At 58.2% G+C, this 114,872-nt stretch carries 107 protein-coding genes and 2 tRNA genes (1 of these 109 only partly in view); 28 read left to right on the forward strand and 81 right to left on the reverse strand.

The features are described from left to right. Positions 1-69: 69 nt before the first annotated feature. The 5 genes from ACKXF9_RS10880 to hprK are packed head-to-tail and all read right to left on the reverse strand — an operon-like array spanning position 70 to position 7,279. Positions 70-3,588, reverse strand: a complete 3,519-nt coding sequence (locus ACKXF9_RS10880) for a DNA polymerase III subunit alpha (RefSeq protein ID WP_418266187.1) — start codon at positions 3,586-3,588, stop codon at positions 70-72. Then, a complete protein-coding gene (gene whiA / locus ACKXF9_RS10885) occupies positions 3,572-4,513 on the reverse strand; it encodes a DNA-binding protein WhiA (protein WP_249236583.1) in 942 nt (313 codons plus the stop codon). The genes ACKXF9_RS10880 and whiA overlap by 17 nt, the downstream gene beginning before the upstream one ends. A gap of 15 nt (positions 4,514-4,528) precedes the next feature. Next, on the reverse strand, positions 4,529-5,392 hold the full coding sequence (gene rapZ / locus ACKXF9_RS10890; protein WP_418266188.1) for an RNase adapter RapZ: 864 nt from the start codon (positions 5,390-5,392) through the stop codon (positions 4,529-4,531). A 37-nt stretch (positions 5,393-5,429) separates the two neighbouring features. Then, positions 5,430-6,326, reverse strand: a complete 897-nt coding sequence (murB, locus tag ACKXF9_RS10895; protein ID WP_418266189.1) for a UDP-N-acetylmuramate dehydrogenase — start codon at positions 6,324-6,326, stop codon at positions 5,430-5,432. 17 nt (positions 6,327-6,343) lie between these two features. Continuing rightward, positions 6,344-7,279 carry an HPr(Ser) kinase/phosphatase gene (gene hprK, locus ACKXF9_RS10900; protein WP_249236580.1) on the reverse strand — a complete coding sequence of 312 codons (936 nt, stop codon included), beginning with the start codon at positions 7,277-7,279 and terminating at the stop codon, positions 6,344-6,346. Positions 7,280-7,646: 367 nt separating this feature from the next. On the opposite strand from hprK, the gene ACKXF9_RS10905 reads away from it, so the two are divergent. Genes ACKXF9_RS10905 through ACKXF9_RS10915 form a run of 3 tightly spaced genes read left to right on the forward strand, consistent with a single transcriptional unit; the run spans position 7,647 to position 11,466 of the window. Next, positions 7,647-9,434, forward strand: a complete 1,788-nt coding sequence (locus ACKXF9_RS10905; protein ID WP_418266190.1) for a Na/Pi cotransporter family protein — start codon at positions 7,647-7,649, stop codon at positions 9,432-9,434. Next, on the forward strand, positions 9,431-10,120 hold the full coding sequence (locus tag ACKXF9_RS10910; RefSeq protein ID WP_249238690.1) for a response regulator transcription factor: 690 nt from the start codon (positions 9,431-9,433) through the stop codon (positions 10,118-10,120). The genes ACKXF9_RS10905 and ACKXF9_RS10910 overlap by 4 nt, the downstream gene beginning before the upstream one ends. Next, a complete protein-coding gene (locus tag ACKXF9_RS10915) occupies positions 10,117-11,466 on the forward strand; it encodes a sensor histidine kinase (protein ID WP_418266191.1) in 1,350 nt (449 codons plus the stop codon). Before ACKXF9_RS10910 ends, ACKXF9_RS10915 begins: the two co-directional genes overlap by 4 nt. Before the next feature lie 18 nt (positions 11,467-11,484). Here ACKXF9_RS10915 and ACKXF9_RS10920 read toward each other — a convergent pair whose 3' ends face one another. From ACKXF9_RS10920 to ACKXF9_RS10930, 3 genes are all read right to left on the reverse strand, one after another. Then, the gene (locus ACKXF9_RS10920) at positions 11,485-12,366 is read right to left on the reverse strand and encodes a hypothetical protein (protein ID WP_418266192.1); all 882 of its coding nucleotides are present in this window, start codon (positions 12,364-12,366) and stop codon (positions 11,485-11,487) included. Positions 12,367-12,452: 86 nt separating this feature from the next. Continuing rightward, complete coding sequence (locus ACKXF9_RS10925) at positions 12,453-13,250, reverse strand: hypothetical protein (RefSeq protein WP_418266193.1); 798 nt, start codon at positions 13,248-13,250, stop codon at positions 12,453-12,455. After that, positions 13,208-14,710, reverse strand: coding sequence for a spore germination protein (locus tag ACKXF9_RS10930; RefSeq protein WP_418266194.1), 1,503 nt, complete (start codon positions 14,708-14,710; stop codon positions 13,208-13,210). Before ACKXF9_RS10930 ends, ACKXF9_RS10925 begins: the two co-directional genes overlap by 43 nt. Before the next feature lie 81 nt (positions 14,711-14,791). Here ACKXF9_RS10930 and ACKXF9_RS10935 point away from each other — a divergent pair, with 81 nt between their 5' ends. Both ACKXF9_RS10935 and ACKXF9_RS10940 read left to right on the forward strand, forming a co-directional pair. Beyond that, positions 14,792-15,484: a DUF421 domain-containing protein gene (locus tag ACKXF9_RS10935; RefSeq protein ID WP_418266195.1), complete on the forward strand. Its 693-nt coding sequence runs from the start codon at positions 14,792-14,794 to the stop codon at positions 15,482-15,484. A gap of 9 nt (positions 15,485-15,493) precedes the next feature. Further along, positions 15,494-15,862 carry a DUF4363 family protein gene (locus tag ACKXF9_RS10940; protein ID WP_418266196.1) on the forward strand — a complete coding sequence of 123 codons (369 nt, stop codon included), beginning with the start codon at positions 15,494-15,496 and terminating at the stop codon, positions 15,860-15,862. Between the two features lie 60 nt (positions 15,863-15,922). On the opposite strand, the gene nrdR is transcribed toward ACKXF9_RS10940, so the two are convergent. The 34 genes from nrdR to ACKXF9_RS11110 all read right to left on the reverse strand — a co-directional run bounded on the left by nrdR (position 15,923) and on the right by ACKXF9_RS11110 (position 54,525). Continuing rightward, the gene (gene nrdR / locus ACKXF9_RS10945; RefSeq protein ID WP_249238683.1) at positions 15,923-16,393 is read right to left on the reverse strand and encodes a transcriptional regulator NrdR; all 471 of its coding nucleotides are present in this window, start codon (positions 16,391-16,393) and stop codon (positions 15,923-15,925) included. A 38-nt stretch (positions 16,394-16,431) separates the two neighbouring features. Next, complete coding sequence (secF, locus tag ACKXF9_RS10950) at positions 16,432-18,768, reverse strand: protein translocase subunit SecF (RefSeq protein WP_418266197.1); 2,337 nt, start codon at positions 18,766-18,768, stop codon at positions 16,432-16,434. Positions 18,769-18,953: 185 nt separating this feature from the next. Next, complete coding sequence (locus ACKXF9_RS10955) at positions 18,954-20,237, reverse strand: aminotransferase (protein ID WP_418266198.1); 1,284 nt, start codon at positions 20,235-20,237, stop codon at positions 18,954-18,956. A 218-nt stretch (positions 20,238-20,455) separates the two neighbouring features. Continuing rightward, positions 20,456-21,781, reverse strand: coding sequence for an ATP-dependent Clp protease ATP-binding subunit ClpX (clpX, locus tag ACKXF9_RS10960; RefSeq protein WP_418266199.1), 1,326 nt, complete (start codon positions 21,779-21,781; stop codon positions 20,456-20,458). A gap of 41 nt (positions 21,782-21,822) precedes the next feature. Further along, positions 21,823-22,422 carry an ATP-dependent Clp endopeptidase proteolytic subunit ClpP gene (gene clpP / locus ACKXF9_RS10965; RefSeq protein ID WP_249238679.1) on the reverse strand — a complete coding sequence of 200 codons (600 nt, stop codon included), beginning with the start codon at positions 22,420-22,422 and terminating at the stop codon, positions 21,823-21,825. A 147-nt stretch (positions 22,423-22,569) separates the two neighbouring features. Further along, positions 22,570-23,886 (reverse strand): trigger factor, encoded by a 1,317-nt coding sequence (tig, locus tag ACKXF9_RS10970; RefSeq protein WP_418266200.1) that lies wholly within the window; start codon positions 23,884-23,886, stop codon positions 22,570-22,572. A gap of 251 nt (positions 23,887-24,137) precedes the next feature. Continuing rightward, a complete protein-coding gene (locus ACKXF9_RS10975) occupies positions 24,138-24,821 on the reverse strand; it encodes a metallophosphoesterase (protein ID WP_418266201.1) in 684 nt (227 codons plus the stop codon). A 35-nt stretch (positions 24,822-24,856) separates the two neighbouring features. Continuing rightward, the gene (gene thrC, locus ACKXF9_RS10980) at positions 24,857-26,317 is read right to left on the reverse strand and encodes a threonine synthase (RefSeq protein WP_339394825.1); all 1,461 of its coding nucleotides are present in this window, start codon (positions 26,315-26,317) and stop codon (positions 24,857-24,859) included. 99 nt (positions 26,318-26,416) lie between these two features. Next, positions 26,417-26,779 (reverse strand): YraN family protein, encoded by a 363-nt coding sequence (locus ACKXF9_RS10985; protein ID WP_249238675.1) that lies wholly within the window; start codon positions 26,777-26,779, stop codon positions 26,417-26,419. Then, a complete protein-coding gene (locus ACKXF9_RS10990) occupies positions 26,776-27,423 on the reverse strand; it encodes a ribonuclease HII (protein WP_418266202.1) in 648 nt (215 codons plus the stop codon). Before ACKXF9_RS10990 ends, ACKXF9_RS10985 begins: the two co-directional genes overlap by 4 nt. After that, positions 27,420-28,343 (reverse strand): ribosome biogenesis GTPase YlqF, encoded by a 924-nt coding sequence (gene ylqF, locus ACKXF9_RS10995; RefSeq protein ID WP_418266203.1) that lies wholly within the window; start codon positions 28,341-28,343, stop codon positions 27,420-27,422. Before ylqF ends, ACKXF9_RS10990 begins: the two co-directional genes overlap by 4 nt. After that, positions 28,340-28,888, reverse strand: coding sequence for a signal peptidase I (lepB, locus tag ACKXF9_RS11000; protein ID WP_249238672.1), 549 nt, complete (start codon positions 28,886-28,888; stop codon positions 28,340-28,342). The genes ylqF and lepB overlap by 4 nt, the downstream gene beginning before the upstream one ends. A gap of 170 nt (positions 28,889-29,058) precedes the next feature. Beyond that, complete coding sequence (gene rplS / locus ACKXF9_RS11005) at positions 29,059-29,400, reverse strand: 50S ribosomal protein L19 (RefSeq protein WP_022257134.1); 342 nt, start codon at positions 29,398-29,400, stop codon at positions 29,059-29,061. Between the two features lie 215 nt (positions 29,401-29,615). Then, the gene (locus ACKXF9_RS11010) at positions 29,616-30,260 is read right to left on the reverse strand and encodes a TIGR03936 family radical SAM-associated protein (protein WP_348583551.1); all 645 of its coding nucleotides are present in this window, start codon (positions 30,258-30,260) and stop codon (positions 29,616-29,618) included. Beyond that, on the reverse strand, positions 30,235-32,097 hold the full coding sequence (locus ACKXF9_RS11015) for a TIGR03960 family B12-binding radical SAM protein (protein WP_418266204.1): 1,863 nt from the start codon (positions 32,095-32,097) through the stop codon (positions 30,235-30,237). The genes ACKXF9_RS11010 and ACKXF9_RS11015 overlap by 26 nt, the downstream gene beginning before the upstream one ends. Before the next feature lie 65 nt (positions 32,098-32,162). Beyond that, positions 32,163-32,648: a peptidase gene (locus ACKXF9_RS11020; protein ID WP_418266205.1), complete on the reverse strand. Its 486-nt coding sequence runs from the start codon at positions 32,646-32,648 to the stop codon at positions 32,163-32,165. Beyond that, complete coding sequence (locus ACKXF9_RS11025; protein WP_418266206.1) at positions 32,635-33,099, reverse strand: M23 family metallopeptidase; 465 nt, start codon at positions 33,097-33,099, stop codon at positions 32,635-32,637. The genes ACKXF9_RS11020 and ACKXF9_RS11025 overlap by 14 nt, the downstream gene beginning before the upstream one ends. A gap of 188 nt (positions 33,100-33,287) precedes the next feature. Continuing rightward, complete coding sequence (gene ppk1, locus ACKXF9_RS11030; protein ID WP_418266207.1) at positions 33,288-35,723, reverse strand: polyphosphate kinase 1; 2,436 nt, start codon at positions 35,721-35,723, stop codon at positions 33,288-33,290. A 30-nt stretch (positions 35,724-35,753) separates the two neighbouring features. Beyond that, positions 35,754-36,113, reverse strand: coding sequence for a ComEA family DNA-binding protein (locus ACKXF9_RS11035; protein WP_418266208.1), 360 nt, complete (start codon positions 36,111-36,113; stop codon positions 35,754-35,756). A gap of 66 nt (positions 36,114-36,179) precedes the next feature. Beyond that, positions 36,180-37,010: an HAD hydrolase family protein gene (locus ACKXF9_RS11040; RefSeq protein WP_418266209.1), complete on the reverse strand. Its 831-nt coding sequence runs from the start codon at positions 37,008-37,010 to the stop codon at positions 36,180-36,182. Then, positions 37,007-37,939, reverse strand: coding sequence for an RluA family pseudouridine synthase (locus ACKXF9_RS11045; protein WP_418266210.1), 933 nt, complete (start codon positions 37,937-37,939; stop codon positions 37,007-37,009). The genes ACKXF9_RS11040 and ACKXF9_RS11045 overlap by 4 nt, the downstream gene beginning before the upstream one ends. 3 nt (positions 37,940-37,942) lie before the next feature. Continuing rightward, positions 37,943-38,416, reverse strand: a complete 474-nt coding sequence (gene lspA / locus ACKXF9_RS11050; protein WP_249238663.1) for a signal peptidase II — start codon at positions 38,414-38,416, stop codon at positions 37,943-37,945. Between the two features lie 90 nt (positions 38,417-38,506). After that, positions 38,507-41,302: an isoleucine--tRNA ligase gene (gene ileS, locus ACKXF9_RS11055; RefSeq protein ID WP_097775650.1), complete on the reverse strand. Its 2,796-nt coding sequence runs from the start codon at positions 41,300-41,302 to the stop codon at positions 38,507-38,509. A 39-nt stretch (positions 41,303-41,341) separates the two neighbouring features. Continuing rightward, complete coding sequence (locus ACKXF9_RS11060) at positions 41,342-42,175, reverse strand: DivIVA domain-containing protein (protein WP_418266211.1); 834 nt, start codon at positions 42,173-42,175, stop codon at positions 41,342-41,344. 15 nt (positions 42,176-42,190) lie between these two features. Next, positions 42,191-43,009 carry an RNA-binding protein gene (locus ACKXF9_RS11065; RefSeq protein ID WP_418266212.1) on the reverse strand — a complete coding sequence of 273 codons (819 nt, stop codon included), beginning with the start codon at positions 43,007-43,009 and terminating at the stop codon, positions 42,191-42,193. Further along, a complete protein-coding gene (locus tag ACKXF9_RS11070; RefSeq protein WP_418266213.1) occupies positions 42,993-43,457 on the reverse strand; it encodes a cell division protein SepF in 465 nt (154 codons plus the stop codon). The genes ACKXF9_RS11065 and ACKXF9_RS11070 overlap by 17 nt, the downstream gene beginning before the upstream one ends. Before the next feature lie 110 nt (positions 43,458-43,567). Next, complete coding sequence (locus ACKXF9_RS11075) at positions 43,568-44,881, reverse strand: HlyD family efflux transporter periplasmic adaptor subunit (RefSeq protein WP_418266214.1); 1,314 nt, start codon at positions 44,879-44,881, stop codon at positions 43,568-43,570. Between the two features lie 5 nt (positions 44,882-44,886). Continuing rightward, positions 44,887-45,831 (reverse strand): tRNA (adenosine(37)-N6)-dimethylallyltransferase MiaA, encoded by a 945-nt coding sequence (gene miaA, locus ACKXF9_RS11080; protein WP_418266215.1) that lies wholly within the window; start codon positions 45,829-45,831, stop codon positions 44,887-44,889. Continuing rightward, positions 45,815-47,974: a DNA mismatch repair endonuclease MutL gene (gene mutL / locus ACKXF9_RS11085; protein WP_418266216.1), complete on the reverse strand. Its 2,160-nt coding sequence runs from the start codon at positions 47,972-47,974 to the stop codon at positions 45,815-45,817. The genes miaA and mutL overlap by 17 nt, the downstream gene beginning before the upstream one ends. Before the next feature lie 35 nt (positions 47,975-48,009). Beyond that, entirely contained in the window at positions 48,010-50,625 is a 2,616-nt protein-coding gene (mutS, locus tag ACKXF9_RS11090; RefSeq protein WP_418266217.1) for a DNA mismatch repair protein MutS, read from the reverse strand. 219 nt (positions 50,626-50,844) lie between these two features. After that, positions 50,845-51,252, reverse strand: a complete 408-nt coding sequence (locus tag ACKXF9_RS11095) for a YlbF family regulator (RefSeq protein ID WP_348583565.1) — start codon at positions 51,250-51,252, stop codon at positions 50,845-50,847. A 52-nt stretch (positions 51,253-51,304) separates the two neighbouring features. Further along, positions 51,305-52,684 carry a tRNA (N6-isopentenyl adenosine(37)-C2)-methylthiotransferase MiaB gene (miaB, locus tag ACKXF9_RS11100; RefSeq protein ID WP_339394807.1) on the reverse strand — a complete coding sequence of 460 codons (1,380 nt, stop codon included), beginning with the start codon at positions 52,682-52,684 and terminating at the stop codon, positions 51,305-51,307. A gap of 134 nt (positions 52,685-52,818) precedes the next feature. Then, positions 52,819-53,211 carry a Fur family transcriptional regulator gene (locus ACKXF9_RS11105; RefSeq protein WP_249238654.1) on the reverse strand — a complete coding sequence of 131 codons (393 nt, stop codon included), beginning with the start codon at positions 53,209-53,211 and terminating at the stop codon, positions 52,819-52,821. A gap of 39 nt (positions 53,212-53,250) precedes the next feature. Then, positions 53,251-54,525 (reverse strand): replication-associated recombination protein A, encoded by a 1,275-nt coding sequence (locus tag ACKXF9_RS11110; protein WP_418266218.1) that lies wholly within the window; start codon positions 54,523-54,525, stop codon positions 53,251-53,253. Between the two features lie 179 nt (positions 54,526-54,704). Here ACKXF9_RS11110 and ACKXF9_RS11115 point away from each other — a divergent pair, with 179 nt between their 5' ends. From ACKXF9_RS11115 to ACKXF9_RS11125, 3 genes are all read left to right on the forward strand, one after another. After that, positions 54,705-55,397 (forward strand): endonuclease III domain-containing protein, encoded by a 693-nt coding sequence (locus ACKXF9_RS11115; RefSeq protein WP_418266219.1) that lies wholly within the window; start codon positions 54,705-54,707, stop codon positions 55,395-55,397. 18 nt (positions 55,398-55,415) lie between these two features. Further along, a complete protein-coding gene (locus ACKXF9_RS11120; protein ID WP_418266220.1) occupies positions 55,416-55,655 on the forward strand; it encodes a GlsB/YeaQ/YmgE family stress response membrane protein in 240 nt (79 codons plus the stop codon). Between the two features lie 154 nt (positions 55,656-55,809). Beyond that, positions 55,810-55,885, forward strand: a tRNA-Thr gene (locus tag ACKXF9_RS11125). Positions 55,886-56,046: 161 nt separating this feature from the next. Here the strand turns inward: ACKXF9_RS11125 and ACKXF9_RS11130 are convergent. Further along, positions 56,047-56,128: transfer RNA gene (locus ACKXF9_RS11130), tRNA-Leu, on the reverse strand. Positions 56,129-56,280: 152 nt separating this feature from the next. Between ACKXF9_RS11130 and spoIVB the strand changes: the two genes are divergently transcribed. From spoIVB to ACKXF9_RS11150, 4 genes are all read left to right on the forward strand, one after another. After that, positions 56,281-57,510, forward strand: a complete 1,230-nt coding sequence (gene spoIVB, locus ACKXF9_RS11135) for a SpoIVB peptidase (RefSeq protein ID WP_418266221.1) — start codon at positions 56,281-56,283, stop codon at positions 57,508-57,510. After that, positions 57,479-57,706: a hypothetical protein gene (locus tag ACKXF9_RS11140; protein ID WP_418266381.1), complete on the forward strand. Its 228-nt coding sequence runs from the start codon at positions 57,479-57,481 to the stop codon at positions 57,704-57,706. Before spoIVB ends, ACKXF9_RS11140 begins: the two co-directional genes overlap by 32 nt. Continuing rightward, a complete protein-coding gene (gene spo0A, locus ACKXF9_RS11145) occupies positions 57,645-58,403 on the forward strand; it encodes a sporulation transcription factor Spo0A (RefSeq protein ID WP_418266222.1) in 759 nt (252 codons plus the stop codon). The genes ACKXF9_RS11140 and spo0A overlap by 62 nt, the downstream gene beginning before the upstream one ends. Before the next feature lie 183 nt (positions 58,404-58,586). Next, entirely contained in the window at positions 58,587-59,423 is an 837-nt protein-coding gene (locus tag ACKXF9_RS11150; protein WP_418266223.1) for a polysaccharide deacetylase family protein, read from the forward strand. 250 nt (positions 59,424-59,673) lie between these two features. On the opposite strand, the gene ACKXF9_RS11155 is transcribed toward ACKXF9_RS11150, so the two are convergent. The 6 genes from ACKXF9_RS11155 to ACKXF9_RS11180 form a co-directional block, all read right to left on the reverse strand. Then, positions 59,674-61,080: an aminopeptidase gene (locus ACKXF9_RS11155; RefSeq protein ID WP_418266224.1), complete on the reverse strand. Its 1,407-nt coding sequence runs from the start codon at positions 61,078-61,080 to the stop codon at positions 59,674-59,676. A 15-nt stretch (positions 61,081-61,095) separates the two neighbouring features. After that, entirely contained in the window at positions 61,096-61,764 is a 669-nt protein-coding gene (locus ACKXF9_RS11160; protein WP_339394800.1) for a lytic transglycosylase domain-containing protein, read from the reverse strand. Next, entirely contained in the window at positions 61,761-62,378 is a 618-nt protein-coding gene (coaE, locus tag ACKXF9_RS11165) for a dephospho-CoA kinase (protein ID WP_418266225.1), read from the reverse strand. Before coaE ends, ACKXF9_RS11160 begins: the two co-directional genes overlap by 4 nt. Then, positions 62,375-63,403, reverse strand: a complete 1,029-nt coding sequence (locus ACKXF9_RS11170) for an L-threonylcarbamoyladenylate synthase (protein ID WP_348583575.1) — start codon at positions 63,401-63,403, stop codon at positions 62,375-62,377. Before ACKXF9_RS11170 ends, coaE begins: the two co-directional genes overlap by 4 nt. Before the next feature lie 85 nt (positions 63,404-63,488). Beyond that, complete coding sequence (gene prfA, locus ACKXF9_RS11175; RefSeq protein ID WP_418266226.1) at positions 63,489-64,580, reverse strand: peptide chain release factor 1; 1,092 nt, start codon at positions 64,578-64,580, stop codon at positions 63,489-63,491. Positions 64,581-64,703: 123 nt separating this feature from the next. Further along, positions 64,704-64,892 carry a DUF951 domain-containing protein gene (locus ACKXF9_RS11180; RefSeq protein ID WP_339394797.1) on the reverse strand — a complete coding sequence of 63 codons (189 nt, stop codon included), beginning with the start codon at positions 64,890-64,892 and terminating at the stop codon, positions 64,704-64,706. A 228-nt stretch (positions 64,893-65,120) separates the two neighbouring features. Between ACKXF9_RS11180 and ACKXF9_RS11185 the strand changes: the two genes are divergently transcribed. Then, positions 65,121-66,056 (forward strand): S1 RNA-binding domain-containing protein, encoded by a 936-nt coding sequence (locus tag ACKXF9_RS11185; protein ID WP_418266227.1) that lies wholly within the window; start codon positions 65,121-65,123, stop codon positions 66,054-66,056. A gap of 50 nt (positions 66,057-66,106) precedes the next feature. Then, entirely contained in the window at positions 66,107-66,658 is a 552-nt protein-coding gene (locus tag ACKXF9_RS11190; protein ID WP_316543760.1) for a DUF4364 family protein, read from the forward strand. Between the two features lie 263 nt (positions 66,659-66,921). On the opposite strand, the gene spoIVA is transcribed toward ACKXF9_RS11190, so the two are convergent. The 3 genes from spoIVA to ACKXF9_RS11205 form a co-directional block, all read right to left on the reverse strand. Beyond that, positions 66,922-68,412, reverse strand: coding sequence for a stage IV sporulation protein A (gene spoIVA / locus ACKXF9_RS11195; RefSeq protein WP_418266228.1), 1,491 nt, complete (start codon positions 68,410-68,412; stop codon positions 66,922-66,924). A gap of 737 nt (positions 68,413-69,149) precedes the next feature. After that, the gene (aspS, locus tag ACKXF9_RS11200; protein ID WP_348583579.1) at positions 69,150-70,484 is read right to left on the reverse strand and encodes an aspartate--tRNA(Asn) ligase; all 1,335 of its coding nucleotides are present in this window, start codon (positions 70,482-70,484) and stop codon (positions 69,150-69,152) included. Between the two features lie 228 nt (positions 70,485-70,712). After that, the gene (locus ACKXF9_RS11205) at positions 70,713-71,336 is read right to left on the reverse strand and encodes a sugar transferase (protein ID WP_249238628.1); all 624 of its coding nucleotides are present in this window, start codon (positions 71,334-71,336) and stop codon (positions 70,713-70,715) included. Positions 71,337-71,758: 422 nt separating this feature from the next. Here ACKXF9_RS11205 and ACKXF9_RS11210 point away from each other — a divergent pair, with 422 nt between their 5' ends. Together ACKXF9_RS11210 and ACKXF9_RS11215 are read left to right on the forward strand one after the other, a co-directional pair. Next, the gene (locus ACKXF9_RS11210) at positions 71,759-73,774 is read left to right on the forward strand and encodes a TIM-barrel domain-containing protein (protein WP_418266229.1); all 2,016 of its coding nucleotides are present in this window, start codon (positions 71,759-71,761) and stop codon (positions 73,772-73,774) included. A 206-nt stretch (positions 73,775-73,980) separates the two neighbouring features. Further along, positions 73,981-75,345 (forward strand): MATE family efflux transporter, encoded by a 1,365-nt coding sequence (locus ACKXF9_RS11215; RefSeq protein ID WP_418266230.1) that lies wholly within the window; start codon positions 73,981-73,983, stop codon positions 75,343-75,345. Between the two features lie 40 nt (positions 75,346-75,385). On the opposite strand, the gene ACKXF9_RS11220 is transcribed toward ACKXF9_RS11215, so the two are convergent. Next, positions 75,386-75,934 carry a GNAT family N-acetyltransferase gene (locus ACKXF9_RS11220; protein ID WP_418266231.1) on the reverse strand — a complete coding sequence of 183 codons (549 nt, stop codon included), beginning with the start codon at positions 75,932-75,934 and terminating at the stop codon, positions 75,386-75,388. 201 nt (positions 75,935-76,135) lie between these two features. Between ACKXF9_RS11220 and ACKXF9_RS11225 the strand changes: the two genes are divergently transcribed. The 3 genes from ACKXF9_RS11225 to ACKXF9_RS11235 are packed head-to-tail and all read left to right on the forward strand — an operon-like array spanning position 76,136 to position 78,288. Continuing rightward, on the forward strand, positions 76,136-76,891 hold the full coding sequence (locus ACKXF9_RS11225; protein ID WP_418266232.1) for a GntR family transcriptional regulator: 756 nt from the start codon (positions 76,136-76,138) through the stop codon (positions 76,889-76,891). A 16-nt stretch (positions 76,892-76,907) separates the two neighbouring features. Continuing rightward, a complete protein-coding gene (gene pyrB, locus ACKXF9_RS11230; RefSeq protein WP_418266233.1) occupies positions 76,908-77,849 on the forward strand; it encodes an aspartate carbamoyltransferase in 942 nt (313 codons plus the stop codon). Between the two features lies 1 nt (position 77,850). Next, positions 77,851-78,288 carry an aspartate carbamoyltransferase regulatory subunit gene (locus ACKXF9_RS11235; RefSeq protein ID WP_418266234.1) on the forward strand — a complete coding sequence of 146 codons (438 nt, stop codon included), beginning with the start codon at positions 77,851-77,853 and terminating at the stop codon, positions 78,286-78,288. Positions 78,289-78,742: 454 nt separating this feature from the next. Here ACKXF9_RS11235 and ACKXF9_RS11240 read toward each other — a convergent pair whose 3' ends face one another. The 10 genes from ACKXF9_RS11240 to ACKXF9_RS11285 all read right to left on the reverse strand — a co-directional run bounded on the left by ACKXF9_RS11240 (position 78,743) and on the right by ACKXF9_RS11285 (position 86,851). Continuing rightward, a complete protein-coding gene (locus tag ACKXF9_RS11240; protein WP_418266235.1) occupies positions 78,743-80,029 on the reverse strand; it encodes a sensor histidine kinase in 1,287 nt (428 codons plus the stop codon). After that, positions 80,022-80,744, reverse strand: coding sequence for a LytR/AlgR family response regulator transcription factor (locus tag ACKXF9_RS11245; RefSeq protein ID WP_418266236.1), 723 nt, complete (start codon positions 80,742-80,744; stop codon positions 80,022-80,024). The genes ACKXF9_RS11240 and ACKXF9_RS11245 overlap by 8 nt, the downstream gene beginning before the upstream one ends. Before the next feature lie 219 nt (positions 80,745-80,963). Beyond that, positions 80,964-82,334 (reverse strand): sodium-dependent transporter, encoded by a 1,371-nt coding sequence (locus ACKXF9_RS11250; protein WP_418266237.1) that lies wholly within the window; start codon positions 82,332-82,334, stop codon positions 80,964-80,966. Next, positions 82,316-82,648: a hypothetical protein gene (locus tag ACKXF9_RS11255; protein WP_418266238.1), complete on the reverse strand. Its 333-nt coding sequence runs from the start codon at positions 82,646-82,648 to the stop codon at positions 82,316-82,318. The genes ACKXF9_RS11250 and ACKXF9_RS11255 overlap by 19 nt, the downstream gene beginning before the upstream one ends. Positions 82,649-82,679: 31 nt before the next feature. Next, entirely contained in the window at positions 82,680-83,510 is an 831-nt protein-coding gene (locus ACKXF9_RS11260) for a pseudouridine synthase (protein WP_249238616.1), read from the reverse strand. A 132-nt stretch (positions 83,511-83,642) separates the two neighbouring features. Beyond that, entirely contained in the window at positions 83,643-84,047 is a 405-nt protein-coding gene (gene ytfJ, locus ACKXF9_RS11265; protein ID WP_249238615.1) for a GerW family sporulation protein, read from the reverse strand. Between the two features lie 118 nt (positions 84,048-84,165). Beyond that, entirely contained in the window at positions 84,166-84,900 is a 735-nt protein-coding gene (locus ACKXF9_RS11270; RefSeq protein ID WP_418266239.1) for a DUF2953 domain-containing protein, read from the reverse strand. 3 nt (positions 84,901-84,903) lie between these two features. After that, entirely contained in the window at positions 84,904-85,455 is a 552-nt protein-coding gene (gene scpB / locus ACKXF9_RS11275; protein WP_418266240.1) for an SMC-Scp complex subunit ScpB, read from the reverse strand. Further along, the gene (locus ACKXF9_RS11280; protein WP_418266241.1) at positions 85,452-86,174 is read right to left on the reverse strand and encodes a segregation and condensation protein A; all 723 of its coding nucleotides are present in this window, start codon (positions 86,172-86,174) and stop codon (positions 85,452-85,454) included. The genes scpB and ACKXF9_RS11280 overlap by 4 nt, the downstream gene beginning before the upstream one ends. A 2-nt stretch (positions 86,175-86,176) precedes the next feature. Further along, on the reverse strand, positions 86,177-86,851 hold the full coding sequence (locus ACKXF9_RS11285) for a site-2 protease family protein (protein ID WP_249238611.1): 675 nt from the start codon (positions 86,849-86,851) through the stop codon (positions 86,177-86,179). Positions 86,852-87,033: 182 nt separating this feature from the next. Between ACKXF9_RS11285 and rpmB the strand changes: the two genes are divergently transcribed. The 5 genes from rpmB to ACKXF9_RS11310 all read left to right on the forward strand — a co-directional run bounded on the left by rpmB (position 87,034) and on the right by ACKXF9_RS11310 (position 91,516). Then, positions 87,034-87,222, forward strand: a complete 189-nt coding sequence (rpmB, locus tag ACKXF9_RS11290) for a 50S ribosomal protein L28 (RefSeq protein WP_082210844.1) — start codon at positions 87,034-87,036, stop codon at positions 87,220-87,222. Positions 87,223-87,291: 69 nt separating this feature from the next. After that, positions 87,292-87,468: a DUF4250 domain-containing protein gene (locus ACKXF9_RS11295; protein WP_097777911.1), complete on the forward strand. Its 177-nt coding sequence runs from the start codon at positions 87,292-87,294 to the stop codon at positions 87,466-87,468. 98 nt (positions 87,469-87,566) lie between these two features. Then, complete coding sequence (locus ACKXF9_RS11300) at positions 87,567-88,322, forward strand: esterase family protein (protein WP_348583592.1); 756 nt, start codon at positions 87,567-87,569, stop codon at positions 88,320-88,322. Positions 88,323-88,509: 187 nt separating this feature from the next. Further along, positions 88,510-88,902 carry a metal-sensing transcriptional repressor gene (locus tag ACKXF9_RS11305; protein ID WP_418266242.1) on the forward strand — a complete coding sequence of 131 codons (393 nt, stop codon included), beginning with the start codon at positions 88,510-88,512 and terminating at the stop codon, positions 88,900-88,902. A 43-nt stretch (positions 88,903-88,945) separates the two neighbouring features. Beyond that, positions 88,946-91,516 carry a heavy metal translocating P-type ATPase gene (locus ACKXF9_RS11310; RefSeq protein ID WP_418266243.1) on the forward strand — a complete coding sequence of 857 codons (2,571 nt, stop codon included), beginning with the start codon at positions 88,946-88,948 and terminating at the stop codon, positions 91,514-91,516. A gap of 43 nt (positions 91,517-91,559) precedes the next feature. Here the strand turns inward: ACKXF9_RS11310 and ACKXF9_RS11315 are convergent, their stop codons facing one another. After that, entirely contained in the window at positions 91,560-92,654 is a 1,095-nt protein-coding gene (locus ACKXF9_RS11315; protein ID WP_418266244.1) for a hypothetical protein, read from the reverse strand. A 72-nt stretch (positions 92,655-92,726) separates the two neighbouring features. Between ACKXF9_RS11315 and ACKXF9_RS11320 the strand changes: the two genes are divergently transcribed. Both ACKXF9_RS11320 and ACKXF9_RS11325 read left to right on the forward strand, forming a co-directional pair. After that, entirely contained in the window at positions 92,727-93,011 is a 285-nt protein-coding gene (locus ACKXF9_RS11320) for a YabP/YqfC family sporulation protein (protein WP_418266245.1), read from the forward strand. An 11-nt stretch (positions 93,012-93,022) separates the two neighbouring features. Continuing rightward, a complete protein-coding gene (locus ACKXF9_RS11325) occupies positions 93,023-94,165 on the forward strand; it encodes a sporulation protein YqfD (RefSeq protein WP_418266246.1) in 1,143 nt (380 codons plus the stop codon). A 52-nt stretch (positions 94,166-94,217) separates the two neighbouring features. Here the strand turns inward: ACKXF9_RS11325 and hslO are convergent, their stop codons facing one another. The 12 genes from hslO to ACKXF9_RS11385 form a co-directional block, all read right to left on the reverse strand. Then, positions 94,218-95,111, reverse strand: coding sequence for an Hsp33 family molecular chaperone HslO (gene hslO / locus ACKXF9_RS11330; RefSeq protein ID WP_418266247.1), 894 nt, complete (start codon positions 95,109-95,111; stop codon positions 94,218-94,220). A 3-nt stretch (positions 95,112-95,114) separates the two neighbouring features. Further along, positions 95,115-95,864 carry a class I SAM-dependent methyltransferase gene (locus tag ACKXF9_RS11335; protein WP_339394769.1) on the reverse strand — a complete coding sequence of 250 codons (750 nt, stop codon included), beginning with the start codon at positions 95,862-95,864 and terminating at the stop codon, positions 95,115-95,117. Between the two features lie 3 nt (positions 95,865-95,867). Further along, positions 95,868-96,470, reverse strand: a complete 603-nt coding sequence (gene yihA, locus ACKXF9_RS11340) for a ribosome biogenesis GTP-binding protein YihA/YsxC (protein WP_348583599.1) — start codon at positions 96,468-96,470, stop codon at positions 95,868-95,870. A 194-nt stretch (positions 96,471-96,664) separates the two neighbouring features. Beyond that, entirely contained in the window at positions 96,665-99,124 is a 2,460-nt protein-coding gene (gene lon / locus ACKXF9_RS11345) for an endopeptidase La (RefSeq protein WP_418266248.1), read from the reverse strand. Positions 99,125-99,262: 138 nt separating this feature from the next. Further along, a complete protein-coding gene (locus ACKXF9_RS11350) occupies positions 99,263-99,808 on the reverse strand; it encodes a Gx transporter family protein (RefSeq protein ID WP_418266249.1) in 546 nt (181 codons plus the stop codon). A 13-nt stretch (positions 99,809-99,821) separates the two neighbouring features. Next, positions 99,822-101,714, reverse strand: a complete 1,893-nt coding sequence (locus ACKXF9_RS11355; protein WP_418266250.1) for an ABC-F family ATP-binding cassette domain-containing protein — start codon at positions 101,712-101,714, stop codon at positions 99,822-99,824. A gap of 34 nt (positions 101,715-101,748) precedes the next feature. After that, positions 101,749-102,489 (reverse strand): YjjG family noncanonical pyrimidine nucleotidase, encoded by a 741-nt coding sequence (locus ACKXF9_RS11360; protein ID WP_418266251.1) that lies wholly within the window; start codon positions 102,487-102,489, stop codon positions 101,749-101,751. A 146-nt stretch (positions 102,490-102,635) separates the two neighbouring features. Then, a complete protein-coding gene (locus ACKXF9_RS11365) occupies positions 102,636-102,857 on the reverse strand; it encodes a hypothetical protein (RefSeq protein WP_249238597.1) in 222 nt (73 codons plus the stop codon). A 55-nt stretch (positions 102,858-102,912) separates the two neighbouring features. Continuing rightward, entirely contained in the window at positions 102,913-104,769 is a 1,857-nt protein-coding gene (locus tag ACKXF9_RS11370) for an SGNH/GDSL hydrolase family protein (protein ID WP_418266252.1), read from the reverse strand. Between the two features lie 121 nt (positions 104,770-104,890). Beyond that, positions 104,891-105,535 (reverse strand): HAD-IA family hydrolase, encoded by a 645-nt coding sequence (locus ACKXF9_RS11375; protein WP_418266253.1) that lies wholly within the window; start codon positions 105,533-105,535, stop codon positions 104,891-104,893. 152 nt (positions 105,536-105,687) lie between these two features. After that, positions 105,688-106,011 (reverse strand): hypothetical protein, encoded by a 324-nt coding sequence (locus tag ACKXF9_RS11380; protein ID WP_005940334.1) that lies wholly within the window; start codon positions 106,009-106,011, stop codon positions 105,688-105,690. Between the two features lie 74 nt (positions 106,012-106,085). After that, entirely contained in the window at positions 106,086-106,403 is a 318-nt protein-coding gene (locus tag ACKXF9_RS11385; protein ID WP_249238594.1) for a YerC/YecD family TrpR-related protein, read from the reverse strand. A 701-nt stretch (positions 106,404-107,104) separates the two neighbouring features. Here ACKXF9_RS11385 and ACKXF9_RS11390 point away from each other — a divergent pair. Next, positions 107,105-108,832, forward strand: a complete 1,728-nt coding sequence (locus ACKXF9_RS11390; RefSeq protein ID WP_249238593.1) for a carbon starvation protein A — start codon at positions 107,105-107,107, stop codon at positions 108,830-108,832. Positions 108,833-109,119: 287 nt separating this feature from the next. On the opposite strand, the gene ACKXF9_RS11395 is transcribed toward ACKXF9_RS11390, so the two are convergent. The 5 genes from ACKXF9_RS11395 to ACKXF9_RS11415 form a co-directional block, all read right to left on the reverse strand. After that, positions 109,120-109,812: an alpha/beta hydrolase gene (locus ACKXF9_RS11395; RefSeq protein ID WP_418266254.1), complete on the reverse strand. Its 693-nt coding sequence runs from the start codon at positions 109,810-109,812 to the stop codon at positions 109,120-109,122. A gap of 191 nt (positions 109,813-110,003) precedes the next feature. Further along, positions 110,004-110,927: a translation elongation factor Ts gene (gene tsf, locus ACKXF9_RS11400; protein ID WP_418266255.1), complete on the reverse strand. Its 924-nt coding sequence runs from the start codon at positions 110,925-110,927 to the stop codon at positions 110,004-110,006. 48 nt (positions 110,928-110,975) lie between these two features. Beyond that, positions 110,976-111,698: a 30S ribosomal protein S2 gene (gene rpsB / locus ACKXF9_RS11405; RefSeq protein ID WP_022257112.1), complete on the reverse strand. Its 723-nt coding sequence runs from the start codon at positions 111,696-111,698 to the stop codon at positions 110,976-110,978. A gap of 202 nt (positions 111,699-111,900) precedes the next feature. Next, positions 111,901-113,838, reverse strand: a complete 1,938-nt coding sequence (locus tag ACKXF9_RS11410; RefSeq protein ID WP_418266256.1) for an LTA synthase family protein — start codon at positions 113,836-113,838, stop codon at positions 111,901-111,903. A gap of 136 nt (positions 113,839-113,974) precedes the next feature. Next, positions 113,975-114,274 (reverse strand): PRC-barrel domain-containing protein, encoded by a 300-nt coding sequence (locus ACKXF9_RS11415; protein WP_418266257.1) that lies wholly within the window; start codon positions 114,272-114,274, stop codon positions 113,975-113,977. Between the two features lie 130 nt (positions 114,275-114,404). Between ACKXF9_RS11415 and ACKXF9_RS11420 the strand changes: the two genes are divergently transcribed. Continuing rightward, positions 114,405-114,872 carry the 5' portion of an HAD family hydrolase gene (locus tag ACKXF9_RS11420; protein ID WP_418266258.1) on the forward strand. Its footprint extends 147 nt past the window's final position, so 468 of the gene's 615 nt are visible here — the first part of the coding sequence; its start codon is at positions 114,405-114,407; its stop codon lies beyond the right edge, outside the window.

Here is a 114,872-nt window from a genome sequence, read left to right on the forward strand (position 1 = left end):
TTGAATCATTATAACACAAACGCTCCGTTTTGAAAACATTCTGCCTGTTAAGATTCGTGCACAGAAATGTCATTTTGTTGCAATATTGTCTGCGCCGACCAGTCTTTCCAGTTCTTCAAACAGCAGCGGATGGCCGGAAGTGTAAAGATGACGCGGCACCTGCAGATACTGCTTGGTGTCCATCAGGTACAGAAGCACCGGCATATCTCCATCGAAAATATGCAGAAGATTTACCACCTTTGCATATTCCCTGCTGCTGCGGGACGGCACACGGATATAGAGTTTTTTTGCAGCCTTCCGCATCGGGTCCGGGCGGCCCTTGTCCGGCCGGGAGGGATCATAGCTTTCAATGGGGACAACACTCTCTGCCAGCAGCTTGGAGGCTTCGTCCTCTCGCACAGAAAGTTTGCCGTCGATCACAACGACCGCGTTTTCGTGCAGCGAATCGCGGAAGGTGTCCAGCACTCTGGGGAACACGATCACCTCCATCGTACCGGTCAGGTCTTCCACACTGGTAAAGGCCATCATGCTGTTGGACTTGGTGGTCATCATGCGGCTTTTTACCACTGCACACACGATGCGCACCCTTTCGCCGTCCTTCACATGGGCATCCTCGCCGGTCAGATCCTTGATGGAGTGGGACGCGATCCGCGCCGACTGCTCACGGTAGGCGTCCAGCGGATGGCCGGACAGGTACAGGCCGCTGACATCCTTTTCCTGCTGCAGCAGCTCCTTGTGACTGTATTCCGACAGCTGTTTGATCTCATAGCTGTCCGCAGATGCTTCGTCCTGCGCTTCCCCGCTCATGACCGAGAACAGATCCAGCTGGCCGTCCAGATTGCGCCGGGAGTCTGTTTCGATGCTTTTCAGAATGCCTTCCACCGCCTCCACCTGACTGTGGCGGTTGCTGCCCATATGGTCAAAGGCGCCGGCCTTGATCAGGCTTTCGACCGCCCGGCGGTTCAATTCTGTACCATGCATCCGCTTGCAGAAATCGTACAAGCTGGTGTAGGGCTTATTCTGCCGCTCTCTGACCACATTCTCAATAAGGTTGCGGCCCACGTTCTTGACCGCGTTCAGTCCAAAACGGATCTGACCGTTGTCATCTGCCGTAAATCCGCCGTTTGAAACATTCACGTCCGGCGGCAGCACCTTAATTCCAAGCCGTGCGCACTCGCCGGAGTACTCGATGACTTTATCGGTGTTGTCCAGCACGCTGGTCAGCAATGCAGCCATGAATTCACTGGGGTAATGGCACTTGAGATAGGCTGTCTGAAATGCCACATAGGCATAGCAGGCAGCGTGGCTTTTGTTGAATGCATAGGAGGCGAAGCTGGACATTTCGTCGTAGATCTCGTTTGCCACTTTTTCCGAAATGCCGTTTGCCACACAGCCCGGGCATTCGTTGCCGGGGTCGGTGCAGCCGTGCACAAAGTGCTCACGCTCTGCCTCCATAACAGCATGCTTCTTTTTGCTCATGGCACGGCGGACATTGTCTGCCTGCCCGAACGAGAAGCCTGCCAGCTCACGGAAGATCTGCATCACCTGTTCCTGATACACGATGCATCCGTTGGTCACGTCCAGAATGTGCGCCAGCTGCGGGGTCTTGTAGCTGATCTTATCCGGCTCGTGGCGGTTGCGCAGATAGGTCGGGATGGAGTCCATGGGACCGGGACGGTACAGGCTGATGAGAGCGATGACATCTTCAAGGTTCTGCGGCTGCAGGCCCACCAGGACCTGCTTCATGCCGGAAGATTCCAGCTGGAACACGCCTTCGGTATCGCCCTGCCCCAGCATCCTGTAGGTGTCCGGGTCGTCATAGTCCAGCTTCTGGACGGAAAATTCCGGGTGGTGCTTCTGCACGGCAATTTCCGCATCGCGGATGACCGTCAGGGTGCGCAGACCAAGGAAGTCCATCTTCAGAAGTCCAAGCTCCTCGATCTCGGTCATGTTGAACTGGGTCACGGGCAGACCATCATTGGTGGCCAGTGGCAGATAGTAGTCCGTAGGCTCCGGGGTAATGACGACGCCCGCCGCATGCGTGGATGCATGGCGGGGCATTCCCTCCACCTTCAGGGCCGTGTCGATCAGCTCCGTGACCTGCGGATCGGTGTCGTACATCCGCTTCAGCTCTGTCGAGACCTCCAGCGCACGCTTCAGGGTCATTTTCAGTTCCATGGGGACCTGCTTTGCCACCGCATCCACCTGCTGATACGGGATCCCCATTACACGGCCGACATCGCGGATGGCGTTGCGGGCTGCCATGGTGCCGAAGGTGACGATCTGCGCCACATGGTCAGCACCGTATTTGCGGTTGACGTAATCAATGACTTCCTGTCGGCGTTCGTAGCAGAAATCCACATCGAAGTCCGGCATACTGACACGCTCCGGGTTCAAAAAGCGTTCAAAGATCAGATTATAGCGGATGGGGTCGATATCCGTGATGCCCACACTGTAAGCCGCAATGCTGCCTGCGCCGGAGCCGCGGCCCGGGCCCACCGGGATGCCCTGACTCTTGGCGTAGTTGACGTAGTCCCACACGATGAGGTAGTAGTTTGTGTAGCCCATCTTTTTGACCACGCCGATCTCGTAGCTCAGACGGTCTTTGTTGGCCTGCGGTACATCAGGCCCATAGCGGCGTTCCAGACCCTCCCAGCAGAGCTTTTCAAAAAACGCCTGATTATCCATCCCGTTCGGCGCTTTATAATAAGGGATCTTGGTGTGCCCGAAATCAAAATCAAAGCTGCACCGCTCTGCAATTTTGGCCGTATTTTCGCAGGCTTCCGGCACCATGGAGAACAGATCATACATTTCGTCTGTCGTTTTGACATAGAACTCGTCGGTCTGGAACTCCATTTTATCCGCATCCTGAATGGTCTTGCCGGTCTGGATGCACAGCAGGATGCCCTGCATCTTGGCATCCTCCCTGCGCAGATAGTGGGAGTCGTTGGTGGCTGCCATGGGGATGCCTGTTTCCCGCGCAAGCTTGATGAGCTGCGGCAGAACGATGTTGTCCTCTTTCAGGCCATGATCCTGCAGCTCAATGTAATAGTTGCCCTCGCCGAACAGGTCGCGGTACCACAACGCGCTGGTTTTGGCACGCTCATAGTCGCCTGCCAGAATGGCCTGCGGGATCTCACCGGCCAGACAGGCAGACAGGCAGATCAGTCCCTCGTGATACTGCTCCAGCAGCTGCTTATCGATGCGGGGCTTGGAGTAAAATCCCTCCACAAAAGAGGCCGATACCATTTTGATAAGGTTTTTGTAACCGGTCTCATTTTTGCACAGCAGGATCAGATGGTTATTGCCATCGATCTTGTTCACCTTATCAAAGCGGGTGCGGGTGGCAACATAGACTTCGCAGCCGATAATAGGCTTGATGCCCGCCTTTTTAGCCGCCTTGTAAAACTGCACGCAGCCGTACATAACGCCATGGTCTGTGCAGGCAATGGCGGTCTGCCCGCACTCTTTTACACGCTCCATCAGCTGGTCGATGCGGCAGGCACCGTCCAGAAGGCTGTATTCCGTATGGATGTGCAGATGAACGAAGTCCCTTCCAAGACGGTTATTCTCACTGATCTCGCTCACGCTGTGCCTCCTGTTCCAGATTCTTCCGCAGATTTTCGGCCAACGCCTCCAGTTTCTTCATCCGGTGCGACAGGCCGGATTTGCTCACCGCGGGCTCAAAGCAGCCGCACAGTGCCGTGAGCGAAAGGTCCGGGTACTGCATCCGTTTGGCGGCAGCTTGCTGCAGCACCTCCGGCAAGGTGGAAAGGGCATCCTGCTCTTCCAGAAATCGGATTGCCTTCAGCGTCTGCGCATTGGCACGGGCCGTTTTGCCGAGGTTTGCGGTGTCGCAGTTGGTCTGACGATTCGTCTGGTTGCGCACCTGCTTGAACGCCTTCTGTGCGTGCATCTCCTCAGCGGCATTCACTGCCCCCATAAAGCTGAGCAGCCGTTCTACATTGGCTCCCGTTTTAACGTAGATCAGGTTCACACCGTTGCGCCGGGTGCGGTGCGGTGCAAACTCATGCTCTGCCAGCAATGCTTCAAAGTCCCGTGCAAGGTTGGTGCGGGAGGTAAGGAACTCCAGATTATATTCCTTCTGCGGGTCAATGACCGTTCCACTGCACAAAAAAGCTGCGCCAATGTACGCACTGACGCAGGTCTGGCAGCGGATAAGGCGGGGATCGATCTGCAGGCTGGTCTCACTGCCGGTGGTGCCGAACAGCTCATGCATCCGGGCCACCTGCTCCGGCGCACGGATGTTGAACTCGTACAAAACACCGCTGGGCCGCTGCTTTTGCAAAATTTCGCCCTGCACGCCGCAGCGGGCAAACAGCTGCTGTGCAGCCTGCACCGTCTCCTGCTGTTCGGTCTGCACCACAAGGCCCCTAGCATCAAAATATTTGGCAAAGCACGCAATGCCATAGGCCGCCGCACGCACACAGCAATCCTTCTGGATGCTGCGCGCAGCGATCTCCTCCCGCGCACGGGACGCAAAACTACTCATATTTCCTCAATTCTGTCAACGCATGGCATCACGATGCTGCACGCCCGGCTCGTAGCCGAGTGCCGCGCAATACTCCGCGATCTTACGCGCAAATGTAATGGAGCGGTGCTTGCCGCCGGTACATCCCACCGCAATGGTCAGCTGGCTTTTGCCCTCCTTGACGTAAAGCGGCAGTGCATACTGCAAAAAGCTTTCGTAGCGCTTGAGCAGCTCCTGCGCTTCCGGGTGCGACATGACAAAGTCCACCACTTCCTGATCCAGTCCCGTCTTGTGCTTGAGCTCCGGGACATAGAAAGGATTGGGCAGGCAGCGCACGTCCAACACGAGGTCTGCTTCCGGCGGGATGCCAAACTTGAAACCAAAGGACATCACGGTCAGGCGCATTGCACTTTTTGCTCCGCCATTTTTCACAAACAGGTCGCAGATGCGCTCCTTGTTCTGTGCAGTAGAGAGCAGTGCCGTATTGATGGTATAGTCTGCACGCTCCTGCAGCGGCTTCAAAATCTTGCGTTCCTTTGCAAAGGCCTCCCGCGTGGAAATGCCCTCCGAAATGCTGATGGGATGACGGCGGCGGGTCTCGCTGTAGCGGCGCATGAGCACATCATCCGGGGCATCCAGAAACAGGATCTTATACAGGATCCCCTGCTCGTCCAGTTTATGAAGCGCCTGCTCGATCTCTTCGCTGGTGCGGCAGCCGCGCACATCCATAGAAAGTGCCACCCGCTCCAGCTGGCTGTCGCCTGCTTCCGAGAACGCAGTGATGCTGGGCAGCAGTCCGGCCGGAACATTATCGATGCAGAAAAAGCCGATATCCTCCAGCGCGTTCATGGCGACCGATTTGCCTGCACCGGAAAGTCCGCTGACGATCAACAGCTCCATAATTGATATCCCGCTCCTTTTATCTTGGCCAATATTTTTATTTCACAACACGGATCTCTTTTTCCAGTTCATAGCCGGTCTTTTCCTTCACGATGGCACGCACTTCATCGCAGAGAGCCAGCACATCGGCACAAGTGGCACCGCCGAGGTTGACCACAAAGCCGCAGTGCTTGTCGCTGACGGCGGCACCGCCGTGACGAAAACCGCGCAGGCCGCACTGGTCGATGAGTGCAGCTGCAAAAGCACCTGCCGGGCGCTTGAAGGTGCTGCCGGCGCTGGGCTTATCCAGCGGCTGCTTGTCCACACGCTTTGCCATCAGTTCATCCATTTTTGCACGGATGTCCGCTGCGTTCCCGGGCTGCAGCACAAACTGCGCCGAAAGGATGCAGCCGCCATTTTCTTCAAAAATGCTGTGGCGGTAGCTCAGGTCCAGCTCTGCTGCCGATGCCTGCACGACCTCTCCCTCTGCGGTCAGATACCGCACCACGGTGAGGACATCCTTCATTTCGCCGCCATAGGCACCCGCATTCATATACACTGCACCGCCCACCGTGCCGGGGATGCCATAGGCAAATTCCAGACCAGACAGGCCGTGTTCCAGCGCAGCCCTGCACAGGGCTGCGAGCCGGACGCCCGCACCAGCTGTCAGCAAATTGCCTTCAACGGCAATATCGCTGCCCAGTGCAGAAATGTCGATCACCACACCAGCAAAACCCTCGTCCGCAAACAGGATATTGCTGCCGTTGCCCAGCAGATAATAGCGGACAGCCTGTTCTTTGCACAGCGCAACCGCACTGCAAAGCTGCTGTTCTGTCTGCGGCTGCACGAACAGCTGTGCAGGACCGCCGATTTTAAAGGTACAGTGTGCCGCAAGCGGCTCATTCTCCCGGAACGGGATGCCTGCCTGCAGCAGCTTCTGTTTGAATCGTTCCATAGTGGGTAGCTCCTAAATCAGTCCATTTTGTCATCCAGACCCAGACGGATCAGCAGCTCACGCGCTGCATTGTAGCCCATCTTTTTCTGGCGGTTGTTGATGGCGGCAGTTTCCAGCACGACAGCCAGATTGCGGCCCGGCGAGACCGGAATGCTGGTGCTGGGGATGCTGACGCCCAGAATATCGTAGTACTCGTTTTCCAGTCCGGTGCGCTGGTAGTTTTTGGTGGGGTCCCATGTCTCCAGCTGAACAACAAGGTCCAGACTTTCGCTCAGTTTGACCGCACCAACGCCGTACACACGGGCCACATTGACGATGCCAATGCCTCGCAGCTCAATAAAGTGGCGGATGTTTTCCGGTGCGGTGCCCATGATCTGGCGGTTGGATACCTTGCGCAGCTCCACAGCATCGTCTGCTACCAGACGGTGGCCGCGCTTGACCAGCTCGATGGCAAGCTCACTTTTGCCGATGCCGCTGTCGCCCAGGATCAGGATGCCCTCGCCATACACCTCCACCAGCACGCCGTGCCGGGTGATGCGGGGAGCCAGTTCCAGATTGAGTACACTGATCAGACTGCCCATCAGCGTACAGGTCGTCTCGTTGGAGCGCAGCAGCGCTACGCCATGCTTCTGGGCCAGTTCCTGCATTTCCGGGAAGGGAGTCAACTCCTCGCTGCGGCAGACGATAACAGCCGGCGGCTGCTGACGAAACAGCTGATCCAGTGCTTCGTAGCGTTTTTCTGCCGAAAGGCCGGACAGAAAGTTCATCTCTGCCAGACCCATGATCTGCAGGCGCAGCTTATCAAAATAATCGTAATAACCCGCAAGAAATAGACCGGGACGGTTGACCTCGGCGATCTCCACACAGATCTGATCCAGTTCCTTTGGCGTATAGACAACTTCCATACTGACACGGTCGGTCAGCGTTTTGAGCGAGACATTGAATGTGCCCATCCTTGTTTCCTCCTGTGCTCCCTTTTGCCGTGCAGCACCGCCATTCCGCCGGGCGGGCACAGCATTCTTTCCTTTTATTATAATAGAATGATTCCTAAAAAACAATACAGCCGCTCTTTCTTTTTCCTTTGCCGGAAAGAAACCTGCGCAGCAGCGTGTCCATGCACTTTATTTTTACATTTTTCTTACTTTTACACGGATTTTACATTCCGCGGATTTTGGATTTTACATTGCAACAGTATACTCTCAGACAGGAGAGAACCATCAAAACACGCAGGATGCTCTTTCTGTAAGCAGAGCGCCGCTGTTCAAGCGGTGTGCGCTGCGGGTGAAAGCAGCTTCTGAAATCAAAAGTGAGGAAATCTTTATGACCATTTTCAATGTCTTTTCCCTGCTTGGCGGCCTTGCCCTGTTTTTGTTCGGCATGGACATCATGGGCAAGGCCCTGGAAAAGCAGGCCGGCGGCCAGCTGCAGAAGATTCTGAGCAAGCTGACCGATAACCCTCTCAAGGGGTTTTTCCTTGGCCTGTGCGTCACCGCTGTGATCCAGAGTTCCAGCGCTACCACCGTGATGGTGGTCGGCTTTGTCAACAGCGGCATCATGGAACTGCATCAGGCCATTGGCGTCATCATGGGCAGCAATGTGGGCACCACCGTCACCAGCTGGATTCTGAGCCTTTCCGGCCTGCAGGGTGACAGTCTCCTCATCAATCTGCTCAAACCCACTTCTTTCAGTCCTTTGCTTGCATTTATCGGCATTTTGCTGTATATGTGTAAGAGTGAGAAGAAAAAGGGCATCGGCACCATTCTCATCGGCTTTGCTGTGCTGATGACCGGCATGACTGCCATGTCCAACGCCGTCCTGCCCCTGCAGAACGAGGCATGGTTCACCAGCCTGTTCACCCGCTTCTCCAACCCCCTTCTGGGCGTTCTGGTCGGTGCCCTTGTCACCGGCATCATCCAGAGCTCCAGCGCCAGCGTCGGCATCCTGCAGGCATTGAGCGCCACCGGCGTCATTACCTACGGCAGTGCCATTCCCATCATCATGGGCCAGAACATCGGAACCTGTGTCACCGCATTGATCTCCTCTGTGGGCGCCAACAAGAATGCACGCCGTGCTGCCATGGTCCATCTGTACTTCAACATCATCGGTGTAAGCATCTTCCTTGTCGGTTTTTACGGCCTGAATACGGTCTGCCACTTTGCTTTTGTGAACACCACCATCGAGGCATGGGGCATCGCTGTGGTGCACTCGGTGTTCAATATCGTGGCAACGCTGGTGCTGCTGCCCTTCGCAAGCCTGCTGGAAAAGCTGGCCATCCTCACCATTCCGGATTCGCCGGAAAAGGAAAGCTTTGCGCTGCTGGATGACCGCCTGCTGAACACCCCTGCCGTGGCTGTGGAGCGCGCCCGCTCTGCTACGGCTGAAATGGCAGAGCTTGCCCGTGTGGGCGTGATGCAGGCCATGAGCCTGACCCATGAGTGGAACGACACACTTGCGCAGAAGGTCCGCGAGGAAGAGACACAGGTAGACCGTTACGAGGACGCCCTCGGCACCTACCTTGTCAAGCTTTCCAGCCGTGAGCTGAACCACACCGACAGCCAGAGCGTGAACACCCTGCTGCACACCATCAGCGATTTTGAGCGCATCAGCGACCATTCCGTAAACCTGCTGGAATCCGCCGAGGAGATGCACACCAAAGACATCCAGTTCTCGCAGGATGCCCGGGACGAGCTGCAGGTGCTGGAGGATGCCGTGCAGGATATCCTGAACCGCACCACCGATGCCTTCCATAAAGGCGACCTGCACCTTGCCAGCAAGGTGGAACCGCTGGAAGCCGTGGTCAATGAGCTGGTGCGCGCCATCAAAGCCCATCATATCGCCCGCCTGCAGGCCGGCAACTGCTCCATCGAGTACGGCTTTGTTCTGGATGACCTGCTGACCAACTATGAGCGCGTGTGCGACCACTGCAGCAATGTTGCCGTTGCACAGATCGAGGTCGCACAGGACAGTTTTGATACCCACGCTTACCTCAACGAGCTGCGTCACGGCAGTGACACCAAGGAAAGCGAGGAATTCCATCGTCGTTTGGACCGTTACCGTGAGCGCTATCTTTTCCCTGAAAATCAGTCTGCGGAGGATTTTGACAAATGATCTATATTGTGGAAGACGATGCCGCCATCCGGGAGCTGGAGCAGTATGCCCTGCAGTCCAGCGGATACGAGGTGGCCAGCTTTGAGAGCTCGGAGCCCTTCTGGCAGGCCATGCACGCTGCAGAGCCGGAGCTGGTGATCCTGGACGTGATGCTGCCCGGTGAGGACGGCTTCTCTATCCTGAAAAAGCTGCGCAACACCCCTTCCCTGCGGCGGCTGCCCATCATCATGGTCACGGCCAAGTCCAGCGAGCTGGACACGGTGCGCGGGCTGGACTGCGGCGCAGATGATTACATCACAAAGCCCTTTGGCATCATGGAGTTTCTGAGCCGGGTGCGTGCTGCTCTGCGCCGCTCGGCTCCGGAAGCACGTCCCAATGTGCTCAGCTTTCACGAGATCCTGCTGGACAATGCCCGTCACAACGTGACTGTGAGCGGAACGCCGGTAGAGCTGACCTACAAGGAGTACAGTCTGCTGCGTTTGCTGCTGGAGAACACCAATCTGGTGGTGACACGCGAGACCATTCTGCAGGTGGTGTGGGGCACCGACATTTCGGTGGAGAGCCGCACCGTGGATATGCATATCCGCACCCTGCGCAAAAAGCTGGGGGATGCCGGCAAATACATCTGCACTGTGCGCAAGGTGGGTTACAAGCTGACCGATGAAGAGGAGGCCGGTGAAGAATGAAGCTGCGCAGCATGGAAGAAAAGATCAGCTACCGACTGTTTCTGATGGGCTTCTTTGGTCTGTTGTTTACAGCGGCACTGTGTATCTTTGTGTTTCATAAAGCCTTTACTGCACAGGCATGGACCGGCCTTGAGCGGGAAGCGGAACTGGTCAGTGCCGGATACGATCTGGTGCAGGATCCGCAGCAGCTTACTTCTTTTGTTTCCAATGATCTGCGCATCACTCTGATCTCGCAGGATGGCAGCGTGCTGTTTGAATCCGCCACGGATCAGCCCATGGAAAACCATCTTTCCCGGCCGGAGATCCGGCAGGCCATGGCCAGCGGCATCGGCCGGGATATCCGGGACTCGCAAACCATGGGATATGAGACCTACTATTATGCAGTGCTGCTGCCGAACGGCGAGATCCTGCGCACTGCACAGGACGCCGAAACGGTGTGGTCTATCTACGATTCCTCCATTCCCGCCATCGTGCTGAGCTGTGTTGCGCTGATGCTGGCTGCCGCTGTGCTGGCTACCCTGCTGACGCGTGCGCTGGTGCAGCCGGTGCTGAGCATGACCGAAGACCTTGACCATATTCAGGACAATGTGCCCTACAAAGAGCTGATCCCCTTTGCAGAGAGCATCCATTCCGACCGCATCCTGCGCGAAAACAATGAGAAGATGCGGCAGGAATTCACCGCCAATGTCAGCCATGAACTCAAGACCCCTCTGACCAGCATTTCCGGCTACGCCGAGCTCATTGAGACCGGCATTGCAAAGCCGGAGGATGTGCCGGGCTTTGCGCAGAAGATCCATGTGGAAGCCAGCCGCATGATCCAGCTGGTCAATGATATCCTGCAGCTCTCCAGTCTGGACAACGCAAGCGAGACCGGCTCGGAGCCTGAAATGGAAACGGTCGATCTGCTGAGCGTTGCAAAGGAGTGCGTGGAGCGTCAGAAGCTGAATGCCCGCCGGGCTTATATCTCGCTGACCTGTCTGGGGGAAAGTGCTCTTGTACACGGAAACCGGCCCCTGCTGGATGAGCTGTGCCAGAACCTGTGTGATAACGCCATCCGCTACAACCGGCCCGGCGGAAAAGTGCAGATCACCACTGCCTGCAATCGGGACGGCCATTGCACCCTGACCGTGACGGACAATGGCATCGGCATTCCGAAAGAAGCACAGACCAGCGTGTTTGAGCGCTTCTACCGTGTGGATAAGAGCCGCAGCAAAGCGACCGGCGGCACCGGTCTGGGACTGGCGATCGTCAAGCATATTGCGCTGATCCATAGTGCCCGCATCAAGCTGGAAAGTCAGGTGGATGTGGGTACCACCATTACCGTTACTTTCCCCACTGCAAACTGAGGAGCGGAAGCTTCTGTGCTATTCCGGTAAAAATCTCACGACTGTCTGTAATTGCGGACAGTCGTTTTTTATTGTGATCTTCTCCCTGCCCACACCATACTGCAACGCACTGCGCTGCTGCAGATGCACAAGGTCTATTCCCTGCTGCCAGAAGCTTTGCACAGTCTGTGTGCACAACCGGGCCAGCTGAGCGCACTGTGCGGCACTGGGCTGCGGGGTCTCATCTCCACGCTGGCAGTCCAGACGCAGGCGCACCGATTCGCCTTTTAACGTGAACGAAATGCTGCACCGGCGGATCGTCACCGGTTCCTCCGCAAGCCAAAGCGTATGCGTCCCGCGCATCCCGGACAGAAGCTGAACCACTGCCGTCTGCTGGGCGTCCAGCTTGATGCGCTGCTCCCCTTTCCGGAAAACACTTGTCCCGGCAGCGGAAAGCTCCTCATCTTGCAAGGTAAGCTGCGGCCAGAACATTCCATCCCGATGCTGGTACAGTCGCGGCATCCGGCCCGATTCCTGTTTCAATTCATTCAGGAGTCTGTCCGGAAGCCCTTCTGCAGCTTCAAGCTGTTTTTCCAGTTCTTCCGTGGAAACTGCAAGGATGGAAGCTTTTGCCGCCGCACGCCCCCGCCCGCTTTCCAGAACGATGGACTCATAGGCAGAAAGCAGTTCTTCTGAGGTGTTCTCACTTATTATGAGAAAGTCGCACAGGCGATAGTCTGCTTTCTGCGGAAGCTTTTTTTGCACGGACGAAAGCGCCTTTTCCAGTGTACTTTCTTCGGCTAGCCGCATCTGCATTGCAGCCGACGCTTCGGATGCATCCGCAGATGCTTCCGGTGCCTGATACAAAAGCCCGACTGTCACTGTTGCCTCGTTTTGTGCAAGATAGAGTGCTCTTACCATGCTTTTCTCCGTGGTCTCACTGCGGAGAAACAGCAGGCACCAGCCTACCAGCAAAAGCGTGCCGATTGAATGCCGGAGCCGCCGCCTCATCCTGCTGCTCCTTTCCTGCGGTTTGTGGCTTTTTTCCACAGCTCATCTGCCGCTGCGCAGAGGAAGCCGATACGGAAAATAGCGCAGGTAAGCCAGATCAGAAGCAGGAGCGCATCCATACGTGAGAAGATGCCCACGCTCCATGCACGCAGTAGTTCCTGCTCCGGATAGTCCGTTCCGCCAAACACAAGGCAGATGCCGCCGGCAAGACACACCTGTGCAAAAAAGGTCAGCCACGGCAGAAAAAGAACGCGGCGCGGCGCAGTTTCTTCCATCAGAAGGGGCCAGAGCAGATACTCCGCGTACAGCGGCACACGCGGCAGCCTGGCCAGCTGCACCGCATCCGGTTCCAGCAGATGGGACCACTCCATCTGGCCTGCAATGCCTGCCAGACAGAGTCCCTCCCCCAGCAGCACGAACCACCACAGCACCCTTGCCGGGGCATCCCAGCCGGAAAGCGGAATGCGGCATCCCGCCCAGAGCAGCAGCGGGAGCAAGCCGAGCATTGCCATGGAATGAAACTCCTGCCGACAGACGCTCTGCGCCTGCATTGCCGTCCAGAATGCCTCTGCCAGAAGCCCGAGGACTGCCGCAAAAAGCCAGACCTGCCGCACCGCCGTCTGCTGCCAGCAGACATACAGCACCGCGCTGATCCCGGTCAGCAACAGTGCCCCGAGCACTCCATAAAGAAGCATCCCGCGCAGGGAAACGCCCGGTTCAAGGCTCTCTGCCAGAGCTGCCGTCCATACACTCAGCGCCAGTGCGGAAAAAGAGAGTTTCTTCTGCCCTTGCATTCCTTTTCCTCCCGTCTTTGCCAGATGTTAAAGCCCTTCTGCGAAAGGCGGCGGTAGTTGCGGCGGATCACGCCATCCTCTGCCATGGGTCGCTGCGGAAACGGGTGCGCCGCCAGATACGGCACCTGCAGACAGGCCGTGCCGGATAGGCTGAGCAGAAACGCAAAAAAAGCCCCCGCAAGACCCACCGGCCCGGCAAGACCTGCAGCCAGCACCACACCCAGACGCAGCAGCGTCGCAGGCTCGTACAAAGAGGGCGTGACGAACACCGCAATGGCCGTGATGCTTGCCACAAAGATCACCGGCGTGCTCATAAGCCCGGTGGCAATGGCGGCATCCCCAATGATGAGGGCCGACACCAGACTGACCGAGTGCCCCAGCGACTGAGGCATCCGCAGACCCGCTTCCCGGATGACTTCCAGAATAAGCATGACCAGCAGCATTTCTGCAAACAGCGGCAGCGGCGTTGCCTTTTCTGCCGCTTCGATCCTGTACAGCAGCTGCGGCGGGATCAGCTCCGGCAGATAGACCGCCAGACACACGAACACCCCCGGCAGAAATACGGTCAGATAAAACGAAATATATTTCAGGACGCGCAGAAAAGAGGAAAACACTGCAGTAGATGCATAATCATCCAGACATTCAAAGTTTTCGCAGAAGAGGGCCGGAAGCACCATGGCGGAAGGGCTGCCATTGACCAGAACCACGATTTTTCCCTCACAGAGCTTTGCTGCCGCCACGGCGGGCCGCTCGGTATAGCTCACCGGCGTGAACAGCCGTGCCCTGCCCGGCAGCAGCCACGGTACAAAATAGCTGGAGTCCAGCAGAAGCTCCGGCTTTGCCGCCGCAAGCGTTTTGCGCACACGCTGCACCATGGCAGGGTCTGCTTTGTTTTTACAGTAGCAGATGGCATATTCCGTCCGCATTCCGGTGTCTGCCTGTGCCGCTTCCTGTACCAGCTGTTCGCTGCGGATAAGCCGCCGCAGCAGGCTCAGGTTGACCCGCAGCAGATCGGCAAAGCCCTCGCGGGAACCGCGTAGATTTCCTTCGCCCGAGGGTTCGCCCACCGAGCGGAACTTGAGCCCCTGCACCGAGAATGCAATGCCCTTTGCGCAGCCGTCCAGAAGCAGCACCGCCATGCCTGCTGTCAGCCGTTTGGTCAGCTCGTCCATATCCTCTACCGGCGCATTCTCTGCCGGAAAAGCCGAGTCGTGCAGGATCAGCTCGTAGGCCTGCATCCCGGTGCAGCACTGTCCGGGCTGCACCGGCGGGGCCTGGCGGCTGGCCGCATCCAGCAAAAGCGTCCAGAGCGAATCCAGACTGGCCATGCCGTCAAACAAAAGAATGACGGCTTTGCAATGATAAATCGTGATCTCTTTGGCATAATAATCCGCAGAAGAACCAAACATCCGGTCCAGTGCCGCCAGATTTGCCGAGAGGCTCTGTGATAACTGCTGCATCCATGTCCACTCCTTTGCACAGCAGTATGCCCGTCTGATGCACATTCCATTCCCTTTGCAACCGACAGGAGGTCTTGTTTTTTGAAGCTTCTGATCTGCCGAACCATCATCATTTATCTATGTGTTCTGTTTGCCATGCGGCTGATGGGCAAACGCCAGCTGGGTGAATTGCAGCCGGAAGAGCTGGTGTCCACCATCCTCATTTCCAATCTGGCGTCCATCTCCATCGAATCGGAAGAGGTGCCCATCACATCCAGTCTCATTCCCCTGTTCCTCATTGCGGCGCTGGAACTGCTGGGTTCTGTGCTGAGCTTCCGCAGCCAGAAATTCTTCAATTTTCTATCCGGCAGGCCCAAAACGGTCATACTGGATGGAAAGATCGACCAGAATGCTCTGCGGATGCTGCGCCTGACCACCGCCGATCTGATGGAGGCGCTGCGCGGCAAAAACATCTTTGACCCGCGTGAGGTCTCCTACGCCGTGATCGAAACAAACGGGACCCTCTCGGCGGCCCTGCGGCCGGAGAAAGAGCCTGTCCGACTTTCCGACCTGCAGATCAAGGTAAACCATACCAACGCCATCATTCCCTTTGTGCTGGACGGTCAGGTGCTGGAGGACAATCTGCGCTGGTGCGGCAAAGACCGCGAATGGCTGGAGCGGACTGCACAGGCCAACACCCTGCTGCCCGAGGAGATCCTGCTGTTGATCGGCAGCGAGACCGAAGACTATTTTCTGTTAAAAAAAGAGGACCGCCATGGAAGCGGTCCCCGGTGAGGTGAGCGGATGAAGCGGATCTATGCCTGTATCGCCATTGTGGCCGTGCTGCTGGGTGTGGCTTTTTACAGCAGCTGGAAGGTGCAAAGCTTTGCCGAAGTGATCTCGGCAGACCTTGACGCAGCTGCCGAGGCCATCCGCAATGCGGATCATCCTGCTGCGCGGCAGGCCCTTTCCGACGGTGCCGCCCGGTGTGACCAGATGCGGACAAGCATGAATCACCTGCTGCGCACTGCAGATTTTACCGAACTGGAAGCTGCCCTGCGCGCTGCGGACGGCCATCTGGAAATGAACGCTCCCGAGGAAGCCTTTGGTGAGCTGCGGCGCGCACAGGTACAGGTGGAAACGCTGGAATGGCTCTCCCACCGGCTGGTATGACAAAAGCACCGGAACTGTGCCTGTTCGGACACAGTTTCGGTGCTCATAGGGTCTATTCTGTTATTTCTGTGGTTCCCTGCGGTCGCCCATCAGCTTCTGCAGCTCATTGAAAAAGCTCTCCACATCCGCGAACTGGCGGTAGACGGAGGCAAAACGGACATACGCCACCTCGTCGATCTTTTTCAGCTCCTGCATGGTCAGCTCACCAATGCGCACACTGGGGATCTCACGGTCGTAGGAGCTGAGCAGGGTCTGCTCAATGCTGCTGACCGCCCGCTCCAATGACTCATAGCTGACCGGGCGCTTGGCACAGGCACGCACCATGGCATTGAGCAGCTTCTGCCGGTCAAAGGGTTCCCGGGAGCTGTCCTTTTTGATGACCACAAGCGGAACAGTCTCCACGACCTCATAGGTCGTAAAGCGCATGTGGCAGCTGAGACATTCGCGGCGGCGGCGGATGCGTTCGCTGTCTTCAGTGGGGCGGGAGTCGATCACTTTGGATTCCTCAGCTCCGCAATAGGGACATTTCATGTTCTGTTCCTCCTGTCCGGTCTGACCGGGCCGTGTTTTTATGCTTTGGTCTTGGGCTTGCGCTCGCTCCACAGCACCCACGCAGAGGTGGAAACGCACAGCGAAGTATACACACCGCTGATCATGCCCATCATCAGCGGGAACGCAAAGGTAAAGATGCTGTCCAGACCGTACAGCTTTGCCACGACACACATAACACCCAGTGCCATTACCGTGGTAATGGTGGTGATGAGGGTGCGGCGTGCAGACTGATTGACCGAGCGGTTGACCAGTTCTTCAAACGAGGCTTTCTTGCCCATCAGGGTGCGGTTTTCACGGATACGGTCGTAGACCACAACGGTGTCATTGATGGAGTAGCCCAGAATGGTCAGCATGGCTGCAATGAAATTGCCGTCCAGCGGAGTGCGCAGCAGCACGAAGGTGCCAAACACCACCATCAGGTCGTTCACCAATGCCAGCACTGCCATCATGCCGCCGGTCAGGCCGCCGATGTTCTTGAAGCGCAGGGCAATGTACAGCAGGATCAGCACCAGTGCGAACACCACAGCCACCAGACTCTTCTGCAGGAACTTGATGCCCATGGCAGCGCTGACATTGCTCAGGGACAGCTGCTCAAAGCGGTTTTCCGGATAGCTCTCGTTCAGGCTGTCCAGCAGGTCGGCCACCTGTTCCGTGGTCACCGTCTCGGTGCCGGGCATGGAAATTTTCAAGGTCTGGTCGCCGGTGGCAACATTCTCGCCGGTCTGCAGGGTCAGGCCGGTGCTGTCCAGTGCAGCGGAAGCCGTTTTCTGCACATCCGCCGTGGTAAAGCTGCCCTCGTAGCTCAGGGTGATCATGGCTCCGCCGGTGAACTCGGTATCCAGATGGACGCCGAACACCACAGCGCACAGCACGATGGCTGCCATCAGGCAGGTGGAAATGGTCAGGAAGCGCTTGCGCAGGCCCACAAAATCGATGGGCTTCTTTTCTGCCGTTTCCTTGCCGGGCTTTTCAGCGCCGTAAAGCCAGGGGTTGCGCAGTGCCTTAATGGAAGCTGCGCCGCGGATCATCACACGGGTAGCAAACACGCCAAACACAAAGTTCAGCAGCACGCCGGTGAGCAACGTATAGCCGAAAGCATAGATCGTACCGGCAGTGGACGGACCAAAGGCAAAGAATACAAAGTGCAGTGCCTTGGCAAACAGGCCGTCCGAGGGGCCGAAGGCACCCATCAGCACAATCGCCACGATAACGATGGTCACATTGCCGTCAATGATCGGCGTCAGGCCGCGGGCAAAGCCGCTCTTGAGTGCACCGTCCAGCGACTTGCCGTTCTTCAGCTCTTCCTTGATGCGCTCTGCGGTGATGACGTTGGCATCCACACCCATGCCGATGGCCAGAATAATGCCGGCGATACCGGGCAGAGTCATGGTGAAGCTTTCAAACACCGGGAAATAGCCGGACACAAACGCCAGCGTTGCCGCCACCTGACCGGCCAGTGCCATGCAGGCCAAAAAGCCCGGCAGGCGGTACAGGATGGTCATAAATACCACGATCAGCGCAAATGCGATCAGACCGGCCAGCACCATGGCGCTCAGGCTGTTTTCGCCCAAGCTGGGGCTGACGGTAGAGTAGCTGTCCACAGTCAGCGCAAAGGGCAGTGCGCCGGAGTTGATCTGGCGGGCCATTTTGACGACCTGCTCCTGCGTGAAGGGATTGGACGCCGAACTGGTGATGATGGCAGAGCCATCGGTGATCGCAGTGTTCACGGTTGCGGTGCTCACGTTCTCGTCATCCAGCCAGATGCTGATGGTGCCCTTGGACGCGGCCAGCCGGGTGGTCGCATCGCCGAATGCCTTGGCACCGTCGTCCGTAAATTTCAGAGAGACGAAATACTCCGATGCACCCCCGCTGGTCACAGGGCCATACTGGGCTGCAGCGCTCTCGATCATGGAGCCGTCCAAAATCAGCTCACCGTCGGCACTGCTGCCCTCCCGGAAGGTGAGGTACGCGGTGGTGCCGATCTCGTCGATCGCCGCTTCCGGGTCAAAATCCGTCTCACCGGACTGCCACGGAAACTCGAGGATCAGGCTGTCGGAGGTGTTGTCCACATACAGCTCATAGTCGGTCACGTTCAAAGCGACCAGACGGTTCTCAATTACAAGCTGCGCGGCCTCCAGCTGTTCTTCGGTGGCATCGTAGCCATCCGACGGCACAAAGGTGACGTTTACGCCGCCCTTGATATCCACACCAAAGCGGATATCCTTTGCGCCCTTGATGTAGGTCGTGGTCGTATCGCCGTACTTGGCATATACGCCGAAGAAGGCAGTGTAGACGAACACTGCGATCAGCAGCACTGCGGCGACAAGATGCCATGCTTTGCCTTTTGTTTTCATAAAATTCAGGGAACCTCCAAAAGCAGCGGCACAGACAGCCGCTGCCCGTATTCTGGTACAGACCCGCCTGCTGCGGGCCGTCTTTCTTCCGCAGGGCAGCCGTCATGCCGGCTTTCCTGCGACAAAACTCCCCTGACGGCTCAAGCGAGCCGCACAGAGGAGATAAAATCAGGAATCGTTAGATCTTAGTCCGCCTTATCAGCCAGCAGCTTTTCCACGACCGCCAGACGCACGCAGACGCACAGCAGTTCGGACGCCATTTCTACCTCGTCCAGACTGGGATAGGTAGGTGCAATGCGCAGGTGAGAATCCTGAGGGTCCTTGTGGTAGGGATAGGCAGAACCGGCACCGGTCAGGGTCAGGCCCGCATCCTTGCACAGACTTGCCACGCGCTTTGCACAGCCGGGCATCACATACAGGCTGATGAAGTAGCCGCCCTTGGGGTCCGTCCAGTGGGCGATGTCGCCGCAGGGAATGAGGTTGTTCTTGAATGCCGTCTTGACGGCATCGAAGCAGGGCACCAGACGACGGCGATGCTTTGCCATATGGGCCAGAACGCCTTCCTTGTTCTTCAGGAAGCGGACATGGCGCAGCTGGTTCATCTTGTCGTAGCTGATGATCATGACCGAGAAGCGCTTGCAGATATACTTCATGCTGCTCTCGCTGCAGGCAATGGCAGAGACGCCTGCGCCCGGGAAGGTGATCTTGCTGGTGGAGGTGAACATGAACACACGGTCTTCGTTGCCGTACTTCTTGCTCTCATTCAGCAGCACCGGAGTCTCGATGATCTCATCGGTGAGATGATGGACGATATAGGCCTCATCCCAGAAGATCTTGAAATCAGGCGCAGCGGTCTTCATCTTCGCAAAACGCTCGATGGTCTCATCGCTGTAGGTGTAGCCATCAGGGTTAGAATACTGCGGCACGCACCAGATGCCCTTGATATCGGCATCCTCGGCCACCAGCTTTTCCACAATATCCATGTCCGGACCGTTGGGGGTCATCGGCACACTGATGAGCTCAAAGCCAAACTCCTCGGTGATGGCAAAGTGACGGTCATAGCCGGGCACCGGGCAGAGGAACTTGCGCTTCTCCACCTGAGACCAGGGGCACGGAGACTCCGGGAAACCAAACACATAGCCGATGTTGATGAGGTTGTACATCAGCTGCAGGCTGGAGTTGCCGCCCACGAACACCTCGCCGGGCTGCACGCCGAATACATCCGCGAACAGCACACGGGCTTCCTGCAGACCTTCCAGCTCACCATAGTTGCGGGCATCCGTGCCGGCATCGGTGGTGTAATCGTTCATCTTCAGCAGGTCCATGGCCAGATCCATCTGGTGAGGGCCGGGCTTGCCGCGGGCCATATTCAGCTTGAGGCCCTTGGCCTGAAATTCTTTGTACTTTGCTTCAAGCGCTGCCTTCTCAGCAGTGAGTTCATCGCGGTTCATTGCAAGATAATTTGCCATTGGAAACACACTCCTTTATCGTACTTCCTGTTACCCATTGCGCTGGTACTGCATCCGAGGGAGCCTTCCTGCCAGGGAACCGGCTCCGTACTGCAATCCAGACCTTAATATTATAGTACATTTTCGGCCCGGAAACAAGAATATTAAAGCAAAAAGCCCTGCTAAAAGCAAAAAGCTTTTAAAACAGGGCTTTCACTCCCCTGCTGTGCGCCGAAGCGTCAGCTCAGAGAGGCTTGGTTTTTGTAGCGTTTGCGCACCGCACCGTATTCCAGATGGGCTTCTCCGCCCTCCACGGTGTCTTCATCCACCGTCACGCGGATGATGGTAGCATCTGTGGGCACATCATACATGATGGGCAGCAGGATGCCTTCCATCACGCTGCGCAGGCCGCGGGCACCGGTCTTGCGCTCAATGGTCTTGCGGGCAATGGCATGCAGTGCTTCATCGGTGAATTCCAGCTCCACATTATCCATGCCCAGAAGTTCTTTGTACTGCTTGACCAGACTGTTGCGCGGCTCCTTGAGCACACGCACCAGAGCATCCTCGTCCAGATCATCCAGCACGGTAATGACCGGCAGACGGCCGATCAGCTCCGGGATCAGGCCGAACTTGACCAGATCGTGGGGTTCCACCTTGCGCAGCAAAGCGCGCTCGGCTTCGCTGGAGTTATCCTTCAGGCTGCTGCCAAAGCCCAGCGCGGACTTATCCGTGCGGCGCAGGATATACTTGTCCAGACCGTCAAATGCACCGCCGCAGATGAACAGGATATTGGTGGTGTCGATCTGGATGAACTCCTGCTGCGGGTGCTTGCGGCCGCCCTGCGGAGGAACATTGCTCACAGTTCCCTCAAGGATCTTCAGCAGGGCCTGCTGCACGCCTTCACCGCCCACATCGCGGGTGATGGAGGGGTTCTCGCTCTTGCGGGTGATCTTGTCGATCTCATCGATATAGATGATGCCGATCTGTGCCTTCTGCACATCGAAGTCCGCTGCCTGAATGAGCTTGAGCAGGATGTTCTCCACATCCTCGCCCACGTAGCCGGCCTCGGTCAGGGTCGTGGCGTCGGCAATGGCGAACGGAACGCCCAGCATCTTGGCCAGAGTCTGCGCCAGCAGGGTCTTGCCTACGCCGGAGGGGCCCAGCAGCAGCACATTGGACTTCTGCAGCTCCACGTCGCCGCCCTTGCCGCTGAGGATGCGCTTGTAATGGTTGTAGACCGAGACAGCCAGCACACGCTTTGCCTCGTCCTGACCGATCACATACTGGTCCAGACCTTCCTTGATCTCGGCCGGGGTCAGGATGTTGATATCCAGACCGTCTGCGGGCTGGATGTGTGCGCGGTTTGCACCGTCCCGTGCCGGACGTGCGCTTTTGGGCTGATCCGGCTTATCGGAAAGCAGATCGTGGCACAGGCCGATGCATTCGCTGCAGATGTTGACGCCGGGGCCGATGATCATGCGCTCCACTTCGTCCTGATGCTTTCCGCAGAAGCTGCAGACCAGATCCTTTTCATTTTTGTCTCTGCCGGAATTGTTATTTGCCATAGCTGTTTTTCCTTATCCTGGGTAAATTAAATGTCAGCGGCTCAGCGATGGGCAATGACCTCATCGATCAGGCCGTATTCTTTTGCCTGCTGTGCGGACATATAGTTATCGCGCTCGGTATCCAGCTGGATCTTTTCCAGCGGCTGACCCGTGTACTCGCTGAGCATCCGGTTCATCTTGTCGCGGATATACACCATGTGTTCAGCATGGATCTTGATATCAGTGGTCTGGCCGGACAGGCCGCCGCCCTGACCGCCTGCGATCAGCGGCTGATGGATCATGATCTCCGCATTGGGCAGTGCAAAGCGCTTGCCCTTGGTACCGCTTGCCAGCAGGAAAGCGCCCATGGAAGCAGCCATGCCCATGCAGATGGTGGAAACATCGCACTTGATATACTGCATGGTATCGTGGATGGCCATACCGGCGCTGATGGAACCGCCGGGGCTGTTGATATACAGGCTGATATCCTTATCCGGGTCCTGCCCTTCCAGATACAGCAGCTGTGCCACAACAAGGCTGGCCGTGGTATCGTTGACATCCTCACTCAGAACGATGATACGATCGTTCAGCAGACGGGAGAAAATATCGTAGGAGCGCTCGCCGTGGGACGACTGCTCTACAACGTAAGGAACAAAACTCATAAAGTTCGCCTCCTGAAATGGAATATAGTATTTGCAAAATTGACCGATACGGTTTCCCTGCCGGTTCTGCCGTATCGGTCAATTTTTACAACCTTTGATTGAAACCGTGCAGCACGCCGCCAGCTTCAAAGGAGTGCAGCCGACTGATTACTCAGCGTCTGCTGCCTTCTCTTCCTCAGCAGCCTTCTCCACGATGTTTGCATGGCTCTTGATGAAGTCGATGGCCTTGTTGATGGCCAGATCCTTCTTCAGGTCGTTAACATTGACCAGCTCACGGACCTTGTCCTCTTCCATCTTGTACTGGTCAGCGATGCGCTTGATCTCAGCGGAAATTTCCTCCTCGGAAGCCTCGATGTTCTCAGCAGCGGCAACAGCCTCCAGAGCCAGACGGATCTTGACCTGCTTCTCAGCCTGCGGCATGAAGGAAGCGCGGAACTGCTCCATAGTCTGGCCCATATACTTCAGGTAGTCCTCGAGACGCAGACCCTGCTGCTCCACGCGGAATGCAAAGTCGTTGACCATCTCGTCCATGCGCTCATCGTACATTGCCTGAGGAATCTCGCCCTCCATGCTGTCGATGACCTGATCGACCAGAGCATTCTCAACAGCCAGGTCGTCCTGCTTGTCCAGCTGCTCCTGATTGTTCTTGCGGATGGAAGCCTTGAACTCGTCCAGAGTGTCGTACTCGGAGCAGTCCTTTGCCAGCTCGTCATCCAGAGCAGGCAGCTCCTTGTACTTGACCTCGTGCAGCTTGATCTTGAACACAGCAGCCTTGCCAGCCAGCTCAGCAGCCTGATACTCGGTGGGGAAGGTGACGTTCACGTCGAACTCTTCGCCAGCGGAGTGGCCCACGATCTGATCCTCAAAGCCGGGGATGAAGCTGCCGCTGCCCAGAGTCAGGCTGTAGTGCTCAGCCTTGCCGCCCTCGAATGCGACGCCGTCCACAAAGCCCTCGAAGTCGATATCAGCGATATCGCCATTCTCAGCAGCACCCTCACGGGTCAGCTCACGGGCGTTGCGCTCCTGCACACGCTTCAGCTCTGCCTCAACAGCCTCGTCAGAGACAGTATGGACAGTCTTTTCCACCGTCAGACCGTTGTAGCTGCCGATCTTGACTTCGGGCTTGACAGCGACCTTGACGGTCAGGGTGACACCGTTGGTCTCGTCAGCAGAGTCAACAGTGACCTCCGGACGGCCGACCGGCTCCACGTTTGCTTCCTTGACAGCAGCCTCGAAAGCCTCGGGGAACAGCTCGTTGATGGCGTCGTAGGTAAAGACGTCGGCACCGTACATCTGCTCGATCAGCTTGCGGGGAGCCTTGCCCTTGCGGAAGCCGGGAACAGCGTACTTCTTGCCTTCCTTCTTGAAAACATCGGCAGTGGCCTTCTTAAAAGCCTCTGCATCGATGGAGAACTGCAGTTCTGCCATGCTCTTCTCGAGCTTTTCACACTTGATGAGATTCATTTGTTTTTCCTCCACTCAAAAAATCTATTGCTCGGGGCAGGAAATTTTTGCCCTTTGCAACCGCGCACTGCGTCCTGAATGAACTTGCTTTTGCAACATGCGGGGACGCGCGCGCTCAATTGGGTGCAACAATCGCGTCAAAACTTATTATAGCACGCTTTGGACACAATTGCCAGTCCAAATTGTGAATTTTTATCATTTCTGCCCTTGCTGCAGCTTCTGCCCGGTCAGAACGTCTCTGTCCCGGACGATCAGTTGATGCGGTATGGACAGAAACGCAGCCCATCCGCACTTACCAGCTTGTAGTGGATGCCGTCCACATCGCCCTGCACCGCATATCGGATCGCGTTGCCGTGCAGATGGCCATAAAAGCAGGTCCTGATGCCATATTCTTTTAAGGTGGCTACGATCTCCGGGGCACTGGTGCCGGTGTATACCGGCGGATAGTGCAGGAACACCAGCTTTTCCAGTCCCGGTTCGGCGGCATCCAGACTCATGCGCAGCCGTCCGATCTCGCGGTTCATCACCTTTTCATCATGGGCCTCGCCTACATCAAACAGCCAGCCCCGGGTGCCGCAGATGGCATAGCCCTCTACGCTGTAGGAATTGTTGTGCAGGATGTGCAGGGTGTCGAACCCCTCTGCTTTGAGGTAGGCGTTCATCTTATTGGCAGTGGACCACCAGTAATCGTGGTTGCCCTTCATGATGATCTTCTGTCCGGGCAGGCTCTGCAACAATTCAAAGTCCCTGCGGGTATCGGTCAGGCGCATGGCCCAGCTGATATCTCCTGCCAGCACGATGGTGTCTTCCGGTTTGATGAGCTTCCGCCAGTTTTTTTCCAGACGCTCCACATAATCGTTCCAGCCGGGAAAAATATCCATCGGCTTGGAAGCGCCCAGAGAAAGATGGGGATCGCCAAGCACAAAAAGTGCCATGTTTTTACTCCTGTTCTAAAATGCAGCAGGATGTATTATTCCTGATAGCCCAGCGCAACTTCGGCGATCTGCGCAGGCTCGATCACAGTGCTGAAGCGCTCCGGCTTCTGGCGCAGCGCAGCAAGACTTGCCGGTGCGGTATGCGCGGTAGCTGCTTCCAGCTGCTGCATTGCTTCAAAATCATTTTCCGGCGCGGACTGTCCCAGAGCCGTCAGCACGCTGCGCGGGAACTTGAAGGGAGACGCAGTGGACAGCACCACCATTGGCACCCCTTCGCGCTTTTTCTGTGCAGCCACATGGAAGGCCACTGCGGTGTGCGTATCGCACAGGTAGTTGTCCTTCTCATAGCGGGCACGGATCTCCCCTGCCACTTCTTCCTCGCTGCTCCAGCCGCAGGAGAAGCTCTCCTGAATGGCGGCCAGCGTCTCCGGACGCACCGTGTAGCTGCCGGTCTCAGCCAGACTCTTCATCAGGCCCGCCACCTCGGTATCGCTGCCGGTGACATGGTACAGCAAGCGCTCCAGATTGGAGGACACCAGAATGTCCATGCTGGGCGAAGTGGTCTTGAAGAACTCCCGCTTTGCGGTGTAGGTGCCGGTGGTGAGGAAATCGGTGAGGACGTTGTTCTCATTGGAGGCGCAGACCAGCTTGCCCACGGGCAGGCCCATGCGCTTTGCATAGTAGCCTGCCAGAATGTCGCCGAAGTTGCCGGTGGGCACGCAGAAATCCACTTCATCGCCGAAGGCGATGCTGCCCGCCTTGAGCAGCTGGGCATAGGCGGCAAAGTAGTAGACGATCTGCGGGACCAGACGGCCCCAGTTGATGGAGTTGGCGCTGGACAGGCGGATATCCCGCTTTGCCAGCTCGGCCGCGATGGCCTTATCGCCAAAGACCTTCTTCACACCGGTCTGGGCATCATCGAAGTTGCCGCGCACCGCGTAGACTGCCACGTTGGCACCCTCCTGCGTTGCCATCTGCAGACGCTGGATCTCGCTGGTGCCGCCCGTGGGATAGAACACCGCGATCTCCACACCCGGGATATCATGGTAGCCGTCCAGAGCTGCCTTGCCGGTATCGCCGCTGGTCGCCACAAGGATCAGGGTCTTTTCCGTGCGGCCCAGATTCTTTTTGGCTTCCACCAGAAGCTTCGGCATCAGCTGCAGAGCGTAATCCTTGAATGCACAGGTAGGGCCATGCCACAGCTCCAGCGCATAGGTGTCCCCTTCCACCGGAGCAAGGTATCCGGCCTTGCCTCCGAAAGCATCGCCGTAGGTCTTGCGGGCCGCTTCCGTCAGAAAGTCCTGCGAATAGTCGGTCAGATATTCCTTGATGACAGCAGCTGCCATAGCCGGGTAATCCAGCTCACACAGCGCCTTCACATCCACCTGCGGAAAGCTTTCAGGGACAAACAGGCCGCCCTCGTTGGACAGGCCCTGTGCGATCGCTTCCGAGGAAGTCACTTTGCGGTTTTGGTCTCTGGTACTGAAAAACTGCATTGTTGTCGCTCCTTTTTCGCCGTGGAACGCTGAAAACACGTTCCTGCTGCTACGGCAGAGAAGATCCCTGCCCGTACATTTCCCACCAGGGCGCTTGCTTTACGCAAGAAAAGCGCCCCTTATAATATGTACCATCCAGCGCCCGCTGTCAAGAGGGAACACTTCCGCCACATCAAATCGCACCGGCGCATCGCTCTGTCCGGTACACTGCAGATAGTGCTGTGCTGCAAGGATCAGCCGCTTCTGTTTGGCGGCATTGACCGCAGCAGCCGGGCGCGAAACGGCGTCCGAGCTGCGGGTCTTTACCTCGCAGATGACAATAGTCCCGTCCGGTTCCTGTACCACCACGTCCAGCTCCCCCATCCGGGTGTGGAAGTTGTGTGCCAGCAGCCTGCAGCCCTGCTTCTGATACCAGCGGGCCGCAGCGGCTTCTCCCCTGTGCCCCGTCTCAGCGCGGTTCACTTTCCGTTCTCCGGCCAGTAGCCCTGTTTTTTCAGGAAGCTGCGGCGGTAGAATGGCTGGATGCCGTACTGCGCAATGAGCTCATAGTGGAGCCTGGTCGGGTAGCCCTTGTGCTTTGCCAGCTGATACTGCGGGTACTGTCTGTCCAGTTCCAGCATATAGCGGTCACGGCTGACCTTGGCAAGGACAGATGCCGCGCCGATGCTGGCACTGGTAGCGTCACCCTTGACCACCGGCTGTGCCGGGATCTGCAAACCCGCCGGAGTGCGGTTGCCGTCCACCAGCACGAGGTTCGGCACGATGTCCAGCTCTTCCACGGCCTGCTTCATGCCGCCCATGGTGGCGTTGAGGATGTTTTCCCGGTCGATGACTTCCGGCCCCACAAAAATAATTTTGTAGGCCAGCGCCTTTGCAACGATCTCGTCAAACAGGGCTTCCCGTTTTTTCTCGGTGAGCTTTTTGGAGTCGTTGATGCCAAAGACCGGATTCTCCGGGTCCAGAATACAGGCCGCTACGCACACCGGGCCGCACAGAGGGCCGCGCCCGGCTTCGTCCACGCCCGCAAAGCAGCCATACTGACTGCGTACAGCGGCATCGTACTCATACAGCGGAGCCGAGATCTCCTCGTCGGAACGGCGCTTCATTCGTCATCCTCCTCGGCAAAATCCGTCAGGTCATCCCGCTGCGGCGGGCGCTCCAGCGAGATGCGGCCCCACTTGCAGGCGCGGAATTCATCCACCAGCATAATGGCACAGCGCTCGGTGTTCACCTCGCCGCCGCGCACCAGCAGGCCGCGCTTGCGGCCAATGGCTTCCATCAGCTCGTAGGGCGGCAGTGCCAGCGTTTCGGCGTCCAGCTTGTAGCGCTGGGCCACAAGGTCGGGGTAGTTGCGGCGCACCTCATCCAGCAGGTTCATGGCCAGCTCTTCCACGTCCAGAATATCGTCCTTGATGGAGCCGATGAAGGCCAGATTGGACGCAATGGTCTTGGAGTCAAACTTCTTCCACAGCACGCCGGGCATATCCAGCAGATCAAATTTGTCGGTGCTGACCCACTGCTTGCCCTTGGTCACGCCCGGGCGGTCTGCCGCCTTGGCGCGGGCAGAACCTGCAAAGGTGTTGATAAAGGTGGACTTGCCCACATTGGGGATGCCGCACAGCATCACCTGCGTCTTGGCACCGCCCATGCCACGGTTCTGGCGGCGTTCCAGCAGGCCGGCCAGTTCTTTTTCAATGGCAGTCTTAACGGCATTGGCACCGCCCTTCTGCTTGGCGCTGATCGCCACACAGCCGGCGTCTGCTGCACGGAAGTATCGGATCCATTCTTCCGTTACAGCCGGGTCGGCCAGATCTGCCTTGTTCAGTGCATAGAGCTTCGGCTTGCGGGCCGTGATGCGCTCGATCTCCGGGTTCAGGCTGGAGAGCGGGATGCGGGCATCCAGCAGCACAAGACTTGCATCCACATGCTGGATCTCCTGCTCCATCATGCGCAGGGTCTTGGTCATGTGGCCCGGGAACCACTGAATATTGTACTGGTTTGCAAAGCGGGTATCCATTTCGTTCATTTTACCACCCCAAAATCTGTAAAGGGCATAAAGCACACAAGCACCTTGCCCAGAATATCCCGTTCGTCGATGCAGCCGACATAGGTGGAGCGGCTGTCCAGCGACTGGTTGCGGTTGTCGCCCATCACGAACACCGTGCCCTCCGGCACTGTGTACGGGAACTGCACATCGTAGCCAAGATAGGTTGGCTCTGCAATGTAGTCCTCCTGCAAGACCTCACCGTTCACCGCCACGGTGCCGGTTGCATAATCGATGGAGACCGTATCGCCGCCTTTGGCGATGACACGCTTGACCAGCGGCTTGCCGTAGGAGGTATAGCTGTCCACAATGACCACATCACCGCGCTGAGGCTCGTAGCCTGCCCCCCACACGATGAGCTTGTCGCCGTTGACCAGCGTAGGTACCATGGAGCTGCCGTCCACCTGAATGATGCGGAAGAAAAACGAAAAGATCAGCACCAGCACCAGCGCTGCCGAGATCAGGGCCTCGTACCATTCCAGCAGATTCTGCCCGCGCACGGGCTTTGTCTGTTCCTGTTTTTCCATATCCGGTACACCTCACCTTCTGGTTTTACACTGCTGACCCGATTATACCGCAGCCGACAGGCTTTCTGCAAGCCAGATCACCTGTCGGCCGCACAGTTTTTTCAAATTTTTGATAAAGAAAAAAGGGACAACGAGGTTGTCCCTTTTCTCCCGTTTCAAATCGGGGATGATCAAATATCGCTCTTGACCTTGGCAGCCTTGCCGGTACGGCCACGCAGGTAGAACAGCTTTGCGCGGCGAACCTTGCCCTTGCGGACAACGGTGACCTTCTCAACGAAGGGGCTGTTGATGGGGAAGACACGCTCGATGCCGACACCGTAAGCAACGCGGCGAACGGTAAAGGTCTCAGCAACGCCGCCGTGCTTCTTTGCGATCACAGTGCCCTCAAAGGCCTGGATACGCTCACGGTCGCCTTCCTTGATACGAACATCAACGCGGACGGTGTCGCCAACGTTGAACTGGGGCTTTTCAGCCTTGATGCTGCCTTCAGAAATAATCTTCAGTGCGTCCATTTTTGAATCCTCCATTTGTTTTTAGACGTTCATGCACGGCACCTTGCCGTCAGAGGACCGCCCGTTTAATGATATTGTCATTAACCCCGCTGTGGTCTCAGCGGACACTAACGCCTAAATAGGATATCACAAAACCTGCGTGAATGCAAGCGTTCTGACTAAAATAAATGCAAAAATTTTCTGTTTTGCCCAACAGACGGTCTTTCACGCTCCAATCAGACAAACAGCTGCTTGTCTGCCGTCAAAAACTTTTTGCGCAGGATGTTGGCGCTGACGGCAGGCAGACCGAATTTTTCCTCCAGAAAACCGGTGAGCAGCGAAGGGTTCAGGTTCAGTTCCTGTGCGGCCGGCATGCACAGATCAATGTGCAGGCTGTCCCCCTCCGTGGTGTACTCCACCTGCGGGATGTGATCCTTCAGCTCAATGATCTTGTTGCCTTTTTTGCCGTGCTTTTCCACCGGAGCGCTTTCCAGCGCATTGTACTGATCCAGCGCCGCAGCCGCTGCCGCCGGGTAGGTGATGCGATAGCATGCGTAGGCAATGAGGTCCGCCTTCATCTGCACCGGGCCAACGTGCGTGATCACGATGCCTGCGGGCATGATGGCATTGAGGGCCGCTTTCCACTGCTCAAAATCCGGGGCTTCCGCTTCGGTCTTGACGTCCACGCACTCGCACTCGCTCTCCTGCCCCAGCGAAAGCGGGCAGGCAAAGGTCATATAGATGTGGGGGTTGAAGCCCAGCGTATGCCACACCGGCAGGCCGCTGCGCTTGAGCACCCGCTGCATCACCCGCTGCAGGTCCAGCAGGGAGATGTAGGAGGCCTCATTCTTTTTCTCAAACGAGATTCTGACTGTAATCAAAGCAGGGACCTCCTAACAGATGATTTGCGCCGCAGCCGTGGCAGGCACGGTTGCAGGGCTGGGTGGTCTGGGCGGCAAGCGCCTTTTGGTACTCCCGCACCAGATATTCGTGGGTGACGCCGTAATCCATGTGGGACCAGGGCGTTACCTCGTCCAGACCGATGGGCCGCTGGCAATAGAACGCCGGGTCGATGCCCAGATCGGCAAAGGTCTGCAGCCATGTGTCGTACTTGAAGCACTCTTCCCAGCCGTCAAAGTAGCAGCCGCGCTTGTAGGCTTCCACAATGACCGGGGCAAGGCGGCGGTCGCCCTTGGCAAACACGCCCTCCAGAAAGCTGGTGGTGCTGTCGTGATAGTTCACCTTGATCTTGCGGCTGCGCACGCTTTCCAGCAGATGCTTCTGCTTGGCCTGCAGGGTCTCGGCCGTATCCATGGGCACAAACTCAAAGGGAGTATGGGGCTTGGGCACAAAGCAGGCACAGCTGATCGTCACCTGAACGCCCTTTCCCTTGCCGCGCTTGGGCAAAGAGTAGTAAAGATCGACCACCTTCTGCGCCGTCTCTGCGATGCCCTCAATGTCCTCCATGGTCTCGGTGGGCAGGCCCATCATGAAGTAGAGCTTGACCGAGGTGTAGCCCGCATTGAATGCAATGGTGCAGGTCTTTTCGATCTCATCCCATGTGACATTCTTGTTGATGACATTGCGCAGACGCTGGGTGCCGGCTTCGGCGGCGAAGGTCAGGCCGCTCTTGCGCACCTTGGTGGTTTTTTCAATGAGGCTCTGGGAGAAGTTGTCCACACGCAGGCTCGGCAGCGACAGGCTGACATGCTCCCTAGGTGCCCACTCGTTCAGATCATCCAGCAGCTCTTCCAGCTGTCCGTGGTCAGAGGTGGACAGGCTGGAAAGGCTCAGCTCCTCATAGCCGGTGTTGGCGCACAGCTCCTGCGCCGCCCTGTTCAGAAGGCCCGCGTCACGCTGGCGCATGGGGCGGTACAGAAAACCCGCCTGACAGAAGCGGCAGCCGCGCACACAGCCGCGCAGCACCTCGATGCTGGCGCGATCCTGAATGGCACCCACCATGGGCACCACGAAATTCGTGGGCGGGGCAAACTCGTTCAGGTCCTTGATGATGGCCTTGGTAATGCGCGCCGGGATGCCCGGCTCGTTGGGGATGATGGCCTTGACCCGGCCATCCTCGTAATACTCCACATCGTAGAATGCCGGGATATAGACGCCGGGGATCTTTGCGATGCGCAGCAGCAGCTCCTTTTTGGAGACGCCGCCCTCTTTTTTGGCCTTTTCGATCTCGGCACAGATGCCGGGCAGCTGGTTTTCGCCCTCGCCCAGCTGGATCACATCAAAAAAGTCCGCGATCGGCTCCGCATTGCAGGCACAGGGGCCGCCCGCCACGATCAGCGGCCAGCGTTCGTCACGGTCTTTGGAATAGAACGGGATGCCTGCCAGATCCAGCATGGCCAGAATGTTGGTATAGGACAGCTCGTACTGCAGGGTGAAGCCCACTGCGTCAAAGGCGGTGAGCGGGTCCTTGCTCTCCATGGTGTAGAGCGGCAGGCCAAGACGTTCCATTTCGGCCTTCATGTCCAGCCATGGCATGAAAGCGCGCTCACACCACCAGTTTTCGCGGCGGTTGAGCAGCTCATAGAGAATCTTTTCGCCGAGGAAGGACATGCCTACCTCATAGGTGTCCGGAAAGCAGAACGCAAAGCGGACATCCACTTTTTCTTTGTCCTTATATACACTGCCGGGTTCTCCGCCGGTATAACGGCCGGGCTTCTGTACCCGTCCCAGTGCTTCTTTCAGTTTGGGATCAAACATCGAGTCCTCCAATAAACAGTCCATTTTTACACGTCATTTTATTGTACCCGAAATGAGCTGTTTTTTCAATCATTTCCCTTAAACTTTTTGCCTGCACGCCGCATTTCGCACAGGCAGGACGCCAGCTGCGCCCCATCCAGCGGAGGAACGGGCAGCAGATTGAATCCCCCGGTCAGCAGATTTGCCGCCCAGAAGGCACTGCCGCGGATGGTCAGTTCCTGTTCCAGCCGCAGCGCCCAGATGCCTGCCAGCATGAAATTGACTGCCGGGCCTGCAGCAGCCAGCCAGAAGAGCCGCCCCGGTGAAAGGCCCCGGGCCGGAGCGTCCATCCGCATACAAAAGCCGGTCATGGTCACCTCAATGACCGGAAAGCGGCGCAGCAGCGCACAATACGCCAGAATGTGCCCGCACTCGTGCAGGAACGCCGCCAGCAGGCCCAGCCGCAGAAAGCCGCTGGCATCGAAGTACAGCAGAAAATACAGGGAACCGCACAGCAGCACCGGGTCCCGGAACACCAGAGGCCCCAGCCGCAGGGCATCAGGATGCTTCATGCGAAAGGCCCAGTGCATCTGCCGGGTCACAGGCTTCGCCCTGACGATACAACTCAAAATGCAGGTGTGCCCCGGTGGCCCGGCCGCTCTGCCCTGCCGTGCCGAGGAGCCGCCCGGCCTCTACGGCTTCGCCCGGACGGACATAGATATACTGCAGATGGGCATACACCGCCGCCGTTCCATCCGCAAGCAGAAGCTCCATGCAGCTGCCATAGCTGTCACTTCGCTTTGTGCGGAGCACGGTGCCGCCCTGCACCGCAAGGATGCCGGTGCCCTCGGCGCAGGCAAGGTCGATGCCCTTGTGGAATGCCCGTTTGCCCGTAAAGGGGTCCTCCCGCCAGCCGTATCCGTCCGAAATGCGCCACTGTGTGGTCTCCAGCGGAAAGCAAAAGGCATCCTCCGTTTTCGACTGTGCCCGTGCCGGGAGCACCAGTCTAACGCAAAGCAGCACTCCCAGCAGGGCCGCCGCCCGGAAAAGGGCCGATTTCTTCCCATATTTTGCGTGTTTTATGCGCCATCCTGCTCGTCCGCTCCGCTTTGTCTGCATACCGTTTCCCCTTTCCGCTGTAGTCCACTGTATGCAGGCGGCGGTTCAAAAAGACCCGGCGGGGCTTTTCCCTGCCGGGTCTTGCAGTGCTGTTATCTGCGGAACTTGAAAAGGTTCAGGAACTGCTTCAGGCGGCTCTTCTGCGCAGGCGCTTCAGCGATGGCCGGTTTTGCCGGCTTTGGCACAGAAGCAGGCCGGGGTGCCGGTTTTTTGCGGTTCACCATCTGTTCCAATTCGTCAAAGTGATCGCGTTCCTCCGGTTTCGGGGCCGCATCCAGATGGATGGGTGCCGGCGATTCGGGAGCCTTTTGCGGTTCCTGCTTCTGTACAGGGAACTCCACCGCCTTTGCCTCCGGTTCCGCTGCAGACGGTTCTGCAGCGGGAGCTTCTGCAGTCAACGGTGCCGTCGGAGCCTCCACAGCCGCCGGTGCCGTTTTTTCACAGGCAGGAACTTTTCCAGTCCAGTCATCCCGAAGCAGCTCATACATATCCATCTGGCCGTTGACCGGTGCTTCGCCCTCGGCAGGCTTCACCTTCTGGTAGCTGCCATCCGGGCGCATCTCCCGGGCATTGACGTTATCCCTCAGCTGCAGCTGCAGAATATCGGTGAGCTTCTGCACCAGCACCGGGTCATCCACCCGGACGCCCACCTCCACGCGGCACTCCGTGTTGCGGGTGAGGAAGTCGCCGGAAGCAATATAAACGCGGGTGTGCACTCCATCAAAGAAACTGTAAATGCGGCCATGCTCCAGATAACGGCCCACAAGGCTGCGGATGTGCAGGTTTTCGGTCTTGCCGGGCACCTCTGCACGCACACAACAGATGCCGCGCACGATCATGTCGATGCGCACACCGGCACAGCTGGCTTCCTGCAGCTTCAGGATGATGTCGCGGTCGCTGATGGAGTTGTTCTTCAGGATCATGGACGCCGGACGGCCCATGCGGGCGGCGGCAATCAGGTGATCCATTTCTTCCAGAAGCACGCTCTTGAACCGCAGCGGTGCCACCAGCATCTTGCTGCTGTCCTCGGTCAGGCGCTGTACGGCAAGGTTCTGGAATACGTTGGATGCTTCCTCGCCAATGACGGGATCGGCCGTGATAAAGGAATAATCGGTGTACAGCTCACTGGTTTTTTCGTTGTAGTTGCCGGTGCCGATCTGGGTGATGTAGGAGTAGCCCTGTGCGCCCTTGCGGGTGATGAGGGTCAGCTTGGAGTGCACCTTGTAATCATCAAAGCCATAGATAACGGTGCAGCCTGCTCCTTCCAGCTGCTTGGACCAGTCAATGTTGTTCTGTTCATCAAAGCGGGCGCGCAGCTCCACCAGAGCCACCACTTCCTTGCCGTTTTCAGCCGCTTCCATCAACGCCTGCACGATCTGGGATTCCCGCGCCATACGGTAGAGGGTCATCTTGATGGAAATGACCTCCGGGTCATGTGCCGCCTTTTTGAGCATGGCAATGAAGGGCCGGATAGACTGGTACGGGTAGCTGAGCAGCACATCATGCTTCTGCACCTCGGCGGCAAGATCGTACTGCGGCGGCGGCAGCATGGGCCGTGCCGCCGGGTAGAACAGCTCCGGATGTCCGTCTGCCTCGATCCTGCCGGTGAGCTTATAGAAGAAGCTCAGATCCAGCGGGCTTTTCTGCACGAACACCCGCTTATGGGTCAGCACAAGGCGGTTGCACAGCAGGCGTTCCACCTCCGGGGCAGATGCCGTTGTGATCTGCAAACGCACAGCCGCCAGCTTGCGGCGGCGCTTGAGCAGATCGGACATGATCTCACGGTAATCGATATCGTGATCCATCATGCCCTCTTTCACGTCGATGTCCGCATTGCGGGTCACGCGGAACAGGCACTTTTCCTGAATGGCATCCTTGCCAAAAATGCTGGCCGCAAAATGCAGCACCAGCTCCTCGGTGAGGGCAAACAGCGTCTCGTCATCTTTTTTTACAATGTGCATCCGTTCCATCTGGCTGGAAATGGGGATGATGCCCAGACTCTGCCCTGCAGGGTGCTTTTCCCTGAGCAGTACGCCCAGATAGATCTCCTGGTTGCGCAGGAACGGGAACGGATGGCGGTTATCCACGATCTGCGGGCTGAGGATGGGGAACAGCTCGGTCTGGAAATATTTTTTCCAGAAATGCTCCTCTTCCTTGGTCAGATGGTTAAAGTCCACCTTGCGATAACCGCATTCCGCCAGCGCTTCCAGCGCCTTTGCGTAGTATTTGTCGCATTCTTCCTGCAGCTGTGCCGTTTTGGGCATGATGGCAGTCAGCTGTTCCGCCGCGGACATGTTGGTCTTGTTTTCCCTCTTGACCTTTTTGCCCTGTTCCTGTTCCAGATTGGCGCGCTCCTGCAGAGAACCCACGCGCACCATGAAAAATTCGTCCAGATTCGAGCCATAGATCGCAAGAAACTTGACCCGTTCTGCAAGCGGAACATTTTTATCTTTGCCCAATGCAAGAACGCGCTGATTAAAATCCAGCCAGCTCAGTTCCCGGTTGATAAAAATGGTATCGTCACTCATAGTATTCCCCTTTTCCAGCTGCCTTGCGGCTCAGCTCACGGTTGCCTGCCCTTTCCAGGAATCCACCACAGTCTGCGTCAGGCCCGGAACGCAGGCTGCATCCTCCACCCGTGCAAACGGGCCGTTCTGCTCCCGGTATTCCAGAATGGCTCTGGCCCGGCTTTCTCCTACGCCCGGCAGGGTGCACAGTGCAGAAAGCCCGGCTGTGTTCAGATCCACCAGTATGTGCTGTTCCAGCCCTGCTGTATCCGGCAGCGGCTGAACCGCAGCGTCCTGCAGCGGCACGGCAAAATAAAACGCCAGCGCTGCGCACAGGATCACTGCAGCTACCGAGAGGCAGATAAAAACCGCCTCCCGTTTTTGGGACTCCGGCAGATGTGTTTCTTTCATTGTACCTGACTTTCCCCCAAAAAGAAAGGCTTCTGCGAAAGAATATGCAGAAGCCTTGCACAAATTTTACGCTAAATTTTCAGCATCCCGTACCATACGGTACAGCACTTCCACCGCAGAGCCTGCCGCAGCATCGGTCAGGGTGACCTTTTGCGCAGCAAGACGCAGCTCTGGCGGCGCATCTGCCGCCGCCACGCTCTGGCTGGCATTGCGCACCAGCTCCAGCATGGACATGCCGCCCGCCAGCACCAGAACATCCTCCGGATTGATGCCCACCGGCATACACACAGCATCCAGCATTTCGTGGCCGGAAACGGTTCTGGGCGTCAGGATCAGGGTATCTGCTGCGGCACGCTCGCCCAGCAGCACCGCTGTGCGATCCCCCAGCGATTTTTCCAGCAGCGAGATCATGGGCACGGCCTTGCTGTCCTGATACAGCAGCACCCGCAGCACTTCTTCCCCCTTGATATCCGCTGCATTTGCCAGCAGATAGGGGGTCCACTCCTGCCGCAGATGGCGTTCCAGCGCCTCACTCATGCGCAGCACCCGGGTGGTGCCATCGGTCATCTGCAAAGCGACGCCCACGCCTGCTGCGTCCGGCAGGCGGGTGAACAGATCGGCGTCCTGCCCGGCAAAGCTGCACAGCGTCCGGCTGGTGCCATCGGCAAAATGGTAGGCCATCGCGCCGCCGCACACCAGCGCAGGGGCATTGAGCCGCACACTGCCCAGAATGGAGCGCACTGCCCGGGGCGTGCGCTGCGAGAACACCGTAAAACGGCCGCCGCGGCGGACGAACAGCTGCAGCACGTCCCGCACAACCTGCGTCAGGTTTCCATCCGCTCCCAGCAGCAGGTGATCCAGATCACACAATACAAGCCTTTGGTCCAGCTGGTTCATAGGGTTCCCCTCCTGAGCGTTGCAAGAAAATGAGTGAAGTATTCCGGCAGTTCCGAGTCAAAGCGCAGCTGTTCGCCGGTAATGGGGTGGATGAACCCCAGTGTTTTTGCGTGCAGGCACTGCCCGTGCAGGCTGGTGATGCAGTTGTGCGGGCCGTAGACCGGGTCGCCTGCCACCGGGTGCTGGATGGACGCCATGTGCACTCGGATCTGGTGGGTGCGGCCGGTCTTCAGGCGGCATTCCAGCATGGTGAAGTTGTTCAGCCGTTCCAGCACCTGATAACCGGTGTAGGCATATTTGGTGTGGGGCTCGCTGGCCGGGTAGACTGCCATTTTTTTGCGGTCGGTTTTGCTGCGGCCAAGATTGGACTCCACAAAGCCCTCATCCTGTGCAAAGCCGCCGTACACGATGGTGCGATACGCGCGCTCCACACTGTGCACCGCCATCTGCTGGGAAAGGCCGATGTGGGTTGCATCGTCCTTTGCCACCACCAGCAGGCCGCTGGTGTCCTTATCGATGCGGTGCACGATGCCGGGGCGGATCTCGCCGCCGATGCCGGACAGGCTTCCCTTGCAGTGCCACAGCAGTGCATTCACCAGTGTGCCGTCCGGGTTGCCGGGAGCCGGGTGCACCACCATGCCCTTGGGCTTGTTGACCACCAGCAGATGCTCGTCCTCATAGACGATCTCCAGCGGGATGTCCTGCGGCACGGCCTCGATGGGCTTTGCGTCCGGGATCTCCAGCAGAATGGTGTCCCCTGCCTTGAGCTTCAGGCTCTTGGCCACCTGCCTGCCGTTGCACAGCACATGACCGTCGGCCACCAGCGCCTGCAGAGCAGACCGGGAAAGGCCGGTATCCTCGCCGCTGAGAAAGCGGTCGATGCGCTGGCCTGCCGTTTCCTGCTCCACCACAAATTCACGCTGCTCCATGGCTCACTGCTCCTTTGCGCCGCCGTGCAGCTCTTCCAGAAAGATCTCCAGCACCCAGAGACCCACACCCACGCACACGCAGATATCCGCAAAATTGAACACCGCAAACTGCATGAACAGCAGATTGATGTAGTCCACCACCACGCCGTTGAGCACACGGTCGATCAGGTTGCCGATACCACCGGCAAGGATCAGCAGCAGCGCAGCCTGCTGCAGGTATCTGCCGCGGCTGCGAAAGAACAGCCCGTAGGCCACAAGGATCAGCGCTATGCTGGTAGCGATGATGAGGAACAGCTGCTTGCCGCTGAGCAGACTGAACGCCATGCCCGGGTTGAGCACGAACCGCAGCTCCACCACATGGGGGATCAGCGGCATGGCTCCCACCGGCTGCAGCACATTTGTGGCCCACAGCTTGATGGCCTGATCGATGCCAATGAGTGCCGCAGCCGCGAGCAGATTAAAAACAACATATGCCATAGGATACTCCCAAAATCATTCAGTATAAAAAACGGCGCTCCCCGGTATAAGGGAGCGCCGCCCTTTAAAACATTGTTTTATGCGGAACGCTTAGGCTTCCACAACGCTGGCGCAGCGTGCGCACAGGGTGGGATGTGCGGCATGGCTGCCGATGGAAGAAGAATACTTCCAGCAGCGCTCGCACTTTTCGCCGGTGGCATGTGCAGCAGCAACGCCCAGACCTTCAACAGCGCTTGCAGCGCCGCCTTCGCCCTTGACCAGCTCTACCTGAGAGACGATCATCAGGTCGGCCAGCTCGTCCATGGGGATGCTGTTCAGCAGATCATACACCGCGTCATTGCAGTACAGGGTGACGGCAGCCTCCAGAGAAGCACCGATGACCTTTTCGGCACGGGCCTGCTCCAGAACCTTCTTCACCTCGTCACGGACGGCGATCAGCTGAGCCCACTTTGCCTTGAAGGCTTCATCGGCGGCATACTGGCCAGCCTTGGGCATCTCCTCAAAGACAACGTACTTGTTCATGCCCTCGGTCTTGGGCATGAAGTCCCAGATCTCCTGGCTGGTGAAGCACAGGATGGGCGCAATGATCTTGTCCAGAGCCACTAGGATCTTGTACATGGTGGTCTGAGCAGCCTTGCGGCCTGCGCCGTTGGTGCAGTACAGGCGGTCCTTGGTCACATCCAGATAGAAGTTGGACATTGCAACAACGCAGAAGTTGTATACTGCATGATAGACCTTGTTGAAGTCGTACACAGCGTAGCCTGCGCTGGTGTTGACCATCAGGTCATCCAGAGCAGCCAGTGCCCAGCGGTCGATCTCCTGCAGCTGGTCGTCAGCCACACAGTCGGTGTTGGGATCAAAGCCGTCCAGATTGCCCAGAATGAAGCGGGCGGTGTTGCGGATCTTGCGGTAAGCCTCGCTCAGCTGCTTGAAGATGTTCTTGCCGGCACGCACATCCACGGTGTAGTCGGAAGAAGCCACCCACAGGCGGATGATATCAGCGCCGTAGTCCTTGATGATCTCGCTGGGCTCCACGCCGTTGCCGGCGCTCTTGTGCATCTGCTTGCCCTGCTCGTCCACGACCCAGCCGTGGCACAGAACAGACTTATAGGGTGCGCAGCCCTTGCTTGCAACGCTGGTCAGCAGGCTGGACTGGAACCAGCCGCGGAACTGGTCGCCGCCCTCCATATACATATCGGCGGGGAAACGCAGTTCCGGACGCTCCTCCAGCACAGCGGCGTGGGTGGAGCCGGAGTCGAACCAGACGTCCATGATGTCGGTGTCCTTGGTCCACTCGGAAGCACCGCACTTTTCGCACACTTCGCCTGCAGGGATGATCTGCTCGGCTTCGTACTTATACCATGCATCGGAACCTTCCTTGCGGAACAGGTCGCTGACAGCCTTGATGGTGGCATCGGTGATGTGGTAGGTGCCGCACTTCTTGCAGTAGAATGCGGGGATGGGCACGCCCCAGGTGCGCTGGCGGCTGATGCACCAGTCGTTGCGGTCGCGCACCATGCCCTTCATGCGGTCATGGCCCCAGTCCGGCATCCAGGTAACGGTGTCGATGGCCTTGTAGACGTCCTCACGGAACTTTGCGATGGAGCAGAACCACTGTTCCGTTGCACGGAAGATGATGGGGTGATGGCAGCGCCAGCAGTGCGGGTACTGATGCTTGATGTGCACCTGACCCATGACAGCGCCGGACTCGGTCAAATCGGCCAGAATGGTCTTATTGGCAGCCCACACGCGCTGACCCGCATACTTGCCGGCCAGCTCGGTCAGATAGCCGCCATCGTCCACGGGCACGGTGATGGGAACCTGCGGATACTTCTGGCAGACGTTGAAGTCGTCCACGCCGTGGCCGCCTGCGGTATGGACGCAGCCGGAACCGCTTTCCAGCGTGACGTGATCGCCCAGAATGACCCAGCCTTCCTTGGGCAGGTAGACGTGGTTGTAGCGCATCAGCTCGAACTCGGTACCGGGGACCGGCTCGCCCACGATCTCGTAGTTCTCGATGTGGCAGGCGTCCATGACGCTCTTGACCAGCTCGGTGGCCATGATGTGGAACTCATCGCCGATCTTGACGAAGGAGTACTCGAACTGGCCGTTCAGGCAGATCGCCTCGTTGGCGGGCAGAGTCCATGTGGTGGTAGTCCAGATGACGAAGTAGGTCTTGTCCATCGGGATGCCGTGCTTTGCCAGCACACCGTTGGGGTCCTGAGAGACGTGGAAACGCACGAAGATGGAATCGCAGTCGTCCTCGCCGTACTCGATCTCGGCCTCTGCCAGAGCCGTGCGGCAGTCCGGGCACCAGTACACAGGCTTCAGGCCCTTGTAGATGTAGCCCTTCTTGGCCATCTCGCCAAAGATCTCGATCTGGCGTGCCTCAAACTCAGGCTTCAGGGTCAGATACGGATGCTCGAAATCGCCGATAACGCCCAGACGCTTGAACTGGTCGCTCATGATATCGATGTGCTCGGTAGCAAACTTTTCGCAGATCTGGCGCAGTTCCAGCTTGGAAATGTCCTTTTTCTTATCACCGACGGAGGACAGAGCCTTCAGCTCGATGGGCAGGCCGTGGGTATCAAAGCCGGGCACGTAGGGAGCCTGGAAGCCCTCCATGTTCTTGTCGCGGATAATGATATCCTTGATGATCTTGTTCAGGGCAGTACCCATATGGATATTGCCGTTTGCGTACGGAGGGCCGTCGTGCAGGATGAACTGCGGCTTGCCCTCGTTGTGCTTCATGAGCTGATTGTACAGGTCGTTGTCGTCCCAATCCTTGAGCATGACCGGCTCCTTCTTGGGCAGGCCGGCACGCATTTCAAACAGGGTCTTGGGCAGGTTCAGAGTACTATCGTACTGCGATTTGTTCTTAGCCAATGGTTTACACTCTCCTCTATATTTCCTTATGGGGTCGCCTTACTCGCTGAACTTGACGCCCTGAAAAGCATCGTAGTCCGGCTCGTCCGGCTTAAAATCAGCAGGAGGCGCGGGCGGAGGGTCCAGCTTGAGCTGGCTTTCGTCCTTTGCCCAGAAATCCTCGCTGCTGTCAGCCGCCTCGCTGTCATCTTCAGCAGAGGCGGCAGATTCTGCATCTTCTTCTGCAGCCGGAACAGGCTCTGCCTCAGGCTGCACATCTGCGGCCTGCAGCTGAGCGGCAGCCGCAGGTTCGGCTTCGTCGGCTGCAGGCTCTGCGTCGGCAGCTTCCTGTGCGGGCGTTTCCTTCTGGAACTCCGGCAGGCGGCTCAGCGACTCCACATGGCTGCGGTACAGATTGAGCACATCGGACTTGAAGCGGGTCACTTCCAGACGCACACGGTCATACTCGCGCTCTTCTGCAAGGCGCTTCTCGTTTGCCTCGTTCTCGATCTCATCTGCACGGTCGTTGGCCTTCTGCAGCAGTTCGTTGGCATCGCGGATGATATCATCACCGCGCAGATTTGCACGATGGATGATCTCTTCCGCCTTCTGGTTTGCTTCACGGATGACGTTCTCACCCATGCGCTGCGCATTGATCAATGCACTCTTGAGCATTTCACCGTCTGCCTCAAAGCTCTTCAGCTCCTCGTGCAGCTTCTGGTTTTCAGCAGTCAGATCCGCAATCTGCTTGCGAAGCTGTTCCGCCTGTGCATCGTCCTCCTGCAGCTGTTCTTCCACCTTGTCCAGAAAACGATCCACGTCCTCTGTGCGGTAGCCGCGGAGGTTTTTTTCAAATTGCACAGAACGGACATCCTGCGGAGTCAGCATAGTCATTTCCTCCCGTTGCTTTTAATATTGAAAAAATTCGATGATCGACCGGTCTTTTTTGCTTTTTCCGGGCAGTGCCGTCAGGCCAAAGCGGCCCTTGCCCCGCACGGTAAAAACATCACCCTCATACACCGGCGCATGGGGTTTTTCGGCAGGCAGATGGTTGATCTCCACCCTGCCGGCCGCGATCAGCTCACACGCCTGCCCCCGGCTGCACCGCAGCATGGCCGCAAGCACAGCGTCCAGCCGCAGAGACGACACGGTAGCGCTGCGCAGCTCGCGCCGGGCCTGCGGGAAGGACGGTATCTCGTCCGGTTCCAGCAGCTCAGTGGTCAGCTCGGTGTGCCCGGCCTGAAACAGCTCCCGGCAGATGAGCTGTGCTGCCGGTTCCAGCGCAAACACATAAGCTGTGCCCGGCTGATCCTCCGGCAGAACGATGTCTCCCAGCGCTTCGCGCTTCAGTTCCAGACCCATCAGGCTGCCCAGATAGTCCTTGTGCGCGGGCAGCGCGGCCCCGGGCAGAGCCCGGCATTGCAGCCGCACGCAGCGGATGGGGTTTTCCCCATAGCTGTACTCGGGTTCCAGACAGAGGATCCGGCGTTCCGCCTGCGGCCAGCCGCCCTCAAAGCGGAAGCCTTCCTCTATGTCCGCACGCCCCAGCGCTGCACGGGCAAGATCCTGCTCACGGTCGCTCAGAAAACCGGAGTACCGTGCGATCTCCCGGGAAAAGGCCGTGCGGGCCAGATCCTCGATATGCCGCATGAGATAGCGTTCTTCATCCGTGCGTGCGGGAATGAACCCGCGCACGGCTTTGGGCTGCGGATCAATAGAACGCGCCATTGTTCTCCAGCTCGTCCAGCAGATCACCCATGATGTCTACATTATACGGTGTGATGATAAAGGTGCTGTTGGCCACCCGCTTGATCTGGCCGTTGTTGGCATAGGCAACACCGGACAAAAAGTCCACCAGACGGCGGGAGACTTCCTTGTTGGTAGACTCCAGATTGAGCACGACCGTGCGCTTGTTGTTCAGATGGTCGGCAATGGTGCTTGCATCCTCAAAGCGCTCCGGCTTTACCAGCACCACCTTGAGCTGAGTGGTGGCATTGATGTTGACCACCTTGCCGTTCTTCTTGGTGCCCTCGGTATGTTCCTCAGCTTCGTCGTCCGCACCGAGACCGACGCCGTTATTATTGTTCACCATCTGGGGACCATCGTCGATGTACTGGTCCTCATAATCGTCTTCCTGGTCAAACAGACCCTTCTTGATGCTGTCAAGAAAAGACATACAATCTGCTCCTTTCATTCCGGCAGCTTGGTGCTGCCTGGCGTTCTCTGCAAAAGAATGCAAAGAATAGCTTTATCTATTATCGGATTTTTTGCCTCAGATGTCAATAACTACAAAAGCTTTCCGTCATACAAATTTTGTCCGGAGACGATTATTTCGTCATAAAGCCTCACCTTGCTGACCGAACCCTCGGTCCCTTCGGGCAAAACAAGGATGTAATCGCCGTCTGTGATCAGCGGATGGTCTGCATCCACCGGGTCGATCCGGCAGAAGCGCGCGATGTTGCCAAGCTTGACGTAAACGCCGGGAACATAGTTCTCGCCCTGTGTCTCGGCCTCGGTCCCGTCCTCCTTCAGATAGTGCACCGCTGCTGCAGGCACCCGCAGGCCGCTGTGCTCCCCTACCGAGATCCGTGCGGCAGCCCGGTTCAGGCACAGCACATCCCCGTTGATGGAGTTGCAGGTGAGCACAAAGCGTGCAAGGCCGCTGTCCGCATCAATGCTCACTTCGGCAACGGTCGCCTTCAGGCCGTTTTCCATCCGTCCCGGAAAGCTGATCTCCACCGCAGAGCGCAGCGGCTTGCCGTCCTGCCCCAGCAGCTTTTCTCCCTGCTTTGCGCTGCACACGCCCACATAGCGCCATGTAAAACCGGCTACGATCTTACCGGCGCAGCCATCCAGTGCGATCACCGGGTCGGAATCCAGATAGCCCTGCAGCTCCTGCGCACTCAGTGCAAGGATGTCGTCCGCGCCGGCATTGAGTCTGCCGCTGCCGGAAGCCCGTACAAAGTAACCGGTCTGCGGCGCAGCGATCTGGGTGGGACTGCCCAGCTGAGCCTGCACGCTCTGGGCCTGCTGGACCAGAGCCGTGATCTGATCGGTAAAGTTTGCAGCATCACCGGTGACGACCCAGAGCTTGTTCTGTGCAAGCTGATAGGCATTGGAGTCATCATCCACTGCCTCGTAGTCGCCGTCATCCAGTGTATCCAGCAGATCATACAGTGCGCCAGCGCGTTCTTTTAAAAGGCTGTCCAGCTGCAGGGCTGCCGTGTTCTGGGATCTCTGCAGCAGATCGATCTGGTCATTCAGCTGGGTCAGCTGCTGGCGCAGCGCGGCCTGCGATGCATTGCTGTAGATCTCTGCCACCGCAGTGCCTGCGGAAACGCGCTCACCGTCCGCCGCAAGATATCCAAGGTTTCCGCTGCCTGCCACATAGCTTTCGTCAAACAGCAGCACGCCGTCTGCATCCACGGTATCCGAAATGACCGCAGGCAGTGCCGTTTCATAGACATTCTGCGGGAACAGGACATGCATGGCCTGATAGAGCACATACCCTGCAGCCAGCAGCAGAAATGCGATCAGCACCCCTGCCAGCGTGGCAAATCCATGGGATGCACGGCCCTCCTTCCGGGTCTCGTCCGGCATATCGATCACCCTTTCGATAAAAATTCACTCACTTGATGGATGGCAGTCTCCGCCGCATCCGGTGCACCGGCATCCAGCCAGACCACACCGTCCATATGACGGAACCATGTCAGCTGGCGCTTGGCATAGTTGCGGGACGCCTGCTTGAGTTTATCTGTACAGGCTTCCAGCGGAGCCGTACCTTCAAAATACGGGAAGAATTCCTTATAGCCAATGGCCTGCGCCGCCGTGCGGAAGCGTTCGCGGCTGCGCCAGACGTACTCTGCCTCTGCCAGAAGGCCCGCTTCCAGCATCTTGTCCACCCGCAGATCGATGCGGCGGTAAAGGGCCGCACGGTCCGGGAAATCCAGTCCCAGGATCAGGCTGCGGTAGGGTCGTTCCTGCGGAAGGGAATCTGCCTTCTGTTCGCTGAGACGCCTGCCCGTAGCGCGGTAATGTTCCAGTGCGCGCAGCACGCGCACCTGATTGTTCGGATGGATGGCCGCTGCGGCTTCCGGGTCGGCCCGGCGCAGCTCTTCGTACATGGCCGCACCGCCTTTTTCGGCAAGCTCCGCCGCCAGCTGCTCCCGCAGGCCGGCAGGCGTTTTCTCCTCGGCAAAGCGCACCCCGTACAGAAAGCTCTGGACATACAGGCCCGTGCCGCCCACGAGAATGGGCAGATTTCCCCGTGCCGAGATCTCCTGTTCCAGCGCTGCAGCCATAGCCGTAAAATCTGCCACACTGAAAGTCTTGTCCGGCGGCAGGATGTCCACGCCGTGGTGCGGGACGCCGCAGGTCTCCTCCGGCGTCACCTTTGCGGTGCCGACGTCCAGCCCCTGATAGATCTGCATGGAATCGCAGCTGATGACCTCGCCGGAAAAATGCCTTGCCAGCGCCACGCCGAGAGCGGTTTTGCCTGTGGCAGTGGGACCCACAACGGCTACGACCGGATGTTTACACGATGCGTCCAAACTGCTTTTCCAGCTCCTTTCGGGTCAATTTCAGTACGCAGGGGCGTCCGTGCGGGCAGAAGGGCGGCACCTCGCCGGAAAGGATTTTTTCGGCCAGCGCCAGCAGCTCCTGCGGCGAGGACTTATCCCCCGCTTTGATGGCTGCACGGCAGGAGATGGAATGCAGCACCCACTCGGTGTGCTCATTCAGCGCATCATGGCCGCCCTTGAGCAGCTTATTTGCGATCTCCACCAGCAGGCTTTCTGCATTCTGCGGCTCCACATCTGCAGGCACCGCCCGCAGCACGACCGTGTTCCCGCCAAAATCTGCAATTTCCAGTCCTGCATTTTCCAGCAGCGGAATGTTGTCCAGCAGCGCCTGCTTTTCCTCTGCCGACAGATCGATGGCAGCAGGCTCCAGCAACAGCTGGCCGGGCACATTGCCGTAGCTGGCCGCCAGCTTCTCATAGAGCTGGCGTTCATGGGCAGCATGCTTATCGATCAGGCACAGCTCGTCTCCGCGCTCTGCAAGGATGTAGGTCTTAAACACCTCACCCACATAGTGCAGCGGCTCCGGCTGACCGGCTGTCGGGTCAAAGTTCAGCTGCTCCGGCTCTGCTGCTTCCGCCGACAGTTCTTCTGCCGGACATGCAGCAGCGGTACGCTTTTGCTCTGCCGGTCCATCCGGGCTCTCCGGCGCGGAAGGCGCTGCCTTGTTTTCCTGTACCGCAGACACTGCATCCCATGCCGCCATGTGATCCTGCGCCACATGGATTTTTGCATTCTCTTGTCCAGCCAGTTCCGGCTCTACGTCCAGCTGTGCCTCGCTGGCTGCAGCGCGGAAGGGTTCTGCCGTCCGGGGGTTTTCCGCTTCCGGACTGTGCAGCGTCACGAAGGGGTCCAGCATGGGAGCATTCTGCGTGCCGCTCTGCCAGCGGGGCGCAGCGGTCGGCGCGGCTTTTCCTACCGGCTCCGGCCGCAGAGCGGGCCGTTCCTCCGTTTTTGCCGGTTCCCAGCGCTGCTGCGGCAGGGTGCCCGGGTCCGCCTGCCCGGGAATGATGGCGGAAAGTCCTGTAAAGTTATTTTTCTTTACACTGTTTTCAATCTTTTTATCGATTGTTTTTTCATTTTCAGACTTTTCATCTGCATCAAAGGTGAAAAGCCGTTCGCCGGTGCCGGGCTGAGCCAGTGCCAGCTTGACGGCGTGGTAGACCACATCAAAAATATCATTTTCCCGGGCAAAACGCACTTCCACCTTTGCCGGATGGACGTTGACATCCACAAGGTCTGCCGGCATTTCCAGCAGAAGGATGCCGCCCGGGAACTTGCCCTGCATCATGGTGCCCTTGAAGGCCATCTCCATGCCAGCCATCATGGTGCGGTTGCGCACATAGCGGCCATTGATGTAAAAATGCTGCATACTCCGGCTGGCGCGGCAGCTTTTGGGCGGGGTGATCAGGCCGGTGATGCGGTACACACCCTCCTGATTTTTCAGCTCGATGAGGTCCCGGCTGAACTCCCGGCCCAGAACCGCATAGGCCGCGCTGCGCAGCTGACCGTCGCCGGGGGTGACATACTGCAGCTTGCCCTCCCGGATGAATTTGACACTGACCTCCGGGTGGCTGAGGGCCACATGGGCGATCGTATCCGCCACAAAGGTGCCCTCGGAAGAGTCCTTTTTGAGGAACTTCATGCGGGCGGGGGTGTTGTAGAACAGATCCTTCACCCGGATGGTAGTACCCACCGCACGGGCACCCGGCTCCCGGGAGATCTCTTCCCCGCCCTCGATGCGGTAGACGGTGGCAAACTCGTCTGCCTCGGTGCGGGTGGTCAGCTCCACGCGCGCCACGCTGGCAATGGATGCCAGTGCTTCGCCGCGGAAGCCCAGCGTGTGAATGCTGTTCAAATCATCCGGCTTTTCGATCTTGCTGGTGGCATGGCGGATAAACGCCGTGGAAATGTATTCCGCCTCAATGCCGGTGCCGTTATCGCTGATCTCGATCAGCTTGACGCCGCCGGATTCAATGCTGACCGTCACCTGCGCAGCTCCGGCATCGATGGAGTTTTCCAGCAGCTCCTTGACCACTGACGCAGGCCGCTCGACCACCTCGCCAGCGGCGATCAGTTCGGCGGTGTGCTTATCCAGAACATGGATCACTGCCATGGTGTTCCCTCCTTATGGTTTTTTCGGGCAGGCTATCAACTGTTCAGGCTGCCCTTCAGGGTCTTTTTCAGCTCGTAGAGGAAGTTCAGTGCTTCAATGGGGGTCAGCGTTTCCACATCCAGTGCTTCCAGCTTTTCCATCATCTCACTGGGAACCGCCGGAGAGTTGTACTCCTGCAATGCGTCAAAATCCATCTGCTCCACCTTGTTTTTGGGAGCAGCAGCTTCCAGCGCACGCAGCACCTCGTGGGCGCGGCGGGTCACGCTGCCGGGCAGGCCTGCCAGCTTTGCCACCTCAATGCCGTAGCTGTCATCTGCAGGGCCGCGCACGATGCGGCGCAGGAAGGTGATGTCCTCGCCGCGTTTTTTCACCGCAATATTGTAGTTTTTTACGCCGTCCACGCTGCCTTCCAGCTCGGTCAGCTCGTGGTAGTGGGTGGCAAACAGGGTCTTGCAGCCAAGCCCCTTGGCCGGGTCCGAAATATGCTCCACCACCGCACGGGCGATGCTCATGCCGTCAAAGGTGGAGGTGCCGCGGCCGATCTCGTCCAGCACCACAAGGCTTCTGGAGGTGGCATTTTTCAGGATCTCTGCCACCTCGGTCATCTCCACCATAAAGGTGGACTGACCGGCAGACAGATCGTCCGACGCACCGATGCGGGTGAAGATGGCGTCCACCACGCCCACATGACAGCTGGATGCCGGCACGAAGGAACCGATCTGCGCCATCAGCGCAATCAGTGCATTCTGACGCATATACGTGGATTTACCCGCCATGTTGGGTCCGGTGATGATCAGGCAACGGTCGGTAGTGCAGTTGAGGGTGGTGTCGTTGGGCACAAACAGGCTGCCCTTGAGCATCTGCTCTACCACAGGGTGACGGCCCTCCGTGATGGTCAGCTCGTCACTGTCATCCACAACGGGGCGGCAATAGTTGTTTTCTGCCGCCGCCTGCGCCAGTGCAGTGAGAACATCCAGCTCTGCAACCGCGTTTGCCGTGCGCTGGATGCGGTCCAGCTGAGCGCTGATGCTTTCCAGCAATTCGCTGAACAGGCGGTGTTCCAGCGTGATCAGCCGCTCGTGCGCACCTAAGATCTTGCTTTCCAGCTCCTTGAGTTCCTGCGTGATGTAGCGCTCGCCGCTGGTCAGGGTCTGCTTTCGGATATAGGTCTCCGGCACCTGCGCCTTGTAGGAATTGCTGACCTCGATATAGTAGCCAAACACATGGTTATAGCCGATCTTCAGCTTGGGGATGCCGGTTTCCTGCCGCAGACGGGCTTCCAGCTGCGCCAGAACGCCCTTGGTGTTGTCGCGGATGGAGCGCAGCTCGTCCACCTCGGCATGGTAGCCTTTGGCAATGACCCCACCATCCTTGAGGGTGGAAGGCGCTTCCGGGTCCACCGCCGCATAGATGCGGGCCTTGATATCCTCCAACGGGTCGATCTGTGCTGCCAGCTCGGAAAGCTCCGGGCAGCTGCAGGCTTCAGCCTGCCTGCGCAGACCGGGCAGACGGTCGCAGGTCTGGGCCAGCGTATAGATCTCCTTGGGTGTGGCAGAGCCATAGACCGTTCGGGTCATCAGGCGTTCCATATCCGCAATGTAGTGCAGCTCTTCCACAAGATCGCCCCGGGCCATGGTCTGCTTTACCAGACTTTCCACAGCGTTCAGGCGGTGGTTGATGAGTGCGCTGGAAACAAGCGGCTGTTCGATCCAGCTGCGCAGCATACGCTTGCCCATGGAGGTACTGGTCTTATCCAGCACCCAGAGCAGTGTCCCCCGCTTTTCGCGGCCGCGCAGGGTCTCGGTCAGTTCCAGATTGGCGCGTGTCACCGGCGAGAGCCGCATGAACTGCGCCTTGTTGTAGCTGATGACCGTTTTCAGACGCTCGACGCCCTTGATCTGGGTATCGTGGAGGTATTCCAGAAGCGCTGCCATGGCAAAGCGCACAAGGCCGTCGGCGGCAATGCCGGTGGTCTGCGTCCAGTCGCGGCCAAACTGATTTTCCAGCGATGCCGCCACAAGGCCCGGCGCATAGCGTTCCTCTTCGATCAGCTCCACCGAACAGGTCATGTTCTTTTTGATGTACGCCGTCACCTCGCGGCAGTCCAGAAGGCCCGGATTCATCAGAACTTCGCTGGGATGATAGCGACACAGCTCTGTGATCACAGCCGGTGCCGTTTTATCCGCGTTCAGCTCGGTGATATGCGCCGTGCCGGTGGAGACATCTGCAAAGCACAAACCGGCTTTTTTCCCCTTGAGGAAGATGCTGGCAATGTAGTTATTGCGGTCGTCCTGCAGCATGCTGCTCTCAATGACCGTGCCGGGCGTGACCACACGGATGATGTCCCGCTTGACAAGGCCCTTGGCTTTGGCCGGGTCCTCCACCTGCTCACAGATAGCCACCTTGTAACCCTTGGCGATCAGCCGGGCCACATAGCCTTCGTAGCTGTGGAAGGGCACACCGCACATGGGCGCACGCTCGGCCTGACCGCACTGCTTGCCGGTCAGGGTCAGATCCAGCTCTTTGGATGCCGTGAGGGCATCATCGTAGAACATCTCGTAAAAGTCACCGATGCGGTAAAAGAGAATTTCGTCTTTATGCTGTTTTTTGATCTCAAGATATTGCTGCATCATGGGCGACAGCTCTGCCATGTTATTTCCCTCTCCCGTTCTGTGCATAGTTTGCGGCTTGTAACCGCTGCGGCAAACAAAACGCGGTCTGTTTTGCACAGCCGCGTTCTGTCGAAGTTTTTGGCTCGAAAGTCGTTTTCATCCCGCATTCCTCGTCAGCCTGCCAAAAATCAGGCTGCGGCTGTTTTGCCGGAAAGAAGCACCGGCACACCGGTGTTCATGCGTTATGAAATGAACTTCTCAGTGGCAGCCGCCGCAGGTGGAACAGCTGCCGGTGCAGGAAGCAGAAGGCTCCTGTACCGTCATGGGGTCGCCGCCATTCATGGCAGTGTTGATGATGGCATCAATATAGTTCACAAGGTTCTCGCAGTCGCGCTTGGCCTCGTTGTAAGCCACCATGCCTTCGTTGCCCATGATCTGGCCGTACAGGTTGTTCACCTTCTCGTTCAGCTCGGCGATGCGGGCATCGTTGCGCTCGCTCTTGCCGATCTCGTTGTTCAGATCCATGCGGGCGAGGTTGAACTCGCCGATCATGTTCTGCAGCTCTTCGTCCTTATCGTTTGCCTTGCGGGTCTGATCCAGAACGAGGTAGCGGCTATCGGTCTGCAGCGCAACGGCTGCGCGCTTGAAAAGATCAATGCAATCCATTTGAATGGTCTCCTTCTTATTTATACGTTCAGGGGCACTGCCCCGGAATCACTCAGGCAAGCTCACCCAGCAGCACAGTCGCCCGTGCGCCCGTGAGATGTACGTTGGCATAGCTGCCCATCAGGGAAGCATCTGCGGCAAATTCTACGGTCAGGTTGTTATCCAGCCGGCCGGAAAGGCTTCCCTCACTGCGTCCGAAGCCCTCCACCAGCACCTTCACGGTCTGGCCCACCTGCGCCTTGACCAGCGACATGGCGATCTCGTCCTGCAGCTTGAGCAGGCGGGTCATGCGGTCGGTCTTTTCCTTGCGGGGGGTGGGATCGGGCATTTCGGCAGCCTTGGTGCCGGTGCGTTTGGAATAGATAAAGGTGAACAGCTGCATATAGCCCACCTTCTGCACCAGCTCCAGCGTCTTGACAAAATCCTCCTCGGTCTCGCCGGGGAAGCCAACGATGATGTCGCTGGAAAAGGTGATGCCGGGCACCGTTTTGCGGGCATATTCGATGAGCTCAAGATACTGCTCCACGGTGTAGTGGCGGTTCATCTTCTTCAGCAGTTCATCCGAGCCGCACTGCACCGGCAGATGCAGGTGCCTGCACAGCTTCGGCTGGGCGGCAATGGTGTCGATCAGCTTGTGGCTGGCATCCTTGGGGTGGCTGGTCATAAAGCGGATGTGGTAATCGCCGGGCACCGTGCACAGCAGGTTGAGCAGATCGGAAAAGTCCACCTTTTCTTCCAGACCCTTGCCGTAGCTGTTGACGTTCTGCCCCAGCAATGTGATCTCCTTATAGCCTGCCTCCACAAGACCGCGGAACTCGGCAAGGATATCGCCGGGCTTGCGGCTCTTTTCGCGGCCGCGCACATAGGGCACGATGCAGTAGGTGCAGAAGTTGTCGCAGCCGTACATGATGGGCAGCCATGCGCGGAACTCACTCTCACGCCGGATGGGGATATTCTCCACGATGACCGGGCGCTGGGCGGGCTCCATCAGCACACGCTTGTGCTTCTGTAGCTTCTGGGCAATGAGCTGCGGCAGGGTGTCGATGCCATCCACGCCAAACACGAGATCGACGTAAGGGTAGCTCTTACGCAGCTTTTCCACCACATGCTTCTGGTTCGCCATGCAGCCGCACAGGCCGATGATGAGGTCATGCTTTTTTTCCTTGAGTCCCTTCAGGGCACCTACGTTGCCGAACACACGCTGCTCGGCATGCTCACGCACGGCGCAGGTGTTGAAGAGGATCAGGTCGGCGTCCTCGGGCTTATCGCACAGGCCATAGCCGATGTCCATCAGCACGCCCTTGATCCGCTCGCCGTCGTTCACGTTCTGCTGGCAGCCATAGCTGTGCACAAAAGCCAGCGGCGGCGTATCATAGGCCTGCTTTACCAGCTCAGCGGCGATGTTATTATGTTCAAAACTAATGTATTCCAATCAAACCATCCTTCTCCGCCGGGAAGCTTCTCCCCGCACGGCGAAACTCTTTTTTCTGCCTTTGCAGAAAGCTCTCTTTAGTATACGCTCTTTGCGCGTTTCGGGCAAGGGGTAGTGCGCAATTTTCCCAAAGGTCACTGCATATTTTCCTGCATCTGTGCCTCACAGCAGGCTTCGCACACGCCAATGAGCACCACAGCGCAGTCCTGCACGCAGCCCTTCTGGTTCCTGACCAGCTTCATCACCTGTTCTTCGTCCACCTCGGCGTCGGTCACGCTGCCGCATACCGTGCAGTACAGGTGGCTGTGCCAGGGCAGCGTGTGGTCAAAGCGGTCTGCCTTGCCCGGGATGGAGACCCGGCGCACCCGGCCCGCATCCACAAGACTGTTCAGGTTGCGGTACACGGTGCCAAGGCTCAGGCCCGGGCACTCCTTGACCGCAGCATCATAAATTTCCTCGGCGGTGGGGTGGTCGCACAGGGCCTGTACGGTCTGCATGACCAGCTCGCGCTGTTTGGAATATCGCATAACTTCTCCTTTGCTTTCTCCTCATACAAAAAGTCTTGTTCAGACGTTTTCTTCGCCCTTGATCTTTGCCCAGTAGGCCCGGGCAGCCTGCTCATTTTTGTTGTCGCCAAAGGTATAGTATTTCACATCTTTGATCGCATCCGGCAGGTATTGCTGTGCCACCCAGTGATGATCGTAGTCGTGGGCGTATTTGTAGTTTTGGCCCTTCACCAGTGCATCCTCACCATCATAGTGTTTGTTCTGCAGCTGGCGCGGGATAGGCCCGGTGCGGCCCGCCTGCACATCCGCAATGGCTGCATTGATGGCATCGTGAGCACTGTTGGATTTGGGACTGGTGGCCACCAGAACAACGGCGTCTGCCAGCGGAAGCCGCGCCTCCGGCAGGCCCACCATATTGGCGGCATCCACCGCTGCCTTCACGATGGGGATGATCTGCGGGTAGGCAAGGCCCACATCCTCACAGGCGCACACCATCAGACGGCGGCAGGCCGAGGGCAGGTCGCCTGCTTCCAGCAGACGGGCCAGATAGTGCAGCGCCGCATCCGGGTCGGAGCCGCGCATGGACTTCTGGTAGGCTGACACGATATCATAGTGGTCGTCGCCCTCCCGGTCATAGCGCATGGCTGTGCGGCGGGTGACCTGCCGGATCATTTCCAGCGTGATGTGCTTTTTTCCGTCCTCGATGGGTGCCGCCGTTACCGCAAAATCCAGACAGCCCAGTGCTTTGCGCAGATCGCCGCCTGCGCTCTCTGCAAGGTAGGCACAGGCATCCTCGTCCATATCAAGCTCCGGTTCCCCGTCTCCCGAGAGCTTTTTCACCGCATTGTGCAGACCGCGCTCCACATCCGCTGCAGACAGGGCCTTGAACTCGAACACCGTGCACCGGGACAGCAGCGCATTATAAATGTAGAAGTACGGATTTTCGGTGGTGGATGCAATCAGCGTCACCGAGCCGTCCTCAATGCATTCCAGCAGGCTCTGCTGCTGCTTTTTGTTCAGATACTGGATCTCGTCCAGATACAGCAGGATGCCGCCCGCTCCCGCCAGCGTACCGATGTCCTTGAGCACCGCCTTGATGTCCCCTGTACCGCAGGATGTGCCGTTCAGCTTGTGCAGCGTCATACCGCTGTTTTCTGCAATGATGCGGGCCACGGTGGTCTTGCCCGTGCCGGATGGGCCATAGAAGATCATATTGGGGATACGTCCGCTTTCGATGGTACGGCGGAACACCCTGTCCGGTGCCAGCAGATGCTGCTGGCCACAGACGTCTGCCAGAGTTTTGGGCCGCAGGCGCTGCGCCAATGGTTCGTTCATCGTGTTCCCTCCTCCCATACCGGGCAAAGAACCCGGTATTTTTCTATAGTATATCGCATTTATGCGGCGAGAGCAATACTTTATCTGAAAATCATTCTCAGATAATCCCCGGCTGCAGTTTACAAAAAATGCAAAACATGGTATTATCATCTTAGCTTTTTGTCAAAGGAGGTGGAACAATGTCTGTTCGCCAAAAAGTGCCGGAGGATCTTACCGCCAGGAAGGCTCTGGCATTGGAGGTCATTGACCGTCTGAAAAAAGAGTATCCGGATGCCGGATGCACCTTGGACTACGCCCATGCATGGCAGCTGCTTGTCAGTGTCCGGCTGGCCGCGCAGTGTACGGATGCCCGCGTGAATATCGTGGTCGAGGACCTGTTCGCCAAATACCCCAGTGTAGCCGCACTGGCTGCCGCAGAACCGGAGGACATCGAAGCCATTGTGAAACCCTGCGGCCTTGGGCACTCCAAAGCGCGGGATATCTCCGCCTGTATGCGGATGCTGCGGGACAAATACGATTGTCAGGTCCCCGCCACTTTTGAAGAACTGCTGGCTCTGCCCGGCGTGGGCCGCAAGAGCGCAAACCTCATCATGGGCGATGTGTTTGGCAAGCCAGCCATCGTGACAGATACCCACTGCATCCGGCTGTGCAACAGGATCGGCCTTGTGGACGGCATCAAGGAGCCGCAGAAAGTAGAAATGGCCCTGTGGAAGATCATCCCGCCCGAGGAAGGCAGCGATCTGTGTCATCGTTTTGTGATGCATGGCCGGGCTGTGTGCAATGCGCGCAAACCGGAATGCGAACACTGTTGTTTGGAGGCCATCTGCCGCTATGCGCAGGAGCAATCCGATACACAGACGGCAGGATCATAAATTTCAGGAGGTATTGATATGTTCGGTTTCATCTTCAGTCTGCTGGTCGGTGCACTGGCCGGTTACATTGCGGGCCGCATCATGGGCAGCGAAACTTCCACCCTGCGCAACATTGTGCTGGGCATTCTGGGCGGCTTTGTGGGCAGCATCCTGTTCGGCCTGATCGGCCTGAGTGCTACCGGCATCGTGGGCGAGATCCTCGTGTCCGTTGTGGGTGCCTGCGTCTGCATCTGGATCGGCCGCAAGCTGTTCAAGTAATTTTTCACTTTATATCATGACTGCTCTTTGAGTTTTTCTCGAAGGGCAGTTTTATTTTATCAAATGCATCTTTCGCACCATTGCAGGCGCAAAAATCCGGCCTTGACAGTATTCCGGAAGTATGATAAAATGTTTTCCGTTATCAGGCCTGTGTGCTACTGTGGCTCAGCTGGTAGAGCAGCTCACTCGTAATGAGCAGGTCGCCTGTTCGAATCAGGTCAGTAGCTCCAAGAATCCTACGGATTTGCGTTGAAAATCGCAATGTCCGTAGGATTTTTTGTTTATATTTTGGTGTTTTCAAAAAAAAAAACACAGTACAAAACCCAGCGCTGCCTGCAAAATGGCGCAAAGAAAAAGCACGCAAATACAAACGTATCAGCGTGCTTTTTAGTGCGGGTAGTGGGGGTCGAACCCACACGCCTTGCGGCACAGGAACCTAAATCCTGCGCGTCTGCCAATTCCACCATACCCGCAAATGTGTATTTGTGCAACTTTAAAGAAACTGCTCTAATATAGTATCAGTTCCATGCACAAAAGTCAATCACTGCACTGATATTTTCACCTGCTCCCGCGCATACTATCGCCGGACAGTCGTATCATTCTGCGACGCCGGAAGGGGGTCCCCATGCGCAGAGCAAAACTCCGCCGCTTTTTCCGCATTGCGGCAGCTTATCTTCTGGTTGCCATTCTGGCCGCGCTGGGATGGCTCTGGCACAGTCTGCCCTCTGAGATCCTGCTGGAGCCCGGGCAGTCCCTTTCCCTGCCCCGCTTTTCCTTCATCGAGCCTCTGCGCAGCACCGGCTCCCGCAATGCCGCCAGCACGCAGGCTGTGGGCAGCTATCAGGTCACTTTGTCGCTGGGCGGCTGGCTGCCCATCAAAACCGTGCGCGCCCTTGTGGAGACCCGGCCTGCTGTCACAGTCTGCGGCACACCTTTCGGAGTCAAAATGTTCTCAGAGGGCGCACTCATCGTGGGCTTTTCCGATCTGAACACGGCCGAAGGCACCATAAACCCCGCCAAGAAAGCCGGGCTCCGGCTGGGTGACCGCGTGGTGCGTATGGACGGCGTTCTGACCGAGACCAACGATGCGGTGCACGATGCACTGGAAGCCGCAGCAGGCGCCCCGGTGCGGCTGATCTATATCCGCGAGGGTGAACAGTTCCAGACTCAGCTCACGCCCGCATGGGACAACACCGCCGGGCAGTGGCGCGCCGGGATGTGGGTGCGTGATTCCTCCGCAGGCGTAGGCACCATGACCTTTGTGGACAACGATGCCGGGGTGTTTGCCGGTCTGGGGCATCCCATCAGCGACAGTGATACCGGCGAAAGCGTTGCGCTGCGCAGCGGCGAGATCGTCCCCTGCCAGATCGTGGGGTGTACCGGCGGCACCGTAGGCAGCCCGGGTGAGCTGAAGGGCCGCTTTCTGAGCACCCATGCGCTGGGCAGTATCTGCATCAACGGCGAGACCGGGGTCTATGGCCGGACACGCACTGTATTTTCCGGCCCGGAAGCAGAGATCGCTTTTGCGCAGGAGATCGTGCCCGGCGATGCAGAGATCTGGACCACAGTGGACGGAGAAGCGCCCCAGCATTACCAGATCCGCATTGAAAAGGTAAACGATGCCGACCCGCACCGCAACATGATCCTGCATGTGACGGACCGGAGGCTTCTGGCAAAGACCGGCGGCATCGTGCAGGGCATGAGCGGAAGCCCCATCCTGCAGAACGGCAGGCTGGTGGGTGCCGTGACCCACGTACTGGTAAATGACCCGACACGCGGCTACGGCATTTTTGCGCAGACCATGCTGAAACAGGTGCATTCCATTGAAAAAACAGACGATGACGCGCAGCCATAAAGCTGATTTGCAAAAAAATTTGCGCGTTTCGATTTTCTTTGCCAAAATTTACCAATATAAACCGTTGAAAGTTCTGGAAAATTATGGTAAAATCCATGGTGTTAAGGGAACTGCACACATTGGAGGAAACAACCATGGACAAAGTGAGATTTTTGATGTCAGACACTGGTGCACAAATTACGGCCGCCTGCCGTGAGGCACTGGAGCAGAAGGGTGTGGATGTGACCGTCGTGGAAAAGGACGGCAACAAGGTGCTGCAGAAAATGCTGGCTGTGCGTCCGCAGGTAGTGCTGCTGGACGCCTTTATGCCCGGACTGGATGCCCTTGCAGTCAAGCAGCGCTACAATGCCGCCGGGGAACGGCACACTTCCTTCTTCGTGACAGGCGCTTTCCAGAGCGAGGAAATGGTTCAGGAACTGCTGGATGAGGGCTTCTCCTACTATTTTGTAAAGCCCTTTGATGAGACCGTGCTTGCCGCCCGGGTCCTCAAGGTTGCGCTCGGGACGGAAAACCGCATCCTGCACACCAGCGTGGACAGCGATGAACTGACCGTGACCGAGATCCTGCACCAGATCGGCGTGCCTGCCCATATCAAGGGCTACCAGTTCCTGCGGGATGCCATCCTGCTCACCATGAACGAGCCGGAGTACATCAACGCTGTGACCAAGCGCCTCTACCCGGAAATCGCCAAGAAAAACGGCACCACCGCCAGCCGGGTGGAGCGCGCCATCCGCCACGCCATCGAGGTGGCATGGGACCGGGGAGACGTGGACACCCTCAACAGCTACTTCGGCTACACCATCCATAACCTGCGCGGAAAACCCACCAACAGCGAGTTCATCGCGATGATAGCCGATAAGATGCGGCTGGATAAACGGCAGCGGGTGGGGTAAGTGTCGTTCCCGCACAATTCAGCGTTCCACCGTTTTTATTGATACAAGTTGTTCCATAATCTTCCTGCTTAAAAGCCGATGCTGCACGCACCGGCTTTTTCTTTGGGTTCCTGTCTTTCATAGAATCCACCGTCGTTCATATTCTGATAAGAGCAAGCCATGCAGGCAAAGGAGGTTTTGCCCTTGAAACGATCAGAATACCTTGCCCGGCGCAGGCGGGCCAGAGTTGCGGCGATGATGTTGTTTGCCCTTATCATGGGGTTTGTATCTGCTGCGCCGCCGGTTGTCACCGGATGTCAGGCGCAGGATCTGACCCCGGTACCGGACACCTCGGTGCTCTCCCCTGCCATCTCTGTTCCGGTGCAGGCAGAGCCCGCTGCCCCTGTTCTTCCGGAAAAGTGGGTCTGCCTGACCTTTGATGACGGCCCCAGCAAGACCACGCCGGATGTGCTCAATGCCCTGAACGCCGCAGGGGTGCACGCCACCTTTTTTGTGGTGGCTACCGGCCACAACGAAAAGTATTTGCCCTTGCTCACCGAAGCGGTCAGTGCCGGACATCAGATCGCACTGCACTCTGCTTCCCACGAGTACAGCGATATCTACCGCAGCAGCGAAGCCTACTGGGCGGACATTGTACTGCTGAAGGAGCGCATTGCTCCCTATGTGGACGCAGAAAGCATCCGGTATCTGCGGTTCCCCGGCGGCAGCACCAACACAGTGAGCCGACGCTACGGCGGGAAAGGCCTGATGAAGCAGTTGAAAGCCGAAGTAGAGCAGAAGGGCTGGCAGTGGGTGGACTGGAACGTCTGCGCCGAGGACGCCGTAGGCGGGCATCCAAGCGCGGACACCATTTACCGCAATGTGGTGCGGGAGACCGGGCAGCAGACGAACTGCATCGTTCTGATGCACGATTCCGCCACCACCCGCACCACCGCCGAGGCGCTGCCCGACATCATCCGGTGGTATGCGGATCAGGGTTTTGCGTTTTTGACGGTGGCCGAAGCGCTGCCGATTGGGTAAACAATTTTAATGGCCTCCGTTTCACTCTGGCCATATTCAGAGGAAAAATATTTTTATTTGTGTTTGTCGCGGCCTGCGGGCCGCGACAAACACTCTTTCACGAATAGGGGCCAACCGGAATAGCTGCATTTTTTCTCTGCGGCTCCTTCGTGAAAAAGCAAAAGGGAAGCGTCCGCAGACGCTTCCCTTTTTGCAAGTTAAAACGATTTTCCGCTAAGAATAGCAGAGCGCACGCGGAGCCATTTTCAAATCACTCGTCCGCGTTCTGGCAGAACAGCGAGAAGGTACGGTAGGCCATGTACAGGTCGGTCTTGTGGATGACCTCGAAGGGCGAGTGCATGGACAGCACCGGCACACCGATGTCCAGCACAGGAATACCCCGGTTTGCCACATACTTGGCAATGGTGCCGCCGCCGCCAAGATCCAGACGGCCCAGTTCACCGATCTGCCACGCCACATCGTTGGCGTCCAGCAGGCGGGTGATGTCCCCTACCAGCTCGGCGTTGGCATCGCTGGCAGAGCTCTTGCCGCGGCTGCCGGTATACTTGAAGAATGCCACGCCGCGGCCGGCGTAGGTGCCGTTCTGCTTTTCAAAGGCACCTGCCCAGGACGGGTCGTAGGCAGCGGTCACGTCCGCAGACAGGCAGACGCTGTTGCGGAAAGCAAGGATATCGTCCTGACCGGCAGCGCGGCACAGCAGCTGCATGAAGTGGAACACATACATGCTCTGCATGCCGGTGACGCCGTCGGAGCCGATCTCTTCCTTATCGGTCAGCACGCAGACAGTGGTGTGCACCGGGTCTTTGGTCTCGATCTCTGCCATCAGTGCGGGATAGGCGTCCACCCGGTCATCGTGGCCGTAGCCGCCCACCATGGCGCGGTCAAAGCCCACGTCCCGGGCCTTGTAGGCGGGCACCACCTCGATCTCGGCACGGGTGAAATCCCGCTCGGTGATGCCGTACTTTTCGTGCAGCAGCATCAGGGTGTTGAGCTTGACGGCTTCCTTGATGTCGGCATCCTCCACGGCATCGGAGCCGATGAGGACGTTCAGCTCTTCCGCCTTGATGCCCTCGCTGAGCTTGCGGTCGTTCTGCTCGGCACCCAGATGGGGCAGCAGGTCGGTGATGCAGAACACGGGGTCGCTCTCATCCTCACCCACGCACACCGAAACGCTGGAACCGTCTGCACGGGTGAACACGCCGTGGATGGCCAGCGGCATGGTGCCCCACTGATACTTGCGGATGCCGCCGTAGTAGTGGGTCTTGAAATAACTGAAATGGTCGGCCTCGTACAGCGGATTCGGGCGCAGGTCCAGCCGGGGGCTGTCGATGTGGGCAATGACCAGCCGGAAACCCTCCTCAAAAGATCTCTGGCCGATGGTAGCGGCCACCACCGCCTTGTGCTCCTGCACAAAGTAGATCTTCTGGCCGGGGGCATAGGTCTTTTTCGGCTCGAACTTCTCATAGCCGGCTTCCAGCAGCATTTTTTCGCTGACGGCAGCCGCTTCGCGCTCGGTTTTGGCGGCGTTCAGAAACGCCTTGTAGCCCTCGGCAAAGGCTGCGGCTTCCTTCTTGACGCCGGTGCTCTTGTCGGCAGCATACTCCGGCTTATAAAGCAGCTGTTCGGCAGCCTGCTTTGCGGTAAGTTTTTCGCTCATTTTTCTTATCTCCTCTCAGCTTCCTGCATAGATGCGCTGATATTCCGCATAGCAGAAAGTGATCTTTTTTACGTAGTGATTCATCTGGCTGTAAGGGAAGCCCTGCAGGGTCTCGCCGTCTGCGGAGTGCTCTTCCATCTGCAAAAGAGCATCCACCGTGCCCCACCCGCTGTGGTAAGCGGCAGCAGCAGTGGCAACATCGCCGTTGTAGCGCTCCATGCACAGGTGCAGGTAATAGCATCCGAACCGGATGCTGGTCTCCGGGTCATAGAGATTTGCAAAGAGCAGGCCTTCGTCCGGTGCGATCTTGCTGCGCAGCCAGATAAAGGTCTCCTCGGTCATCTGCATCAGGCCCCGGGCATCCACAGTGGAGGTGGCCTGCGGGTCAAAGCCGCTTTCGGTGCGGATGAAGGCATCCACCAGAAGCGGGTCAAGGTCGTAGGTGTCGGCCCACTGCTCCACCAGCGCTTCGTACTTGCGGGGGTATAAAAGCCGTTCTGCCCTGCCCCACAAGTTGGGCACCAGCACAAACAGCAGGATCAGCGCCATGCCCAGCAGGAACAGCCTGCGGCTGCGCATTTTTTTGCGGCGGCGTGCCTTCTGGGCGCGGAGAGCGCGGCGAATGCGGGCCGCCTCCGGGTCGTACTGCGGTGCAGGATCTTGTTCGTTATATCGTTCGTTCAAAGCTCTTTTCCCGCACCTCCTTCTGCCAGAAGCTTCCCACACAGCTCCTCAGCCGCAGCCTGCAGGTGTGCAAGGTCTGCGTCGTTGCGCAGAACGTAGTCTGCCTGTGCGGTGAGCACGGTTTCCGGCGTCTGTGCGTTCAGGCGGCGGGCAGCCATTTCGGCCGAAATGCCGTCCCGGGCCACGATGCGGGCCACACTGGTCTCAAAAGGTGCCGTGACCACGCACAGGCGGTCGCACTCGGCCTGTGCCGCAGTCCCCACGATGACCGCACCATCCAGCACGAACAGCGGTGCTCCGCCATCCAGCGCCGCCTGCTTTGCCCCACGGATGCGGCGGACGATCTCCGGATGGGTCAGGCTGTCCAGCGCTGCTTTGCCCTCAGGGGTGGCAAAAGCGCGGTCGGCCAGCAGGCGGCGGTCCAATGTGCCGTCCTGTTTTAAAATGTCCGCGCCAAACCGCTGCGCCAGCTTTGGCAGCAGCGGCGAGCCGGGCAGCAAAATTTCGCGGCTGATTTGGTCGGCGTCGGCCAGCGGCACGCCGTGGGCCGAAAACACCGCCGTGACCGTAGATTTTCCGCAGCCGCTGCGGCCGGTGATTCCCAAACAGATCATAACTCGATCACCCGGAAAGCCGCAGCGCGGATCAGGCGGTTGTACACCGCCATGGAAAGGCCGTCTTTTCTGGGGCAGCGGGCGTAGACCACCGCATCCCCCTGCTCATCCAGCGCACGCAGAGAGCGGAAGATGTGCTTTGCCTGATCGGCACCGTCCCCCTCGCGGCCATATTCCACGCAGGGCACACCCAGCTTTTCTGCCTCGCCGGTGAAGCACAGGCAGCTGGGATTCTGGTCAGCGTGGGCGTCCACATATGCCTTGAACTGCTCAAAGGTGCCGTCCAGCAGGGTCACATCTGCCTTGGGCGCATAGTGCTTGTACTTCATGCCGGGGCTGCGCACCACAGCACCCTCCGGCAGCTTTTCGAGGATGGCCTTGGACACCTCCACCTCTTCACCGAGGGCACGCTCGAGGTCTTCCAGCGTGATGTGGCCCGGGCGGAACAGGGTGGGCTTTTCGCCTACCACCGACACCACGGTGCTTTCCACGCCCACATCGCACTCGCCGCCGTCCAAAATCAGCGGCAGGCGGCCGTCCATATCGGTGAACACATCCTGCGCGTTGGTGGGGCTGGGCTTGCCGGAAAGATTGGCGCTGGGGGCGGCAAAGGCGCAGCCGCTCTTTTCAATGACTGCACGGGCCACCGGGTGGCTGGGCATCCGGATGCCCACGGTGTCCAGACCTGCACAGCACTCCGCTGCCACCTCCGGGCCGCGGGGCATGATGATGGTGAGCGGGCCGGGGCAGAACGCCGCCATCAGCAGCTGGGCGCGCTCCGGCACCTCGCTGACAAGGCCGGGCAGCATTTCCGGGCCGGTGACATGGACGATGAGGGGATTGTCCTGCGGACGTCCCTTCGCCACAAAGATCTTTTTGACCGCCTCGCCGTTGCGTGCATCGGCGGCAATGCCGTAAACCGTCTCGGTGGGCAGCGCCACCAGCTCGCCTTTCTGCAGCAGGGCGGCCGCTTTTTCAATGCTTTTTTCTTCTGCAGCGGATAAAACTTCAGTCTTAAATTCCATACGGATCATCGTTCTTTCTATCTGTAAAGTGTTTTTGCTTTTCAGCATATTTCAGCAGTACAACGTATTATTTTGAAATTGTATTTCAGTGCTGTTCGTTGAGCTTCTGCAGCTTTTCGGTCTGTTCCCGGGTGGCAAGCGCATCGATCACATCGTCCAGATTGCCGTCCATGATCTTATCCAGATTGTGCACGGTCAGGCCGATGCGGTGGTCGGTGCAGCGGTCCTGCGGAAAGTTATAGGTACGGATCTTCTCGCTGCGGTCACCGGTGCCCACCTGCCCCTGCCGCTCCGAATTGATGGCGTCCTGCTGCTGTTTCTGTTTCTGTGCCAGCAGGCGGCTGCGCAGGATCTCCAGTGCCTTATCCTTGTTTTGGAACTGGCTGCGCTCGTTCTGGCATTCTACCACCGTGCCGGTGGGGATATGTGTCACACGGATGGCACTGGAGGTTTTGTTGATGTGCTGACCGCCCGCGCCGGAGGAACGGAAGGTGTCGATGCGCAGGTCTTTCAGATCCAGTGCAAAGTCCACTTCCTCGGCCTGCGGCATAACGGCCACCGTGGCGGTGGAGGTGTGGATGCGGCCCTGGGTCTCGGTCTCCGGCACGCGCTGCACCCGGTGCACACCGCTCTCGTACTTGAGGCGGTTGTAGGCCCCGGCACCATCCACCGAGAAGATGGCTTCCTTCACGCCGCCAAGCTCGGTCTCGTTCAGGTTGAGCATTTCCAGCTTCCATCCCCTGCTTTGCACATACATGGTGTACATGCGCAGCAGACTGTGGGCAAACAGGGCCGCTTCCTCGCCGCCTGCGCCGCTGCGGATCTCCACAATGACATTTTTGCCATCGTTCACATCTTTGGGCAGCAGCATAATTTTGAGATTATTTTCCAGTTTTTCCACATCTTGACTTTTTTCGCTGATTTCCTGCTGTATCATCTGTTTAAAGTCCGAGTCAAGAGCACCAGACTCTTCCAGCAGGGCTTTTGCCTGTTCCAGATGATCCTGTGCAGTCTGCCACTCCCGGTAGGCCTGCACAACAGGCTCTGCGTCGTGATACTCCCGCATCAGCTTGCGGAACAGCGCAGGGTCGGCAGCGGCATCCGGCTGGTTCAGGCGAACGGAAAGCTCCTCAAAGCGATGGCAGACAGCATCCATTTGGGTAAACATGTTCGGCATAATTCCGGCAGTTCTCCTAACAACTCAAATCTGCATCTGCAGCGCAGCAGGACGCCCCGGCAGGGCACGTCTCAGACCCGCACATGCAAAGGCATACGTTTCCCATGCGAGCTGTGCCGGACGCTAGACCTGCCCGGGCTTTATCACCTTTTTGATGTTCTTTTCAATTTTAGCACGCGGCAGCATCACCTCATGCCCGCAGCCAGTGCACCGGATCTTGAAATCCATGCCGACGCGCAGCACTTCAAAGCTCTGCGCACCGCAGGGGTGCTTTTTGCGGGTGAGGATGGTATCGCCTACAGCAATGTCCATAACCTTGGCTTCTCCCTTCTGCCTGCCTTTTTCAGTCGTCTGTGGGCAGGCGGCGCGTGTGTGCGCCCCCGGTGTGCCGGGCACAGCGCATACAAATATAGTATAATGCAAAGCCACATAAAATGCAAATATCCGCAATAGCAGATGCATAAGTTTTAATGAAATGGAGCTGGCTTTCCCAGACGGCACCTGTCCGGCTCCCAAAAACAACAGAAAGAGGAATGAAAGATGATGCATGCATATCGTACCGAAGGCAGCTACCGTTCTGCTGCCCGCATGACCGCCGCCGAGCTGCGCGCCGCCATGGCCAGCCGCGAGATCCTGCAATCCACCGCTCTGGCCTTTGACACCCAGCGTCAGCTGCGGTTTGAGCTGGGCGGAGTGAAGGCCGTGATGCCCTTTGCCCAGTGCGCCGACGGCGCCGAGAACGGCACCGTGCGGGACATTGCCGTACTGACCCGGGTAGGCCGTCCCACCTGCTTTGTCATTGAGTCGCTGGACACCGACGAGACCGGACAGCCGGTGTACCGGCTTTCCCGTGCTGAGGCACAGCGGATGTGCAAGGCCGACTATCTGGACGCCCTGCAGCCCGGCGATATCCTGCCCTGCACGGTGACCCACATTGAACCTTTTGGTGCCTTTTGTGACGTAGGCTGCGGCATCAGCGCCCTGCTGCCCATCGACTGCATGTCGGTGAGCCGCATCTCCTCCCCTGCCGACCGGGTGAGCGTGGGGCAGCAGATCCTATGCGCCATCAAGAGCCGGGACCTGCAGGGCCGCTTTGTGCTGACCATCCGGGAGCTGCTGGGCACCTGGGAGGAAAACGCCGCCGGGTTCACCGTGGGCGAGACCGTGGTGGGCATCGTGCGCAGCGTGGAGGAATACGGCACCTTCATCGAGATCGCACCCAATCTGGCCGGCCTTGCGGAGAGCTGTGCCGACCTGACCCCCGGGCAGGCTGTCAGCGTCTACATCAAGAACATCCTGCCGGAAAAGATGAAGATCAAGCTGGTGATCGTGAACCATTCCCTGAACCAGCGCCACCGGTTCGAGCTGAAATACTTCATCACCGAGGGCCGTCTTGACCGGTGGGTCTACTCCACACCGGAAAGCCCGAAGCGGATCGAGACAGATTTTGCCGCTGCGGCTTGCAATCCGGCGTGAAACCCTTTATACTATAAAAGGAAAGGAATGCAAGGGGGATGTATGGAACGATGGCCGCTAATGATGCTTTTACCGCCGGTGTACGTCCCGGCGGGCTGACCAGCAGCACCGAGATCCGGCTGCTGCTGTGCTATCTGGTCAAAAATGCCGGACCCATTGCCCGGCAGGAGATTGAAAACGCCCTGATGGAAGAAGCTCTGGTGAATTATTTTGAGATCGGCTCGTGTCTGGACGATATCACCAAGCAGCAGCTCGTCACCCTGACAAAGGGCAGCTACACCATTACCGATAAGGGCCGCAAGGTCGCGCAGGAGCTTGCCTACGACCTGCCCCGCAGTGTGCGGGAACGCGCTGTGGCCGCTGTGCTGCGCTGCCAGACCTGGGCCCGCAAGGAGGCCAAGTACAGCGCCAGCATCACCGAAAAGGCAGACGGTCACTGCACCGTGCGCTGCACCGTGAAGGGGCTGGATGCAGAGCTGTTCTGTCTGGAGCTGGGGGCTCCCGACCGCCTTTCGGCTGACCTGATCAAAAAGCAGTTCATCCTCAAGGGCAACGAGATCTATCAGATGCTGATCAACAAGCTGACCGAAGAAGAGAAGTAACGATTTGGAATGGCCGCCGCGCACGCTTTAGCCATAAACAGCGGAAATTTCATGATTTTATTTGCGGTTTGGAAGTGTCTGCGGACACCTCCAAACCGCTTTTTTCACGAGAAGTACCCAAATTTCAAACTGCATTTTTCCTTACGACCTTTACTGTGAAAGCCAAAAACCGGAAAAGTCCGCAGACTTTTCCGGTTTTTGAATATAAAAATAATTCCGCTGAGCATGGCCAGAGTGAAACGGAGGCCATTCAAACTACAAAATCAAATCAGGATGCAGATGAGCCCGGTACAGCCCTCATTGATGACCCGTTCCAGCGTTTCCTGCAGCCGGATGCGGGCCTCCTGCGGCATATGCAGCAGCTTGCTCTGCAGGCCCTCGTTCACCAGCTCGTGCAGGCTCTTGCCAAAGATGTTGGATTCCCACAGTTTCTCCGGGTCGTCCTCAAAACCGGCCAGCAGGCTGCGGGCAAGCTCCTCGCTCTGCTTTTCGGTGCCCACGATGGGGCTGAGTTCGGTGTGGATAGTCGCCTTCAGCATCTGGATGGATGGCGCGCAGGCTTCCAGACGGACCCCATAGCTTGCCCCCTGCCGCACGATCTGGGGCTGTTCCAGCTTCAGCTCGCTGACCGAAGGCATCACAATGCCGTAGCCGGTGGCTTCCACCTGCTCAAGGGCACTGCGCACCTTCTCGTACTCACGCTTCGCCCGCGCCAGCTCCATGATGCAGGGCATCAGGCCCGCTTCATCACCAATGGCAAGGCCGGTCTGCTCGCTCAGCACCTGATAAAAAATCTCCGGTTTTAGCTCCACCGTGATGCGCACGCTGCCGGCCGCAAGGTCGATGCCGCTGATGGACGACCGCTGCACCGCGTCACATTCCAGCGCAGGTGCGTTTGTTCCGGAGGGTACATCCTTCATGCGGGAGACCTTCTCTGCCAGCTGCATGGCGGCTTCATACACCTGCGTCTGCAGCCAGTGGCCGTTTTCCAGCATCGTGACCCAGCGCGGCAGGGCAAAATCCAGCTCCCTCACCGGAAATTCGTACAGGACCTGCCGCAGGATGCTGCCAAGTGCCTCCGCGTCCAGATCCACGCAGCTTACCGGCAGAACAGTGTGGTCGTAGTCCCGGGCCATGCCCTCGGCCAGCTGCTTCGTCTCCGGGGCTTCCGGGTGAGTGCTGTTGAGCAGGATGATGTAGGGCTTGCCCAGCGCATCCAGTTCTTCCACGATGCGCTTCTCGGTTCTGGCATAGCCCTCCCGCGGGATGTCGCTCACCGAACCGTCGGTGGTGACCACGATGCCGATGGTGGAATGTTCACAGATCACCTTGCGGGTGCCCGTCTCGGCGGCAAGATCGAAGGGGACCTCGTGGTCGAACCATGGGCTCTTGACCATGCGGGGCCTGTCGTTTTCCTCGTGTCCCATGGCCCCCTCCACCATGTAGCCCACGCAGTCGATGAGCCGCACCCTGCACTCGCCGCCGCCCTCCAATTGCAGGGGCACGGCCGTTTCCGGGATGAATTTCGGCTCGGTGGTCATGATGGTACGGCCCGCGGCCGACTGCGGCAGCTCGTCCCGGGCACGTTCCCGGGCTGCCGCCGGGCCGATGGCCGGCAGCACCAGCTGCTCCATGAAACGCTTGATGAAGGTGGATTTGCCGCTGCGCACCGGGCCCACCACCCCAATGTAGATATCTCCGCCGGTGCGTGCGCCGATCTCACGGCAGATGCCATTCTGTTCCTGATTTGCCAAATTGCTCTCCCCTTCCCGTTTGCGCTGTGCACCGGACAGGTTTCCGGTCCGCTTGTTGTATCGTATGAAACAGGGCGGGGCATTATGCCGGAACGATTTTAGATGCCCTCCGCCTTGCTCTGGGCATATTCAGCGGAAAATTTATTTTATAATTGCAATTCAGGAAAATCTGCGGATTTTCCTGAATTGCTTTTTCACAGATGGGGTCGTAGAGGGAAACAGCATTTACAGCGCCGCTTTCTGCGAAAGCGCGGCGCTGTGGAATAGGCTTTTTCGTTTGCTTTCAGCATGCTGAACCCTCTCAGGCTCACATTCGTTCGCCAGCTCCCCCGAAGGGGGAGCTTTTTGCAGTAACGGCGCAGTTTCCAGATAAAATGCAAGCCTTGCGGATGCGTCAGAAGCTCCCCCTTTCGGGGGAGCTGGCAAATCCAGAGGATTTGACTGAGAGGGCGAGGATGCTTTCCCTTCTCCCAAGGGGACGGCTGAACTTCCTCTGGCAAAGCCGGACACCTTCTTTATTGCAATCGATACTGATGCCATGCAAAAGCCGTTTTCCGTCACAGCCCCATCTGTGAAAATGGTCTAGCAGAATGCCCGCAGGCATTCCGCTAGACCAAAATCTAAAAATAATTTTCCGCTAAGAATGGCAGAGCGAAGCGGAGCCATTTTAAATCGTCCAACAAAAAGAGAGCTGCCGCGCAAAATGCACAGCAGCTCTCGGTATGGTTCCTATGAAATTACGGGGTCAGACGGTTGGGGCCGCGGAACAGGAACTCGGCGTCCTTGATGGTCAGGCCGCACAGCAGCATGGTCAGGCGGTCGATGCCCAGACCGAAACCGCCGTGGGGCGGGCAGCCGTACTGGAAGAACTCCAGATAGAACTTGACATCCTCGGCCAGACCCTTTTCCTCAGCCTGCTTCTTCAGCACCTCGTAGCGGTGCTCACGCTGGGCACCGGTGGTGATCTCAACACCACGCCAGATCAGGTCGTAGCCCTGGGGCACACCGTTCTCATCCCGCATGTGGTAGAAGGCACGCTTCTCGGCGGAATAATCGGTGATGAAGAGGAACTCGTGACCGTAGTGCTTCTTCACCCACTCATAGCTCAGGCGCTCGGCCTCAGTGGTCAGGTCGCCCTTCTCGCTCTCATCGACGGTATAGCCGAACTCTTCTTCCAAGCCCTTGTACAGGTCTGCCAGCTTGACCACCGGGAACGGGGTGGTGGGCACGATGACTTCCTGACCGAACATCTCCTTGATCTGATCGCCGTAGTTGTCCTTGACGGCCTGCAGACCGGCAGTCAGCAGCTCCTCTTCCATCTTCATCACGTCTTTATAGGAAGTGATGTAGCTGAACTCCAGATCGAAGCCGGAGAACTCGGTGGAGTGCTTGTTGGTGTAGCTCTTCTCTGCGCGGAACACGGGGCCGGTCTCGAAGATGCGCTCAAAGCCGGCAGCCATAGCCATCTGCTTATAGAACTGGGGGCTCTGTGCCAGATAGGCATTGCGGTCGAAGTAATCCACCTTGAACACCTCAGAGCCGCTCTCGCTGGCAGCAGCGATCAGCTTGGGGGTGTGGATCTCGATGAAGTTACGGTCCAGCAGGAACTTGCGCATGGCGTTGACGAAGCAGCTCTGTGCCTTGAACATCAGCTGGTTCTCATCGGTGCGCAGGTCGATCCAGCGGTAGTCGATGCGCTGGTCGATGCTGGAGCGCTCCACAGCCTTCTTTTTCTTGGTGGCTGCGATCTCCTTGCGGACGATGGGCAGTGCATCAGCAATGCTCTCGATCTCGATGGACTCGGGGATCATCTCCACGCCGCCCATCTTGACGTAGTCGTTCTCCATCACCTTGCCGGTGACGGTGATGACGGAATCCGGGGTGAGCTTATCGATGGTATCCACCAGATCGGGGTGATCTTCCTTTTCCACCGTGATCTGCAGTTTGCCGGTAATATCCTTCAGCACGATAAAGGCCATATACTTGCTGTTGCGCAGGTTCTCGATAAAGCCCTGCACCTTGACCGTGCCGCCGATGGCCTTTTGAGCCTCGTTGATATAGGTGCGTTCCATAATACAGGAATCCTCCTTTGACGTCTTGTGTACTGTTTTATTATACGCTTTTCCGGGGATAAATCAAGAGATATGGCGATTTCGAGTTCGCAAGGCAAAATGCAGTTTCCGTTCACGACCCTTTCTGTGAAAAAGCAGTTCTGGAAAATCCGCAGATTTTTCAGAACTGCAAATAAAAAAATATTTTTCCACTGAAAATATTCGGGTTGCGGCACGCGGCGGCTATTCTTAATGGTTCTCTTTGCCTGTTTCTTCGTGCAGAGTGCCCGTGCCGCCCTCCACCACGCCGTCGTGCCTGAGCACAGCCGCAATGGTGCCGAAGAAGCATTTCACATCCAGCCCAAAGCTCAGATGCTCCACATACCAGCCGTCCAGCTTGGCCTTCTCCGCGATCTCCAGCTCATCGCGGCCATGGATCTGTGCCCAGCCGGTCAGGCCCGGGCGCACATCGTTGGCATGGTACTTGTCGCGCTCGGCCAGCAGATCATACTGGTTCCACAACGCAGGCCGCGGGCCGATGACCGCCATATCCCCCACAAAGATGTTCCACAGCTGGGGCAGTTCATCCAGACTGGTCTTGCGCAGGAAATGGCCCATCCGGGTGATGTACTGGTCCGGGTCGTGGAGCAGGTGGGTGGGCATATCGTGGGGCGTGTCGATGCGCATGGTGCGGAACTTTAAAATGTAAAAGTGCTTTTTGCCAATGCCCACACGTTTCTGTTTGAAGAACACCGGGCCGGGCGAATCCAGCTTGATAGCCACGGCCAGGATCAGAAAGAGCCATGACAGGCAGACCATGCCGCACAGGGACAGCACGATCGCCAGCAGGCGCTTGATACCATTACGATACATGAGCTTCCTCCATTTTTTGCCATTGTTCTGCCAAAGTGTCCCTGAAAAGTCGAAAAGATCGTCTATTTCTTTGTTTTCAGATACACCCTGGAACAGCGTTACCAGTATACCAGCATCCCTCTCCATTTGCAATCGTATCCCGTAACAGATGCCGGTATTTTGATAATTTGGCTGCATTCTGCCGGTTTTATTGCAGAAAAGCGCCGGTTTTGTCTCTTGTTTTGTGCGGCAGAAGGACGTAAGATAAAGAAAATGAGAAGTCAACTCCCCTCAGTCTCGCTTTCGCTCAACAGCCCCCTCGGAGATGGGGCCTTTGGCAAAACCGGAAAGTTTACCGTACTGCCAAGGCCTCTCACTTTGGGAGAGGTGGCACGCCGAAAGGCGTGACGGAGAGGGCAAGAATACTACAAGGAGGTTCCCCTATGATCCAGCATTTCCGTTTTGGCGCTCCCCTGCCCACCGACAGTGTGGTGCAGGACATTCCCGTTTCCGCCGGGCCGGTGCCCTTTCTCACCGCTGAGAAAGGCGGCTGGGAATACCGGATGGCTCCGGATGCCATCGTGTACGGTCTGGGCGAAATGCCGCGCGGCATCAACAAGCGCGGCTGGCACTACGTTACCAACAACACCGATGAAGCCCGCCACAGCGAGGATAAGCTTTCCTACTATGGTGCGCACAATTTTCTGCTCATTGATGGCGGTGCGGGCTGTGAATGCTTTGGTGTGTTCATCGATTTCCCGGGCAAAGTGCGTTACGATATCGGCTACACCGAATACGACACCCTGCGCTTTTCTACCGAAGAGCCGGACTATGAGCTTTACCTCATTACCGGCGGCGACCTGAACGATATCAGCCGCCAGTTCCGGCAGCTCATCGGCCGCAGCTATATCCCGCCCAAGTGGGCCTTTGGTCTGGCACAGAGCCGCTTTGGCTACAAAACCGCTGAGGACGTGCGGGAGGTGGCCCGTCAGTACAAAGAGAACGATCTGCCGCTGGATATGATCTGCATGGACATCGATTATATGCAGGACTACGCGGATTTTACCGTAAACAAACAGCGCTTCCCGGACCTTGCCGCCCTGAGCGCCGAACTGAAGGCACAGGGCATCCGGCTGGTGCCCATCATCGATGCAGGTGTGCGCATCGACCCGGCAAACCCCGTCTGTGCCGAGGGCCTTGCAAACGGTTACTTCTGCACCAAATCCGACGGCACCCCCTTCATAGCGGCGGTGTGGCCCGGCAAGGCTTACTTTGCGGACTTCCTGCGTCCGGAGGTGCGGGAGTGGTTCGGCCGGCAGTACAAGGCACTGACCGACTGTGGCATCGAGGGCTTCTGGAATGATATGAACGAACCTGCGCTGTTTTATTCGCCGGAGCGGCTCAAGGCTTTCTTTGAGAGCATGGACGAACTGAGCCGGAAGGACAACATCGTGCAGGATGAATTCTTCGGCAAGGTGGTAGGCGGCGCGCTGGGCCTGATGAACGCCCCCGCGGACTACGCCAGCTTCTACCACGATGTGGATGGCCAACGGGTGCGCCATGACAGGGTGCACAACCTCTACGGCGGCAATATGACCCGCGCGGCAGGCGAAGCCTTTACCAGCCTGCGCCCCGGCAGACGCACTTTGCTGTACAGCCGCTCCAGCTTCATCGGCAGCCACCGCTACGGCGGTATCTGGCTGGGCGACAACGCTTCCACATGGGCACAGCTTCTGGCCAATATCCAGATGATGCCCAATGTGCAGCTCTGCGGCTTTTTGTACACCGGTGCCGACCTGTGCGGTTTTTCCTACGATACCACGCCAGATCTGGCCCTGCGCTGGCTGGAGTTCGGCCTATTCACGCCGCTGATGCGCAATCACTCTACCGATGGTTCCCGGATGCAGGAATACTACCGTTTTGTGGACATGCTGCCCGCCCTGCGGAAGATGCTCCGGCTGCGGTATGCCCTGCTGCCCTACCTTTATAGTGAGTTCATGAAGGCGGCACTGGAAAATACCAGCTACTTCCGGCCATTGGGCTTTGACTTTCCCGCCGACCCGGACGCCCGTGAGGTACAGGACCAGCTGCTGCTGGGCGAGGGTGTGATGGTGGCACCCGTCTACACCCAGAACGCCAGCGGACGCCATGTCTACCTGCCCGAGCCCATGAAGCTCTACCGCATCCGCAGTGTGGACGACTATGACACCGAACTTCTGCCCGCCGGGCACCATTATGTCCGCTGTGCACTGGACGAGGTCCTGCTGTTCATCCGTCCGGGCCATGCCGTACCGGTGGCAAGACCCGTCAGCTGCACCGCCCAGCTGGACGAGACCAGCCTGACCCTGTGGGCCTGCCCGGACGAAAGCGGCAGCGCCCGCTGCCGGATGTACACCGATGACGGCGAGACGAGCGATTTTGCCGCACCGGAGCACTGGAAGGTGCTTGAATCGAACTGAAAAGCCGTTTTCCTGTGACATTGCCGGAAAAAGCTGTCTTTTTTCGGCGGTGCCACTTGTATTTTTCTGCGCTGCGCGTTATAATATGCCTTCGGTTCCCTTTATTTACGAAATATTTACATTTCAGATGCTGTCCTCCTAAGCAGTGTGCAATGCTTAGAAAACAGCTTCTCCCGCGTAAACGATAAAAAGGAGGCACTTTTCTCATGGCTCAGACAAGCCGCTCCGCTGACCTGACCAGCGGCCCGATGCTTCAAAAGATCATCCTGTTCTCCATCCCGCTGGCAGCTTCCAGCATCCTGCAGCTGCTGTTCAACGCAGCAGACGTGGTGGTCGTGGGCCGCTTTGCGGGCAGCACCGCGCTGGCGGCAGTGGGCTCCAACGGCTCCCTCATCAATCTGCTGGTGAATCTGTTCGTGGGGCTTTCGCTGGGCGCAAACGTGGTGGCCGCACGCTGTTTTGGTGCAAAGGACGAGCGCGGTGTTCAGAACACGGTGCAGACCTCGGTGACGCTAGGTCTTGTCAGCGGCGTGCTGCTGGCTGTGGTGGGGTTCTTTGCGGCCCGTGGCCTGCTGGAGCTGATGAGCTGCCCAGAGGATGTGATCGATCTCTCTGCGCTGTACCTTAAAATCTATTTTATCGGAATGCCCATGACCATGCTGTACAACTTCAGCTCGGCACTGCTGCGCGCCGTGGGCGACACCAAGCGTCCCCTGTACTGTCTGGCGGCGGCAGGTCTCATCAATGTGGTGCTGAATCTGGTGTTCGTCATTGGCTTTTCCATGAGCGTGGCAGGCGTGGCACTGGCTACCATCATCAGTCAGACCGTCTCTGCCTGCATGGTGACGCGGATGCTGATGAAGGAGGAGGGCGCTCTGCATCTGGATCTGCATCATCTGGGCTTCCACATGGGTGCCCTGAAGCAGATTTTGCTCATCGGCCTGCCTGCCGGTCTGCAGAGCACCGTGTTCAGCCTGTCCAATGTGGTCATCCAGTCGGCTATCAACTCCTTCGGCTCCACGGTGGTGGCAGGCAGTTCGGCCTCCGCCAATCTGGAGGGCTTCGTCTATACCGCCATGAACGCCTTTGCGCAGGCAGCGGTGACCTTTACCAGCCAGAACATGGGCGCACGCAAGTACCAGAACCTGAACCGCGTTGTCCTCAACTGCCTGCTGTGCGCCATCGTCACCGGCGTGGTGCTGGGCGGCGGCGCAGTGCTGGCAGGCACCCAGCTGCTGCACTTCTACTCCTCGGATGCGACGGTCATTGCCGCCGGATATGAGCGCCTGCGGGTGATCTGCGGCACCTACCTGCTGTGTGGCATCATGGACACGCTGGCCAGCAGCCTGCGCGGCCTTGGCTACAGCGTGCTGCCCATGGTGGTGAGCCTTGTGGGCAGCTGCCTGCTGCGTCTGGTGTGGATCGCCACCATCTTCCAGCTGAACCGCACACCGTTCATGCTGTACATCAGCTACCCCATCAGCTGGGTGCTGACCGCCGCCGTGCATCTGGCCTGTCTGCTTGTGGTACGGCACAAGATGAAAAACAAGCTCAAACTATCCATCGACTGAAGAACAGGGCTGCATCCCTTTGGGGACGCAGCCCTGTTTTTTACAAGTCTTTTTTCAGCAGATACCGGTCGTATCCGCCATACATTTCCCGCCGGGAGACGATGGCAAAGCTCGATGCAAGGGCGTTGTTCAGGCTGTACTGGTTTTCCGGGCTGATGGTGGCCCCGATGTGGGTGATCCTGCCCGGGAAGAGCGGCAAGGCTGCTTTCAGCATGAGCCTTTGCAGGCCGTTGCCGCGAAAGTCTGCGTGGACGATGGCACTGTCGGCATTGGCCCAGTGCTCCCACTCGGTGCGCGGAACGTCCATGAAGGCCGCGTAGTTGTGCTCGCTCTGCCCGCAGAAGCGCACGATGAGATACCCGCCCAGCCTGCTGCCCTGCCATGCACCAATGCACAGGTCCTTGCGGACATAGGTCGTGATATTTTCCAGCGTGTCCGGCACAAACTGCTCGGGGTGCGGCATGGCGGCGCGCACCTCATTCTGCAAAGCGTACACCGCCGGGACTTCCTCTGCCGTACAGCGGCGCAGCAGCATGGGCACCGGCGGCTCTGCGGTTTTGCCGCATATCCTGTGCAGAAAAATTTCCATCTTGCTATCCCCTCCAAAATAAAATCGTACTTTTTGGCCGATTCCAGTATAAATGCCGCTTTTATAAATGTCAATTTATGCTATAATAAAGTAGAAAGGGGTTTTGCGGTGCATGGCCGTGGTCACAAAGCGGGGCCGTGCGCCGCAGGGCTCCAAGTCCCGGCAGTGCCCTGCGCTGCCTGTGAACGGAGGAACCAAACCATGAAGGAATCTGCACTTGCATCTTCCAGCCGGTTGGGCGGCGCTGTCATCAGCGACCGCATCGTTGCCAGTCTGCTGGAAGAGCTGCGCACCGGGCGCTATGCCCGGGCCGACCGTCTGCCTGCCGAGGTGGACCTTGCCGCCGAGCTGGGCGTGAGCCGCACCGTCATCCGTGACGCACTGAGCGAAATGGAACGCGCTGGTTACGTGGAGCGTGTGCGCGGCATTGGCACGGTGGTGAACCGTACGGTGCTGAGCCTGCGCAGCCGTCTGGACCAGAAGCTGGAATACTACCCGCTGATCCGCAGTTTTGGCAGCTATCCCCACGCTGACGGCATTCAGGTCTTTCCCATCCGTGCCGGGGAGGAGCTGGCCCACAATCTGGACATCGAACCCGGCGATGATGTGATCTGCATCAAAAAGCGCATTTTGGCCGACACCACCCCGGTGATCTATTCCATCGACTATCTGCCCAGAGCATTGTTCGGTACACGGGATTATACCCGCATCGACCTGACCGGCGGGGTGTTCGATATTCTGGAACGGGAATGCCACCAGCAGATCTCCTCCAACGTTGCCCACCTGAAGGCAAGCTGCGGCGATGACGCCATCCGCTCGGCCATGCGCCTTGCTCCCGGCGAAGCCATGCTGCTGCTGGACGAAGTGTGTTTCAATCGTTTGTGCCGCCCGGTGATGCGTTCGCTGAGCTACTACACAAACTTCTTTGATTTTTCTATCCTACGCAAACTGCTTTAAACGGAGGTATGTACCCATGCGACATCTGATCGACCCGTTGGATTTTACCCAGCAGGAAATCTCCACGCTGCTTGATCTGGCCGACCGCATCCACGACGACCCGGCAGCCTATCAGGACGCAGCCAGCCACAAAAAGCTGGCCACCCTGTTTTATGAGCCCTCCACCCGCACCCGCCTTTCCTTCGAGGCTGCCATGCTGAATCTGGGCGGCCATGTGCTGGGCTTTCCCAGTGAGAACGTATCCAGTGCAAGCAAGGGCGAGAGCGTAGCCGACACCATCCGCGTGGTGTCCTGCTATGCGGACATCGTGGCCATGCGGCACCCGAAAGAGGGCGCACCGCTGCGTGCAAGCCGCTACTCCCGCATTCCGGTGATCAACGCGGGCGACGGCGGACACCAGCACCCCACCCAGACCCTGACCGACCTGATGACCATTCGCCGCCGCATGGGACGGCTGGACGATCTGACGATCGGCTTGTGCGGCGATCTGAAGTTCGGCCGCACCGTGCACTCCCTCATCAAGACCATGGCACGCTGCAAGAACATCCGCTTCGTGCTCATCAGCCCGGAAGAGCTGCGTGTGCCGGACTACATCGTGAAGGACGTGCTGGAGGCCAACGGCATTCCCTACAAGGAGACCCGCAGTCTGGAGGAATCCATGCCGGAGCTGGACATCCTGTACATGACCCGCGTGCAGAAGGAGCGTTTCTTCAACGAGGAGGACTACATCCGCCTGAAGAACAGCTACATCCTCACCAAGGAAAAGATGAACCTTGCAAAGCCGGATATGGCGGTGCTGCATCCCCTGCCCCGTGTTAACGAAATCGCGCTGGATGTGGACGATGACCCCCGCGCCGCTTATTTTGAGCAGGTGCAGAACGGTGTGTACGTCCGCATGGCACTGATCATGACCTTGCTGGGCCTGCGCGACCCCAAGGCACCTAAGGAGGAAAACTGATATGCTGAACATCGACGAGATCCAGAATGGCATCGTGATCGACCACATCAAGGCAGGCACTGCTGTCGGCCTGATGGACCTGCTGGGCATTGCGGGCAACCGCACCGCCAGCGTGGCACTGATCCAGAATGCACGCAGCAACAAGAGCGAGAGCGGCCGCAAGGACATCCTCAAGGTGGAGGGCGATGCTTCCTGGCTGAATCTGGATGTGCTGGCCTACCTTGACCCGAACATCAGCGTGACCATCATCGAAAACGGCAAGGCTGTGCGCAAGGAAAAACCCAAGCCTCCCAAGCGTCTGGTGAACATCGTGCGGTGCCGGAATCCCCGCTGCATCTCCTCCATTGAGGAAGAGTGCGATCAGATCTTTGAGCTGAGCTCCAACGGCAAGTATCGCTGCATCTACTGCGAGCAGGAACTGCAGGTAAAGCCGGAGTAAGGCCCGGCTTTTCCAACATCTCAAAACGTTAAAAAAGAGCTGCTGTACCCGGTTTTTCGCCGTACAGCAGCTCTTTTTTTTGCAATAAAAACCTGACAGAACTCTCACCGACGCAGATGCTCTGTGCAGCAGATGCTCCATTCCCACAAGCAGCATCTGCCGGACAGAAATGCGACGTACCGAGTGACTTTATCAGCAGCAAACCCCAAAGCTCGCCGTTGAAAGCCCCGCCAGATGAACCGCACGGCATCTGCCATGCGGTACAATGAGCAAAGGGAAAGCGGACAGCTTAACACGCACCGCTGTCCGAAGCACCGCACCGTATGTAAAGTGTTTCCTGAGTTGCCTCAGCCGCAATCCACTCTGCCCGTGCAGGCATCACCTTTACCGTTTTCAGTATAGCACGGTTGCGGTCCTGTTGCAGAAAACTTGTCATAAACTGTCGGTGCCCATGTCATGAATTGCACACCGGGATGGCACAGGTGAAGCGGAACCAGCGGTCGCGGCAGCTGACCGTATACTCTGCGCCGTACTTGCGCAGCACCTCCTGCACATTGGCAAAGCCCATGCCGTGGCCGCTCTCCTTTTTGGTGGTGCCGGGCAGCTTGTTGTCCTCCAGATCCAGATCATCCTGCACGCGGTTGCGCACCGAGAGCAGGTACTCCTCCGGCGTTTTGCGGATGCGCACATGCACCTCCGGCGGCAGGGCCTGCGCTGCGGCACGGATGGCATTGTCCAGCAGATTGGACAGCACGATGACCATGTCCATGCCATCAAAGGGGATCTCCTTGAGGTCGCACAGGTCAAAATAGACTGTCACACCCTTTTGGGCCGCTTCTTCGTACTTTTTGCTCAGGATGGAGTCCAGCAGCGGGTTGTGGGTGTCCATGATGGTGGTGCCCGCCGCCACCGTTTTGCTCACGCTGGCAATGTAGGTCTGTGCGCCTTTCAGATCCCCCTGATCCAGCAGGGCAGTAAGGGCTGTCATGTGGTTGGTAAACTCGTGGGTCAGGCGGCGCTGCTCCGTGTAGGAATCCAGCAGTGCTTCGGCACGCTGCTGCTCCAGCTGAGCACGGTAGCGGGAGTTCTGCCGCTGCACCACCTGATCGTTGAACATCTGCACGATGGCGATATGCACCAGCACCGCCACGCTCATGCCAAAGGTGAGCAGCATGGTCACCAGGGTGGCGGGCTGCCGGGTCCCTGTGACCATCAGCACAATGTTCAGCACCACAGCCACCCCGGGGAAAAAGGACATCACCAGCGCCTGCAGCGGCTGCAAAGCACACTTCTGGTTCCAGCTATACAGGAAATGCGCAACCGCTGCGCCCACGATGAAGTTTGCGGCGCACAGCGCAATCAGGCAGCCGGGGTGCTGCCATGCTTCGCCGGTGCGCACTCCTGTGAACCAGGAGTAGGTATAGTTGACCGTGTTCTCCACCAGCAGGCACATGGTGCCGTTGATCAGGCAGGCCGTGAGCTTATCCGTCATTGTTCCGCCAAACAGCTGCGCGGTAACGAACAGATACAATACATTGAGCAGAATGGCCTGCACATTGAAAAAGGGCATTTCTGTCGCGAATGACAGGCAGAGCTGCCCCATACACAGCAGCTCTGCCCACAGCACCGGCCAGCGCAGTTTCCCCCTGCCAAGGTAGGCCCATTCTACCATAATAAAAGCATTCGCCTGAGCCAGACAGACCAGATGCCCGAGCAGCGCCTCTGTGAACACCTCACTCATCGACGTACTGCCCCTTCCATTCCAGATATGCGCTGCGGATAGCGGCATAGCCCGCGCGGCTGATGCTGAGTTCCACCCCGTTTTTCAGCGTCATCTTATAACTGCGGATGCCGCACACATATTTCATGTTGACCACATCGCTGCGGCTCACCTGCAAAAAGCCGTTCTCGTACAGCATCTGCGGCAGGTCGGCAATTTTGCCGTAGTAGGTGCAGATGGGCTGGCGGGCAATGTCGCCATAAACGTTGATCTGGCGCAGGTCGCTTTCCAGATAATAGATCTGATCCAGCGGGATCTCTGTGGCAGCGCGGTTGTGGTGCACCGTCAGGGTCTTGCGCTGGTCGGTCAACTCGGCCAGCAGGTCGTCCAGACAGCTGGGCAGGGTGTGCACAATGTCCCGCTTGAGCAGGTAGCGGTATGCATTGACCGTATAGCCCTCCAATGCAAATTCCAGATAGGCCGATACGTATACCAGCTTCAGCCCGGGGCATCTCTGCTTGAGCTGGCGCCCCAGCACCATACCGTTCACGCCGGGCATGTCCACATCCAGAAACGCCAGCTGGTACAGCTCCAGCTCCGGCGTTTCCAGCGCCTGCCCCGCGCTGGTGCAGACGGCAGTCTGTACCAGAATGCTGCGGGCCGCAAAGTAAGCGGCCACATATTCTGCCATACGGGTGCCAAAGGCCGCATCGTCATCACAGATCAGAATGTGCATTCCGGAGAGCTCCTTTCTTCTGCAAAAAGCCCCTCTTATTTATGGAATAAGAGGAGCCTTTCGTTAACCTGCTTGCCCTCTCAGCCAGACCCTTTCGGGTTTGCCAGCTCTCCCAAAGTAGGAGCCTTTGGCAGTCCATGCAAAGTGCATCTTTCTGTCCGGTTTTCTCCCTTTGGAAGAGGCGTCACCGAAGGTGGCGGAGAGGTCGAAGTCATTTATTTACGCAAAAAATTTATCGTAGATGCCAAAGGCAAAGATGAACAGCACAATGACCGGCAGCACATAGGTCAGGTAACCGCGCATCCAGTCGTGCATCTTGAGGCCCTTGCCGGTGTTGACTTCCTTTTTATAGTTGTCCCAGCCCCAGCCGTAACGGGTAACGCAGAACAGCAGATACACCAAACTGCCCAGCGGCAGGAACAGGTTGCTGACGAGGAAGTCTTCAAAGTCCAGCACAGCGCCGCCGAACACCGCAAAGCCGTCCCATGCCCAGAGGTTGTAGCCCAGCACGCAGGGCAGCGAAAGCGCCGTGATGAGCACAAGGTTCACCAGACTGGATTTTTTGCGGCTGCAGCCGGTGAGCTCCATGCCGCAGCAGATGATGTTCTCGAACACGGCCAGTACGGTGGAAAGCGCTGCAAAGGCCATGAACAGGAAGAACAGGGAGCCCCACAGACGGCCCAGCGCCATATTGGCGAAGATGTTGGGCAGGGTAATGAAGATCAGGCTGGGGCCGCTGGTCTGGTCCACGCCGTAGGTGAAGCAGGCCGGGAAGATGATAAGACCGGCGGTGATGGCCACAAAGGTATCCAGAATGACGATGCGGACGGACTCACCCAGCAGGGAGTGCTCCTTGTCGATGTAGCTGCCAAAGATGGACATTGCGCCGATGCCAAGGCTCAGGGTGAAGAAGGCCTGATTCATGGCGGACACCAGTGTGTTGACCACGCCTACCTCTTCCATCCGCTTGAAGTCAGGCACAAGGAAGAAGCTCAGGCCCTCCTTTGCACCGGGCATGAACAGGCTGTTGACGGCCAGCACCACCATGATCACCAGCAGAGCGATCATCATGACCTTGGTCACGCGCTCAAGGCCGTTCTGCAGGCCCTTGGCACACACAAAAACGCCCAGCGCCACAACAAAGACCATCCAGAAGGTCATAACACCGGGGTCTGCCAGCATTTCGGTGAACTTACCGGCCACCTGATCGGCGTCCAGACCCGCCAGCTTGCCGGCTGCGGTCATGTAGAAATAGTGCAGCATCCAGCCTGCTACGGTGGTGTAGAACATCATGAGCAGATAGCAGCCCACGAGGGTAAGATAGCCGTGGATGTGCCACTTCTGGCCCGGTTTTTCCAGTGCCTGATAGGCCCGCACCGGGCTCTTGCGGGAAGCACGCCCCACCGCAAACTCCATCGTCATAATGGGCAGGCCCAGAATGACCAGAAAGAGCAGGTAGAACAGCACAAATGCGCCGCCGCCGCCCTGACCGGCAATATAAGGGAACTTCCACACGTTGCCGATGCCGATGGCACAGCCTGCCGAAAGCAGAATGAAGCCCAACCGGGACTTCAGTTTTTCTCTTTCCATGATTCCAAAACTCCTTGTTTTCCGATCTGCTCCGCCCCGCCTTCATCAGGCCGGACAAAGCGTTGCTTTTGTATTATAGCACAAATTTGGTCGATGAACAGGTCTGCTTCAGAAAGATGAACTTTTGTTGTCAAAAGTATTTTTTGTATTTCTCGCATGCACAGCCTGTCCTGCCGCAGGGTCACGCAGCAATTTTTGTTGCAGGTGCGTCTGTTTTCGGTGCATTTGCGGCGGGCTGCAATTTTTCTCACCTGAAAGGTGAAGAGCTGACAGTTATTCATCTTTCCACCCAGCAGCAAAAAAGGGAGAAGCATCTTTGGACGCTTCTCCCCTTTACAGGTGTATTTACTTCCGCTTTTTAGGGGCATTACCCTTGCCCACCGGGCCGCGGGGGCGGCGCTCGGCAGCCTTGGACTGCACTGCGGCGCTGCGGGTCTGGGCGCGGCCCTTGGCGGCAGCGGCACGCAGACCGTTGATCTCCGCCTTGGTCAGCTCACGGTAGGTGCCGGGCTTGAGCATTCCCAGCTTCACGACACCCTCGGCGTTGCGCTTCAGACGTACCACCTCAAGTCCTACGGTCTCGCACATACGGCGGATCTCGCGGTTCTTGCCCTCTTTCAGGGTCATTTCCATGACGGTGCGGCCCGGCTCATCCGTAACAACGTTGATAGCACAGGGCATGGTCTTGGTCCCATCATCCAGCACGACGCCGCTGCTCAGCTTCAGGATCTGGCTTTCATCGGCGCGGGGCTGCACGGTGACGCGGTACAGCTTGGAGATGCCGCCGGACGGATGGGTGACAGCCTGTGCAAAAGCGCCGTCGTTGGTCATGAGCAGCAGGCCTTCGCTGTCCTTATCCAGACGGCCCACCGGGTACAGGCGGGCAGGGATATCGCTCACCAGCTCCATAACGGTCTTGCGGCCCAGCTCATCGCTGGCGGTGGTCACATAGCCGCGGGGCTTATACAGTGCCAGATAGTACATCTGCTGATCCTTGCGGATATAGATGCGCTCATCGTCCACATGCAGCACGTCGCGGTTGGGGTCCATCTTGTCGCCCACCTTGACGGGATGGCCGTTGACCTTGACGCGGCCCTCGGCGATGATCTGTTCGGCGGCACGGCGGGAGCAAAGCCCCTGCTCGGCCATGATCTTCTGAATACGTTCTTCTGCCATAATTCAAACTCCTTGTGCGCCTCCCGGCGCTCAAAATGCACACCTCTCCCCTGCTTTGGGGTGCGGGTGCGCCTGTATCAAAACTGTGAGTTGGAAGCTCACAGTTACGGCGATGATAGTTGGCGGTACATTTTACTTTTCAGCAGGTGCGGCTTCCGGGGTCTTATCGTCCTTCTTCACCATGGCGGCAAGCTTGTCCACCAGCTCGGGCAGCATGGTCAGCGCACGGTCGATGGTGTTGGAGGTGTCGGACAGCTGGATGGTGCGCACGCAGCCATCCTTGATGACCAGAAATGCCACGGGCTGGATGTTCACGCCCGCGCCGGAACCGCCGCCGAACAGATCCTTATTGGCAGCATTTTTGCCGTCAAAGTCGGTGCCGCCGGAGGCAAAGCCAAAGGAAACCTTGGACACCGGCAGGATGGTGATGCCGTCCTCGGTGGTAATGGGCTTGCCGATGATGGTATTGGAGTCCACCATCTGGTGGATCTTCTCCATGGTAACGTTCATCAGGCCCTGAATGGGATGTTCAGCCATAAAACAGTGCTCCTTTTTCATTCAATTCGGGCAGTGTGCCCGTGTCAGCACTCTTCTCCGCCTTGCGGCAGACAGAGCGGAAAACTTGCATTGATATTTTTATATAGTGTACCACATTTTACAGGAAGATGTCCAACACTTTTTTGCGCCAGAATTCGTACAAAACGCGCAGAGCCGCGATCACAATGAACAATGCCTGCGCGCTCACCCGGCAGGACACCCGGTCTTCTACCGTGGGCTGACTGCTGCCAAAGTCCGGCAGGATGCGCAGCTCGTCAAATTGCAGCCAGAGGAACCGATCCAGTACGCCCAGCACCGGATACAGCCACGCCTGCAGCTTGCCGTAATCGCGGGCCGCTGCAGCAGGGTCCTCCCCGCGCACGCCAAGGCGCACCTGTATTTTTGTGATGCGCAGGGCTCCGAACACCGCCTTCATCAGAGTGCCCGCACCCCGGAGCATGGTGCAGATGATCTCCAGCGTGATCTTTGTCTTTTTGCGCGGCTGGGCGGGCTTGTCGGCGGCGGCTTTTTTCCGGGCTTTTTCTTCGGCTTTTTTCCGCTTGCGCTCAGCGCGCCATGCAGCAAATTTTGCCTTCACTTTGCCAAAGCCCTTGGGCGGCTCCGGGTTTTCCGGCGCGGGCGGCGGCTCCGGCTTTGGGTACTGGAACACCGGGAAGGTGATCCCCAGTGCGCCGGCTCTTACGGTGAGCACACCGTGCTCCCAGCACAGATCCGCACAGAAGGGGCACAAAAGCAGCAGCACCACAAGCACCAGCACCGCCAAAAGCAGGATGCCGACAGCTTTCAGCACAAACAGCAGCACCGCGCCCAGCGCGGCGAGGAATGCTCCCATGCGTTACCCCTCACTTTCCTTCGATGCCGTGTCATTCTTTACTTCCGCGCCGTGCACCGGCGGCAGATCCGCCAGACTGGAAAGGCCGAACACCCGCAAAAAGGTATCCGTGGTGCGGAAGCTCACCGGCCTGCCCGGCAGGTCAAGACGTCCGGCTTCCTCAATGAGGCCCTTTTCCAGCAGACCGGACACACTGGACGAAGAGTCCACGCCGCGCACCTGCTCAATAAAGGCACGGGACACCGGCTGATTGTAGGCAATGACGGTCAGGGTCTCCATCGCGGCAGGCCCCAGCGGCACCGAGCGGCGGCTGTCCAGCAGGCGGCGGATGCAGTCGGCCCACTCCGTTTTCGTGGCAAGCTGCCAGCGGGTGTTCAGATGCAGCAGACACAGGCCGCTGTCCTCTCTGGTGTAATGCTCCCGCAAAGCTTCCAGCGCGGCTTCCACGCTGACCTGCGGCAGCTGTACCGCCTGAGCCAGCTTGTCTGCGCCAATGGGATCCCCACAGGCAAACAGCATAGCCTCCACGGCTGCACGGATCTGTTTCTGGTTCATTCTTTCTCCTTGTCACGTTGGATGCGGCCCCGCTGCATGGTCAGCTGGCCTTGTTCGTCCAACTTTACGCGGCCGCCGCGCACCAGCTCCAAAAGGGCCAAAAAGGTGGCCACGTTGGTGCTGCGGGTCTGCTGACGGCTGAACAGCTGGCTCATTTTTGCCGCTGTGCCGCTGATCAGGTGTCGCAAAATGTACACCACCCGGCTCGTCACCGACACCATGGGTGCCGTTACCAGCGGCTCAAACTGCTGCTGTGTGGGCTCCCTGCGCAGTTTGGTGCGGCCCGAAAGTGCAACCCAGTAGTCTGCCAGCACCTGTGGCGCATGGTGCAGGTCATAGGCGGTATCGAACTCCATTTCTGCAGGCGGGCGCACAAACACCGGCGCGGCCTCCGCTTTTTCGCGCAGCAGCGCAGCCATACGGCGGCACTGGTCGTACTCGATGAGCTGACCGGTAAACTCCTGCTTGAGCCGCTCGCCCTCTTCGCTGCGGGGCAAAAGCAGGTAGCTCTTCATTTCCACAAGCCGCGCAGCCATTTCAATAAAGGCGCTGGCGGCTTCCGGGTCGGGGTCTGCCTGCTCCACTGTACGGGTGTACTGATCGATCAGCTCCAGAATGGGGATGTTGTGCAGATCCATCTTATGTTTGGCCACAAGTGCCAGCAATAATTCCAGCGGGCCGTCAAAATCTTCCAGATGGAAGGTCAGTTCCTCTGCCACGCTCACACCACCGTCCCAAGGCCTGCGTAGTAGATGGAATACGCGATCTTATCGATGTATCCGGTGCCCTTGCCCAGCAGATCCCACACAATGTTGTTCAGATAGTACAGCGGCGTATCCAGCGCACCGAACCACACGGCGGCCAGCAGGGCGATCATGATGTAGCGCTCGTACCGCATCAGGCCAAAATACATCTGCCGGGGCAGCACCACCAGCAGGATGCGGCTGCCGTCCAGCGGCGGCACCGGGATGAAGTTGAACACGGCAAGGCTCACATTCATCAGCACAAGGTACTGCAGGAACATGGCAACATACAGGGTGGCATCGTTTACCGGGGCCCAGTAGTACATGAGCTTCCACGCCACCATGCCCACATAGGCAAGGATCATGTTTGCCGCAGGGCCTGCCAGCGCGGTAAGGGCCATGCCCCACTTCGGGTTTTTGAAGTTGCGGGGATCGGTGGAGACCGGCTTTGCCCAGCCAACGCCCGCAAACACCATGCACAGCGTACCCAGCAGGTCAAAGTGTACAAAAGGGTTCAGCGAAAGACGGCCCTGCCGCTTTGCGGTGTCGTCGCCCAGCAGCCACGCGGCCAGCGCATGGCCCGCTTCGTGGAAGGGGATGGCCACCAGTGCCACCAGTGCGCGGATGAGATAATAGATGCCCTGAGAGGTCATTCGATATTCCTGCCTTTTTTCATTATACCATATATAATACTATCTTTTTGCCCTGTACACAAGTCCCCGGCAAAAAACACGGATATTTTTTGAAAAAAGGCTTGCATTTTGCAGGTCAATCTGTTACAATAGTCAAGCTGATTATTTTGATTCCTTACTTCACTGCAGGAGGTGCAAGTACCATGGCTAAATGTGAATGCTGCGGCAAGGGTGTTGCCTTTGGTATCAAGGTTTCTCACTCTCATCGTCGTTCCAACCGTACCTGGAAGCCGAATGTCCGTCGTGTCAAGGCGGTCGTTGAGGGTTCTCCCAAGTACGTCTACGCATGCTCCCGTTGCCTGCGCGCTGGCAAAGTTACCCGCGCTGTCTAATTTGGTGTATGTGGCCGGTCACTTTGTCGAGTGGCCGGCTTTTTTTGTTGCTGTAAGGAGGCAAAACAAATGGCTCTGCCCAATGACCCCATCATGCTGCTGAGCGTGGTGAACCTGAAGCTGCGGGATTTTTACAAAAATCTCGATGCTCTGTGCGAAGATCTGGATGCCGACAAGGCAGATCTGTGCGCAAAGCTCAAAGCTGTGGGCTACGAGTACGACGCCCAGCGCAACCAGTTTGTGTGATTTTACCAGAAAGCTTTCTTTTGATCGCTAACGATCAGTGCCGGTGCGCAGCGACTGTGCTCGGGCTGGTGAATATAGAAACAAGGAGTGCTTGATTTATGATCCAGGGTACCTATTACAAAGAGTGGAGCAGTGTGCTGAACCGCGAAATGGAGTTCAAGGTGTATGGCAGTGCCGGTGTTCCGGTGCTGGCTCTGCCCGCCCGCGGCGGCCGCTTTTACGATTGGGAGAACAACGGTATGCCGGACGCCATCGCCCAGCTGCTGAACGAAGGCAAGGTGCAGCTGTTCTGCGCTGACAGCATCGATGGTGAGGCCGTGCTGAACGGCGATGCCCCGGTGCGCCGCCGGGCCGAGATGGAAGAAAAGTATTTCGTCTACCTTACCGCTGAGCTGGCTCCCCGTGTGCTGGCCCTGAACGGTGCCGCAAAGGGCACCCGGCTGTGGTGTGTGGGCATTGATCTGGGCGCTGTGCACGCGGTGAACTGCCGCCTGCGCCGCCCGCAGCAGTTTGCGGGGGCCATCGGCCTTTCCGGCATCTACGATCTGGCCCGCTTCTGGGGCAGCGAGAAGGATGATCTGGTACTGCGCTCCTCTCCCCTGCTGTATCTGGGCGAAAAGGGCATTGCCAACAAGCTGACTCTGGCAAAGGCCGAAGAAAACAGCCTGATGCTCTGTGCCGGTCAGGGTGCCTACGAGGACGATGCCAAAGCCGACACGCAGGCGCTGGCCGACCTGCTGCAGGCAGAAGGCCTGCCTGCACATCTGGAACTGTGGGGCGGCGATGTCTCCCACGAGTGGTACTGGTGGGGCAAGATGCTGGGCCTGTTCGTGCCGCGGATTCTGGAACAGTAAAATAGCATTTTAACCCTCTCAGTCATTGCTGCGCAACGTCAGCAAGACTGAGAGGATTCTTTTTTGTTTTGCTGTATACCCTGCTACCCTATTTGTGAAAATTTCAAATCCCTACTTGATTTATCGGATATGCCGTGCTATACTCACATTGTAAGTTATATACCCCATTAGGGTAAAGGAGATTTTTATGGATAACGAAAAAAAATCCTGCTGCTGTTGCGGTATGCCCGCCCAAACAGCCCCCGAGGCAGCTGCCGAAAGCTGCTGTCCCGCTGCAGCCGACACCGAAGGTGCAGCCTGCTGCCGCCACAAAGACCGCACCCCTGAGGAACACAGGGCCCTGCTCAACCGGCTCAGCCGTATCGAGGGTCAGGTGCGCGGCATCCGCGGGATGCTGGAAAAAGACGCCTACTGTGTGGACATCCTTGTGCAGGTGGCGGCAGCAAACTCCGCGCTGAACAGTTTTTCCAAAGAGCTGCTGGCACAGCACATTTCCACCTGCGTCGCTGACGACCTGCGCGCGGGCAGCGAGGAAAAGCTGGACGAACTGATAAAGCTTCTGCCAAAGCTCATGAAATAAAAAGCTCCTTTTACAAGCATACTGAACGCAGGAGTGAGATTTTATGGAACAATTCAATGTTACCGGCATGAGCTGCGCGGCCTGCTCTGCCCGGGTGGAAAAGGCCGTGAAGAAGGTGCCCGGCGTCACCAGCTGCTCGGTGAGCCTGCTGACCAACTCCATGGGTGTGGAAGGCACAGCATCCGACGCCGCCATCATCCGGGCCGTGCAGGATGCGGGCTACGGTGCCAGCCCCAAAAAGGCGGGGACGGCTTCGGCTGTGTCCGGCACCGGTGCCGACCTTGACGCCCTGACCGACCACGAGACCCCCAAGCTCAAGCGCCGCCTGATTGCATCACTGGGCTTTCTGCTGGTGCTGATGTACTTTTCCATGGGGCACATGATGTGGGGCTGGCCCCTGCCTCACTGGTTTGATGGCAACCACATTGCCATGGGCCTTGTGCAGCTCCTGCTGGCAGGCATCGTAATGGTCATCAACCAGAAATTCTTCATCAGCGGCTTCAAAGGGCTCATCCACGGCGCCCCCAACATGGATACGCTGGTGGCCATGGGCTCCATGGCAAGCTTTGTGTGGAGCACCTACGCCCTGTTCGCCATGACCCGCGCTCAGGTGGACGGCAACAATGAGCTGGTCATGCACTATATGATGGAGTTCTACTTCGAGTCGGCTGCCATGATCCTGACCCTCATCACGGTGGGCAAAATGCTGGAAGCCCGTTCCAAGGGCAAGACCACCGATGCCCTCAAGAGCCTGATGAAGCTGGCCCCCAAGACCGCCAACCTGCTGCGGGACGGTGCCGAAATGACGGTGCCCATCGAGCAGGTGCAGAAGGGAGACATCTTTGTGGTGCGCCCGGGCGAGAATGTGCCCGTGGACGGCATCGTGCTGGAAGGCAGCAGCGCCGTGAATGAGAGCGCCCTGACCGGCGAGAGCATCCCCGTGGACAAGGCCGAGGGCGATAAGGTAAGCGCCGCCACCACCAACCAGTCCGGCTTCCTCCGGTGTCAGGCCACCCGTGTGGGCGAGGATACCACCCTGTCCCAGATCATCAAGATGGTCAGCGATGCCGCTGCCACCAAAGCCCCCATTGCAAAAATCGCCGACACTGTGTCCGGTTTCTTCGTGCCTGCGGTCATTTCCATTGCTGTGGTCACCACCATCGTGTGGCTGCTGCTGGGCCGTGAGCTGGGCTATGCACTGGCCCGCGGCATTTCCGTGCTGGTCATCAGCTGCCCCTGTGCGCTGGGTCTGGCTACGCCCGTTGCCATCATGGTAGGCAACGGGTTGGGTGCCAAAAATGGTATCCTGTTCAAGACCGCTGCTTCGCTGGAAGCTGCAGGCCGCACCCAGATCGTGGCTCTGGACAAGACCGGCACCATCACCAGCGGCGAACCCAAAGTCACCGACATTCTGCCCGCTGAGGGCGTTTCCGAGACCGAGCTGCTCACCCTTGCCGCCGCACTGGAACGCAAGAGCGAGCACCCGCTGGCAAAGGCCGTGCTGGCCTGCACCGACGAGCAGAAGCTCGCCGCCCCCGAGGTATCCGACTTTACCGCGCTGCCGGGCAACGGTCTTGCCGCAAAAATGGACGGCGTGGAGATCTTTGGCGGAAGCGCGTCCTTTATTGGTACCAAAGTCACCGTGCCTGCACAGCTGCAGGAGAAGGCCGCAGCCCTCTCCGCACAGGGCAAGACTCCCCTGTTCTTCGGCGGGGCGGGCCGTCTGCTGGGCATCATTGCAGTGGCCGACACCCTCAAAGAGGACAGCCCCCGCGCCATCCGGGAGCTGCAGGCCATGGGCATCCGCGTGGTGATGCTCACCGGCGACAACCAGCGCACTGCCGACGCCATCGGCAGGCAGGCAGGTGTGGACGAGGTCATTGCAGGCGTGCTGCCTGACGGCAAGGAAGCGGTCATCCGCCAGCTGCAGGCCTACGGCAAGGTGACGATGGTGGGCGATGGCATCAACGACGCCCCGGCTCTGACCCGTGCCGACACCGGCATCGCCATCGGTGCAGGCACCGATGTTGCCATTGACGCGGCAGACGTGGTGCTGATGAACTCCCGTCTTTCGGACGTGCCTGCTGCCATCCGCCTGAGCCGCGCTGCCCTGCGCAACATCCACGAAAATCTGTTCTGGGCCTTCATCTACAACATCATCGGCATCCCGCTGGCGGCCGGTGTGTTCATCCCCTTCGGCCTGACCCTGAACCCGATGTTCGGTGCCGCCGCCATGAGCCTTTCCAGCTTCTGCGTGGTGAGCAATGCCCTGCGTCTGAATCTGTTCGATGTGCACAGCACCAAGCACGACCGTGCACCCAAAAACGCCGCTTCCCTGCCTGCTGCCCTCACGCAGCCCGCAGTGGATGAGAATAAAGAGAGTTTCATCAAGGAGGACACTGCTATGAAAAAGACCCTGAAGGTTGAAGGCATGATGTGCGGCCACTGCGAGGCCCGCGTAAAGAAGGCTCTGGAAGCCCTGCCCGAAGTGACCGAGGCCGTGGTGAGCCACGAGGCCGGCACCGCCATCGTCACCCTGAACGCCGATGTCGCCGATGACGTGCTGAAAAAGGCCGTTGAGGATCAGGACTATCCCGTAACCGGCATCCAGTGACCCAAACAGCCTGACCGCAAGCGAAAGACCGCTGCACGGAACATCAACGTGCAGCGGTCTTTTTGTGTTGGCCATGGAGCTCCCCGCACTGTCCGCTGCACCTCTTCTGCAGCTCTGCCACGGTAATGCAGCACACGGCAAAGGCCAGCAGCGCGCAGTCCAGCGGCACGCGGTGCATGACCGCCACCCGCCCGGACAGGGTGCTGAATGCCTGCACAACCTGCTCTGTCCCCGGCATCACCAGCCAGAACAGTGCCAGTGACAGGGGCAGATGCAGCACCCGCGCGGCCAGCAATGGCCCCAGTGACACCTCCGGCGGGCAGATGGTACGCACCTGCAAAAGCACCGAGGCTCCCTGCACGCTGAGGGCTGCACAGCAAAGGGTGCTGGCCCACAGTCCGGTGCGGGACGCGCAGTCGCAGCCGGAGCAAACCTCCAGCAGCATCGCGGGCAGCACCGACCAAGGTTTTGGCAGCAAAGCCTCCGCTCCCGCCGCCAGCAGCCGGAAATACAGCACAAAACCGCACAGTTTCAGGTACGTGACCGCTGCCTGCGCCACCACGGCATCCAGAGTGAGCAGTGGGATCTTCTCTGCCTTTGCGGGCAGGCACTGCCCGGCACCGCCCTGCATCCGGCAGAGCACCGCAGCCGTAAGATACCCCGCCAGCAGCTGGGCCGCAAACAACCGCACCCCCAGCGCCCGGCTGCCCAGCATCTGCTCTCCTACCGTGAGAATGACAAAGGACGGCCCGCTGCACACACAGGCGGGCAGCAGCGCCGACGTCTGCCGGGGCGTCAGCTGACCAGTGCGCACCGCCTGTGCCGCTGCGGCCGCTGCCGGTGCAAACCCGCCCAGAAAACCTATGAGCAGCACACTGCCTGCGGCCTTTGCCCGCACCCCGATGACCCGGGCTGCCGGCTGGAACGCAAAGCCCAGCAGCGGCCCGGCCCCGCAGCCCATGAGCAGCGCCGAAACGATGAGGAACGGAAACAGCGATACCAGCAGCGGCCCGCCGCAGAGCACAAGGCCTGCATGCAGGGCATCCGCGCAGCGCTGCGGTGCTACAAACACCAACACTGCCGTGAACATTGCCAGCGCCAGCAGCATTCCCTGCCGGAATTTGTGGGTTCGATTCATAAGCATGCCCTCCGCATCCATATATATGTAGCAGCGCGCCGCGGGCAGAACTGCGGGATGGGAGGGAGTGGCATGTGGGCCAAGCACAAAACGCAGCCGCCGCACCGCTGGCTTGCAGCACTATTCCGTCAGCCGCCCAAGGGGTTTTACCGCACACCCGCCGTCTACCTGAGCGGCGGACAGATGGAGATCGAGCATTTCCGGTGCATCCTGACCTACAGCCCGGCCTGCCTTTGCCTGCAGATGCCCCATGGCCGTTTCACCGTTCACGGCGATGAACTGAAGATCATCACCCTCACCGCCACCCGCCTGACCCTGCGGGGCCGCTTTCTGCGGACGGACTTCGCAGATGAATAGGAGGTGCCCCCATGGAACCGGTAAGGCTTTGGGCCGCAGTGGAGTTCACTGCACGCAGCGGCAGCACCGAGGCCCTGCTCACCGCTGCTGCCCGGGCCGGGCTGCATCTCTACGGCGTGACGGCTCTGCCCGGGGGCTTCTGCGGCCACTGTGCCGCCCGGCAGTATCCGCGCCTTGCTGCTCTGGCCCGCAGATACCGGGTACGGCTGCGGGTGCGCAAAAAGCAGGGGCTGTACTTCCGGGCGCGCCCGTTGCTGCGCCGGGCCGGGCTCTGGGCCGGGCTGGCGGTGTTCCTGCCGCTTTTGCTCTGGACGCAGCAGTTCGTCTGGTTTGCCGATGTCTCTGCCCTCACCGCCGGACAGGCTGCGCGGGCGTCTGCCATCCTGCGAGAGGTGAGCCTGCAGCCCGGCTCTGCCGTGACCGAAGCAAAGCTCGCCGCCGGGGAATACGCCCTGCTGCACAGTGGTGAGTTCTCATGGGCCAGCCTGAATTTTGCCAAAGGACGACTGGAAGTGGAAGCCGCCGCCGCAAAGCCCAAGCCCGACATTGCCACCGGGACGCTGCACGGCATCCGGGCCCGATGCAGCGGCACTGTGGTGCGCACGAATCTTGTCAGCGGCACCATGCTGGTGGTGCCCGGGCAGCAGGTGGAAGCCGGACAGGGCCTCATTGGCACGGCGCGCAGTGAGCGCGACGGTACGCTGATCTTTGCCCCCGCCGCTGGGACGGTGCTTGCGCAGTTTGAATGGAACGACACCCGCACCGTGCCGTTGGAAGAGAATGTCTTTCAGTACACCGGAGGCTGTACCCGCAGCATAGAGCTTTTGGTGTTCGGGCAGGCATTTGCCCTGCCTGCCGCGGCTGCGCCGGAAAACGCCGTTTTCACCACCCGGCATTACCAGCCGGAGCTGCCTTTGCTGGGCCTTGCGCTCCCCTGCTCCATCCAGGAGACCTGCCGGTACGGGCAGCAGCCGGAAACGCTCTGCCGCACCGAGGAGCAGGCGGCGGCACTGGCCCGGCTGCAGAGCCTGCAGGCTTTGTACGCCGCATGGCCGGATGCGGAGCGCATTGCCCGCAAAGAGGACTGCACTGTGAACGACGGCAGGCTGAATTACACCGTGACGTATACGATCGTTGCGGATATCTGCGGGTGAGATGCAAAAAGGGCCTTCCCATTTCCGGGAAAGCCCTTTTGCATTTTGCGTCTTATTTGTTTTCCGCCGCCTGCGCGTCATACTCCGCGAGCAGGTCGTTCAGGTCGTACTGGTACTTGCTGTGACAGAAGTGGCACACCACTTCACAGTTCGGGTCCTCGTCACGCATTTTCACCAGCTCCTTGCGGCCAAGGCTGAACAGCATTTCCTTTGTGCGTTCCGCACTGCAGTCGCACTGGTAGTGCACGTCGCGCTCGTCCAGCACGTTGGGTTCAAAACCCGCCAGCGCCAGCTGCATCATATCCTCGGGGGTCTTGCCCTCGTGCAGCATGGTGGTGACGGAAGGCATGGCTGCGATATTTTTTTCCAGCTGATCGATCTCCGCGTCGGTAGCGCCGGGCAGCAGCTGCACCATAAAGCCGCCTGCGCACAGGATGGACAGGTCCTTGTCCACCAGCACGCCCAGTGCCATGACGGTGGGCACCTGCTCGCTGTAGGCGTAGTAGGCGGTCAGATCCTCGGCGATCTCGCCGGAGACCAGCGGCACCTGACCCACGGTAGGCTCCTTTTGCAGGCTGTTGTCCCGGATGACGGTGAGCACACCGTCTCTGCCCACAGCGCCGCCCACATCCAGATGGCCGTTCGGCTTTGCAGGCAGCTCCACCAGCGGGTTATCGATGCAGCCTTTCACGTTGCCGGTACCGTCGGTGCAGGCAATGACCACGCCGGCGGGGCCGCCGCCGGACACACGCAGGGTGATCTTATCGCGGTCGTCCTTGAGCATGGATCCCATCAGGGCTGCGCCGGTGAGCAGACGGCCCAGTGCCGCGCTGCAGGTGGCGCTGGTGGTGTGCAGCTTTTCGGCCTTGCGGACGATCTGGGTGGAGTCCACGCCGCAGAACACGACGCCGCCGTTCTCCGACAGGCCGCGGATCAGATTTGCCATAGGTTATTCCTCCAATTGTGTATACTGCTTGACTGCGCAGAAGAAATAGCGCTGGCTGTCCTCGGTCAGCGGGCCGAAGGTCTCGCCGTCGCAGACGCTTTCCAGCGCAAAGCCGTGCTTTTCCAGCGCGGTGCGGATGGTGTCAAGGTCGTAGGTGTACTCGTAGAACTGCTCGTGGAAGTGCTCGCCGGTCTCGTGGTAGTCGATGTCCACGGTGATCTCCACACGGCGGTTCACGGCATCGTAGTGGTTGCGCCACACGCAGGCGGCATCCTCTTCCTCAAAGGTGAATTCGTTGTCGCCCAGCACATTCCTGTGCTTGTAGGGCGTGTTCATATCAAAGAGGAACACGCCGCCCTTCTCCATAAAGAAGCCTGCGTTGGCAATGGCCGTGTCCAGATCCGGGATGTGGTTGAAGGTGTCAAAGGTGGACACTGCGCCCCGGATGGTGCCGTACAGATCCAGCTTGAGCAGATCCTGCCGCAAAAGCAGCAGCCTGCCGGAAAGGCCCAGCTGTTCGGCCTTGTCCCGCACAACGCAGAGCATTTCCTCGGACTGGTCAATGCCGATCATATCATAGCCTGCCTGCGTGAGCATCAGGGTCAGCTCACCGGTGCCGCAGCCAAGGTCGGCAAGGATGCCGTCCTGGATGCCATGGGCTTGCAGTTCGGCACGGATGTGCGCATACAGCGCGTCATAATCGGCCTCGCCGTTGAATTCATCGTAGAAATAGGCAAACTCGTTGTAGGCCATGGTTTACTCCGCTTCCTGTTCCCCGGCAGCAACCGCGGCATTGAGCACCGCCTGCAGCTCCGGGATGCCGTAGCCGTTCTCGCCGCTGGTCAGCACCACCTTCTGGCAGCCATAGGGGCGGCAGAGGTTTTCAAAGTCCTCCTGCGTCTTGGCCAGCTGGCTCTTTTTGAGCTTATCAGCCTTGGTCAGGGCCACTACATAGGGAATCTGGTGATAGTGCAGGTAGCGCAGCATCTGCTCATCGTCAGCGCTGGGTGCATGGCGGCAGTCCAGCAGCTGCACCAGCAGGGTGTGGTGGCGCGGGGCCTCAAAATAGCTGTTGATCAGGTCGTCCCAGCGCTCGCGGTCGGCGTTGCTCACCTTGGCGTAGCCGTAGCCGGGCAGATCCACAAAATAGCAGTCGTCCACCGAATAGAAATTGATGGTGGCCGTTTTGCCCGGTGTACTGGACACGCGGGCGAGGTTTTTGCGGCTGCACAGCTTATTGATCAGGCTGGATTTGCCCACATTGGACCGCCCCGAAAAGCTCAGTTCCGGGCGGTCGCTCTCGGGCAGCTGGCTGGAAATGCCGTAGCTGGCAATGAAATCAGCTTTGTTGTAATTCATGGAGCTTTCCTTTCTGTTCTGCGTTCAAGGGACTGTGTGTCGGCAGCCCCGGTCAGATGCAGCTTGTCCGGCAGGACGGCAGATAGTTTCTCCAGCGAATGTCCTGGGGGTGGGGCCCCGGCGCGCAAGCGTTGGGGCGGGACTGGAGTCCCGGGCTGTTCGCGGAGAAATCCATCTGCCGACCTGCCCTATTCTCAGCACACCGCGCCGGGCTGGGGCTTTTCTGCGGTGGGCGGCACAATGGCGGCGTCTGCCGCCTTTTTCTTTGCATGGGTGCGGCTGGGAGCCTTGGCCTTCTTTGCGTTCTGGGGCTTGAGCAGGGCTGCGTTCAGCACCTGCGTCAGGCTCTGCATGGGCAGGAAGGTGAGGTTCTTCTTCACCTCGTCGTCCACCTCATACAGGTCGGGTTCGTTGTCCTTGGGGATGAGCACGGTCTTCATGCCCTCGCGGTAGGCCGCCATGCTCTTTTCCCGCAGGCCGCCGATGGGCAGCACATTGCCGTGCAGGGTGATCTCGCCGGTCATGGCAACATCGCCGCGCACCGGAATGCCGGACAGGCAGGATACCAGCGCCGTGGTCAGGGTGACACCGGCAGAAGGGCCGTCCTTGGGTACTGCGCCCTCCGGGGCGTGGATGTGCAGGTCGCACTTTTTGAGCTTTTCCGGGTCGATGCCGTACTCGGCGGCGTGCACGCGCACCCACGTAACGGCCAGCTGAGCGCTCTCCTTCATCACGTCGCCCAGCGAACCGGTGACGGTGATCTTGCCGCTGCCCTCCGGAATGACCTGCACCTCAATGGGCAGGGTCTCACCGCCCACGCTGGTCCATGCCAGACCGTTGGCAACGCCCACCATATTGGTACGGTTGAGGAAATCGGGCTTGACAAAGCGGGGGCCCAGCAGATCTTCCAGCATGGTGCCGGTAACGGAGACGCTTTCCACCTCGCCTGCGGCGATCTTGCGGGCGCACTTGCGCAGCACGCTGGTGATGGTGCGTTCCAGATTGCGCACACCGGCCTCGCGGGTGTAGCCGTCGATGATGCCGTAGAGCGCGCTCTGGCTCAGAGTGACCTTGCCGGTCAGGCCGCAGGCCTTGAGCTGCTTGGGCAGCAGGTGCTTGCGGGCAATGTTGTATTTTTCCACGCGGGTATAGCTGGGCAGTTCGATGACGTCCATGCGGTCACGCAGCGGGCCGGGGATGCTGCCCAGATCGTTGGCCGTGGTGATGAAGAATACATGGCTCAGATCAAACGGGATATCGATGAAATGGTCGTTGAAGGTGCTGTTCTGCTCCGGGTCCAGCGCTTCCAGCAGGGCTGCGGCCGGGTCTCCCCGGAAGTCGCCTGCCAGCTTGTCGATCTCGTCCAGCAGCATCAGAGGGTTCGCGCTCTTGGCGGTGATCATGGCATTGATGATCTTGCCGGGCATGGCACCGATGTAGGTGCGGCGGTGGCCGCGGATCTCAGCTTCATCCCGCACGCCGCCCAGACTGATGCGCACATACTTGCGGCCAAGGCTTTCGGCGATGGAGCGTGCAATGCTGGTTTTGCCGACGCCCGGAGGGCCCACCAGACAGATGATCTGGGCTTTGACGTCCGGTGCCAGCTTGCGCACGGCCAGCGTTTCCAGAATGCGGTCCTTCACCTTTTTCAGGCCATAGTGGTCGCGGTCCAAAATCTGCTGCGCACGGCCGATATCAAGGTCATCCACCGTGAAAGTGTTCCACGGCAGATCCAGACAGGTGTCCAGATAGGTGCGGATGACCGTTGCCTCCTGATTGGAGCCCTGCATCTTGGAAAGACGGTCTACCTCCTTGAGCAGCTTCTTCTCGCTGTCCTCTGCAAGGTGCAGTTCCGTGATCCTGCGGCGGTACTCGTCCGCCTCAGCGTGGGTGTCGTCGCCCTCGCCCAGTTCATCGCTGATGATGTGCAGCTGTTCGTGCAGGTAATAATCGCGCTGGTTCTTGTCCATGGACTCGTTGACCTTTTCCGCGATCTCCTTTTCAATTTTCATCACCTGACACTCGCGGCGCAGCATCTCGACCAGCTTTTTCAGCCGCCCGTTCAGGGTGCCCTCATCCATGACAGCCTGCTTGTCCTCGTAGCGGAACAGCAGGTTCGCGGGCATATACTCGCTGAGGAAGGCAGGGTCATCGCTGGAAACGATGGCAAACACCACATCCTTGCCAAGGCGCGGGTTCATGCCGAGATACTCGTCAAACCCGGTCTTGAGGGCGCGCAGCAGCGCTTCGGTCTCCACGGCTTCCTCGGGCTTGCCGGGGCGCACCGGGGCCGGGCGCACTTCCGAAAGCAGGAAATCACCGCTGGCATCCAGCTCCGTGAGCTTTGCGCGGTACTTACCCTCCACCAGAACCTTTACAAGGTCCTCGGAGACCCGCAGCACCTGCTTCACCTCGGCCACCACGCCGTAGGCAAACAGGTCGGCCTGAGCGGGGTCCGTGGTATCCATGGACTTCTGCGCCACCAGAAAAACGTTGGAATTATTTGCCATTGCCCACTCCACGGCGGCAATGCTTTTTTCGCGGCCCACCTCAAAGTGGACAAGATTGTTGGGGAACACCACCAGACCCCGCAGGGCGATGGTGGGCAGATGCAGCGTTTTGCGCTCCACCTTGATGGTAACTTTTTCACTCATTGTGCAAACACCTCCCGGCTGCCGCGTACTTTCCCACGGCGGCAGCGCCGTATGCAAGAGTTCCTATCTATAAAGTATGTTGTTTCCTTATTATACTGATTTCCGGCCAAAATGCAACCATGCCGGGCCGGGCGTTGGTTATTCGCCGCGCTTTTCCTGCGTGGAAAAGCCCATTTTGCCCAGAGCGGGCAGCAGGGCCCTGAGGGTGATGGAGGTCAGTGCGCCCATCACAAGGCCCAGCACCAGCATGACCGGCGCATAGTAGAAGGACAGCGAGGACGAAATGATCACACCTGCACCCAGCAGCTGGCCGATGTTGTGGGCCAGTGCGCCGCATACGGACAGGATGAACCATGTGGGCCGCACCGGCAGCAGATAGTAGAGCACCCACATCACCAGCAGGGACAAAAGGCCGCCGCACAGCGAGAGGAAGCCCGCCGTGAAGCCGGACACCAGAAACACGAACAGCGCCTTGAGCACATCCAGCACCAGTGCATGCTTTGGCCCCATGAAAAACAGCGCATACATCACTACGATGTTGGCAAGGCCCAGCTTCATGCCCGGCAGCAGGCCCGGGATGGTGAGTGTGCCCTCAATAAAGGACAGCGCCATGGCCAGCGCAAACAGCAGGCCGGAAAGCGCAATGTGCCGTGTTTTTTCATAGCTGCGTCGATTCCCTGGCATTCTGTCCCCTCCTTTATTCTTCGGTCTGGCTCTGCTCGTAGCTTTCCTGCTCTTCCATGGCAGCTTCCCATGCGGCAAACAGCTCCTCCTGATGGAAACGCAGGTCGCTCAGCTCGTCGCTCTTCTGGCGCAGCAGGTCGGGGTCGTTGTACACCTCGGGGGAATTGATCTCGTTGTCCAGTTCCACCTCGCGGGCACCGCAGGCCTCCATCTCATCCTCACAGGCTTTGATCTTGGCCCGCAGCTCGGCGCGGCGGCGGCGCTGTTCCTTGCCATAACCGATCTTGGCGGGCTCGGCGGCCTTCTGCACGGCAGGGGCCGGGGCGCTGCGGCCCATCAGGGCGTCGTAGCTGGGGTAGATGGTGGCCTTGCCGTCCTCAAGGTAGAGGATAGGACAGGCCAGACTGTTCATCAGGTGGCGGTCATGGGTAACCAGCAGCAGCGTGCCGGTGTAGGCCATGAGGGCCTCGGTGAGATTTTCGCGGGTGTAAATGTCAAGATGGTTGGTGGGCTCGTCCAGAAACAGCAGATTGGGCCGTTCCAGCACGATCTCCGCAAAGCGCAGGCGTGCCAGCTCGCCGCCGGAAAGCGCCTCGCAGGGCTTGAACACCGTCTCCCCCCGGAAGCCCAGCTTTGCCAGATGGTTGCGCACTTCCAGCTCGGTCATGCGGGGATACTTGTTCCAGATCACATCGATGACCCGGCCCTGACCCAGACGGTTCTGCTGCTGAGCAAAAATGCTGGGCCGTGCACCGGTGCCCAGCCGCACCATGCCGCCGGAAGGGCGGCGCTTACCGTCCAGTACCTGCATCAGGGTGGATTTACCCGCGCCGTTGGGACCTGCGATCACCAGTCTCTGGCCGCGGCACACCGTGTAAGTGAAGGGTTCCAGCAGGGTGCGCTCCCCGATCCGGATGGTCAGATTCTTGAGCAGCACCAGCTCATTCCACGGTTCTACGTCATATTCAAACCGGAACTTCAGCTGATTGGTCTCGTCCTTGGGGGCTTCGGTGATCTCCAGCTTTTCCAGCTGCTTGCGGCGGCTCTGGGCCATTTTGGTGGTGGAAGCGCGCACAAGGTTGCGGTCCACGTAGTCCTGCAGCTTTTCGGCCAGCGCCACATCCGCATCGTGCTGCTTCTGGCGCAGAGCATCGGCAGCTTCCTTCTGGGGCAGGTAGGTCGAGAAGTTACCCTTGTAGGTGGTCATGGTCTGGAACGAGACTTCCCAGATCTTTGTACACACGTTATCCAGAAAATAGCGGTCATGGCTGACCACCAGCACCGCGCCGGAATAGCCCTTGAGGTAGTTTTCCAGCCATTCCATGGTGGCAAAGTCCAGATGGTTGGTGGGCTCGTCCAGAATGAGCACATCCGGCTTTTTCAAAAGCAACTTGGCCAGCCGCAGTCTTGTCAGCTCGCCGCCGGAGAGCACCGCAATGTTCTTCTGCCATGTATCCTGCGGAAAGCCCATGCCGGACAGCACCTTTTTGATGTTCACATCCATGTTGTAGCCGTCGGCGGCATCCACGATGTTCTGCAGCTGGTCGTGCTGGGCCAGCAGGGATGCGTCCTCCGGGTTTGCGGCCATTTTGCGTTCCAGCACCTGCATCTGGGCCATGGCGTCCAGCACAGGGGCAAAGGTGGAGCGCATTTCGCCGTAGATATCCAGCGTGGCATCCAGCTTTGCGTTCTGTTCCAGATAGCCCAGCGTCACGCCGTGGGTCACGCTGAATTCTCCGTCGTAGTCCTGATATTCGCCGGTGAGGATCTTGAGCAGGGTGGTCTTGCCCGCGCCGTTCTGGCCCACGATGCCAATGCGGTCCTCCCGCTCGACGCTGGCGGTCACATCATGCAGGACGATCTTTTCGCCAAAGCTTTTGCCTAGTTTTTCCAAATGTATCAGCATAGTTTTATGATCCGTTCTCTATCCATTTGTTGGCTCAGCACTGGTGGCGGCGGTTTTTCAGGCCCACATTGGCCAGCTCTTCCTGCTCCATCACCAGAGGATACAGCTCCTTCAGATCTGCGATCTCGTAGGTGGGCACCACCTTGCCGGGATTCTCAGCGTGATCGGGATTATACCAGCAGGTGTCCAGACCTGCATTCGCGCCGCCCTGAATGTCGCTGCTCAGGCCGTCGCCCACCATCAGCACATGCTCCCGGTTCTCCACGCCAAGGGCGCGCAGGGCTGCGTCAAAGATCTTCCGGTTGGGCTTTTCGGCGTCCATCTTTTCGGAAACGAATACATCCTCCATAAAGTTCAGGATGCCGCTTTCTGCCAGACGGCGGGTCTGCACCTTCTGGAAGCCGTTGGTCACAACGGCCAGCGTCGCCACCTCGGAGAGCTCCCGCAGCACGTCCAGCACTTCCGGCCCCATCAGGTCCGGGTGGGTGGAGAGCTGCTCCAGATAGAAGCGGTTCATTTCCACGCCGTCACCGGCGGCATCAACGGCCTTGAGGAAGCGGGTGAACCGCTCTGCCATAAGCTTTTCCCGCTTGATCTGCCCCTTTTCCAGCTGACGCCACAGCTCCTCGTTGATGGTGCGGTAGGTCTGCACGGTCTCAGCGTCCGGCTCAATGCCGTAGTTCACCAGCGTTTCGGCCAGTGCCTTGCTTTCTGCTGCGTCAAAATTCAGCAGCGTGTTGTCTGCATCGAACAGGATGCAATAGTATTTTGCCATATGTCTTCCCTCTTTTCCTTCTGCCATGGCCGCAAATGCCATGCGCTCAACAACAGGGAGAAGCCAGCCCTGCCCCCGCAGAGCTGGCTTCCGGAAGCTGCTTTCATCGTCAGGCGCTCTGCACTGGCTGCAAAAACAGCTTCATATTATTCTGAGATCATTTCGTACATCGGTGCATCGGTTTGCTCCGGGTCGTTATCCGGGCAGGTGGTTTTTGCATCGCAGGGGGTGGCGGCGCACTTTGCCATTTCCTCTTCCAGCGCGCCGTTGTCCACATTTTCCCAATCGGTGCCGTAATCGTCCACACTGCCGTCGGTCACGTTCTCTTCGCCCGGCAGAGCCGGGGTGCGGGGCTCCTCGTAGTACATCAAAACGCCTCCCTTCCTGCCAGCCTATGCGGCACGGCAGGCCGGGGTGACAGCCTCAGGACGCAGAGTCCGTGGGTGCTGCCTGCTCGTTGGTAGTTTCCTTGCTGGCATTTGCTTCCGAAGGCTCTGTGTGAGAACCGCTTTCCGTCGCAGAACTGCTATGGGAGGACGAGGTGCTCTCACTGGAAGAAACGCTGCTGCCCGTACTATGAGAAGAGCCGGAAGAGTTGCTGCTGCTCGTACTGTGGGAGGAGCTGGATTCACCGTTGGAGCTGGACGTGCTTGCCGAGGGAGCCGTGCTCTCGCTGCTGGAAGTGCCGTGCGAGGTGCTGTCGGAAGCGGATGTAGATCCGGAGGAAGCTCCGGACGAAGCAGCGGAAGAGCTGCCAGAACTGCTGGTGCTGCTGCTGGAAGAGCTGGACGTGCTGCCGGAAGAGCTGGCAGAGCCAGCGCTCACGCCGCTGACCGTCACGTTCAGGGTGTTGCTGGCAATGGTGCAGCCGTTGTAGCTTGCCACTGCATAGACCTTGAAGGTCGCATTGAGCATGGAAGGATCGATCTCCACCTTCACAGTGGTCTTGCCCGCAGCCTGCGGCACTTCCGCACCGTTGGCGTACCAGCGGATGCTGTCGGCAGTGAGATGCTTACCGCCCAGCTTTGCGGTAAAGGTGTAGTAATCGCCCAAAACCGCCTTGCCGGTGCTGCTGATGCTGATGGATGCCTGTGCAAACATGGCGGTCACATCCACATTCTGCTTGAAATTGGTGTCTGTGCGGGTCTTCTGGGTGACGCCGTCGCTCCAGCGGACGAACACATGACCCTCCTGCGGCACGGCAGTCACGCTGACAGACTGAGCTGTGCTGGTCACATCGTAGGTCAGTGCCGTCTTGCCGCTGTCGCTGCCGCTGGACAGGGTGCCGCCGCCGTTCTTATCCACACGATAGGCGGCCTGATACAGCACGCTCTGCCCTTCGGAAGAGCTTGCAGCCTCTGAGCTGCTGGGTGCAGCCACCGCAGAGCTGGGGTTTGCCGTGTATTCCGCGCGTTTGGGAATGTTGGCGGTATCCGGGCGGCGGTCGTCGGTCTGGTAAGCATGGGTGCGCAGGTAGCTCAGCAATGCCTTGAGGCCGGCGGGCTTCAGGTGGATATCCCCGCTCTGATAGTAGTCCTCCCGGCCATAGCCGTTGGCATCCTTCAGCACCTCAGCCGTATTGAGGAACTTCAGGCCCATCTGCTCACACATGGACAGCAGCGCCATGTTGAAGTCGTCGATCTTGGTCTGATCCATATTGGGATAGTTTGCGTGGTTTGCAGGCACCGGCGGCACCGTGTTCACGATGATGTCGGTATAGGGGTAGCTTTCCTGAATGGCCTGCACCAGCGCGGTGTAGTTATTGATGAACTCCTCCACCGCCATGCCGTTGTCGTTGGTGCCCAGCATGATGACCACGCGGCGGGGCTTCATTTTGGCCACTGCCTGCGCGATGGTATAGCTGTTGTTGTCCTTTTTAAAGGTGACGATGCCCTCGGTCAAGGCCGCGTGGGTGCCAATGCCCTCCTTGGCGCAGAACTGCTGCAGGCTGACAAGGCCGTTTGCATACAGGCGCACCGTGTTGGAATCGCCGATGAACAGGGTCTCTTTCTGATAGTCCTCGCCCGCATCGGCGGTCTCCGGCAGCAGGGCGCTGGAGGTCTCGTTGATCTGATAGTGATCCGAGATATCCTCTTCACCCGGCACCAGAACCTCGCTGGAGGGCTGCTCCACCGGGGCGGAGGGGTTCTTGCCGCGCTTGAGCAGGGTCAGCGTGATGCCGATGGTCAAAACAGCGGCCAGCGCGCACACCGTGCACACCAGCACCGCCTGCTTCTGCATGGGGGTAAGTGATTGCTTTTCCGGTTGTGTTTTTTTCATATCTCTCACCATTCACCTGAAAACCGTTTTTCCGGAGCATGGTACCGTTTACGCGGTTCCTTCTGCTCCCGGAGCGGCTTCTTATTTTCCGGCGTAAACACTGGGTCTATACGTTTCCACTTCAGTCCAGGATCTGCGTTGCAAGGTCGGCACAGCTTTCTGCCAGCAGCACGGGGTGGAAGGGGGCCAGCTCCTCCCTGCTGCCATAACCGTACAGCGCACCGGCGGCGTCCAGACCGCAGTCTGCCGCGCCGCGCATATCGTCGTTGCGGTCGCCCACCATCAGCACCCGCTTGCCCTGCATCATGGGCTGAGCAAGCACATGGCGCACCACATCGGTCTTGGTATCGCGGCTCTCGTCCATGGACGCGCCGCCGATAAAATCAAAATAATCTGCAAGACCCTTTTCTTTCAGGATCGGCGTAACGACCTGCGTGGGCTTGGAGGTAGCCGTGCACAGGATCAGGCCCGCAGCCTTCAGGTGCTGCAGCATCTCTGCTGCGCCCGGATAGGCGGCACACTCGTGGCTGCCCTTGACGGCGTAGCTGTCACGGTAAAGGTTCGTGGCCTTTTCAATGAGGGCCGGGTCCGTGAAATGTTCGCCAAAGCTTTTGCGCAGCGGCGGCCCGAGATAGCGGCGCAGGTTGACGTGCGTGGTGTCCACACCCATCTTATCAAAGACTTCTTTTAATGTATTTATAATACCCGGGGCAGAATCGATCAGGGTTCCGTCCACATCGAACAGGATCGCATCGTAATTCAGCAATGTTCAACTTTCCTCACTTTCATGGTGATACATCCTATAGTATAGCACAGAATCCCGTTATCAGCAATTCCAACAAATGGTTTTTACAAAAATTATGCATTCAAGCAGAGAAAAGGCCTGCCCGGCATCCGGACAGGCCTTTCAGCATCTTCTTACTTCGCTGCTGCATCCGCAGGCGGATAGTATAGGTTGTTGGAGACGAACTCCAGCTTATCCTTGAGCACCAGTTCCAGATTTGCCACGGCGTGCACCATGTTGGTGGCCGAATCGTTTACTTCCAGCAGCTTGCACAGGTCCAGACCGTCCAGTTTCATGGCGGCGTCCATCTTCCGGCTTTCGGCACAGAGGATGTGGCTCAGGGCATTTTCCTGCAGCGCGATGCTCTCTACCAGATCAACGACCGCCTGCTCCAGCGTCACCTTGGGCAGGCAGGGGCAGGGGCAGCGGGTGGTATCGATACAGTTTTCAGCAGACATGATAAAACCTTCCTTTCGTTCATCAGGTCAGGGGCGGTGTACGCCCCATTCTATGTCTGCCGGGTGTGCCGGTGTTACTCCTGCTTTTGGGGATTCTGGGTGCCGCGCACCTTTTCAATGGTCGCGCGGTAGCCGCCGGAGCCGTACTGGATGCAGCGGTTGATGCGGCTGATGGTAGCCGTGCTGATCTCCACCGCCTTCACGATCTGGTCGTAGGTACTGCCGTCCAGCAGCATTTTGGCCGCTTCCAGCCGCTGCGCCATATCGGAGATCTCCTTTACCGTGCACAGATCCTCAAAAAAATTGTAGCATTCTTCCCGTGTTCTCAGGCTGAGGATCGCATCAAACAGTGCATCGGTGGTCTGGTTTCTTCTGGAATTTTTTTCTGCCATAAATATTCTCCTTGCCGCCGCAGCGGACTGTCCGGTTTTGGGGCGTTCCCTATCTTAAATGTTTCGGAAATATTCAGATTCTTTCTTGCATCATCACTTTAGCACATCAAAGTGTGAAAGTCAAGCCCTGAGCGTGAACTCTTTTCATTCGTGGATGTGTATAGTTTTTTTCGTTTCACGCATGAACAAAAATCACCTAAAAATTTTTGCAGAACGCTTTTCTGAATTAGTGCATCCTCCGAACTTGTGCCAAAGATATTGACAATTTGTGAATTCCGCACTAAAATACGGACAATCATTCGGCAAATGCGATGAACAGGACATGATTCTTTGCAGCACCCTCTCCCAGAGAGCCGCCCATCTGATGCGAAGGCGGTAGTCAGGAGCAAAGCGTTCTCCCCTGCGAGCAGCCTGTGTGAACCGGACGCCGACCCCGTCCGCAGTAATGTATGGCCGTTTTGCCCACGTTACGGGGCTGCGTATGTATGTACGCTGGGAGTGGCTGCCTGTGCAGCAAACGAAGTGGTACCGCGGAGTATTCCATACACAATGTGCAGTGTATGTGAAGGCCTTCGTCTTCGATGGTTCGTCCCAAATGGAACGAACCCGGGAGGACGGGGCCTTTTTTACACCCTGCCGCCGCAAAAGAACCCATGCCGCTGACATTTGCCGGATGCCAAGAAAGGAAAGAGGTAAAAACAATGAATACGCTGGTCATCGTATTGATCGCAGCCGTGTGTCTGTTTGGCGCTTATATGCTTTACGGCCGCTGGCTGGCTAACAAGTGGGGCATCGACCCCTCTGCCAAGACCCCGGCAGTTGTCCATGAGGACGGCCGGGACTATGTTCCCACCGACGGCTGGACCGTGTTTGCACACCAGTTCAGCTCCATTGCCGGTGCAGGCCCTGTCACCGGTGCGATCCAGGCCGCTGCTTTCGGCTGGCTGCCGGTGCTGCTGTGGGTGCTGCTGGGCGGCATCTTCTTCGGTGCCGTCACCGACTTCGGCGCTCTGTACGCTTCCGTTAAGAATGACGGCAAGAGCATGGGCATGCTGATCGAAAAGTACATCGGCAAGACCGGCCGCAAGCTGTTCCTGCTGTTCTGCTGGCTGTTCTGCGGCATTGTGATTGCCGCCTTTGCCGACATGGTTGCCGGCACCTTCAACGCCTACGGTGCTGACGGTGCTCTGGTGGAGGCTGCCCAGACCAACGGTGCTGCCGGCATGGTCTCCATCATGTTCATGGTGTTCGCCGTAGTCTTTGGCCTGCTGCAGAAGAACCTGCACTTCACCGGCTGGAAAGAGAATGTGATCAGCATTGTATTCATCGTGCTGTCCTTTGTGGTGGGTGCAAACTTCCCCATCATTCTGGGTAAGGCTGCATGGAGCTACATCACTTTTGTGTACATCTTCTTTGCCGCTGTCCTGCCCATGTGGCTGCTGAAGCAGCCCCGTGACCACATGACCACCTTTATGTTTGTGGCCATGATCGTGGGCGCCGTTCTGGGCCTGATCGTCAACCATCCTGTCATGAACCTGCCGGTGTTCACCGGCTTTACCAACGCCAAGCTGGGCACCATGTTCCCCATCCTGTTCGTTACCGTTGCCTGCGGCGCTGTTTCCGGTTTCCACAGTCTGGTGTCTTCCGGCACCTCCTCCAAGACCGTTACCAATGAGAAGGATATGCTGAAGGTCGGCTACGGTGCCATGGTGCTGGAAAGCCTGCTGGCTGTCATCGCTCTGTGTGTTGCCGGTGCTTCTGCTGCTGCAGACGGCACTCCCGCAGACGGCACTCCGTTCCAGATCTTCAGCCGCGGCGTTGCCAGCTTCTTCGTGGGCTTCGGCCTGAACCAGCACTTTGCCTCTGTGTTTATGACCATGTGCGTTTCCGCACTGGCCCTGACCAGTCTGGATGCTGTGGCCCGTATCGGCCGCATGAGCTTCCAGGAGCTGTTCAGCGTGGACGACATGGAGCATGCTGAGGGCTGGCGCAAGCTGCTGTGCAACGTGTACTTCTCCACCTTCCTGACTCTGGCTTTCGGCTTCCTGCTGACCAAGATCGGCTACGCCAACATCTGGCCCCTGTTCGGTTCTGCAAACCAGCTGCTGAGCGCTCTGGTTCTGGCCACTCTGTGCGTGTTCCTGAAGGTCACCGGCCGCAGCAACAAGATGATCTTCCCTCCGCTGGTCATCATGCTGTGCGTCACCTTCACCGCTCTGGTGCAGCGCCTGATTGCTATGGTCAAGGCCATCAGCAATGCCGCTGCTGTCACCATCCCCGCTGGCGAGACCACTTGGGGTGCTGTGTTCATTGCAAACGGCCTGCAGCTGATCCTGGCTGTGCTGCTGATCGTTCTGGGCCTGAACATCGTGTTCCACTCCTTCAAGGCCTATAAAAACGCTGAGCACAACAGCGAGGCAAAGGTCTGATCTCTCAGGTTTGAGCATCGTTTAACAGAATAGGCAAAATGCCGCTGACGGAATAAAAGCCGTCGGCGGCATTTTTATTTTATATGATTCGTATTTGTGGCGTCCTGCGGGCCGCTCCAAACACTTTTTCACCAGAGGAATTGTAACGGTACATAGCTGCATTTTGCCTTTGGGGCTCTTCCCGTGAAAAAGTATTTTAGAAACGACCGCAGTCGTTTCTAAAATACAGAAACTAAAGATAATGATACCTCTATTTATGCCCAGAGTGAAACGGAGGGCATTCTAAATCAAAAATTCGCTTCTTCCCACGTTTGAAGGACCGCCATCTGCACCGGGGTATGGAACCAGTGCTCCCCGCCCTCCATGATCGTCAGATGCGCCCCGCTTTCCTGACGGAAGCGCTCGATCATGGTGCGGCTGGTCAGGGCATCCTGATCTCCGTAGAGCACCTGCGTGCGGCCATGCCAGTTCAGCGGATGTTCCCGCACCCAGCACAGATACGGCCATGAGAGGGTCTCACCAAGATCCGTGGGGATCTCCCCTGCCCGCCGCAGCTGTTCCTCGGTCACATGGGCATATTGCATCATATTCGTGATGAGAGCTTCCATATCCACCACCGGAGAGACCAGCAGGGTCTTTTCCGGGGCGTCGGCCTGCAGCGCCTGCATGGCAATCCACGCGCCGATGCTCACGCCATACAGCCGGATATGCGCCCACACCGGCTTCATGCGGGCATAGACAGCCTGCAGTTCCGGGACCACCACCCACGGCAGTAGCTGCTCCGGGCTGTTTTTCCGTGCGCCATGTTCGGGCAGGTCGATAGCCAGCACCTGCCAGCCCGCTTCACAGGCTGTGGCGGCAAAACGTTCTGCCTCTTCCTTGCAGCCGTTCTTACCATGGAGATAGAGATAGGCTCTGCGGCTCCGTTCGCCGTACAGGACGGCAGGGACGCCTGCAAGAGTCACGGTTTGTTTTTTCATAAGGGATTCTCCTTATCCGATCATGCTCTCCATTCGGAGAGACGTTTTGTTTACACTGCGCATTGCTTTTCGTCCTCCCTTCTTTCCGTTTTCTCTATGATAGCACATCCGCCCGGCAAACACAAACAAAAAAGGAGCCGCAGCGCCCTGTTACGGGTACTGCAGCTCCCAGATTCAACCCAAAGGTTAAATTACTTCACCATGCTTGCAACTTCAGCAGCGAAGTCGTCAGCACGCTTCTCCAGGCCTTCGCCCTTCTGGAAGCGGGTGAACTTGACGATCTTGATGTCGCCGCCCAGATCCTTAGCGACCTTAGCGGTGTACTGAGCAACGGTCAGGTCGCCGTCCTTGACGAACTCCTGATCGACCAGGCAGTTCTCCTTGAAGAACTTCTTGATCTTGCCCTCGATCATCTTCTGCTTCACAGCCTCGGGCTTGTTAGCGGTCTTGGGATCGCCAGCCATCTGAGCCAGCATGATCTCCTTCTCCTTGGCCACGACCTCAGCGGGGACAGATGCCTCATCGACATAGCCGGGGTTTGCAGCTGCGACCTGCATAGCGATGTCCTTGCCGTAAGCAGCGAACTCGTCCTTAGTCTCGATGCCGTTGGTGGTCTCGAAGTTGACCAGAATGCCGTGGGTGCCGCCGCCGTGGACGTATGCAGAGCAGACGCCCTCGTAACGGACGAAACGGCGAACCTTGATGTTCTCCTTGATGACCAGGATCAGGTTCTTCAGAGCCTCGTCCACGGTCTCGCCGTTCTCGGTCTTGCAAGCCATCAGAGCCTCAACATCAGCAGGGTTCTGCTTCATGATGACCTGAGTTGCCTCCTTGACGAAAGCAACGAACTTGTCGTTCTTGGCAACGAAGTCGGTCTCAGCGTTGACCTCGATGACAACACCCACCTTGCACTGGGGGCAGTAGTCAGCGTAGACCATACCCTCGGCAGCGGTACGGCTTGCCTTCTTGGCAGCGGTAGCCAGACCACGCTCACGCAGGATTTCGATTGCCTTCTCGAAGTTGCCGTCAGCCTCGGTCAGAGCCTTCTTGCACTCCATCATGCCGCAGTCGGTCTGCTTGCGCAGTTCCATAACGTCCTTTGCAGAAATAGCCATTTTCGTATTCTCCCTTACACGTTATTTTGTTGTTTGTGGGATGGGAAATCAGGCGTTTGCTGCATCCTCAGCGGGAGCGGCCTCCTGGTTGCCCTGCTTGCCTTCCAGCGCAGCGTCAGCCATAGCGCCAGCGATCAGCTTGACAGCACGGATTGCGTCGTCGTTGCCGGGGATCACGTAATCGATCTCGTCGGGGTTGCAGTTGGTATCAACGATAGCAACGATGGGGATGTTCAGCTTGCGGGCCTCAGCAACAGCGATGCGCTCCTTGTGAGGATCGACGATGAACATAGCCTTCGGCAGGGTCTTCATGTTCTTGACGCCGCCCAGGTACTTGTCCAGCTTCTCCATCTCCAGCTCCAGCTTGGCAACTTCCTTCTTGGGCAGCAGCTCGAAGGTGCCGTTCTCCTTCATCTTAGCCAGCTGATCCATACGGTCGATGCGCTTGCGGATGGTGCGGAAGTTGGTCAGCATACCGCCCAGCCAGCGAGCATTGACATAGTGCATGCCGCAGCGCAGAGCCTCGTCACGGATGGACTCCTGAGCCTGCTTCTTGGTGCCGACGAACAGGATGTCGCCGCCCTCAGCTGCAACTTCCTTCACGTAGTTGTAAGCCTCGTCCAGCTTCTTCACGGTCTTCTGCAGATCGATGATATAGATGCCGTTGCGCTCGGTGAAGATGTACTTAGCCATCTTGGGGTTCCAACGGCGGGTCTGGTGACCGAAGTGCACGCCTGCCTCGAGAAGCTGCTTCATAGAAACGACTGCCATAATAAAAATACCTCCAGATATTGTTTTGCCTCCGCACACCGTGATCTGCACAGTACATCGGGTACCGGCAGACTGCCCTCCACTCGTAAGAGCACAAAAGGGCATAGTGATGCGTGTGTAATGCTTTGTTATAGTACCACAAAAAGAATGCGGTTGCAAGTGTTTTTCTCTGTTTTTTACAAAGAAAAACGTTATTTTTCTCTTATTTGCCCTTTGCCGGTGCGCTGAAGGCCGAAAGGCCCATGCGATCCAGCGCATATCCTTTGCCGAACATCAGGTCGTACTGCAGCAGCCAGTGCTCCGCGCGCCACCGCTGCTGGAACTCTGTGGGCTCCTGCGTGGTGGTGCCGTCCAGATTCATGGTGGTGCCGCGGGTATTGGTGCGGCTGGCCACACGCAGCTGACGGTTCAGGAACTGGAAGTAAAGCGGCTCTTCCAGACCGTAGATATCCATCATCACCGGCGAGATATCGTAAGCGGCAATGGTGCCAAGGTCTACCTGCTGGTCGGAGTAGTTGGACCACATCAGCAGGGTGGTCTGGTGCAGGCGGGGGTCTGCGCTGGAATCGCTGGCGTAGCCGGTGGCGGTATAAACGTCATAGTTGGAGTCGATGGGGTTGTAGTGGTCGCCCCAGAACACCAGAATGACCGGCTCGTCCACCTGAGAGAAGTATTCGGTCAGCCTGCCCAGCATGGCGTCCGCGTCCCGGATGCCGGTGGCAAAGTCCTCCAGTGCACCCACGGTGCTGGGCTTGAGGCCCGTGGGATGGGACACCACCTTTACGCGCTCGTTGTCCGGATAGTTGTCCTTATTATAATTGGTATGGTTCTGCATGGTGACGGCGTGCAGGAACACCGGCTTATCCGAGGAGGCCTTCATGCTCTCGTACTGCTGGATGATCTGGTCTGCCATGGAATCATCGGTAACAAGGCCGCTCGTCCAGTAGTGTTTCCGAACCTTGGTCACGCCATGCATATCCTCAAGGCTGATAAAATCGTCAAAGCCGAGATTGGGGTAAGCCTTGTCGCGGCTCCAGTATTTTGCCCAGAAGCAGTGCACGGCAGCGGTCTGATAGCCCCGGCTCTTGAGATAGTTGGGCATGGCAAACATGGGCTTGGTCACATGCTGCTGGTAGGGCTTGCTGCCGCTGGGCAGGAAGGACACCGAATAGCCGGTCAACGCCTCAAACTCCACATCGCAGGTGCCGCCGCCAAAGCTGGGGCTGTAGGCCCGGCCGTAGGCGCTGGTCTGCTGCAATGCATGCAGGTTTTGGGAGACATCCGTATCAAAGGTGATGCCGTACTGTTCCAGCTCCGAGACATCCCAATAGGACTCGTCCATCACATAGATGATGGTGGGGTCCTTCACCTGCTCGTCCTTGGGAGTGACGGCACTGTAGCTGGTGGAATACAGCGGACTGGTGTTGAACTTCTGGCTCTCGTCCACATTGTCCAGCAGAGCATCCACTGCTTCCTGCGAGTATTCCTCCGGCTTGTCGATCTCCAGATTGGTGAGGTTCGTCATAAAGCCGGTGATCACGCCATAGTAGCGGTAGTAACGATCCTGCATCCATGCGTCCGGCACAATGCCGACGGCCCGGGTGACGGCAGGCTGTAAGTACACACCGAACACCAGCAGGCAGAGGGCTGCAGCCGTGGCGGCAGAGCCCGCCAGCCGGGGCAGCCAGCGCTGTTTTTGACGGCCGCGGAACAGGAAGAAGCTGCCCACCGTCAGTGCCAGCATCACGATGATGGTGACGACCATGCTGGTCTGGATCTTGAGGCCTGCAGCGGACGCCACGCCGGCAGCTTCCGACACCTGTGCCAGATCCCACGGCAGAAAAGGCTCGCCGCGCAGCTGCAGGGTATAGAAGTTCACCGCACAGGGCGCACAGCCCAGCACCGCCATGCCCAGCGTGGACAGCGGCGGGCAGCGGAATACCCAGTCCAGCAGCAGCCACACCAGAAACAGCAGCAGCCATGCCAGCAGGTAGGCCCCGATATGCGGAAAGATAAATTCTGCAAATACATCTGCGCTCAGGCTTCCGCGGGCGATCCATTCACCCAGCAGCAGCGCGATCAGCGATGCCGCCAGCGGAAACACCATCCGCAGCGTCAAAAGCGGTTTTGGAGTTTTCATAGTTCCTGTTCCTTTCCTCATCCCGATGGTTTCATTCAACGCAAAAGCAACGTTTCCTACGCTTTTTGCACAAAGCTCCTGCGATTATTATAGTCACTTTACCGAAAAAGTCCACCCCCGATTTTACAAAAAATTCTCATGTTCCCAATTTTGCCAGCAGCTTTCGCCAGAACGCGGGCTTTTCCGGCTGCGGCGGTGCTTCCGGCAGGGCCGTGTGCACCAGTATGGCATCCGCGCCAATGGTCTCGATCTCCTGCCATGGGATGGTCAGGCTCTCATCCCGGCCCAGCAGCCCAAACAGCCGGGGCCTGCCCAGTAGGATCAGGCTTTGCAGCTGGGCGGTGGCGGGGTCAAAGGCCAGATCATCGGCCCGACCAAGGCAGACGCCCTGCTCCAGCTGCACCACTTCCTTTTCACACAATTCCCGGATGGTCAATGCCGCTCTCCCCTTTCTGCCACAGCTTATGCAGCCGCCGGGCCGCTCATGCAAAAAGCAGTGGAAACCGCATGGCAGATTGTGGTATACTGAGGGAAAGCATTCCATCAGAAAATCGAGGATATTATAAATGTATAAAAGCATCATTTTTGATCTGGGCGGCGTCATGGTGGATTTTGACCCCAAAGCCTATCTGGTAGACCGCCTGTGCAACGCCACCATTGAAGAGCAGGTCTATGACCTGACCTTTGGCAGTGAAGAATGGCAGCAGCTGGATGCCGGGCTGGTCTCCCGCTTTAACGGCAACAGCTCCATGCTCAAAAAGGCAAAGGCCGCCGGGCGCGAGTTCGAGGTGCAGGGCGTGCTGGACGACTGGCTGCACATCCTGCGTCCGCGCCGCCGGATGCAGGAGCTGGTACAGCGCCTGAAGAACCATGGCTACAGCGTGTATTACCTGAGTAACATCCCGCAGGACGTGCTGGAACTGTTCCAGACGCGGGGCGTTCTGGACAACTTCGATGGCGGCGTGGCCTCCTGTGAGGTGCACATCAACAAGCCCGACCCCCGCATCTATCAGGCGCTGCTGGACAAATACAGC

The sequence above is a fragment of the Faecalibacterium sp. 9 genome (genome assembly GCF_048320955.1).
In the GTDB taxonomy this organism is placed as follows: domain Bacteria; phylum Bacillota; class Clostridia; order Oscillospirales; family Ruminococcaceae; genus Faecalibacterium; species Faecalibacterium wellingii.

Coding starts and splice junctions, on each gene's coding strand:
- ACKXF9_RS11210 (WP_418266229.1), top strand. CDS start 71,759: ATGATCCAGCATTTCCGTTTTGGCGCTCCCCTGCCCACCGACAGTGTG.
- clpP (WP_249238679.1), bottom strand. CDS start 22,422: ATGAGTTTTGTTCCTTACGTTGTAGAGCAGTCGTCCCACGGCGAGCGC.
- ACKXF9_RS11245 (WP_418266236.1), bottom strand. CDS start 80,744: ATGCACATTCTGATCTGTGATGACGATGCGGCCTTTGGCACCCGTATG.
- ACKXF9_RS11255 (WP_418266238.1), bottom strand. CDS start 82,648: ATGCTTCTCCCTTTTTTGCTGCTGGGTGGAAAGATGAATAACTGTCAG.
- ACKXF9_RS11240 (WP_418266235.1), bottom strand. CDS start 80,029: ATGAGTGAGGTGTTCACAGAGGCGCTGCTCGGGCATCTGGTCTGTCTG.
- ACKXF9_RS10905 (WP_418266190.1), top strand. CDS start 7,647: ATGACCATTTTCAATGTCTTTTCCCTGCTTGGCGGCCTTGCCCTGTTT.
- ACKXF9_RS11015 (WP_418266204.1), bottom strand. CDS start 32,097: ATGTTTGATCCCAAACTGAAAGAAGCACTGGGACGGGTACAGAAGCCC.
- nrdR (WP_249238683.1), bottom strand. CDS start 16,393: ATGAAATGTCCCTATTGCGGAGCTGAGGAATCCAAAGTGATCGACTCC.
- ppk1 (WP_418266207.1), bottom strand. CDS start 35,723: ATGAGTGACGATACCATTTTTATCAACCGGGAACTGAGCTGGCTGGAT.
- ACKXF9_RS10930 (WP_418266194.1), bottom strand. CDS start 14,710: ATGCAGCAGTTATCACAGAGCCTCTCGGCAAATCTGGCGGCACTGGAC.
- prfA (WP_418266226.1), bottom strand. CDS start 64,580: ATGCCGAACATGTTTACCCAAATGGATGCTGTCTGCCATCGCTTTGAG.
- murB (WP_418266189.1), bottom strand. CDS start 6,326: ATGGAACGATTCAAACAGAAGCTGCTGCAGGCAGGCATCCCGTTCCGG.
- ACKXF9_RS11385 (WP_249238594.1), bottom strand. CDS start 106,403: ATGGCAGAAAAAAATTCCAGAAGAAACCAGACCACCGATGCACTGTTT.
- coaE (WP_418266225.1), bottom strand. CDS start 62,378: ATGATCTGTTTGGGAATCACCGGCCGCAGCGGCTGCGGAAAATCTACG.
- ACKXF9_RS11410 (WP_418266256.1), bottom strand. CDS start 113,838: ATGAAAACTCCAAAACCGCTTTTGACGCTGCGGATGGTGTTTCCGCTG.
- hslO (WP_418266247.1), bottom strand. CDS start 95,111: ATGGCAAATCTGATCCGCGGCCTGTCGGAGAACGGCGGCGTCGTGTTC.
- ACKXF9_RS11070 (WP_418266213.1), bottom strand. CDS start 43,457: ATGTCTTTTCTTGACAGCATCAAGAAGGGTCTGTTTGACCAGGAAGAC.
- ACKXF9_RS11215 (WP_418266230.1), top strand. CDS start 73,981: ATGGCTCAGACAAGCCGCTCCGCTGACCTGACCAGCGGCCCGATGCTT.
- ACKXF9_RS11045 (WP_418266210.1), bottom strand. CDS start 37,939: ATGGAGCAGCGTGAATTTGTGGTGGAGCAGGAAACGGCAGGCCAGCGC.
- rpmB (WP_082210844.1), top strand. CDS start 87,034: ATGGCTAAATGTGAATGCTGCGGCAAGGGTGTTGCCTTTGGTATCAAG.
- ACKXF9_RS11395 (WP_418266254.1), bottom strand. CDS start 109,812: ATGAAAAAACAAACCGTGACTCTTGCAGGCGTCCCTGCCGTCCTGTAC.
- ACKXF9_RS11075 (WP_418266214.1), bottom strand. CDS start 44,881: ATGCCGGACGAGACCCGGAAGGAGGGCCGTGCATCCCATGGATTTGCC.
- ACKXF9_RS11095 (WP_348583565.1), bottom strand. CDS start 51,252: ATGGATTGCATTGATCTTTTCAAGCGCGCAGCCGTTGCGCTGCAGACC.
- ACKXF9_RS11060 (WP_418266211.1), bottom strand. CDS start 42,175: ATGACTATGCTGACTCCGCAGGATGTCCGTTCTGTGCAATTTGAAAAA.
- mutS (WP_418266217.1), bottom strand. CDS start 50,625: ATGGCAGAGCTGTCGCCCATGATGCAGCAATATCTTGAGATCAAAAAA.
- ACKXF9_RS10940 (WP_418266196.1), top strand. CDS start 15,494: ATGAAGCGGATCTATGCCTGTATCGCCATTGTGGCCGTGCTGCTGGGT.
- ACKXF9_RS11120 (WP_418266220.1), top strand. CDS start 55,416: ATGTTCGGTTTCATCTTCAGTCTGCTGGTCGGTGCACTGGCCGGTTAC.
- ACKXF9_RS11295 (WP_097777911.1), top strand. CDS start 87,292: ATGGCTCTGCCCAATGACCCCATCATGCTGCTGAGCGTGGTGAACCTG.
- ACKXF9_RS11260 (WP_249238616.1), bottom strand. CDS start 83,510: ATGGCAGAAGAACGTATTCAGAAGATCATGGCCGAGCAGGGGCTTTGC.
- lon (WP_418266248.1), bottom strand. CDS start 99,124: ATGAGTGAAAAAGTTACCATCAAGGTGGAGCGCAAAACGCTGCATCTG.
- ACKXF9_RS11115 (WP_418266219.1), top strand. CDS start 54,705: ATGTCTGTTCGCCAAAAAGTGCCGGAGGATCTTACCGCCAGGAAGGCT.
- lspA (WP_249238663.1), bottom strand. CDS start 38,416: ATGGCATATGTTGTTTTTAATCTGCTCGCGGCTGCGGCACTCATTGGC.
- ACKXF9_RS11035 (WP_418266208.1), bottom strand. CDS start 36,113: ATGAAAGAAACACATCTGCCGGAGTCCCAAAAACGGGAGGCGGTTTTT.
- ACKXF9_RS11350 (WP_418266249.1), bottom strand. CDS start 99,808: ATGCCAGGGAATCGACGCAGCTATGAAAAAACACGGCACATTGCGCTT.
- rplS (WP_022257134.1), bottom strand. CDS start 29,400: ATGGACGCACTGAAGATTATTTCTGAAGGCAGCATCAAGGCTGAAAAG.
- aspS (WP_348583579.1), bottom strand. CDS start 70,484: ATGGAACGCACCTATATCAACGAGGCTCAAAAGGCCATCGGCGGCACG.
- ACKXF9_RS11300 (WP_348583592.1), top strand. CDS start 87,567: ATGATCCAGGGTACCTATTACAAAGAGTGGAGCAGTGTGCTGAACCGC.
- ACKXF9_RS11110 (WP_418266218.1), bottom strand. CDS start 54,525: ATGAACGAACCATTGGCGCAGCGCCTGCGGCCCAAAACTCTGGCAGAC.
- spoIVB (WP_418266221.1), top strand. CDS start 56,281: ATGCGCAGAGCAAAACTCCGCCGCTTTTTCCGCATTGCGGCAGCTTAT.
- clpX (WP_418266199.1), bottom strand. CDS start 21,781: ATGGCAAATAACAATTCCGGCAGAGACAAAAATGAAAAGGATCTGGTC.
- scpB (WP_418266240.1), bottom strand. CDS start 85,455: ATGAACCAGAAACAGATCCGTGCAGCCGTGGAGGCTATGCTGTTTGCC.
- ACKXF9_RS10975 (WP_418266201.1), bottom strand. CDS start 24,821: ATGGCACTTTTTGTGCTTGGCGATCCCCATCTTTCTCTGGGCGCTTCC.
- mutL (WP_418266216.1), bottom strand. CDS start 47,974: ATGGCAGTGATCCATGTTCTGGATAAGCACACCGCCGAACTGATCGCC.
- ACKXF9_RS11380 (WP_005940334.1), bottom strand. CDS start 106,011: ATGTCTGCTGAAAACTGTATCGATACCACCCGCTGCCCCTGCCCCTGC.
- ACKXF9_RS11285 (WP_249238611.1), bottom strand. CDS start 86,851: ATGACCTCTCAGGGCATCTATTATCTCATCCGCGCACTGGTGGCACTG.
- ACKXF9_RS11355 (WP_418266250.1), bottom strand. CDS start 101,714: ATGCTGATACATTTGGAAAAACTAGGCAAAAGCTTTGGCGAAAAGATC.
- ACKXF9_RS11040 (WP_418266209.1), bottom strand. CDS start 37,010: ATGAACCAGCTGGACCAAAGGCTTGTATTGTGTGATCTGGATCACCTG.
- rpsB (WP_022257112.1), bottom strand. CDS start 111,698: ATGGCAGTCGTTTCTATGAAGCAGCTTCTCGAGGCAGGCGTGCACTTC.
- rapZ (WP_418266188.1), bottom strand. CDS start 5,392: ATGGAGCTGTTGATCGTCAGCGGACTTTCCGGTGCAGGCAAATCGGTC.
- ACKXF9_RS11270 (WP_418266239.1), bottom strand. CDS start 84,900: ATGGGAGCATTCCTCGCCGCGCTGGGCGCGGTGCTGCTGTTTGTGCTG.
- secF (WP_418266197.1), bottom strand. CDS start 18,768: ATGAAAACAAAAGGCAAAGCATGGCATCTTGTCGCCGCAGTGCTGCTG.
- hprK (WP_249236580.1), bottom strand. CDS start 7,279: ATGGGCACATTCAATGTCTCGCTCAAAACGCTGACCGACCGTGTCAGT.
- ACKXF9_RS11315 (WP_418266244.1), bottom strand. CDS start 92,654: ATGAATCGAACCCACAAATTCCGGCAGGGAATGCTGCTGGCGCTGGCA.
- ACKXF9_RS11370 (WP_418266252.1), bottom strand. CDS start 104,769: ATGAAAAAAACACAACCGGAAAAGCAATCACTTACCCCCATGCAGAAG.
- ACKXF9_RS11310 (WP_418266243.1), top strand. CDS start 88,946: ATGGAACAATTCAATGTTACCGGCATGAGCTGCGCGGCCTGCTCTGCC.
- ACKXF9_RS11065 (WP_418266212.1), bottom strand. CDS start 43,009: ATGGCGCGTTCTATTGATCCGCAGCCCAAAGCCGTGCGCGGGTTCATT.
- whiA (WP_249236583.1), bottom strand. CDS start 4,513: ATGAGTAGTTTTGCGTCCCGTGCGCGGGAGGAGATCGCTGCGCGCAGC.
- ACKXF9_RS11170 (WP_348583575.1), bottom strand. CDS start 63,403: ATGGAATTTAAGACTGAAGTTTTATCCGCTGCAGAAGAAAAAAGCATT.
- ACKXF9_RS11250 (WP_418266237.1), bottom strand. CDS start 82,334: ATGGAAAGAGAAAAACTGAAGTCCCGGTTGGGCTTCATTCTGCTTTCG.
- ACKXF9_RS11155 (WP_418266224.1), bottom strand. CDS start 61,080: ATGAGCGAAAAACTTACCGCAAAGCAGGCTGCCGAACAGCTGCTTTAT.
- tig (WP_418266200.1), bottom strand. CDS start 23,886: ATGAATCTCATCAAGTGTGAAAAGCTCGAGAAGAGCATGGCAGAACTG.
- ACKXF9_RS10920 (WP_418266192.1), bottom strand. CDS start 12,366: ATGGTAAGAGCACTCTATCTTGCACAAAACGAGGCAACAGTGACAGTC.
- ACKXF9_RS11320 (WP_418266245.1), top strand. CDS start 92,727: ATGTGGGCCAAGCACAAAACGCAGCCGCCGCACCGCTGGCTTGCAGCA.
- thrC (WP_339394825.1), bottom strand. CDS start 26,317: ATGCAGTTTTTCAGTACCAGAGACCAAAACCGCAAAGTGACTTCCTCG.
- ACKXF9_RS11185 (WP_418266227.1), top strand. CDS start 65,121: ATGATGCATGCATATCGTACCGAAGGCAGCTACCGTTCTGCTGCCCGC.
- ACKXF9_RS11190 (WP_316543760.1), top strand. CDS start 66,107: ATGGCCGCTAATGATGCTTTTACCGCCGGTGTACGTCCCGGCGGGCTG.
- ylqF (WP_418266203.1), bottom strand. CDS start 28,343: ATGAACGAAATGGATACCCGCTTTGCAAACCAGTACAATATTCAGTGG.
- ACKXF9_RS11205 (WP_249238628.1), bottom strand. CDS start 71,336: ATGTATCGTAATGGTATCAAGCGCCTGCTGGCGATCGTGCTGTCCCTG.
- ACKXF9_RS11335 (WP_339394769.1), bottom strand. CDS start 95,864: ATGGCCTACAACGAGTTTGCCTATTTCTACGATGAATTCAACGGCGAG.
- yihA (WP_348583599.1), bottom strand. CDS start 96,470: ATGAATTACAACAAAGCTGATTTCATTGCCAGCTACGGCATTTCCAGC.
- ACKXF9_RS10915 (WP_418266191.1), top strand. CDS start 10,117: ATGAAGCTGCGCAGCATGGAAGAAAAGATCAGCTACCGACTGTTTCTG.
- ACKXF9_RS10910 (WP_249238690.1), top strand. CDS start 9,431: ATGATCTATATTGTGGAAGACGATGCCGCCATCCGGGAGCTGGAGCAG.
- ACKXF9_RS11220 (WP_418266231.1), bottom strand. CDS start 75,934: ATGGAAATTTTTCTGCACAGGATATGCGGCAAAACCGCAGAGCCGCCG.
- ACKXF9_RS10925 (WP_418266193.1), bottom strand. CDS start 13,250: ATGCAAGGGCAGAAGAAACTCTCTTTTTCCGCACTGGCGCTGAGTGTA.
- ACKXF9_RS11360 (WP_418266251.1), bottom strand. CDS start 102,489: ATGGCAAAATACTATTGCATCCTGTTCGATGCAGACAACACGCTGCTG.
- ACKXF9_RS11305 (WP_418266242.1), top strand. CDS start 88,510: ATGGATAACGAAAAAAAATCCTGCTGCTGTTGCGGTATGCCCGCCCAA.
- ACKXF9_RS10990 (WP_418266202.1), bottom strand. CDS start 27,423: ATGAAGCGCCGTTCCGACGAGGAGATCTCGGCTCCGCTGTATGAGTAC.
- pyrB (WP_418266233.1), top strand. CDS start 76,908: ATGCGACATCTGATCGACCCGTTGGATTTTACCCAGCAGGAAATCTCC.
- ACKXF9_RS11020 (WP_418266205.1), bottom strand. CDS start 32,648: ATGAAGCATCCTGATGCCCTGCGGCTGGGGCCTCTGGTGTTCCGGGAC.
- lepB (WP_249238672.1), bottom strand. CDS start 28,888: ATGGAAAAACAGGAACAGACAAAGCCCGTGCGCGGGCAGAATCTGCTG.
- ACKXF9_RS11225 (WP_418266232.1), top strand. CDS start 76,136: ATGAAGGAATCTGCACTTGCATCTTCCAGCCGGTTGGGCGGCGCTGTC.
- ACKXF9_RS11180 (WP_339394797.1), bottom strand. CDS start 64,892: ATGGACATTGCTGTAGGCGATACCATCCTCACCCGCAAAAAGCACCCC.
- ACKXF9_RS11105 (WP_249238654.1), bottom strand. CDS start 53,211: ATGCGATATTCCAAACAGCGCGAGCTGGTCATGCAGACCGTACAGGCC.
- ACKXF9_RS11390 (WP_249238593.1), top strand. CDS start 107,105: ATGAATACGCTGGTCATCGTATTGATCGCAGCCGTGTGTCTGTTTGGC.
- ACKXF9_RS11235 (WP_418266234.1), top strand. CDS start 77,851: ATGCTGAACATCGACGAGATCCAGAATGGCATCGTGATCGACCACATC.
- spo0A (WP_418266222.1), top strand. CDS start 57,645: ATGGACAAAGTGAGATTTTTGATGTCAGACACTGGTGCACAAATTACG.
- ACKXF9_RS11325 (WP_418266246.1), top strand. CDS start 93,023: ATGGAACCGGTAAGGCTTTGGGCCGCAGTGGAGTTCACTGCACGCAGC.
- tsf (WP_418266255.1), bottom strand. CDS start 110,927: ATGGCTATTTCTGCAAAGGACGTTATGGAACTGCGCAAGCAGACCGAC.
- ACKXF9_RS11365 (WP_249238597.1), bottom strand. CDS start 102,857: ATGTACTACGAGGAGCCCCGCACCCCGGCTCTGCCGGGCGAAGAGAAC.
- ytfJ (WP_249238615.1), bottom strand. CDS start 84,047: ATGGCTGAACATCCCATTCAGGGCCTGATGAACGTTACCATGGAGAAG.
- ACKXF9_RS10955 (WP_418266198.1), bottom strand. CDS start 20,237: ATGGCAAATTATCTTGCAATGAACCGCGATGAACTCACTGCTGAGAAG.